This window comes from Streptomyces sp. NPDC097617 (assembly GCF_044761485.1).
Lineage (GTDB): Bacteria > Actinomycetota > Actinomycetes > Streptomycetales > Streptomycetaceae > Streptomyces.
Window position 1 is genome coordinate 57,672 of sequence record NZ_JBIWCL010000019.1, and the last position, 115,343, is coordinate 173,014.

General features: G+C 73.0%; 96 protein-coding genes (2 of these 96 cut by a window edge). 33 read left to right on the forward strand and 63 right to left on the reverse strand.

The features are described from left to right. The 9 genes from ACIQZO_RS26840 to ACIQZO_RS26880 all read right to left on the reverse strand — a co-directional run. Window positions 1-376, reverse strand: the start of a protein-coding gene (locus ACIQZO_RS26840) for a hypothetical protein (RefSeq protein WP_403630739.1). The gene continues 761 nt to the left of window position 1, outside the view; only the first 376 of its 1,137 coding nucleotides appear in the window; the start codon lies at window positions 374-376; its stop codon lies beyond the left edge, outside the window. Between the two features lie 360 nt (window positions 377-736). Then, window positions 737-2,791 (reverse strand): ATP-binding protein, encoded by a 2,055-nt coding sequence (locus tag ACIQZO_RS26845; protein ID WP_403630742.1) that lies wholly within the window; start codon window positions 2,789-2,791, stop codon window positions 737-739. A 165-nt stretch (window positions 2,792-2,956) separates the two neighbouring features. Next, window positions 2,957-3,790, reverse strand: coding sequence for an alpha/beta fold hydrolase (locus ACIQZO_RS26850; RefSeq protein ID WP_403630745.1), 834 nt, complete (start codon window positions 3,788-3,790; stop codon window positions 2,957-2,959). Between the two features lie 93 nt (window positions 3,791-3,883). Continuing rightward, complete coding sequence (locus ACIQZO_RS26855; protein ID WP_403630747.1) at window positions 3,884-4,744, reverse strand: alpha/beta fold hydrolase; 861 nt, start codon at window positions 4,742-4,744, stop codon at window positions 3,884-3,886. Window positions 4,745-4,875: 131 nt separating this feature from the next. Then, entirely contained in the window at window positions 4,876-6,420 is a 1,545-nt protein-coding gene (locus tag ACIQZO_RS26860) for an FtsX-like permease family protein (RefSeq protein WP_403630749.1), read from the reverse strand. After that, a complete protein-coding gene (locus ACIQZO_RS26865) occupies window positions 6,417-7,133 on the reverse strand; it encodes an ABC transporter ATP-binding protein (RefSeq protein ID WP_403630752.1) in 717 nt (238 codons plus the stop codon). Before ACIQZO_RS26865 ends, ACIQZO_RS26860 begins: the two co-directional genes overlap by 4 nt. After that, window positions 7,130-7,666, reverse strand: a complete 537-nt coding sequence (locus ACIQZO_RS26870) for a PadR family transcriptional regulator (RefSeq protein ID WP_403630755.1) — start codon at window positions 7,664-7,666, stop codon at window positions 7,130-7,132. The genes ACIQZO_RS26865 and ACIQZO_RS26870 overlap by 4 nt, the downstream gene beginning before the upstream one ends. Window positions 7,667-8,046: 380 nt before the next feature. Continuing rightward, complete coding sequence (locus tag ACIQZO_RS26875) at window positions 8,047-8,292, reverse strand: zf-HC2 domain-containing protein (protein WP_403630757.1); 246 nt, start codon at window positions 8,290-8,292, stop codon at window positions 8,047-8,049. A gap of 201 nt (window positions 8,293-8,493) precedes the next feature. Further along, window positions 8,494-8,967: a MarR family winged helix-turn-helix transcriptional regulator gene (locus tag ACIQZO_RS26880; protein WP_403630760.1), complete on the reverse strand. Its 474-nt coding sequence runs from the start codon at window positions 8,965-8,967 to the stop codon at window positions 8,494-8,496. Between the two features lie 357 nt (window positions 8,968-9,324). Between ACIQZO_RS26880 and ACIQZO_RS26885 the strand changes: the two genes are divergently transcribed. Beyond that, window positions 9,325-10,077 carry an alpha/beta fold hydrolase gene (locus tag ACIQZO_RS26885; RefSeq protein WP_403630762.1) on the forward strand — a complete coding sequence of 251 codons (753 nt, stop codon included), beginning with the start codon at window positions 9,325-9,327 and terminating at the stop codon, window positions 10,075-10,077. Between the two features lie 828 nt (window positions 10,078-10,905). Next, a complete protein-coding gene (locus ACIQZO_RS26890) occupies window positions 10,906-12,045 on the forward strand; it encodes an erythromycin esterase family protein (RefSeq protein ID WP_403630765.1) in 1,140 nt (379 codons plus the stop codon). Between the two features lie 119 nt (window positions 12,046-12,164). Here the strand turns inward: ACIQZO_RS26890 and ACIQZO_RS26895 are convergent, their stop codons facing one another. Beyond that, window positions 12,165-12,890 (reverse strand): hypothetical protein, encoded by a 726-nt coding sequence (locus ACIQZO_RS26895; RefSeq protein ID WP_403630767.1) that lies wholly within the window; start codon window positions 12,888-12,890, stop codon window positions 12,165-12,167. A gap of 211 nt (window positions 12,891-13,101) precedes the next feature. Here ACIQZO_RS26895 and ACIQZO_RS26900 point away from each other — a divergent pair, with 211 nt between their 5' ends. The 8 genes from ACIQZO_RS26900 to ACIQZO_RS26935 all read left to right on the forward strand — a co-directional run bounded on the left by ACIQZO_RS26900 (window position 13,102) and on the right by ACIQZO_RS26935 (window position 21,004). Beyond that, a complete protein-coding gene (locus ACIQZO_RS26900) occupies window positions 13,102-13,779 on the forward strand; it encodes a hypothetical protein (protein WP_403630769.1) in 678 nt (225 codons plus the stop codon). Between the two features lie 670 nt (window positions 13,780-14,449). Beyond that, on the forward strand, window positions 14,450-15,637 hold the full coding sequence (locus ACIQZO_RS26905) for an ATP-binding protein (RefSeq protein WP_403630772.1): 1,188 nt from the start codon (window positions 14,450-14,452) through the stop codon (window positions 15,635-15,637). Then, window positions 15,634-16,476, forward strand: coding sequence for a roadblock/LC7 domain-containing protein (locus ACIQZO_RS26910; RefSeq protein ID WP_403630774.1), 843 nt, complete (start codon window positions 15,634-15,636; stop codon window positions 16,474-16,476). The genes ACIQZO_RS26905 and ACIQZO_RS26910 overlap by 4 nt, the downstream gene beginning before the upstream one ends. After that, entirely contained in the window at window positions 16,469-16,861 is a 393-nt protein-coding gene (locus ACIQZO_RS26915) for a DUF742 domain-containing protein (RefSeq protein WP_403630777.1), read from the forward strand. Before ACIQZO_RS26910 ends, ACIQZO_RS26915 begins: the two co-directional genes overlap by 8 nt. 3 nt (window positions 16,862-16,864) lie before the next feature. Further along, window positions 16,865-17,425 (forward strand): GTP-binding protein, encoded by a 561-nt coding sequence (locus tag ACIQZO_RS26920; protein WP_403630779.1) that lies wholly within the window; start codon window positions 16,865-16,867, stop codon window positions 17,423-17,425. A 10-nt stretch (window positions 17,426-17,435) separates the two neighbouring features. Continuing rightward, complete coding sequence (locus ACIQZO_RS26925) at window positions 17,436-18,815, forward strand: cytochrome P450 (protein ID WP_403630782.1); 1,380 nt, start codon at window positions 17,436-17,438, stop codon at window positions 18,813-18,815. Between the two features lie 105 nt (window positions 18,816-18,920). Beyond that, on the forward strand, window positions 18,921-20,168 hold the full coding sequence (locus tag ACIQZO_RS26930; RefSeq protein ID WP_403630784.1) for a cytochrome P450: 1,248 nt from the start codon (window positions 18,921-18,923) through the stop codon (window positions 20,166-20,168). Then, window positions 20,165-21,004 (forward strand): enoyl-CoA hydratase/isomerase family protein, encoded by an 840-nt coding sequence (locus tag ACIQZO_RS26935; protein ID WP_403630787.1) that lies wholly within the window; start codon window positions 20,165-20,167, stop codon window positions 21,002-21,004. The genes ACIQZO_RS26930 and ACIQZO_RS26935 overlap by 4 nt, the downstream gene beginning before the upstream one ends. A gap of 60 nt (window positions 21,005-21,064) precedes the next feature. On the opposite strand, the gene ACIQZO_RS26940 is transcribed toward ACIQZO_RS26935, so the two are convergent. Continuing rightward, window positions 21,065-25,780, reverse strand: a complete 4,716-nt coding sequence (locus ACIQZO_RS26940) for a HEAT repeat domain-containing protein (RefSeq protein ID WP_403630790.1) — start codon at window positions 25,778-25,780, stop codon at window positions 21,065-21,067. Between the two features lie 137 nt (window positions 25,781-25,917). On the opposite strand from ACIQZO_RS26940, the gene ACIQZO_RS26945 reads away from it, so the two are divergent. Further along, window positions 25,918-26,103 (forward strand): hypothetical protein, encoded by a 186-nt coding sequence (locus ACIQZO_RS26945; protein WP_403630792.1) that lies wholly within the window; start codon window positions 25,918-25,920, stop codon window positions 26,101-26,103. A gap of 229 nt (window positions 26,104-26,332) precedes the next feature. Then, entirely contained in the window at window positions 26,333-26,653 is a 321-nt protein-coding gene (locus tag ACIQZO_RS26950; RefSeq protein ID WP_403630795.1) for a hypothetical protein, read from the forward strand. A 94-nt stretch (window positions 26,654-26,747) separates the two neighbouring features. Here the strand turns inward: ACIQZO_RS26950 and ACIQZO_RS26955 are convergent, their stop codons facing one another. The 5 genes from ACIQZO_RS26955 to ACIQZO_RS26975 all read right to left on the reverse strand — a co-directional run bounded on the left by ACIQZO_RS26955 (window position 26,748) and on the right by ACIQZO_RS26975 (window position 31,673). Then, window positions 26,748-28,142 carry a serine/threonine-protein kinase gene (locus tag ACIQZO_RS26955; RefSeq protein WP_403631004.1) on the reverse strand — a complete coding sequence of 465 codons (1,395 nt, stop codon included), beginning with the start codon at window positions 28,140-28,142 and terminating at the stop codon, window positions 26,748-26,750. After that, the gene (locus tag ACIQZO_RS26960; RefSeq protein ID WP_403630798.1) at window positions 28,139-28,912 is read right to left on the reverse strand and encodes an FHA domain-containing protein; all 774 of its coding nucleotides are present in this window, start codon (window positions 28,910-28,912) and stop codon (window positions 28,139-28,141) included. Before ACIQZO_RS26960 ends, ACIQZO_RS26955 begins: the two co-directional genes overlap by 4 nt. A 74-nt stretch (window positions 28,913-28,986) precedes the next feature. Then, window positions 28,987-29,874, reverse strand: coding sequence for a peptidoglycan DD-metalloendopeptidase family protein (locus tag ACIQZO_RS26965; protein WP_403630800.1), 888 nt, complete (start codon window positions 29,872-29,874; stop codon window positions 28,987-28,989). A 120-nt stretch (window positions 29,875-29,994) separates the two neighbouring features. After that, window positions 29,995-30,660: a response regulator gene (locus tag ACIQZO_RS26970; protein ID WP_403630802.1), complete on the reverse strand. Its 666-nt coding sequence runs from the start codon at window positions 30,658-30,660 to the stop codon at window positions 29,995-29,997. Next, the gene (locus ACIQZO_RS26975; protein WP_403630805.1) at window positions 30,657-31,673 is read right to left on the reverse strand and encodes a HAMP domain-containing sensor histidine kinase; all 1,017 of its coding nucleotides are present in this window, start codon (window positions 31,671-31,673) and stop codon (window positions 30,657-30,659) included. The genes ACIQZO_RS26970 and ACIQZO_RS26975 overlap by 4 nt, the downstream gene beginning before the upstream one ends. A gap of 301 nt (window positions 31,674-31,974) precedes the next feature. On the opposite strand from ACIQZO_RS26975, the gene ACIQZO_RS26980 reads away from it, so the two are divergent. Both ACIQZO_RS26980 and ACIQZO_RS26985 read left to right on the forward strand, forming a co-directional pair. After that, window positions 31,975-32,445: a cation:proton antiporter regulatory subunit gene (locus ACIQZO_RS26980; protein ID WP_403630808.1), complete on the forward strand. Its 471-nt coding sequence runs from the start codon at window positions 31,975-31,977 to the stop codon at window positions 32,443-32,445. 6 nt (window positions 32,446-32,451) lie between these two features. After that, on the forward strand, window positions 32,452-33,708 hold the full coding sequence (locus ACIQZO_RS26985) for a cation:proton antiporter (RefSeq protein ID WP_403630811.1): 1,257 nt from the start codon (window positions 32,452-32,454) through the stop codon (window positions 33,706-33,708). 17 nt (window positions 33,709-33,725) lie between these two features. Here ACIQZO_RS26985 and ACIQZO_RS26990 read toward each other — a convergent pair whose 3' ends face one another. The 20 genes from ACIQZO_RS26990 to ACIQZO_RS27085 form a co-directional block, all read right to left on the reverse strand. Then, window positions 33,726-34,034 carry a hypothetical protein gene (locus ACIQZO_RS26990; protein WP_403630814.1) on the reverse strand — a complete coding sequence of 103 codons (309 nt, stop codon included), beginning with the start codon at window positions 34,032-34,034 and terminating at the stop codon, window positions 33,726-33,728. Window positions 34,035-34,218: 184 nt separating this feature from the next. After that, the gene (gene hypE, locus ACIQZO_RS26995) at window positions 34,219-35,280 is read right to left on the reverse strand and encodes a hydrogenase expression/formation protein HypE (RefSeq protein WP_403630816.1); all 1,062 of its coding nucleotides are present in this window, start codon (window positions 35,278-35,280) and stop codon (window positions 34,219-34,221) included. After that, the gene (gene hypD / locus ACIQZO_RS27000; protein WP_403630819.1) at window positions 35,273-36,502 is read right to left on the reverse strand and encodes a hydrogenase formation protein HypD; all 1,230 of its coding nucleotides are present in this window, start codon (window positions 36,500-36,502) and stop codon (window positions 35,273-35,275) included. The genes hypE and hypD overlap by 8 nt, the downstream gene beginning before the upstream one ends. Beyond that, window positions 36,499-36,870: a HypC/HybG/HupF family hydrogenase formation chaperone gene (locus ACIQZO_RS27005; RefSeq protein WP_403630822.1), complete on the reverse strand. Its 372-nt coding sequence runs from the start codon at window positions 36,868-36,870 to the stop codon at window positions 36,499-36,501. The genes hypD and ACIQZO_RS27005 overlap by 4 nt, the downstream gene beginning before the upstream one ends. A 25-nt stretch (window positions 36,871-36,895) precedes the next feature. Next, window positions 36,896-39,214 carry a carbamoyltransferase HypF gene (gene hypF, locus ACIQZO_RS27010; RefSeq protein ID WP_403630825.1) on the reverse strand — a complete coding sequence of 773 codons (2,319 nt, stop codon included), beginning with the start codon at window positions 39,212-39,214 and terminating at the stop codon, window positions 36,896-36,898. Further along, entirely contained in the window at window positions 39,214-40,053 is an 840-nt protein-coding gene (hypB, locus tag ACIQZO_RS27015) for a hydrogenase nickel incorporation protein HypB (protein WP_403630828.1), read from the reverse strand. The genes hypF and hypB overlap by 1 nt, the downstream gene beginning before the upstream one ends. Before the next feature lie 3 nt (window positions 40,054-40,056). Next, window positions 40,057-40,452, reverse strand: coding sequence for a hydrogenase maturation nickel metallochaperone HypA (locus ACIQZO_RS27020; RefSeq protein WP_403630831.1), 396 nt, complete (start codon window positions 40,450-40,452; stop codon window positions 40,057-40,059). Window positions 40,453-40,578: 126 nt separating this feature from the next. Beyond that, complete coding sequence (locus tag ACIQZO_RS27025; protein WP_403630833.1) at window positions 40,579-40,683, reverse strand: DUF6893 family small protein; 105 nt, start codon at window positions 40,681-40,683, stop codon at window positions 40,579-40,581. After that, window positions 40,680-41,228: a hydrogenase maturation protease gene (locus ACIQZO_RS27030; RefSeq protein WP_403630836.1), complete on the reverse strand. Its 549-nt coding sequence runs from the start codon at window positions 41,226-41,228 to the stop codon at window positions 40,680-40,682. Before ACIQZO_RS27030 ends, ACIQZO_RS27025 begins: the two co-directional genes overlap by 4 nt. Continuing rightward, window positions 41,225-42,649 carry a hypothetical protein gene (locus tag ACIQZO_RS27035; protein WP_403630839.1) on the reverse strand — a complete coding sequence of 475 codons (1,425 nt, stop codon included), beginning with the start codon at window positions 42,647-42,649 and terminating at the stop codon, window positions 41,225-41,227. Before ACIQZO_RS27035 ends, ACIQZO_RS27030 begins: the two co-directional genes overlap by 4 nt. Next, complete coding sequence (locus ACIQZO_RS27040; RefSeq protein WP_403630842.1) at window positions 42,646-43,350, reverse strand: DUF6084 family protein; 705 nt, start codon at window positions 43,348-43,350, stop codon at window positions 42,646-42,648. The genes ACIQZO_RS27035 and ACIQZO_RS27040 overlap by 4 nt, the downstream gene beginning before the upstream one ends. After that, a complete protein-coding gene (locus ACIQZO_RS27045) occupies window positions 43,347-44,081 on the reverse strand; it encodes a DUF5947 family protein (protein ID WP_403630844.1) in 735 nt (244 codons plus the stop codon). The genes ACIQZO_RS27040 and ACIQZO_RS27045 overlap by 4 nt, the downstream gene beginning before the upstream one ends. Then, window positions 44,078-44,605, reverse strand: a complete 528-nt coding sequence (locus ACIQZO_RS27050) for a hypothetical protein (RefSeq protein ID WP_403630847.1) — start codon at window positions 44,603-44,605, stop codon at window positions 44,078-44,080. The genes ACIQZO_RS27045 and ACIQZO_RS27050 overlap by 4 nt, the downstream gene beginning before the upstream one ends. Further along, a complete protein-coding gene (locus tag ACIQZO_RS27055; protein ID WP_030765281.1) occupies window positions 44,602-46,386 on the reverse strand; it encodes a nickel-dependent hydrogenase large subunit in 1,785 nt (594 codons plus the stop codon). Before ACIQZO_RS27055 ends, ACIQZO_RS27050 begins: the two co-directional genes overlap by 4 nt. Before the next feature lie 76 nt (window positions 46,387-46,462). After that, on the reverse strand, window positions 46,463-47,518 hold the full coding sequence (locus tag ACIQZO_RS27060) for a hydrogenase expression protein HypE (RefSeq protein ID WP_403630850.1): 1,056 nt from the start codon (window positions 47,516-47,518) through the stop codon (window positions 46,463-46,465). Between the two features lie 159 nt (window positions 47,519-47,677). Further along, window positions 47,678-49,357 (reverse strand): hydrogenase maturation protein, encoded by a 1,680-nt coding sequence (locus tag ACIQZO_RS27065; protein ID WP_403630854.1) that lies wholly within the window; start codon window positions 49,355-49,357, stop codon window positions 47,678-47,680. A gap of 224 nt (window positions 49,358-49,581) precedes the next feature. Next, entirely contained in the window at window positions 49,582-49,989 is a 408-nt protein-coding gene (locus ACIQZO_RS27070) for a low affinity iron permease family protein (protein WP_403630857.1), read from the reverse strand. An 82-nt stretch (window positions 49,990-50,071) separates the two neighbouring features. Further along, window positions 50,072-51,085: a TolB family protein gene (locus ACIQZO_RS27075; protein WP_403631007.1), complete on the reverse strand. Its 1,014-nt coding sequence runs from the start codon at window positions 51,083-51,085 to the stop codon at window positions 50,072-50,074. A gap of 16 nt (window positions 51,086-51,101) precedes the next feature. Then, on the reverse strand, window positions 51,102-52,472 hold the full coding sequence (locus ACIQZO_RS27080) for an MFS transporter (RefSeq protein ID WP_403630860.1): 1,371 nt from the start codon (window positions 52,470-52,472) through the stop codon (window positions 51,102-51,104). 127 nt (window positions 52,473-52,599) lie between these two features. Continuing rightward, a complete protein-coding gene (locus ACIQZO_RS27085) occupies window positions 52,600-53,556 on the reverse strand; it encodes a glycosyltransferase family 2 protein (protein ID WP_403630863.1) in 957 nt (318 codons plus the stop codon). A 381-nt stretch (window positions 53,557-53,937) separates the two neighbouring features. Between ACIQZO_RS27085 and ACIQZO_RS27090 the strand changes: the two genes are divergently transcribed. Genes ACIQZO_RS27090 through ACIQZO_RS27120 form a run of 7 tightly spaced genes read left to right on the forward strand, consistent with a single transcriptional unit; the run spans window position 53,938 to window position 63,543 of the window. Beyond that, the gene (locus ACIQZO_RS27090; RefSeq protein WP_403630865.1) at window positions 53,938-55,035 is read left to right on the forward strand and encodes a Gfo/Idh/MocA family protein; all 1,098 of its coding nucleotides are present in this window, start codon (window positions 53,938-53,940) and stop codon (window positions 55,033-55,035) included. A gap of 56 nt (window positions 55,036-55,091) precedes the next feature. Continuing rightward, window positions 55,092-56,105, forward strand: a complete 1,014-nt coding sequence (locus tag ACIQZO_RS27095; RefSeq protein ID WP_403630867.1) for an NAD-dependent epimerase/dehydratase family protein — start codon at window positions 55,092-55,094, stop codon at window positions 56,103-56,105. Beyond that, entirely contained in the window at window positions 56,102-57,286 is a 1,185-nt protein-coding gene (locus tag ACIQZO_RS27100) for a DegT/DnrJ/EryC1/StrS family aminotransferase (RefSeq protein ID WP_403630870.1), read from the forward strand. The genes ACIQZO_RS27095 and ACIQZO_RS27100 overlap by 4 nt, the downstream gene beginning before the upstream one ends. Beyond that, window positions 57,283-58,053 carry a NeuD/PglB/VioB family sugar acetyltransferase gene (locus ACIQZO_RS27105; protein ID WP_403630873.1) on the forward strand — a complete coding sequence of 257 codons (771 nt, stop codon included), beginning with the start codon at window positions 57,283-57,285 and terminating at the stop codon, window positions 58,051-58,053. Before ACIQZO_RS27100 ends, ACIQZO_RS27105 begins: the two co-directional genes overlap by 4 nt. Continuing rightward, on the forward strand, window positions 58,050-59,165 hold the full coding sequence (locus ACIQZO_RS27110; protein WP_403630876.1) for a DegT/DnrJ/EryC1/StrS family aminotransferase: 1,116 nt from the start codon (window positions 58,050-58,052) through the stop codon (window positions 59,163-59,165). The genes ACIQZO_RS27105 and ACIQZO_RS27110 overlap by 4 nt, the downstream gene beginning before the upstream one ends. 32 nt (window positions 59,166-59,197) lie before the next feature. Beyond that, a complete protein-coding gene (locus ACIQZO_RS27115) occupies window positions 59,198-62,497 on the forward strand; it encodes a DUF4082 domain-containing protein (RefSeq protein WP_403630879.1) in 3,300 nt (1,099 codons plus the stop codon). After that, window positions 62,494-63,543, forward strand: a complete 1,050-nt coding sequence (locus ACIQZO_RS27120) for a glycosyltransferase (protein ID WP_403630882.1) — start codon at window positions 62,494-62,496, stop codon at window positions 63,541-63,543. Before ACIQZO_RS27115 ends, ACIQZO_RS27120 begins: the two co-directional genes overlap by 4 nt. A gap of 17 nt (window positions 63,544-63,560) precedes the next feature. Here ACIQZO_RS27120 and ACIQZO_RS27125 read toward each other — a convergent pair whose 3' ends face one another. After that, window positions 63,561-64,256 carry a hypothetical protein gene (locus ACIQZO_RS27125; protein WP_403630885.1) on the reverse strand — a complete coding sequence of 232 codons (696 nt, stop codon included), beginning with the start codon at window positions 64,254-64,256 and terminating at the stop codon, window positions 63,561-63,563. Window positions 64,257-64,336: 80 nt separating this feature from the next. On the opposite strand from ACIQZO_RS27125, the gene ACIQZO_RS27130 reads away from it, so the two are divergent. Both ACIQZO_RS27130 and ACIQZO_RS27135 read left to right on the forward strand, forming a co-directional pair. Next, window positions 64,337-66,352: an O-antigen ligase family protein gene (locus tag ACIQZO_RS27130; protein ID WP_403630887.1), complete on the forward strand. Its 2,016-nt coding sequence runs from the start codon at window positions 64,337-64,339 to the stop codon at window positions 66,350-66,352. Next, window positions 66,298-67,269 carry a glycosyltransferase gene (locus ACIQZO_RS27135; protein ID WP_403630890.1) on the forward strand — a complete coding sequence of 324 codons (972 nt, stop codon included), beginning with the start codon at window positions 66,298-66,300 and terminating at the stop codon, window positions 67,267-67,269. Before ACIQZO_RS27130 ends, ACIQZO_RS27135 begins: the two co-directional genes overlap by 55 nt. Here the strand turns inward: ACIQZO_RS27135 and ACIQZO_RS27140 are convergent, their stop codons facing one another. The 11 genes from ACIQZO_RS27140 to ACIQZO_RS27190 form a co-directional block, all read right to left on the reverse strand. After that, complete coding sequence (locus ACIQZO_RS27140; protein ID WP_403630893.1) at window positions 67,270-68,079, reverse strand: glycosyltransferase family A protein; 810 nt, start codon at window positions 68,077-68,079, stop codon at window positions 67,270-67,272. A 22-nt stretch (window positions 68,080-68,101) separates the two neighbouring features. Further along, a complete protein-coding gene (locus tag ACIQZO_RS27145) occupies window positions 68,102-69,172 on the reverse strand; it encodes a hypothetical protein (RefSeq protein WP_403630896.1) in 1,071 nt (356 codons plus the stop codon). A 4-nt stretch (window positions 69,173-69,176) separates the two neighbouring features. Next, a complete protein-coding gene (locus ACIQZO_RS27150) occupies window positions 69,177-70,628 on the reverse strand; it encodes an oligosaccharide flippase family protein (protein ID WP_403630899.1) in 1,452 nt (483 codons plus the stop codon). Then, a complete protein-coding gene (locus ACIQZO_RS27155; protein ID WP_403630901.1) occupies window positions 70,625-71,374 on the reverse strand; it encodes a chain length determinant protein in 750 nt (249 codons plus the stop codon). The genes ACIQZO_RS27150 and ACIQZO_RS27155 overlap by 4 nt, the downstream gene beginning before the upstream one ends. Before the next feature lie 22 nt (window positions 71,375-71,396). Beyond that, window positions 71,397-72,539, reverse strand: a complete 1,143-nt coding sequence (gene wecB / locus ACIQZO_RS27160) for a non-hydrolyzing UDP-N-acetylglucosamine 2-epimerase (protein WP_403630903.1) — start codon at window positions 72,537-72,539, stop codon at window positions 71,397-71,399. Between the two features lie 4 nt (window positions 72,540-72,543). Then, entirely contained in the window at window positions 72,544-73,800 is a 1,257-nt protein-coding gene (locus ACIQZO_RS27165; protein WP_403630905.1) for a nucleotide sugar dehydrogenase, read from the reverse strand. Continuing rightward, a complete protein-coding gene (locus tag ACIQZO_RS27170; protein WP_403630906.1) occupies window positions 73,800-74,570 on the reverse strand; it encodes a WecB/TagA/CpsF family glycosyltransferase in 771 nt (256 codons plus the stop codon). Before ACIQZO_RS27170 ends, ACIQZO_RS27165 begins: the two co-directional genes overlap by 1 nt. Continuing rightward, window positions 74,567-75,736 (reverse strand): hypothetical protein, encoded by a 1,170-nt coding sequence (locus ACIQZO_RS27175; protein ID WP_403630909.1) that lies wholly within the window; start codon window positions 75,734-75,736, stop codon window positions 74,567-74,569. Before ACIQZO_RS27175 ends, ACIQZO_RS27170 begins: the two co-directional genes overlap by 4 nt. 434 nt (window positions 75,737-76,170) lie before the next feature. After that, entirely contained in the window at window positions 76,171-76,770 is a 600-nt protein-coding gene (locus ACIQZO_RS27180) for an acyltransferase (protein WP_403630912.1), read from the reverse strand. Window positions 76,771-76,937: 167 nt separating this feature from the next. Next, window positions 76,938-77,885 (reverse strand): AIR synthase-related protein, encoded by a 948-nt coding sequence (locus ACIQZO_RS27185; protein WP_403630914.1) that lies wholly within the window; start codon window positions 77,883-77,885, stop codon window positions 76,938-76,940. 103 nt (window positions 77,886-77,988) lie between these two features. Next, window positions 77,989-79,428, reverse strand: a complete 1,440-nt coding sequence (locus tag ACIQZO_RS27190; protein WP_403630917.1) for an MFS transporter — start codon at window positions 79,426-79,428, stop codon at window positions 77,989-77,991. A gap of 457 nt (window positions 79,429-79,885) precedes the next feature. On the opposite strand from ACIQZO_RS27190, the gene ACIQZO_RS27195 reads away from it, so the two are divergent. From ACIQZO_RS27195 to ACIQZO_RS27210, 4 genes are read left to right on the forward strand one after another with little or no spacing between them, the layout of a single operon-like run. Continuing rightward, the gene (locus ACIQZO_RS27195) at window positions 79,886-80,890 is read left to right on the forward strand and encodes an AfsA-related hotdog domain-containing protein (RefSeq protein ID WP_403630920.1); all 1,005 of its coding nucleotides are present in this window, start codon (window positions 79,886-79,888) and stop codon (window positions 80,888-80,890) included. A 5-nt stretch (window positions 80,891-80,895) separates the two neighbouring features. Next, window positions 80,896-83,574, forward strand: a complete 2,679-nt coding sequence (locus tag ACIQZO_RS27200; RefSeq protein WP_403630922.1) for a BTAD domain-containing putative transcriptional regulator — start codon at window positions 80,896-80,898, stop codon at window positions 83,572-83,574. 41 nt (window positions 83,575-83,615) lie between these two features. Continuing rightward, window positions 83,616-85,859 (forward strand): ATP-binding protein, encoded by a 2,244-nt coding sequence (locus ACIQZO_RS27205; RefSeq protein WP_403630925.1) that lies wholly within the window; start codon window positions 83,616-83,618, stop codon window positions 85,857-85,859. Next, on the forward strand, window positions 85,850-87,574 hold the full coding sequence (locus tag ACIQZO_RS27210) for an AMP-binding protein (protein ID WP_403630928.1): 1,725 nt from the start codon (window positions 85,850-85,852) through the stop codon (window positions 87,572-87,574). Before ACIQZO_RS27205 ends, ACIQZO_RS27210 begins: the two co-directional genes overlap by 10 nt. Before the next feature lie 53 nt (window positions 87,575-87,627). Here the strand turns inward: ACIQZO_RS27210 and ACIQZO_RS27215 are convergent, their stop codons facing one another. The 3 genes from ACIQZO_RS27215 to ACIQZO_RS27225 all read right to left on the reverse strand — a co-directional run bounded on the left by ACIQZO_RS27215 (window position 87,628) and on the right by ACIQZO_RS27225 (window position 92,499). Continuing rightward, entirely contained in the window at window positions 87,628-88,578 is a 951-nt protein-coding gene (locus ACIQZO_RS27215; RefSeq protein ID WP_403630930.1) for a polyprenyl synthetase family protein, read from the reverse strand. 181 nt (window positions 88,579-88,759) lie between these two features. Continuing rightward, on the reverse strand, window positions 88,760-91,492 hold the full coding sequence (locus ACIQZO_RS27220; RefSeq protein WP_403630932.1) for an AAA family ATPase: 2,733 nt from the start codon (window positions 91,490-91,492) through the stop codon (window positions 88,760-88,762). A 179-nt stretch (window positions 91,493-91,671) separates the two neighbouring features. Further along, the gene (locus ACIQZO_RS27225; protein WP_403630934.1) at window positions 91,672-92,499 is read right to left on the reverse strand and encodes a metallophosphoesterase family protein; all 828 of its coding nucleotides are present in this window, start codon (window positions 92,497-92,499) and stop codon (window positions 91,672-91,674) included. Window positions 92,500-92,845: 346 nt separating this feature from the next. Here ACIQZO_RS27225 and ACIQZO_RS27230 point away from each other — a divergent pair, with 346 nt between their 5' ends. Continuing rightward, entirely contained in the window at window positions 92,846-93,574 is a 729-nt protein-coding gene (locus ACIQZO_RS27230; RefSeq protein ID WP_403630937.1) for a 4'-phosphopantetheinyl transferase, read from the forward strand. Between the two features lie 24 nt (window positions 93,575-93,598). Here the strand turns inward: ACIQZO_RS27230 and ACIQZO_RS27235 are convergent, their stop codons facing one another. Further along, window positions 93,599-93,724: a hypothetical protein gene (locus ACIQZO_RS27235; protein WP_403630940.1), complete on the reverse strand. Its 126-nt coding sequence runs from the start codon at window positions 93,722-93,724 to the stop codon at window positions 93,599-93,601. A gap of 236 nt (window positions 93,725-93,960) precedes the next feature. On the opposite strand from ACIQZO_RS27235, the gene ACIQZO_RS27240 reads away from it, so the two are divergent. After that, a complete protein-coding gene (locus ACIQZO_RS27240; RefSeq protein ID WP_403630943.1) occupies window positions 93,961-94,998 on the forward strand; it encodes a LuxR C-terminal-related transcriptional regulator in 1,038 nt (345 codons plus the stop codon). Between the two features lie 15 nt (window positions 94,999-95,013). Here the strand turns inward: ACIQZO_RS27240 and ACIQZO_RS27245 are convergent, their stop codons facing one another. The 8 genes from ACIQZO_RS27245 to ACIQZO_RS27280 are packed head-to-tail and all read right to left on the reverse strand — an operon-like array spanning window position 95,014 to window position 106,004. Continuing rightward, the gene (locus ACIQZO_RS27245; RefSeq protein WP_403630946.1) at window positions 95,014-95,868 is read right to left on the reverse strand and encodes a 4'-phosphopantetheinyl transferase family protein; all 855 of its coding nucleotides are present in this window, start codon (window positions 95,866-95,868) and stop codon (window positions 95,014-95,016) included. Continuing rightward, entirely contained in the window at window positions 95,865-96,128 is a 264-nt protein-coding gene (locus ACIQZO_RS27250; protein ID WP_403630947.1) for a phosphopantetheine-binding protein, read from the reverse strand. Before ACIQZO_RS27250 ends, ACIQZO_RS27245 begins: the two co-directional genes overlap by 4 nt. Continuing rightward, complete coding sequence (locus ACIQZO_RS27255) at window positions 96,115-98,079, reverse strand: HAD-IIIC family phosphatase (RefSeq protein WP_403630950.1); 1,965 nt, start codon at window positions 98,077-98,079, stop codon at window positions 96,115-96,117. Before ACIQZO_RS27255 ends, ACIQZO_RS27250 begins: the two co-directional genes overlap by 14 nt. A gap of 8 nt (window positions 98,080-98,087) precedes the next feature. Continuing rightward, entirely contained in the window at window positions 98,088-99,128 is a 1,041-nt protein-coding gene (locus tag ACIQZO_RS27260) for a 3-oxoacyl-ACP synthase III family protein (RefSeq protein WP_403630953.1), read from the reverse strand. Further along, window positions 99,125-102,076 (reverse strand): beta-ketoacyl synthase N-terminal-like domain-containing protein, encoded by a 2,952-nt coding sequence (locus ACIQZO_RS27265; RefSeq protein ID WP_403630955.1) that lies wholly within the window; start codon window positions 102,074-102,076, stop codon window positions 99,125-99,127. The genes ACIQZO_RS27260 and ACIQZO_RS27265 overlap by 4 nt, the downstream gene beginning before the upstream one ends. Further along, complete coding sequence (locus tag ACIQZO_RS27270; protein ID WP_403630958.1) at window positions 102,076-102,378, reverse strand: acyl carrier protein; 303 nt, start codon at window positions 102,376-102,378, stop codon at window positions 102,076-102,078. Before ACIQZO_RS27270 ends, ACIQZO_RS27265 begins: the two co-directional genes overlap by 1 nt. Window positions 102,379-102,432: 54 nt before the next feature. After that, a complete protein-coding gene (locus ACIQZO_RS27275; protein WP_403630961.1) occupies window positions 102,433-104,190 on the reverse strand; it encodes an acyl-CoA dehydrogenase in 1,758 nt (585 codons plus the stop codon). Continuing rightward, window positions 104,184-106,004 carry a fatty acyl-AMP ligase gene (locus tag ACIQZO_RS27280; RefSeq protein ID WP_403630963.1) on the reverse strand — a complete coding sequence of 607 codons (1,821 nt, stop codon included), beginning with the start codon at window positions 106,002-106,004 and terminating at the stop codon, window positions 104,184-104,186. Before ACIQZO_RS27280 ends, ACIQZO_RS27275 begins: the two co-directional genes overlap by 7 nt. Window positions 106,005-106,258: 254 nt before the next feature. Here ACIQZO_RS27280 and ACIQZO_RS27285 point away from each other — a divergent pair, with 254 nt between their 5' ends. The 4 genes from ACIQZO_RS27285 (at window position 106,259) to ACIQZO_RS27300 (ending at window position 109,923) form a co-directional block, all read left to right on the forward strand. Beyond that, window positions 106,259-107,818, forward strand: coding sequence for an acyl-CoA carboxylase subunit beta (locus tag ACIQZO_RS27285; RefSeq protein WP_403630966.1), 1,560 nt, complete (start codon window positions 106,259-106,261; stop codon window positions 107,816-107,818). Next, window positions 107,818-108,027, forward strand: coding sequence for an acyl-CoA carboxylase subunit epsilon (locus tag ACIQZO_RS27290; RefSeq protein ID WP_403630969.1), 210 nt, complete (start codon window positions 107,818-107,820; stop codon window positions 108,025-108,027). The genes ACIQZO_RS27285 and ACIQZO_RS27290 overlap by 1 nt, the downstream gene beginning before the upstream one ends. A 63-nt stretch (window positions 108,028-108,090) precedes the next feature. After that, window positions 108,091-108,861 (forward strand): thioesterase II family protein, encoded by a 771-nt coding sequence (locus ACIQZO_RS27295; RefSeq protein WP_403631009.1) that lies wholly within the window; start codon window positions 108,091-108,093, stop codon window positions 108,859-108,861. 168 nt (window positions 108,862-109,029) lie between these two features. After that, complete coding sequence (locus tag ACIQZO_RS27300; protein WP_403630972.1) at window positions 109,030-109,923, forward strand: ion transporter; 894 nt, start codon at window positions 109,030-109,032, stop codon at window positions 109,921-109,923. 19 nt (window positions 109,924-109,942) lie between these two features. Here ACIQZO_RS27300 and ACIQZO_RS27305 read toward each other — a convergent pair whose 3' ends face one another. The 3 genes in view from ACIQZO_RS27305 to ACIQZO_RS27315 are tightly spaced (at most 53 nt apart) and all read right to left on the reverse strand, a layout consistent with a single transcriptional unit that may run on beyond the window. Continuing rightward, window positions 109,943-113,521 (reverse strand): SAV_2336 N-terminal domain-related protein, encoded by a 3,579-nt coding sequence (locus ACIQZO_RS27305; RefSeq protein WP_403630974.1) that lies wholly within the window; start codon window positions 113,519-113,521, stop codon window positions 109,943-109,945. Continuing rightward, window positions 113,518-114,636, reverse strand: a complete 1,119-nt coding sequence (locus ACIQZO_RS27310) for an AAA family ATPase (RefSeq protein WP_403630977.1) — start codon at window positions 114,634-114,636, stop codon at window positions 113,518-113,520. Before ACIQZO_RS27310 ends, ACIQZO_RS27305 begins: the two co-directional genes overlap by 4 nt. A 53-nt stretch (window positions 114,637-114,689) precedes the next feature. Further along, window positions 114,690-115,343, reverse strand: partial view of a hypothetical protein gene (locus ACIQZO_RS27315; protein ID WP_403630980.1) — the end only. The gene runs 1,383 nt beyond the window's last position; 654 of the gene's 2,037 nt are visible here — the last part of the coding sequence; the start codon falls outside the window, past its right edge — the gene reads right to left on this strand; it ends in the stop codon at window positions 114,690-114,692.

Consider the following 115,343-nt stretch of genomic DNA (forward strand, 5'->3'; position numbering starts at 1 on the left):
CTTCCCGAGGCCGGGGAGCGCCGATCTCGCTCAGTTGTCTGACCATGTTCGAGCCTCGGCCTGCCGCGTCGACGATCAGATCGGCGAGCACGGCCTCACCTCCGTCCGTCAGGACGCCCTGGATGTGCGGCCTGCCGGGCAGACGCTCCTTACCTGTCAGGAGAGAGGCAACGCGGACTCCGCGGTCGACCCTGATGCCTTCGGTCCGGGACATCTCGTCCTCCAGAACGCCGGCGATGAGCATGCGGTGTACGACAGGATTCGGCTCGCCGTGACCAACAGCGTTCAGAGAGGCCAGAGTTCGCGCCACGGCGGGAAGCTCGCCCGACATCATGCGCATGGCCTCGGCGAGCAGTACGAGAGGCCCCTCCCCCACCGCCCACAGCTGATCGGAGACGCCCTCGCCATGCCCCCGGGCATCCGGCCCCTGCGCAGAGGAAAGGACGGGACGTGGATCGAGAACCGTCACTCGATGTCCCTCTGCCGCGAGCAGCAGGGCCACCACTGCGCCCACAGGACCCGCACCGCACACCACAACATGCATCCCACAACCCTTCTCCGTACTCAAGGGCATGAGCATGTCGACATCCACTGCTCACTTCACAGACCGGTTTCCTGCTCACCTTGCCTCTCGGCACGTCCGACAGGACCGGCGAGCGGGATCACCAGCGTCCCTCCACCGCGGTGCAGCGGGCACCGGGCACCGGGCACCGCAGTCATCTCCATGGCGGCCGGGTCAGGCGGGCCGGCCCGCTTCCCCTGTGCTCGCCAGGTCGGTGCCCTGGAGCTCGTGATGCCACAGCAGATCGCTGATTCTGTCGATGCCCGATGTGAGGTGTCGCCGATAGGTGCTGAACGGCAGTCCGAGACGCTCCGCGGCCGCCTCCTGCGTGGGGGCTCCTCTGAAATACGTAGCGGCCACCGCCCGATGACGCTTCTCGCCACTGCGCTCGTCCAACAGGGCTTCGGCGGAGGCGGCAAGAACCTCGGACAGACTGAGTCGGCCATCGACAACCAGTCTGCTGCGGTTGAGTGGATTGCCGGCGAGCACCGCCGGTTTGCGCAACGTGCGCAGCGCTTCCCTGACCGCCGCGTCGAACTCGGGCCGTGACAGCACCACCAGCCCGCCACGCGCGGACGACGGGGTAGGGGGCATGGGCGCGCCCGACAGCATCGCTGCACTCTTCTCCTGCAACCAGGCGTCGGCCGGTTGCGCGCGCCAGTCGTGGCCGAACAGTGCATAACGGTGGTGGCCGACCGCGGGCCGTTCGTCGGCGGGCAGCAGGTTGAGGTCCCGCAGATATTCGTTCCAGGACCCATTGTCCCGCATCACCGCGTACGACCAGGTGAGCCCGTCGGCGCGAATGTACTCCGATGTGGCGCGCCACTGCATGAAAGTCATCGGAGCGGACGGGAGTTGGTACTCGTCGGGGTACACCGAGAAGCGAGCCAGAGCCATGTGCTCGCCCGGCCTGAGCGGCCCGTTCGTCCGCGCGTGCCGCCAGGCCGCGGCGACCACCGGATCGACGTCCAGGCCTTCCGGCTCCGCTATGCGCAGCCAGGCGGAGAACGCGAGGACCTCACCGGTTTGGGTCGACCGGTACACGCGGAACGCCTCGGGCCGACGGGCCAGCCAGAAAGCGGCCATCGCTGCGGATTCCTCGCCCTCAGCCGTGTTGGCCAGCTCCAGCACGCGGTCGCGATGGTCCGGGCGGTACGGCTGGTCCTGGAACAGGCCCGCGTCGCGCCAGTCATTGAACTCCGACATGTGGCCGTCACCGCGGTAGAGGTAGGTCAGTGCTCCGGTGGCCTGGAGCACCCGGGACTCGGGTACGGCGCGGACCTGGGAGAGGAAGTAACGGCGCATCTGTCCGTGCATCGCGGCGAACCCGTCCGGGTCGCGCCACCGCAGGTCCGCCTCCAGTGACTCCCGGACGGCGTCGTGCGGGAAGAGCCCGGCGGCCGAGGTCTCGATGTACGGCTGGACACGCAGCCAGGAGAACAGCTCCGGCGCGTGGTCGCCCATGAGAGCGCGGAGCAGGGACTCGGACGTGACGTAGGCGTGGGCACAGATCTCGAGCGCCTGGCGGTGCAGAGAGCTCGGCGTGTCGCCGATCAGCAGGGGCAGGAGCAGAGCGACGGCGTCCTGGTCGGGGCGCCAACCGGACGTGGCCGCCTCGTCCTTGACCGCGAGGGCGGCCGCCAGCGCGAGTGCGAGCGGGTTGCCGCCGGTGAACGACAACAGTGTCGTGTGGACGCGGGACGACACGCCGCGCGTGGTGAGGAACGCGGTGGCGTCCGACGGCGCGAGGTTACGCAGGGAAGAGACCTGCAGCAGGCCGATCCACCCCGGATCGGCCGTCCAGCGAGGGTCGAGGGCATTGCGCCCGGCCACCACGACGAGTGCGCCGGCCGGCAGTCGCGGCAGGAAGCGTTCCCACAGCCAGCCCTCGAGCCCCTGGCACTTCTCGAAGGTGTCCACGAGCAGTACCACTCCCGGGGTTCTCACCTCCGGACCAGCTGCCGCGGCGAAGCCCTCCGGCGTCGGGTCGACGGTCCGGCCATCCACCTCGACGACCGTCCGGCCCGCCCGGTGAGCCTCCCTGGCGAAACGGCGCAGCAGCATCGACTTGCCGATACCGCCGGGCCCGTGCAGGTAGTGAATCGGGCAGGCGCGCGCGTCGCCCGCCAACGCTGCCTTGAACAGGGCGAGTTCTGCCTGGCGCCCGACGAAGGCACGATCCCGGCCGACGGTCAGGCTGTCGTCGATGACGCCTTCGTTCCCGCTCATCGATTGAATGGCCCTCTCTCCCGAGTGTGAATCCTGGCCGGGGCACGAAGTGCCCCTCGTCGCAACGGAACTGGCTCCTGGAAGACCCGGCCAACGGTACGGGGTGAACGCCTCGGCGCCGTCCCCCGCGGGGGACGGCGCCGAGGCGTTCACCGAACTGCGGCGCTACTTCGCGACGAAGGCGAGGAGGGCGTTGTTGACCTCTTCGGCGTGGGTCCAGAGGAGGCCGTGGGGGGCTCCTTCGATGACGACGTAGTCGGCGTCGGGGAGCGCGGCGTGGAAGGGCTCGGCGGTGGCCTCGATGGGGAGGATGCGGTCTTCGGTGCCGTGCAGGATGAGGGCGGGAACGTCGATCTTGGGGATGTCGGCACGGAAGTCGGTGGTCCAGGTGGGGACGGCAGCGCGCGAGGCGTACGAGGAGGCGCCCGCTGCGGTGGCCCAGTTGGCGCGCACGACGTCCTCGCTGATGCGCGTGCCGAGGTTGTCGTCGAGGTTGTAGAAGGCCTGGTAGAAGTCGGTGAAATAGGCGTAGCGGTCGTGGGTGACGGCGCTGAGGATGCCTTCGAAAACCGATGCGTCGACGCCAGTGGGGTTGTCGTCGGTCTTCAGGAGGTAGGGCTCGAGGCCGGCGAGGAACGCGGCCTTGGCGGCGCGGGCCGAGCCGTAGGTGCCGAGGTAGCGGCCGACTTCACCGGTACCCATGGAGAAGCCGACGAGGATGGCGTCGGTGAGGTCCAGGGTCTCCATCAGGGTGTGGAGGTCTGCGGCGAAGGTGTCGTAGTCGTAGCCGGTGGTGGGCTGACTGGACTGCCCGAAACCGCGTCGGTCGTAGGTGATGACGCGGTGGCCTGCGTCGAGGAGAACAGGAAGCTGCTTCTCCCAGGAGTGTCCGTCCAGGGGGTAGCCGTGGATGAGGACGATGGGCTGTCCGGTGCCGTGGTCCTCGTAGTAGAGGTCGATGTCGGTGGTGTTCTCCTGGCCGACGGTGATGAAGGGCATGGGGTTCTCCTGGGTCTGTGCGTGGATAGGCCGGATTGCTGAAGAACAGGCAGGGGGAACGGGTCCCCGCCTGCCACCTGCGGGTGCGCCGGGTCAGCGCGAGGTCGAGGCAGCTGCCTGCTGGATGATGCGGCTGACGGCATCGGGGCGCGATACGGGAACGGCGTGGGAGGCCTTGACCTCGACGGTGTGCGCGTTCGCGCGTTCGGACATGAACCGCTGTGCGACGCGGGGGACGTTGAGATCCTCGGTGGCGATCAGCGACCAGGAGGGAATGGTCTTCCAGGCCGCCTTGGTGGCCTTCTCATCGAGTGCCGCAGCGGCGATGGGGCGCTGTGCCGTGGCCATCAGGGCAGCCTGGCCGCGGGGGACATCGGCGGCGAACTGCCGCTGGAACGCCTCCGGCCTGATGGAGATGTCGTTGCCGGTCACACCGCCCGGGAGGCTGTAGGGCACGGCTTCGACGACATCACCGAGAGTGCTGCCGGGAAACTTGTTCGACAGGCCGAGAGAGCTTTCGCCGGTGTCGGGGAGGAAGGCGGCTATGTAGACGAGCGCCTTGACCTTGCCCTCATGGCCGACGGCGGCGTTGCTGATCACCGTGCCGCCATAGGAGTGGCCGACCAGGACGAGCGGGCCGTCGATGCTGTTCATCACGCTGCGCAGGTGGGCGGCGTCGTGCTCGGGTCCGCGCAGGGGATTGGCTGCGGCGACCACCGGGTAGCCGGACTTCTTCAGCCGTTCGGCGACGCTGTTCCAGCTGGAGGAGTCGGCGAACGCGCCGTGCTCGAGCACGATCGTGGGCTTCGGCCCCGATGTGGAGACGGCGGAGTTCGTACCCGACGCACCGGCCGTGCCGGCTATCGAGAAGACAAGGGAGCCGCCGGCGACGCCGACTGCGGCCAGGTAGCCGAAGCGCTTGAGAGGGGATCCTGAGCTGGGCTGGTGGGGCACGTCTGCGTTCCTTTGCCGGAGGGATGGGGCCCGGGGTGCACGTAGCACCGGTGACATCGCTTGCTACGCAGGAAGCCGCATCTTGGTTCAAACCCCCGGAACGAAGGGCGGACCGGCGTGTTTCACGGAGCTCAGGCCGTGCGCAGTTCGCCGGCGCGTGTGCTCATGCGCAGGAAGAGCAGGGATACGAGGGTGATGGCCACGGTTGCCGTGATCGCTGTTCCGGCGAGCATCAGCACCTGGTCCCAGGGCGTGTTCACGATGACGGGGACCTTCTCCGCGCTGACCAGGACACTGTGTGCCTGGGAGTAGGCCTGGTCCTCGCAGGCGCCGATGCCGTCTCCCGGCAGCGGTGAGCAGCGCCAGGTCTGCATGTCCGCGGTGTCGCTCGCGTCGGGGACGGCGAAGCGGGGCAGCAGAACGCCTGCCAGAACGGCGAGGCCCACGGCCGGGGCGACGGGAGCGAGCGTCTGCCAGCCGATCGCACGCGCCAGGACGCGCCGGGGCGTTCCGGTGGCGATCAGGGAGGCGAGTGCGCGCCGTTGGGCCAGGACCGTGTCGGCCAGTGCCACGAGGAGTCCGGCGGCAGCGATCACCAGGGCCACCAGGGCGGCGTATCCGACGAGTTCGTAAGCCCGTTCGTACAGGCCGGTGCCCGCCGGTTCGTACGGCTCGCCGACCAGTGCGGCGAAGCGACGGGTGTTCTCCTGCTGTGCGGAGACGGATGCCACCGTCAGGGCGGCGAGGCCGGCTGCGGCCGAGCCGATGACCAGCGCGACGAGCATGGCGGAGAACGTACGGCTGCCCGACCAGGGATCGGCCGTCATGCGGCGGCCTGCGAGAAGTCCGGCGGGCTTGCGTGCGTACCGTTGAAGGGTCCGGCCGATCGTGTACGTGATCCAGCCCGTGCCCGTGACGACGCCGATGCCGACGGCGAGCACCCCGATGACGACCAGCCCCCCGGTGATGAGCAACGGTGCGTCGTCGGCCCGCGGGTTGCGGGTGAAGTACGAGTGCACGGGCTCGACCAGTGCACAGGCGCCGAGCCCGGTCGCGATGAGCACGCCTGGCGTGACCCGGGGCTTGCTGCGCCGGGTCCTGCGGACGACACCCAGGGGGGTGAGAGCGGCCCTGCGCAGGGTGAGTACGGTCAGCGCGGCGACGACCAGGGGAACCCCCCATGCGATGCCGGCCATGGCGGCGGCATGGGGCAGCACGTCCGTGGGCAGGGGGCGTCGGCCCTGCGGGTCGGGGGCATCAAGCAGGGCGCGGCCGAAGAGGAACACCGCGAATCCCACCGCCGCCCCGGGGACGGACGCGAGTCCCGTCTCCACGGCCACGATGCGAATGATCTGGTGTGGTGTCGCGCCTGCCATCCGGATGGCCGCGAGCCGGTGCTCGCGCGCGGGCGCGCCGAGCCGGCTGCACTGCGCGACCAGGGCGAGGGCCGGTACGGTCAGCAGCACCATCGCGAGGGCGACCCCCGGACGCAGCCCGCTCTCGTTGAGCAGGTCGTTGGTGTAGCGCACCGCCAGGGCGGGAGGCACCGCGATCACCGCGGCGGCGCAGAGCAGCGTCACCGTACCGAGGGCCGAACTGAGGGCGGTCAAGGCGATACGTACGTGATCCGAGCGGCTCCCCGCCACCGACAGGCGCAGTGTGGTCAGCAGGTTCACCGGCCGCCCTCCGCCCCGGCTCCGGCGTGGCCCCAGGGCGCGCCGAGCAAGGCGTCGTCGTTTTCCAGCATGCCGTCGCGCAGGCGGATCTCGCGATCCGCGTAGGCGGCGACCGTGGCGTCGTGGGTGACCAGCACGACGCTGGTGCCCTGAGTGCGGGCCGCGCGGACCATGTGACCCATGACCATCTCCCCGGCGAGGGTGTCCAGCGCACCGGTAGGTTCGTCGGCGAAGAGCACCTTCGGCCCCGTCACCAGGGCGCGGGCGAGCGCCACTCGCTGCTGCTGGCCGCCGGACATCTCCCCGGGCAACTGCTTGGCCAGCTCGGCGACACCGAGACGGTCGAGCCAGTCCGCTGCCTGGACCGTTGCCGGCCGCCGGCCGGTTCCGCCCAGCATCAGGGGCAGTGCGACGTTCTCCACCGCGGGAAGTTCTGCCACGAGCTGGCCGAACTGGAACAGCACCCCGAAGTCGGTGCGCCGCAGCAGCGAGCGCCTGGCTTCGCTCATGTCGTCGATGCGGGCGCCGCGATAGAGGACCTCCCCGCCGTCCGGGCGCAGGATCCCGGCCATGAGGTGCAGCAGTGTCGACTTGCCGCAGCCACTGGGCCCGGTGACGGCGACGATCTCGCCTTGCCCCAGCGCGAGTGACACGCCGCGCAGGGCCGGGCTCCGGCCGTACGACTTCGTGACGGCACGTGTTTCGATCATCATCGGTGCACCTCCAGGCGCAGGTCGGCGACGCGGTCCGTTGCGGTCTGCATCCACCGCAGGTCCGCGTCGAGATGGGCGATCGCCAGGTCGGCGGCGAGTACGTCGACCACGGCCGAGCCCGGGGTGGTTTTCAGCGCCGTCAGTTCACGCATGCGCGCGAGGTGGGCGGCTCGTTGCCCCGACAGGTGTCTGCGGGCACCGGCCTCGTCGGCGACGAGCAGGGCGACCACCGTCTTGGCGAGGAGGATGCTCGACAGGTGTGGAGCGGGGGGTTCGGGCGTACCCAGCCAGTCGAGGAGCAACCGGCGGCCGTCGTCGGTGACTTCGTAGGCCGTGCGGTCCGGACCGCCGACCCGGTCGTGGCCCGCGGCACAGGCCAGACCGTCGCGGACGAGTCGATTGAGCGTCGCGTACACCTGCCCGAAGGCCAGCGGCCGTGCGCTGGGCAGTCGGGTGTCGTGCGCCCGCTTCAGCTCGTACCCGTGCAGGGGGTGCGGCGCGAGCAGGCCGAGAAGGATGTGTGAGTTGGACACCCTCCTCACTATTCATCAAGCGAATAGCCGAGTCAAGCACAGCCAACTCCACCTCGGGAAAAGGGATAAGACGCCCACTCTGGACTGGCTGAGGGTCAGGAAAAGTGCGTCAAAGGCACGTTCGGGAGGCGGAGCGCGATGGCAGAGCACGGGGGCCCGGGGCCTGGTGTCCCGGCGTACCACCTGTGCAACATGACGGGGGGCCGTGCAGGCTTCCCTACGAGCCGGTGCGCGTCAGGGTCGGTGAGGTCGCCGGGGCGCAAGAGGGCCGACGCTCTGACACAGCTCTTCGGGATGCGGTGCGTGACGGCGGCACCTGCGGGAGAAACCCGGACGGACCGGCTCGGCGGCCGCGCCCTGCCGGGCCGATCCCGTGGGGGTCAGTCCCGGTCAGTCGCCATTTCGCGAGCGGCCCGCACCGCCCGCTCAGGGTCGGGATCCGGCACTCCGTCAAGTTCGTAGAGCCGCACCCCGTCGAGCAGCGGCAGAAGGACCAACAGCTCGTCCCGCTCGGCACGGCACGACGGGCACCGGTCCAGATGCTCGGCCACAGACTCGTGCTGCGGTCGGTCGAGACCGCCGAGCATCTGAGCGGCAAAGGCGGTACGGGCGCGTTCGCATTCCAAAAGACTCTCCGAGATTTCGATCCAGCCGCCGTCCTGGCCGGTACGTCGGTTGTCCGCTGTGACGCGATGCCGGAGTCCGTCCCACCCTACGGGCTGCCGTGCGGCATCGGAATCGTTCCGCTACGCCGCCTCGACTCCATCGGCGGTGACCTTCGCGGGCGGGAGGCGTTCCCTGAGCCCGGCGAGGGCGGGGCGACGGGGCTACCCCGGCGGCGTTCCCGCACGCAGACGCCCGGTCAGCGCGTGCAGGACAGGGATGAGTGCGTCGTACTGCTCCGGTGGGTAACGCAGGGCCTGCTGGGCCGATTCCACGACGCGGCGTGCGCGATCGCGCACGGCATCGCCCGACTCCGTGCTGGACACGTGCACCTGGCGTCCGTCACTGACACCGCGTTGCCTGTCTACCAGTCCGGCGCCCTCCAGGCGCTTCAGAAGGGGGGACAGCGTGCCGGATTCCAGGCCGAGTTCCTCACCCAGGTCCTTCACGGTGACCTGCCCGCGCGACCAGAGCACCTGCATCACCAGGAACTGGGGATAGGTGAGTCCGAGCTCGGCCAGGAACGGGCGGTAGTGCCCGACCCACGCCCGTGTCGCCACGTACAGGGCGAAGGAGGGATCGTCCCGGAGCGATACACCGCACTCGTCGGTCAACGCCGGCGACCGGAGCTGCGTCATGTGTGTGCCCTCTCATGCCGACGGCCCGCACAGTCCCAGGCCTCAGCGTTCCTACGGCACGGAGCAGCCGCGGGTTCAGTACCCCGTTCCCCGCCAAGCCCGCACCAGGTACACGACCCAGGCCCTGGTCGGCCTCCGCACGCCGAGCCGGTCCGGTTCAGCGCTACCGCGGCATGGCACCGGGGTACCCGTGCCGGTATGACAGCGGCCCGGCGCCGGTGCGCCGCCGTGAACCGGCCTGTTCCGGGGTGAGGTCCACCGTCTGGGTCTGGTGAACCTGCTCTGCGATACCGCCGTAGTCACGGATGCGCCACTGCTACACGGCCATCCACTACCTCCCGAACGCGAAGGAATCTCATGACGGCAGTCCTCGTTCACGGCGTACCCGAGACCGGTGATCTGTGGGACCGGCTGCGGGCCCGCCTGGGCACCGCCTCGGTCGCCCTGCGGCTTCCCGGATTCGGTGCGCCTCTCCCCGACGGATTCGGCTCGTCCATGGACGAGTACGTGGAGTGGGTGGAGGGGGAACTGCGCGGGCTCGATGGACCGATCGACCTCGTGGGACACGACTGGGGAAGCCTCCTGGTCGCACGGATCGCCGCCAAATCCCATCAAAATGTGCGTAGTTGGTCCATTGATGTCGCCAGCATCCTTCACCCTGCCTACGTATGGCACGACATCGCACAGCTCTGGCAGACGCCGGTATCGGGGGAGGCGTGGGCGACCGCCACTCTGGAGGACTCCGACCCCGCGAGTCCTCTCAGCGCCTCCGGCCAGCTGCGAGCAGCAGGAGCTCCCGAGGACGACGCCCGGGCAATGGGTGAGAGCTTCGACGTGACCATGGCCTCGTCCGTCCTCGCACTGTACCGATCCGCGACCCCCAATCCGTTCACGCACTGGGGGCCTGAGCTGATGTCACCGACCAGTACTCCGGGCCTGGTTCTCCACCCGACGCTCGACCCGTTCGACGGTCCTGCCTCACAGGTAGTGGCCGCCACTCTCGGCGCGCGCTTCGAGTCCCTCGAAGGCCTGGGCCACTGGTGGATGCTCCAGGACCCCGCCGGCGCGGCCGGCGTCCTGGAGAAGTTCTGGGCAGATCTGAGCGCGTGACCGCCGGGGCGCCGGCGGGGTGGCGGCGGGGTGGCGGCGGGGTGGCGGCGGGGTGGCGATGACCTCGATTTCCCAGCCCCGCTCTCGTGCGGCGGTGATGAGTTTGCCGACACCGCCGGCGATCCCCGCAGCGCAGACGCCGACGTACAGGACAGGCTTGCGTTGCGGCTCGGTCACACGGGTACTCCCAGTCGACGGCTCGAGCGATCGAGCTATGGCAGGGTACGACAACGGCCTCGGGCAGCTATGTCGCGGGCCGGATCCCGGACCGCCGGCTCCCGACGCATCTGCGGCTCGCAGACGGGCGGCTAAACCGAGTGCACCGTCCAAGTGCACCTGCACCAGTCCGAAGAGCCCGTGCGGTACATACGCCGGAATCTCGCCGCACGTGACCCACGCGATCCCGGCGACTTCCCGCTCTGCCGCGACGTGCGACGTGCGCCGTGCGCCGTGCGCCGTGCCGCTGAATACGTCGCCAGCCGTGTAGGACATCGGCCACCACAGCCGCCCGGGCCGGCGCCGGCCTGCGCGTCCACCACAGCCGCCCGGGCCTCGGCGCCCGCGCCCTCGTCGACGCCGGCGTCTTCCTCTACGGCACGCCCGCGCACATCGCCGCACAGCTGGCCGAATACGGTCGGGCGGGGGTGGACGAAGTTGTCGTCAACGTCGCGGGAGTGTATTCCGAGCATGGCCGACCGGACGCCGTACGGGACCTCCAGGAGATCCTCGAGGCCGGTCGGGAGACGACGAACTGACCCATGAACGGGTGCGAAAGACGGGGCACGCCCATGTGCCGCCCTGCCGCACGCGGGGAAGAGAGACAACGCGGTGGCCGACGACATGGCCCGATGGCTGAACGAGCACGCCAAACCCTTGAGCACCCTGACTCCCGGCGCGCCCTTGGAGGACCTGAAACCCCTGGGCGAGGCCCTGCGGGGGACACGGATCGTCGGGTTGGGCGAATCCACCCACGGAACCGGCGAGTTCTTCCGGCTGAAGCACCGCATCGTGGAGTTCCTGGTCCGTGAGGAGGGGTTCACCACCCTCGCCATGGAAGCCAGCCAGTCCGCCGCCCGCGCCCTCGATGCGTACATCCGGTACGGCACGGGCAACCCCGAACGGCTCGTCTCCCGGCTGGGCTTCTGGACCTGGCGCACCCGCGAGATGGTCGACCTCGTCGAGTGGCTGCGCGCCCACAACCGCGACCTGCCCGTAGAGCGCCGGACCCGCTTCGTGGGAACGGACCCCCAGCGCTGCACCGATTCGGTCGAGGCCGTCACCGCCTTTCTGCGCCGGACGGCGCCCGATCAAGCCGAGCACGTCCGCGCCATGGATGTCCTGGCCCAAGCCCGCCCCGCCTCGCTTCCGGACCCGGACAAGGCCCTCATGCGGCGCGCTCAGGAGATCGCCCACCTCGTCGCGGACCGCGGACAGCAGTCGAATCCCGACGACGACGCCGACGAGGCCCTGGAACACGCGCGGATCCTGGTCCGCGCCGCCGACCTGGTGACCCGCCCCTTGGACGCCTCCGCCGGCGAGGACGGCGTGTACGCCGCGCGTGACCGCTATATGGCCGAGGCCGTAGCACAGCTCGTGGATGACAACCCCGAGGCACGCGTCATGGTCTGGGCGCACAACGGGCACATCGCGAAGAGCACGTACGCGGAACAGGTGCCGGCCCTCGGTAGCAGACTCCGCGACCGGTACGGCGACGCCTACTACGCACTGGCCCTCCTCTTCGGCAAGGGCTCCTTCCTGGCCCGCCGCGGCGACGATTTTCAGGGCCCGCCGGTGCGCCACCGCATCGGCACCGGCCTCCGCTCACTGGAGGCCAGGCTCGCGGACGCCGTTTCCGGCGACTACTACGCGGACCTTCGCGCCGCGGTTTCACCCGCCGGGGCCGCGCCCTGGCTGCACGCCCCGCACGCACAGCGCGGCGCGCGATGTTGGCCGCCAGGCACGATGTGAAGGAGAGCACTCCCGGGCGCCGCCCGGTCAGGAACGTCCGAACCAGCGGCGTTCGGCTCGAAGCCCGGGCGCTGTGCCATGCGCCGGGGCCATCGACGGGTCGTCGTACTCGCGGGAGATCACCTGGACCTGGTCCGACTCGACGTCGTGGCGCACCGTGTCCAGGCCGAGGCGGTCCAGTTGGCGATGGCATCGAAGTGGGTGGTGGTGTTCAGGGCGAGCATCCCGACCTTCGGGTGCTTCCGGCCGAGCTTCGCCTCCTCGCCGAGCAGGATCTGCATCAGCCGGGCGGCGGAGGCCGAGGGCAGGTCCTCGTCCACGGCGACGTGCAGCATCAGGTGTTCCTCGCCGCTGGCCCGCCACCGGACCTGCGCCCCCCAGACCGAGCGGACAGCGGGGAACTCTCGGACCCGCCGAACCAGTGCGTCGCGCAGGGCGAGCGCCACTGGGTCTGTGGACCGGTCGAGCTTCATTTCCGCCCCGGGCCCGTAGGTCGCCCAGTCCCGTAGCACCTGCTCAGGAAAGATCGCCTGCCCGGTTCCGGAGCGGACCCCGAGCACCGCGACGCCGGTCTTCTCCAGGATGTCCCTCAGCCGCGCCGCGTCGCAGTGCACCATCCCGGCAGCCGCCGGCAGCAGTTGCGCGCCGAGCGCCGCGTCGGTGAACCCGAGCAGCGTGGGCGGCTGCTCGTCGTCGGGGAGGAACATCACCGATCCGGTGACGGTGACGGGAACGAACACCCCTTGCTCGAACAGCGCGGCGAGCACCGCCTCCGGCACGGGCTCATGCCCGTCCGCACGACGGTCGAGAAGGTCGGCGAGACGTACGTTCGAATGCTCCATCACGCGTGCAGCGTAGTGCCCGGACGGCCGCCGCAGCCCCCGCCTCATCTGCATCCCACCACCGGTCCGCGCGGGCTTCCCCGGCCACGAGGGGCGAGGCCACCCAGGGTGTTCCTCTCCGATCACCGGATCGTTGGTCCGGTCGTGCCGTTGAGCGACGCGCAGTGAGCCCGGACAGAGGGGACCCGACGGGCCCGTGTGAGCATCGCCCGTCATGATCGCAGTGGTTGTCACCATCGGGCTGGCGTTCGTCGGCTATGTCGTCACCTACGTCAACGGATTGCGCCTGTCGCAGCGCCAGGAACGCCTCGCTCGCGTGAATCGCCAGCTCAGCGACTTCTACGGGCCCCTGTTCGCGCTCACCGAGGCCAACAGCCGCATCTTCGCCGCGTTCCTGGAGCGCAACGCCCGCCCTGACGGACGATCACCCTTCGTTCATGGGACGCCTCCGACCGAAGAGGAACTCGCCGAGTGGCGGCTGTGGGTGACGACCGTCTTCCTCCCTCACATCCGGGCCATGCGCGATCTCGTCATCAAGCACGCCGACCTCTTGAGCGAGCCGGTGATGCCGCCGCTCCTGCTTCAGCTGTGCGCGCACGTCTCGGGCTACGAGATCACGGCCGCACGCTGGGCACAGGGCAGCCATGACCAGCACCTCTCCGTCGTATCGTTCCCCAGCGAGGAGATAGCCACGTACGCACCTCTTGTCTGCGGATCGGCTCGGCCGAGGTCCCGGATCGCCGGCGTTCTGGACCGGCCGGCGTTCTGGCCCCGGGCCGCGGCTGGGGAGATTCCGGAAAGATTCCGGGAAGAATGGAATCGCCCCGGTGAACGGCGCGGTTGCGTCGACCGCATGAAACGGCGTCACCGCGAATGCCCCGGGAGGCTGTAAATCCGCAGGCCAGGCGAACTGGAGGGCGATCACGCCAGGGCAGCGACGCGAGTGTGACGACTTCAAGAAGTTTTCCGCCCGGATCGCCACCCTCTTCACCCCGCCCTTGGCCGGATCCGGCTGGGGCATGAACTCGGCCGCCGCACGCCGTACTCCGCAGGGCGATCGGACATGAGCCGCCGGCCATCGGTCAACGCCCCGTCCCCTGCGCGGAATACCGGACAGCCCTGCGAAGGAGGGAACGCAGGCCCGACCACCGCCCACCTGCGCGCACGGGCTCCGCCGGCTACCGATGAGGTTCTTCAGGGGGGCGGCCGACGACGCCCCGAACCGATCTGAGAGATTGTCACTTCTCCAACGAAGAACGACGGACGCATCGGTGGCGACAAGGGTGGCGGATGGCAGATACGAGGGACGACAGTGATGTCAACCCCCCTTTGTGGCCGCCGGGTTGGCTGCATACGGCGCCCCAGCGGGCGTCCGGAGGGCCGAAGATCCGGTGATAGCATCCCGACATCTGTGATCTTGATCCATTTGATACAGGTACTGAGTCGTGATCGGCACCAGGCTCTCCGCGTAACCGCAGGTGAGCCGTGCCGATCAGTTGTGTTGCGGGTCCTCGCGAGGTGTATCTGCAGCCGTCCGCATGCCATGCGCCGGGAAGGTTTCCATGAATCGAGACGCACTTGTGTGGTGCTTGGTTGCGGTGGCGGCGACAGCCGCTGTCGCAGTCGCGGCACTTGTCGCCCGCAACAAAGCGCTGGGGGCGAAGAAGCGGCAGACCGAGGCAGAACTGAAGCACCAGCTCCTCGCGGCGGACAGCCACGTGCACTCCCTGCGCGCCGAGCTGCAGAAGTTCCGCAGCGAGCAGGACGCCACGCTCCGTGAAGCCAAGGAGGCGGCGGAGGAGAACACCAAGGCCGTCCTCAAGGGTGCCGCCAGGTTCCTGCAGAGCCTCGCGGCCGAGCAGACGACACTTCTGGACGGCATCCAGCGCAAGTACGGCGGCCACGCCGTCCTCAGCGACCTGTTGGACGTCAACCACGCCAACGCCCAGATGGCGCGCAAGGCACAGGGCATCGCCGTCATGTGCGGTGCGCCGCTCGGCCGCCGCAACCGGCCCGCCAGCGTCTACGACGTCGTGCGCAGCGCCCAGGGCCAGATCCGCAACTTCCACCGGGTCGCCATCATGCAGCAGACCGGTCTCGCCCTGAAGGCGTCCGCGGTCGCGCCCGTCGCCCTCGCCGTGGCGGAGCTGCTCGACAACGCTGCCAGCTTCTCGCAGCACGACGCACCGATCGAGGTGACGTTCCAGCGGGTCCAGAACAACCTGTGCATCGTCATCGACGACGCCGGTGTGAGCATGAACGACGAGGACCGGCAGCGGGCGACCACCCTGCTCTCCGGAGACGTCGCCCCCCGCCTGTCGCAGCTCGGGACACAGCCGAAGTTCGGCTTCCCCGTCGTCGGTCTGATCGCGCGTCAGCACGGTTTCAAGGTGGACGTCACCGGAGTCTCCCGATACGGCGGCGTCAGGGCTGTCGTCCTCCTGCCCGAGGAGCTGTGGACCATGGAGGAGATACCGCCCGCCCAGGAGGCTCCGGTCAGCAATATCCGGCGCGCCCCCGAGAGCCAGCCCCAGAGCGCGGCGTCGCGCACCATGCACGGGCTGCCCAAGCGCGGCGCACGCCAGGCACCCATCGCGAGCGTCCCCGATCCCGACACCGCCCCGCCGGCGCCGCGGACCCCGGGGGAGAGCGCACGCGCCTCCGGGCGCGGTCTGGGGGCCTTCCAGCGCGGCACGCTCTCCGGCCGCAACCTTGACGCCACCTCGTTCGAAGGGCCCGAAGAGGCATGACCGCAGACCTGTCGTGGATGCTCGAGGACATCGTGCACAACGTGCCCCACGCACGGCACGCCGTCCTGCTGTCCGCGGACGGCCTTCCCCGCGGCGCGACGGAAGGCCTGGCCGAGAAGGACGTACGTACCATCTCCGCCGCCATGGCCGGAATGCAGTCGCTCAGCCGGGCGACGGCCCACTTCGCCGGACCCGACGAAGGCCGGCAGTGGAACCAGACGATCATCGAGTTCTCGCACGGCTGGAGCTTCCTGATCGGGGCGGGGCAGGGCTCCTACCTCGCCGCCGCGGCCGCGCCCGACGTGGACATGCAGCAGATCTCCTTCCGCATGCACCGCCTCGTCGCCAGGCTGGGCAACAACCTCACCTCGCCACCGAGGGTGAGCGCCGAGAACGCCGCGGGTACGCGGCGCAGCGCCCCCCGGCAGCAGGGCTCCGCCGACGCGGGATTCGTCATCGGCGAGCTCGACCAGGTGATGTCCGAGGTCAAGGGCGCCCTCCACGCGGTGCTGCTGGGATCGGACGGTCTGCCCCGCGGCGCGACCGACGGGATGAGCCGCGACCTCGCGGACACGATCTCCGCGGCCATGACGGGCATCCACGCCTACAGCCGGGTCACCTCCCAGTTCGCGGGGGTCGCCGAGGACGCGGAATGGCGTCAGACGGTCATCGAGTTCCAGCACGGCTGGATCTTCCTGATGGCGGCCGGCCCCGATGCCCTCCTGGCCGCCGCCGCTGAACACGACTGCGACATTGAGGAGTTCACCATGCGCCTGCACGAGGTGGTTCCCAGACTGACCGCGGCGGCGATACCGGGGAAGGGGACAGGCCGTGTCTGAGGGGCCCGAACAGGATGAAGAGCTGGAACTGACGTCTCCCTTAGTCCCCCTCTTCGTGATCACGAACGGACGGGCGCTGCCCCCGGACCACGAGTACGAGCACACGACGCTCGTGACCGCGGCGGCGGAGCGAGGACAGGCCGCGGCGCGCACCCTGTCTCCGGAAGCGGGGCAGGTCATGGACCTGGTCGCGAACGGCTTCCTGTCCGTGGCCGAGGTGGCAGGGCACACGCACCTGCCCCTGGGCATCGTCCGCATCCTGCTGGCGCAGTTGGAGGAGGACGGTCTCATCCTCGCGAGGAGGCCGATACCGCGCTCCGAACGCGTCGACAGAGAACTGGTCAGCGCTGTGCTCGAGGGCCTGAAGAATCGATTCGGAGCGTAACGCGTGTACCTGGATCCAGATGTCTCCCACGCGGTGAAGATCCTCATAGTGGGGCACTTCGGGGTCGGCAAAACCACCTGCATCGGCAGCCTCTCCGAGATCGAGCCGCTGCGGACCGAGGAGGAGATCACCGAGGCCAGCGTGGGCTTCGATGACCTGTCGGGGACACCCGACAAGAAGACCACCACCGTCGCCATGGACTTCGGCCGGCTCACCCTGAGCGACACCCTGGTGCTCTACCTCTTCGGAACGCCGGGCCAGGAGCGCTTCAAGGAGATGTGGGAGGAGCTCTCCCGGGGCGCTCTGGGCGCGCTGGTCCTGGTCGACCCGGAGCGGCTGCACGAGTCCTTCCCCGTCCTGGACCTCGTCGAGCGCTTCGGCCTGGCGTACGCCATCGCCGTGAACCACTTCGAGGGCGCCACGAACTACCCGCTCGACGAGGTGCGCGAGGCCTTGAACCTCACCGCCGAGACCCCGGTCGTGGAGTGCGACGTACGCGACGAGAGATCCTCGGCGCGCGCCCTCATCACCCTCGCGACACACCTCATGTCCCAACTCGGCTAGGAGCGCAGGAATGCAACATCCTCGTGAACCGCAGGAGATACCCCCCGGCTGCCCCGCGCACGGGAACATCCAGATGTACGGCCCCTCGTTCGGAGCCGACCCCGAGAGCCACTACGAACAGCTGCGTCGCTTCGGCCCCAGTGCCCCCGCGGACATCGCCCCCGGCGTCCAGGCCGAGCTCGTCACCAGCTACGACGCCGCTCTGTACGTCCTGCAGAACCCCGCCTCCTTCGTGCGCGACTCCCGCCGCTGGAACGCCCTCAACGAGGGGCGCGTCCCGGCCGACAGCCCGGCGCTGCCGATGATGGGCTACCGGCCCAACGCACTCTTCAGTGACGGTGCGGCACACGCCCGCCTGCGCCAGGCCGTCACTGACAGCCTGGCCACGGTCAACGAGCACCAGCTCATCCGGCAGACGCAGCAGTCCGCCAACTACCTGATCAGCCAGTTCAGCACCGACATCCGCGGGCAGGCGGAGCTGATGGCCGAGTACGCCCAGCCGCTGCCCCTGCTGGTGTTCAGCGAGCTGTTCGGCTGCCCGCCCGGGATCGGCGACCGGGTGATCGCCGGAATCAGCGGAATCTTCGAGGGGACTCCCGGGGCCGACGAGGTGCTCGGCGGGGCGCTCACCGAGCTGATCGCCCTCAAGCGGCGGCGTCCGACGGCCGACCTGACGACGCGTCTGATGGAGCACCCGGCCCAGCTGAGCGACGAGGAGGTGCTGCACCAGCTGGTCACCCTGCTCTCCGGCGGCACCGCGCCGCTGGCCGCGGCCATCGGCACCAGTAGCGCCCTCTACCTCGGGGAGGACTGGCAGATGGGCCTCCCGGTCGAGGACGCGATATCCCAGACGCTCTGGAACTACGCGCCGATCTCCAACTACGCGGCCCACTACCCGACTCACGACATCGAGCTCGGCGGCAGGGTCATCCGGGCCAACGACCCGGTCCTGATCTCGTTCGCCGCGGCCAACACCGACCCGAAGCTGACCGCACACCGCGAACAGCTCAGTGCCAAGGCTCACTTGGCGTTCGGTGCGGGCCCGCACGCCTGCCCCGCCAAGGACCCGGCGTTCATGATCGCCGTGACGGCTGTCGAGACACTGCTCAACCAGCTGCCCGATGTCGAGATGCGCGTGCCGTTCAAGGCGCTCACCTGGGCGCCGAGCCCGTGGAGCCGTTCGCTCGTGACCCTCCCGATCCGCTTCACCCCGAGGGCCTCGCCCCAGACGGCCGAGCCGACCGGATCGAACGCGGGCCACACGTCCCAGCAGCAGGCGGCCGCCGCCTCGCCCTCCCCTGGCGGACCCGCGCATGCGTATGCCGGTGAGGCGCCGCAGCCCAAGGGGGGCCTGTTCAGCCGCTTCCTGGCATGGACCAGGGGCGCATAGGAGTCAGTGTGATTCTAGTAACGTCCTGAAAATCCAGTGGCGGTGGATGCTTTAACGATCATGTGGGTATGCATGGCGGCCGGTTTTCAGAAAGGAGCCGCCATCGTGGGTACCACCACAATCCCGTCGTGCGACCGCCGGGCGTCCGCCTCCCTCTTCTCCCGTCTGCGGACGGTCGGAGGGCAGGCCGACCCCTTCCCGATCTACGCCGAACTCCGCTCGCGGGGCGAGGTGGTGCCCGCCCCCTGGGGCGGTTCCGTCGTGACGGGCTTCGCCGCCTGCGACGAGGTTCTGCGCAGCCGTCTCTGGCTGGAGCCCGACAGAGAGTGGCGGGAGCGGCAGGGGCCCGGGACACGCTGGAACGCGCCCTCCTCGCGCGAGATGAGCCACACGCTCGCCGCGCTCAACGCGCCGGACCACACCAAAGTGCGGCGGGCGGCGGGCACGTTCGACCGGGCCACTGTCGAGCGCATCGGCCGCACCGTGCACCGCACCACCGACCGGCTCCTCGACACCTTCACGGAGCGAATACGCACCGGCGAGGCGGACATCTCGGAGCTCGTCTGCGAGGAGCTGCCGGTGGCCACCATCGGCGACTGGCTCGGGCTGCCGCACGCCGACTGGCCCAGGCTGCGGCAGTTGACGCACGATCAGGTCTTCACCCAGGAGCTGTTGCCGTCGGCCAGCCAACTGGCACTGTCCGACGCGGCCACGGCCGAACTGCGCACCTACTTCATGGACCTGGTCCGCGATCGGCGCTCCGATCCCGGTGACGACCCCATCACCCGGTGGATCCAGACGTGGGACGCGATCGAGCCCGATCAGGACAAGGCCGACGAAGCCGTCTACTTCCTGGTGCTGTTCGTCCTGCTGGCCGCCCTGGAGACCACCGCGACCCTGCTCTCGACGATGACGCTCCGGCTCGTCGAGAGCCCGGAACGCTGGACCATGGTCGCCGACAACCCGGACCTCATACCCGGGTTCGTGGAGGAGACCCTCCGTTACGACCCGCCCACCCACGTGATCAGCAGGGTCGCCTCGCAGGACACCGTGCTGGGAGGCCTCGAGATCCGCCGCGACGAGATGGTCCACCTGATGGTCGCGGCGGCGCACCGGGACCCGGCCAGGCACAGCGACGCGGACCGGTTCGACCCCGAACGCACGCCCGGCCACCTCGCCTTCAGCGGCGGCATCCACTACTGCCTCGGGGCGCCGCTGGCCCGCCTCGAAGCCCAGAGCCTGCTCCGCCAGCTGATCCGGCACCTTCCCCGTCTCACCCTCGTACGCCCCCCGTCGATGGCGCCCCGTGTGGCGTTCCGGCGCCTGCTGAACCTGGACGTGGCCCTCGCATGACCGATCCGACCCCCTCCCCCACCCACGCCCCCACCCCCACCCACGCCCCCTCCCCCGCGCACGCCGCCGCCCCCGCACACGTCCGGACCGCTCCCAAGGCGGTACGTGCCGAGCAGAACGGCCCCGTACTGCATGTCCGCCTCAACCCCTGGGGGCAGGACGACACCTTGGACACCGCGGTCCTCGACGACCTCATCACCCTCCTCGACGACCTCCACGAGAGACCCGACATACGGATCCTGACGCTGTCGTCACTGGGTAGGGACTTCTGCCTGGGCGCCGACCGCAACGAGTACCAGGAAGCACTGGCCGCCGATCCGTCCGGCGTGGGCCTGCGGCGCATCGCCGACAAGGCGCACCGCCTGTGCCAGGCCCTGGAGAACACGCACGCCGTCACCATCGCCCGGCTGCACGGGCGGGTCATCGGGGCGGGTCTCGCCCTCGCCTCCTTCTGCGATCTGCGCGCCGGCGCCGACACCAGCCGCTTCCGCATGCCGGAGGTCGGCATAGGGCTGCCTCCGGCGTGGGGCGGGGCGATGGGGCGCCTGGTCTCCGAGGCCGGCGCCTCGAGGATCCGCGAGCTCATGCTCACCTGTGACGTCTTCGACGCCGACACGGCCCACCGGATCGGTCTGCTCCACCGGACGGCCCCGCTCGACCAGTTGGACAAGGTGATCGACTCCTGGATCCGGCCCCTGGTCCGACGCTCGCCCGAAGCACTCGTCCTGACCAAACGGATGCTGGCCGGCTACGCACGGGCGGACAGGACCGCAGACGTCTCCGTGCTCGACTCCCATCTCCTGGCGGCCACGCTCCACCAGCACGCGAGGGGCTGATCCTCCCGGGCCGATACGGCCGCCCCGGGGTGCGTGCGGCGACCGGGAGGGCGCAGGGCGCTACTCGGCCTCGGCGGCCGTGATCCGGTCGAGTACCTCCGTGTACAGGGGCCGCCGGTCGGGACGGACATGGGCTGCGGCATGTCTGAGAGCCGGGATCGAGGGCGCTCCCAGGACGGCGAGCCCCTCGGCCGCGGCCTCGCGGACGGTGGGGTGGGGGTGTTCCAGCAGCCCGGCCAGGGCGGGGATCGCGGGTGCCCACCGCGCGTGGGAGAGGGTCCGGATCGCCGTACGGACCACGTCCGGCCGCGGGTCGTCCAGCAGGATCGACGTGTGGTGCAGGTAGGTCGGCCGGTCCAGCACGGCCCGCGAGGTCCGGTGGGCGTGCAGGCGGACCCCGGGCCTGGGATGGCGCAGCAACTCATCGATCAGGCCCCGCAGCCGGGGATCCGGGTCCGGGTCCGGTCCCCGGTGTCCCTCGGCCAGCCGCGCCAGGGCGTGGCGTACCCGCACCGGGTCGCCGGTACGGGCCTGCTCCAGCAGCTGCTGCCGGGACGGGGGGTGTGACGCTCCGCCCGACGCGGCCGGGGCACGGTCGCGGAGTGCGGCCAGCGCGGCGGCGTCCTGCCGCTGCGCGTCCGGGCGGCGCAGCGGACCTTCGACGAGGAGCAGCGCGTCCGCGAGGTCCTCGCGTCCTTCGGCGCGCAGCCTCCGGCAGGTCCGCGTCAGCGCGGGAGTGCGCAGCAGGGGACGCCCAATCAGCAGGTCCAGGAACCCCCAGGCGCCGGCGTCGAGCCGGCCGCCGAGGTACTGCGCCAGCGTGTCGGAGGGGAGCAGGCGCAACGCCCGCCCGGCTGCGGCACTGCTGGACGGCGGGTCGTGCTCCCACCAGTCCAGCAGGATCGGAACCAGTGGCTCCAGGTCCCACGGGTCGAGCCGGCCCGCCGCGAGGGCGACCCTGTCGTGCAGGATGCCGTCCGCGCGGAGTTCCGTACCGCCGAGGGCGTGGAGCGTGCGGGCCAGGTCGGCGCCGACGGGTACGTCGACGCGGCCGTGCAGAAACGCGCGGAGCACGGGAAGCCGGGCCTCGGGCTCGGGCCACTCCAGGAGCGCCAGGGCGGCAGTGTGCCGGTGAGCCGGCGCGGATGCCTGCAGCATGGCCAGGAGGCGCTCCCGCAGTGCGGTCGAACGGGGCTGGTCGAGGTCGTCGACGTGTACCGTCCGCGGGCGCGGCGCCCGCGCGTGCGTGGCCTCGGTGATGGTCCAGGGCGGTGCGTCGAGCGGCTGGATGTCCGTCATCCAGTCGATGAGGGCCGGACGGACCGCGGGGGCGGCAGCGGCGTGGACTTCGATCAGGGTGCTCAGGCGGTCCCGGGAGCCGGGGATGCCCTCGTACGGCGGGCCGAGGCGCCGGAGCCGCTCCAGCGCGCCCGGCGTGCGCACGGCCGCATCCAGCGCGGCCCGCCACGCGTCGGCCTCGGCCTTGGCCTCGGGAGCGGCCTCGGCGGCGGCCTTGCCGGCGGCCTTGGCTTCGGCAGTCGGGGTGGCTGCGGAGGCCTGCGGGACGGCGAACGCGTCGCGCAGCACAGCGGTCTCGGCCCGCTCGGGGTCGGCGTCCAGCCGGGCCGAGGCGAGCGCCCGCTCGAGGTCGGCGCGGACCAGCACCGCGCCGAGGCCGCGCAGCAGCGCCAGTACGGATCGGCTCCCGGGGGCCGGGGGCAGCGCGCGTACGGCGTCGACGACGGCCGGCTTCACGGCCGCGGGCAGAGTGGGCGCGACCGCTTCGAGTACTGTCATGAGCCCGTGCCGGTCTCCGGCCGAAGCCTCGTCGAGCCCGTCGGGTCCGTCGAGCGCCGCACACCCGTTGAGCCCGTTGAGCCCCGCGAGCAGGACGCCTGTGAAGCGGGCGAAGTCCGCCAGTTCCTCGGTCGTCCACGGTGCGGGGCAGAGCCGCAGGACGAAGCGCAGTACGCGGCCCCGGACGGCGGGGACGGAGTCGGCCAGCCGGAGCCAGTCCGCCAGCATGGGCCGCAGCACGCGCAGCCGGTAGGGGCGCGGCGCCTGCTCATGGCGTTCGGCCACGCGCAGCGCGACCGACGGATCCCAGCCCCGCTCCGTCAGCGACCTGACGTCCGGGTCCGCTCCGAGGTCCACCGCCGGCCCCGCTGCGGGCGGGGTGATCCCGTGCCCGGCCATGGCCGTCGACAGCTCCTCGACCGTCCCGGAGGCGAGGCCGACCCGGCCGCCCGCCACCAGGGCGAGCAGCGTCGGTGCCACCCGTGACGCCTGGTCGTCCAGTGCGAGGACCGAGCGCGCCGACAGCGTACGGTCGAGCCCCGCCAGCAGCAGTTCGCGGGCGCGGCCGTCCTCACTGTGTTCGGCGGCGGCGAGGACGGTCGCCGGGTACGCGTCGCCGAGGACGGCGCGCAGCGCCTCGACGAGCGAGTCGCGCAGGCCCGGATTGTCGTGACGTCCGAGCCAGGAGAGCAGCGCCGGTACCGCCCTGGGCGTACCCGCGCGGACCAGCACCTCGGCGGCCGTCTTCTTGATGTTCATGTTCGGATGGTCGAGACACGCGGCGATCGCGGTGGAGGCCCAGCGGGCCCGCGCGTGGCCGAGCGCGAGCAGCGCCTGCCGGACGGTCTGGACGTCCTGGGCGGCGGTCAGCGCGATCAGGGTCGCCGACAGGGCCTGCGCGTCGTCCCCGGTGGCGTCGCGGGCGAGCAGGGCGACCACGTGCTTGCGTACGTGCCGGTCGCGGTGCCGCAGCAGGCGGTGCGCCCGCGCCCGGGTACCCGTGCAGGGGGCGCGGAGCAGGAGTTCGAGCAGGATCGCCTGCTCGCCGCTCGACAGCCCGGGCCGGTCCAGCAGGTCCAGGCCGACGGTCGCGGCCAGCGCGTGTCCGGCCTCTTCACCGCTCGACGCGTCGAGCAGGCAGGTCGGCCTGACGCGTCCCCGTTCGTGGAGACGACGACCCAGGCCGTGCAGGGCGTCCAGGATCTCCTGGGGTACCACGGGCTCCCCGGCCGGCCGGCCGTCCTCGCGTCGCGGGGAGGCTCCGCCCGGTTCCCCGGACGCCGCCAGCTCGGCCACGATGCGCAGGAGCAGGTCCGCGATGACCGGCAGGGTGCCGGCGCCGCCGTGGGCGGCCAGTCTGCACAGTGCCGCCACCGGCTCGTCCGGGTCCAGGTGGGAACTCAGGAGCGCCAGTTCGCGCTCGTCCGGTCCACCGAGATCCGCCGCGATACGGGCCGGCAGGTCCGCGGGATCGAGTCGGACGAGGACGGCATGCCGCTGGGACGGATCGTGGGTCAGATGCCACAGCACCTCGAGGGCGCGGTCGCGCACCGCGCGGAGGTGCGGGGCGATCACACCCGTGCTCTGAGGCGTGGCGAGACCGAGCCCTTCCCCCAACGCTGTGGTGGTCCGGTGGCCGCCGATGGCCTCCAGGGCCTCCAGGGCCGATGCGGGAGCGGACGGCAGGAGAGCGATCACGGCCTCTTCGGCATCCGCATGCCGCAGCGCGCGGATCGCGTCGAGAAACGGCCCCGGCGCGGGAGCGGAGGGGAGAACCCGTGTGATCGCGTCCCCGATCGGCAGCTCCCCCGTCCCCTGCCCGGCCAGGGCGACCAGCAGTGCGAGCCGCCGCGGCCAGCTCGGATCGTCGGGGTCCGCGTCCACCAGCACACGGAACACCGCCTGCCGGCAGGTGAACAGGATCGTGGCGACCTCGTGGGGCGGGATCGAGTGATCGGCGAGCGCCAGGCCGATGAGGGAGGCGACGTGCTGATCGTCCGGGAAGTGCCCGCGCCGGTGGAGCCCGCGCAGGCAGGCCACCGCCGGCCCGCCGAACAGCAGGGGGTCCCCTGCGGCGATGGCGGTCACCGCGCCGATGTCACCGCGGTCCGCCAGGTCGCCGAGCAGCTCCATTGCGCGCCGCCGAAGACCCGGAGGCAGTTCCGGATCGTCGACGACCTGCCGCAGCAGGTCACGGTGTCCGTGCCGGGCGGCGGCGACCAGTGCGGCATCGGCCGCCCCGGGCCGTGCGGTCACCGAATCGGCAGCCAGAAAGGGAGCCAGACGCCCCGGCGGCAGGGGTTCCAACACCGCCCACGGCTCGGCGAGTTCACCGAGTACGTCGGTGACGACGGCTGCGCTGTCGACCCCGAGCAGGCTGATCGCATGCGCGCGAACCAGTACAGGAGCCAGCAGACCGGCGTGCAGCCCCTGCCGGGCCAGTCGCAGCGCCGCTGCCTGAAGCACCGGGTCACCGCTGGCCACCAGCTCGTTCACGAGGTGCTCGGGCCGGTGCGCGCAGGCAACGGTCATCTCCCGTACGGCCTGGTACAGCAGTTCACCCGCAGGCTCCTGCCGCATCACCGCCGGATCGTTCAGCAGCTCGGCGCGCAGCCAGGCGATCTGCACCCGTACCGGCAGCCCGGCCGTACGCCATGCCGGCCGGCGGAGCCCGCGGCGATACGGCCCCAGTCGTTCGTGGAGCCGCGCCAGGGCGAGCGCCGCCTCCGGCGGCCCCTCGACCGCCACCGGCAGCAGCCCCGCGAGCTCGACAGCCTCATGCGCGCCGCCCGCCGGGCCGGACGCGACCCGCTCGGTCAGCAGGACCAACCCCAGGTGACGCAGGCGGGGATCGTCGTGACGGAGGAGGAGCCCGAAGACGGCGGGTGGGCAGAGCCGCGCGTCGAGACGGCCGGCCAACCACCCGACGTCGGCCCGCCGCACCGCATCCTGCAAGGACTCGTCCACCGTCGTGATCACCGTCGGATGCTAACGGGACCGCTCCGGGCCCCACCAACGAGATTCGACCGGTACGGGCAACTCGGCCGGGGCCATCCCGTACCAGGTGTTCTCGACCGGCTGCCGCCGATGTCCGAGCCTCTGTCCAGCCTGTGCACGTGACGCCCACTGATGATCGACAGTTCCCTCCCGCGCTCGCCGCCGCGATGGCCGTTCCCCCCGGACTGGCAGCCATCGCCGAACGATTCGCCCCGCACCGGCGCCGGTCGGCCACCGCCGTGATCGATCTCGCCGCCCAGGCGTTCCCGGACTTCGACGACACCCTCATGAAACTCTGCCGCTGATTCCTTGATCGGCCGCTTGCCCGGCCGGCTCACCCGGGCCCGGCCGTGTGTCCGGGGGCGGTTGGATCAGAGGCGGAACGCTGCGGCGGGGGGCTCCGACGGCCTAGGATGGTGCATCCGAGACGCTTGATGCGGCCGTACGTTCCGCGGCGTCACATCAGCTGCCCGGGCGGTCGGTGGCATTAGGGCGTGGAGCGGTCGAGCAGCGGTGCATCTCAACAACTTTGCGGTGAGCGGCTTCCGGTCGCTCCAGAGCGTCTGCGACATTCCGGTGAGCAAGCCGACCATCCTGGCCGGCCACAACGACGGCGGTAAGAGTGCGCTCCTGCATGCCCTCGGCCTCCTCGTAGGCACCCAGAGCATGATCGATGACGACCGCAGCTACCCCGGTGGCACGGGCCCCGACCAGAAGAACGGCCTCGCGCGGTGCGACGAGACCTTCGTGGTGGGCGAGTTCACGCTGGACGCGTGGGAACAGCGAGAGTTCCACCTGCCCCCGCAGATCCGCCTTCGGCGCCACGTGGCCCCACCCACTGACATCAGCACGTAGCCGGCTGCCATCCAGGCGAGGCGCCTCCCTTCTCGGCGGGCGCGGTCGGTTCAGGGTGTGGCGGAAGGCAGCGACCGCTGCCGCAAGCGTGGTGTCAGCAGTGCGGGACCCAGGCGTGGGAGCGCGGTACGTGGACGCCGCTCAGGTTGGTCATGGTGCCCACCTTCACGCAGCCCAGCAGCTCCTGCCGCGCGGGCTGCGCGTAGTAGAGGACGTCGACCTGGCTCGCTCCCTCGGTGAGGTCGAACCCGTTGTTGTAGACCGAGCGGGGCGCCTTGCGGGCCGTCCAGGGGCAGGGGGTGGGGCCGTCGATCCAGTCGGCGCCGCCGTCGACCCAGGAGCACATCTCGCCCCGGCCCTCCTCCTGCGCGAAGAAGCAGACGGCCCCGCGCCGGCAGCGCTCGTACCCCGCCTTCTCGGCGGAGTCCCCGAGGGGGAGCAGGCCCGCGCCCCATACCGCGCCCAGGCCCGCGAGCGCCGCACCGGCCGCGATCAGCACCCGGCGCCGCCGCCTCGGTACGGCATCGGGCGGGGCGCCGGGCCGGGCGCCGGCCGGGGCCGGGTTCCCCGGTGCGGGCGCCGTCCGGTCGGCGGCCGCGGCCTCCACCCGGCCCAGCAGCGAGGCCGCGGTGTGCGCGGCCCGCTCCTCGTGCCTGCGCGCCAGGCAGTCGCGGACGATGTTCCGCCAGTGCTCCGGCAGTTCGGGTGACAGGCGCAGCTCCTCCTCGCCCCTGGCGTAGCGCAGCGCCGCGTCCCGGCGGGCGGCGGTGCTGCCGCCGGGCAGCGGAAGTGAGCCGGTCAGGACCACGTGCGCGAGCACGCCGAAGGCCCAGATGTCGGCGGTCGGGCGGATCTTCGTCCCGCGTTCGCCGACCTCCGCCCAGAGCTGGTCGGGCGGGGTGTAGTCGGGCGTGGCGAAGGCCGGTGAGTAGGCGTGGGTGCCCTCCAGCTCCGCCGCCATGTTGAAGTCGCCCAGCCGGGCCGTGCCGTCGGCCATCAGCAGGACGTTCCCGGGCTTGAGGTCGCCGTGCACCCAGCCGGCCCGGTGCAGTTGGTCGAGGCCCTCGCAGACCTGGGCGAGGAGGGCGGGACCGGCCTGCGGTACTCCGTCGGCGAGCAGGCTGTCCAGGGAGCCCGCCGCCTCCTCCAGGACGAGGACGGTGGCGCCGTCGAGTTCGGGCCGGCCGGGATCGTCGACGGTGAGCACCTCGTGCAGCCGGATCAGCCGGGGTGTTCGCACCCGGCGCAGTACCTCGGTCTCGCGCTCGGCGAGTTCGCGCAGGTGCCGCAGCTGGCGCGGGGTGCGGGTGCCGGTCGGCAGGACCTTGAGCGCGGCCCGGGCGGGCAGGTCCGGTCCGGGTTCGGCGCGCAGCGCCGCGTACACGCTGCCGAAGGCTCCGGCGCCCAGCAGGTGCTCGACGACCCAGGGGCCGACCCGGTAGCCGGAGGGGACGGTGACGGCGCCGGAGTGTCCGGCTCTCCCGGTCAGCGGGCGGTACCGGTCGGGGCGGCCGGCAGGGCCGCCAGGTCCTGCTCGCGGACGAGGTCGAAGCGCAGGGCGAGGGAGACCAGGGTCTCCTTCTTCCCGACCAGTCGCGGCCCCGGTTCGGCCGTGTCGGGGCCGGGCTTGAGGCGCAGCTTGACCGCGAGGTAGTCGATGTTCCACTGCACGGTGGCCCGGTTGGCCGCGGGCCACGAGGGCCTCAGCCGTTCGACGACCTGCTCGACGGTGGGCAGGGGCGCGTGCGGTGCGCCGCGCAGCCGCGGCTCGCAGAGGGCGGTGAGGACCAGGAAGTACCGGCTGGAGCGGTCGAGCGGGAAGGGGAGTACGGTCGGCTCCCCGTCGTGCTCGCCCGGCTCGTCGCGGTCGGCGTAGTCGTGGCGCGGCGCCCAGATGTCCAGGGTGAGCAGTTCGGTGCCGGCGGGCAGGACGATCCGGGCGAACTCGAAGGGGACCGGCGCGTCCAGTCGGCCGGGCGCGATCTTGATGTGTTCGCCGGCGCCCTCGGGGTTCTCGACCACGTAGGTCGCGGAGCGGGAGAAGTTGCTCAGCGACCAGTACGTGCCGGTGGCCGTGATCTGTCCCGCCGAGCGCGAGATGCCCGCGTGCGGGAGGTATAGGGCGGGTGGGGCGCCCCCGGGGGCGCCGTGCGCGCCGCTGGCCGGCTCACGGCCGAAGCGGAGGCTCTGCCCCGGCGCCAGACGGATCTGATCGGCCGGGGACGTGGTGTGCCCCGGAACCACGATGATGCTGTTCACGCTGCTTCCTTCCCCCGAGGTACAGGGGAAGGCTAGTCAGTGGAATGACTCGTTCAGGCAACAGTTGAGAGGACTCAGCACTCGCCGCGCCAGTGGAAGCGGTCGATGGTCCGGCCGCCCGCGGGAAGGTTCCCGCGGCCCTCGTCCCGGCCGCGGTGCAGACAGGCGCTGCCGCCCTCCTTGAAGTACACCTGCACGTAGTCGTAACCCGGCTGGGTCGTGCCGTTGTTGAAGAAGGACCGGCGCAGCCCGCAGGTACTGGCGGGCTCGTCGCCGGCGGAGCGGCACACGGTGCCGGTGCCGTCGGGGCCCGAGTAGAAGCAGACGCTGCCGGCCGGGCAGTCCTGCCAGGCGGGGGGCTGCGTGCCGGTGCAGTTGCGGCTGGTGACACCCCGCCACTCCTTCGCGGCGCCCGCGTACTCGACGCCGTCGAACCGGGCCGGAACGCGGTGGCTCTCGTCAGTGAAGTCGCCCGAGGCGAGGTAGCGCTGCTCGTAGTGCAGGTGGGACCAGGTGGAGGCGCCCGTGGTGCCGATGCGGCCGATCCGGGTGGACGGCTGGACAGGGTCGCCCTTCTTCACGTACGTCGCCGGGTCGTCCTTCAGGTGGTAGTAGGCCGTGAACCAGCCGTTGCCGTGGTTGATCTGGATGGTGTTGCCCGAGCCGTTGGTCCAGTACGTGGCGGACACCGTGCCGGCGGCGGACGGCAGGACGGGCAGCGCGTCGGAGCCGGTGTTGTCCTCGACCACCATGTCCAGCGCCGGGTTGTGGCCCCAGGTGTTCAGGTCCCACTTCGTTCCGCACGGGAAGGGCAGCTGGAAGAGCGGCCTCGTCGCGGCCGCGCCCCCGGCCGTCGCCGCCCCCTGCTCCGTGGCGGACGCGGAGGCGGGAGCACCCGCCAGCACCAGTCCCGCCACGCACATCAGCACCACCGTCCGCACCCTGCTCATATACCGCAGCACGTCTTCCCCTCCCGGCCCCTGTGGACGACGCCCGGACGGGCGGTCCCGGCGTCATGCTCGAGGGCGGGGGCCGGGCGCACCACCTCGCACGTACGAGGGTGGGCGCGCGGACGCGGCGTCCTACGGCTCGATCAGCCCGACCCTGATCGCGTACCGGGTCAGCTCCAGCCGGTCGCGCATCCCCAGCTTCTGGAGCAGGTTGGCCCGGTGGCGCTCGACGGTCTTGGCGCTGATGACGAGGAGGTCGCCGATCTCCTTCGAGGAGTGGCCCTCCGCGACGAGCTTGAGGATCTCCTCCTCGCGTTCGGTGATCGCCCGGGCGGGCAGCGGATCGCCCTGGCGGGCCCGGTCGAGGTAGTTGCGGATGAGGGTGGTCTCGGCGCCGGGGTAGATGAAGGGCTCGTCCCGGATCGCCGCCCGGCAGGCCTCGACCAGATCGCGGTCGGCGACCGACTTGGGGACGTAGCCGGCCGCCCCGGCCTTCAGCGCCTCGAAGAAGTACTGCTCGTTGTCGTACATGGTCAGGATGAGGATGCGCAGGTCCGGCCGCAGCCGGGAGAGTTCCCGCGCGGCCTGCAGCCCGGTCATCCGCGGCATCGCCACGTCGAGGACGGCGAGGTCCACCTCGCCGGTACGGGCCAGGGCGACGGCCTCCGCCCCGTCCCCGGCCTCGGCGACCACCGTCAGGTCCGGTTCGGCGTCGAGGATGAGCCGCACTCCGCGTCGTACGAGGGCGTGGTCGTCGGCGAGCAGGACGCGGGTCGGTGCCCGTTCCGGGGTGGTCAACGGTTTCCCTCTCCGGGGCCTGGGTCGGTTGCGGTGGTGGTGTCGGCGGCGGTGGTGTCGGCGGCTGCAGCCGTGGCGACGGCGGGCACGTCCAGCCGTACCTCGGTGCCGCCCGTCGGGCCGTCCCCGACGGCGAGGTCCGCGCCGATCAGCAGGGCCCGTTCGCGCATGCCCTGGATCCCGGCGCCCTCACCGGTACGGCCGATGCCCCTGCCGTCGTCCCGTACGAGCAGCCGGACCGCCCCGCCGGGCCGGCCCGACAGGTGCACCTCGACGGCGCTCGCGCCCGCGTGCCGGGCGGCGTTGGTCAGCGCCTCCTGGGCGACCCGGTAGACCACGAGCTCGGCGGCCTCGTCCAGGCGGGGCACTCCGGGGCCGATGACGTGCCGCACGGTCAGCGACCCGCTGGTGAACTCGGCGGTCAGCGCGCGCAGGGCGCTGTGCAGCCCCAGCTCCTCCAGGATCCCCGGGCGCAGCCTGCGGGCGATGCGCCGGATCTCGTCCAGGCTGGTGCGGGTCGTCTCCTGCACCTGGTGCAGCTCCTCCCGCAGGGGTCCGGGAGCACGGTCGGCGACATGCTTGAGCTGGAGCAGCACCGCGGTGAGCGTCTGGCCCACCTCGTCGTGGAGCTCCTGCGCGATGCGCCGCCGTTCGGCCTCCTGGGCGCAGAGGGCGTGGGCGGTGCTGCCGGCCCGCTCGGCCTCCAGGCGGCCGAGCATGGCGTTGAAGGAGGTGGTCAGCTCGGCGACTTCGCCGGGGCCCTCCACCTCGGCCCGGCTGCCGGGGCGCAGCAGGTCCACGGCGCTCATCGCGCGGGTGAGCCGGCCCAGCGGTGCCAGGCCGACGCGGAGCAGGACGGCGTTGGCGATCAGCATGGCCGCCAGCCCGGCGAGCAGCACCACGGCCTCCCCGAAGAGGACCGGGGTGGAGACGGTGACCGGGCCGAGCAGCAGCAGGACGGCCGTGACGAGGACGGCCGCGTTGAGCAGGAAGATCCGCCAGTACAGCGACACGGTCGGCTCTCCCCTCGTTCCCGCGTCCGCCACTCGGCGGACCGCTTGCTTCCACTATCCTCGCCGGCAGCTCCCCGCACCTACGGTGACCTGCGAGGACCCGTGGTGGGATCCATGTCCCCGCCCCAGCCTGTCGGCCGCCGGAGGCCTTGTCCATCCGTGCCGACACCCATATCCGGGCGCCTGCGCGAGATGGCACGATGAGCCCCGCGCGGCAACCGGAACCTGCCTTCCGGCAGAGCCGCGCCGCACCACGGCCGAACACGAAGCAAGGGGGGACAGAGCTGTGCCTGCTCCACGGATGAGCACCACGCCACTGCCCGGCATCGGGGTCCAGTACGACCTCACCACCCGCGAGCACCGCCACCTGTCGGTGATCGCCCACCGCGACGGGACCCGTACGGTGAACGTCTACCGCGCGGACGATCCGGACGCGTGCGCCCAGTCCCTGCACCTGTCCGGGGCGGAGACCACCTCGCTGATCGACGCCCTGATGCCGGCGCACCACAGCCCCAACCTGCTGCACACCACCGACCTCGGGCTGGTCGCCGAGCGCATCGAGCTGTCCGCGCACTCGTACTGGAACGGCCGGCTGCTGGGCGAGACCCGGATGCGGACGGAGACGGGCGTCTCCATCGTGGCGGTACTGCGCCGGGCCGAGGCCCGCCCCTCCCCCGCACCCGACTTCCGCCTCGCCGGCGGCGACACGCTCATCGTGATCGGTACCCGCGAGGGCGTCGACGCGGCCGCCTCCATACTCGGACGGGAGTGATCGCCTGTGCACTCCGCTGTCTTCCTGATCGAGTTCGGTGCGATCATCCTCGGCCTGGGTCTGCTGGGCAGGCTCGCCGGCCGCTTCCGCTTCTCCCCGATACCCCTGTACCTGCTGGCCGGCCTCGCCTTCGGTACGGGCGGACTGCTGCCCATGGGCGCGAGCGAGGAGTTCGTGGCCATCGGCGCCGAGATCGGCGTCATCCTGCTGCTGCTGATGCTGGGGCTGGAGTACACGGCCACCGATCTCGTCTCCAACCTCAAGACCCAGTACCCGGCCGGACTGGTCGACTTCGCCCTCAACGCCGTACCCGGCGCGCTCGCCGCGCTGCTGATGGGCTGGGGGCCGGTGGCCGCCGTGGTCCTGGCGGGCGTCACCTGGATCTCCTCCTCCGGCGTCATCGCCAAGGTGATGGGTGATCTCGGGCGGCTCGGCAACCGCGAGACCCCGGTCATCCTCAGCGTCCTGGTCCTCGAGGACCTGGCCATGGCCGTCTACCTGCCCATCGTCACTGCGCTGCTGGCCGGGGTCGGTCTCGCGGCGGGCAGCCTGACCCTCGCGATCGCCCTCGGCGTGGCGGGTGCGGTCCTGTTCGTCGCCGTCCGCTACGGCCGGGTCATCTCCCGCTTCGTCTCCAGTGACGACCCGGAGAAGCTGCTCCTCGTCGTCCTCGGCCTGACCCTGCTCGTGGCGGGCCTCGCGCAGCAGTTGCAGGTGTCCGCCGCGGTCGGCGCCTTCCTGGTCGGTATCGCCCTGTCCGGTGAGGTGGCCGAGGGCACGCACACCCTGCTCAGCCCGCTCCGGGACCTGTTCGCCGCGGTGTTCTTCGTCTTCTTCGGCCTGCACACCGACCCGGCGAGCATTCCGCCCGTGCTGCTGCCCGCCCTCGCGCTCGCCCTGGTCACCGCGGGCACGAAGATCGCCACCGGGTACTGGGCCGCGAAGCGCGCCGGGGTCGGGGTCAAGGGCCGCTGGCGGGCGGGCGGCACGCTCGTCGCGCGCGGCGAGTTCTCGATCGTCATCGCCGGTCTCGCCGTCAGCGCCGGTATCGAACCGGCCCTCGGGCCGCTGGCCACCGCCTACGTGCTCATCCTCGTGGTGATCGGGCCGCTCACCGCCCGGTACACCGAGCCCCTGGCCGCGTGGTGCAGGGAGCACCGCGCCGGGAGCCCTCCGCGGCTCGCGGCCGTGCCCTCCCCCGCGAAGTCCCCGGAGGCCGCTGCGGAGGCGGCCCCCGACCAGGACCCCGCCGGGCGTCCGTAGGAGCGGAGGCCGGGCGGTCAGGGCGGTGCCGCGGGCTTGGACCGGTGGGCCGTACGGGGCTCCGCGCCCAGCCGGTTCACCGCCAGCGCGGCCACGACCAGTCCGGCCGCCAGCACGAGCCCGTTGGGCAGGGTGACCCCGGCCACCGCGCCCCAGACCCCCAGGAACACGGCCAGCCAGGTACCGGCCCGCCGGTACGCACGGGGCCGTCGGGGCCGTCGGGGCCTGCGCGGGCGCCCTGCGCCGGGACTCCGGGGCGCCGGCGGATCCCCGTTGCGGGCCGGGACTCCGGGGCCGGTGGCCCTCGTATCGTCGGATCGCGGCATGCCCCCGCTCCTTTCCGTCGACCGGGCGACGGCGAGCGAGCGGGCTCGCCGCCGGGGGGGGCACGCCGCTCCACGTCAACGCCGTCGGGACGAGGGGTGTTCAGGGGTCTTCGCGGACACCCCCAGCATCGCCCGGCCCGCCGGCCCCGCACATCGGGGCCGGCACCCATCTTGCGTACCGCGGTCAGCAGATGCGCGGCAGCTGCTCCCCGATCGGCAGGTCGACCACGCGGGTGCCGCCGAGGGCGGTGCGGGCCACGACCAGGCCCGGGTGGGCGTCGACGGCCTCACCGATCACCGCCGCGTGCCGGCCCAGCGGATGGGCGCGCATGGCGTCGAGGACGGCGTCGGCGTGCTCGCGGGGCACGAAGGCGACCAGCTTGCCCTCGTTGGCCACGTAGAGCGGGTCGAGTCCGAGGATCGCGCAGGCGTTGGCGACGGCCGCGGGAACCGGGACGCGACCCTCGTGGATCACGACACCGGCGCCCGAGGCGGCCGCGATCTCGTTCAGGGAGGCCGCCAGCCCGCCCCGGGTGGGGTCGCGCAGGACGTGGAGGTCCGGGGTGACCGCGAGCATGCTCCGTACGAGTCCGCCGAGGGCCGCACAGTCGCTCTGGATGTCCACGCCGAATTCGAGCCCCTCGCGGACGCTCATGATCGCCACCCCGTGGAGCCCGATCTCGCCGCTGACGATGACGACGTCACCCGGTACGACGCGCTGCGGGCGCAGGTCCACCCCGTCGGGGATGACGCCGATGCCCGCGGTGTTGATGTAGATGCCGTCCCCGTGGCCCGCCTCCACGACCTTGGTGTCGCCGGTCGCGACCTCCACGCCCGCCGCGCGGGCGGCCGCGCCCATGGCTTCGGCCACGCGCGCCACGACCGCCATCTCGACGCCCTCCTCCAGGATGAACCCGCAGGAGAGGTAGGCCGCTTCGGCTCCGCTCATGGCCAGGTCGTTGACCGTGCCGTTGACGGCGAGGTCGCCGATGGAGCCGCCGGGGAAGAACAGCGGCCGCACCACGTAGGAGTCGGTGGAGAAGGCCAGGCGGACCCCGCCCAGGGAGACGGCCGCGGAGTCCCCGAGCTGCGCGAGCACCTCACCGCCGAAGGCCGGGGCGAAGAGGTGCTCGACCAGTTCGGCGGAGAGCGCGCCCCCGCCGCCGTGGCCCATCACCACGCGGGGGCGGTCGCGCAGCGGGGCCGGGCAGGTCCAGCCCGTGATGTCGAGTGCGGTGTCAGACAACGGGGCTCGCCTCCAGCGGGGCGCTCACGGGGGTCGTGTCGTTGGGGCCGGGCACGGTGGTCGGGGCGGGCGCGGCCGTCGCGGCGTTCCCGGGGGCCGGAGCCTTCGCGGCATGAGCGGCGGGTACGGTCCCCAGCTCCAGCCGCCGGTAGAGGTAGTACGCGGCGCAGGCGCCCTCGCTGGAGACCATGGTGGCGCCGAGCGGGCTGCGCGGGGTGCACAGCGTGCCGAAGGCCTCGCACTCGTGCGGCTTCAGCAGCCCCTGGAGCACCTCGCCGCTGCGGCACTCGGCCGGCTCCAGGGTGTTGATGCCGGTGACCGAGAAGCGGTGCTCGGCGTCGAACTCCCGGTAGCGGGGCGACAGCCGCCAGCCGCTGTCGGGGATGACGCCGATGCCCCGCCAGGCCCGGTCGGTGACCTCGAAGACGTCCTCCAGCATGGCCAGGGCCGCCGGGTTGCCCTCGGGGCGGACCGCCCGCGCGTAGGCGTTGTCGACGGTGTGCTCGCCGCGCTCCAGCTGCCGTACGGCCCGGCGCACGCCCTCCAGGATGTCCAGTGGTTCGAAGCCCGTCACCACGATCGGGACCCGGTGGCGCGCCGCCAGTTCGGGGTACTCGCGCACGCCCATCACGCTGCACACGTGCCCGGCGGCGAGGAAGCCCTGGACCCGGCAGCTCGGCGACTGCATGATCGCCTCGATCGCCGGGGGCACCCGGACGTGCGAGACGAGCAGGCTGAAGTTGGGGATGCCCAGCTTCTTCGCCTGGTGGACCGTCATGGCGTTGGGCGGCGCGGTGGTCTCGAAGCCGATGCCGAAGAAGACCACCTGGCGCTTCGGGTTCTCCTGGGCGATCCGCAGGGCGTCGAGCGGGGAGTAGACGACGCGTACGTCGCCGCCCTCGCTGCGCACCTGGAACAGGTCGCGGCCGGTCCCGGGCACCCGGAGCATGTCCCCGAAGGAGCAGAAGATCACATCGGGGCGGGAGGCGATCTCCAGCGCCTTGTCGATGACCTCCAGCGGGGTGACGCACACCGGGCATCCCGGACCGTGAATCAGTTCCACCAGGTCCGGCAGCAGTTGGTCGATCCCGTGCCGGATGATGGTGTGGGTCTGGCCGCCGCAGACCTCCATCAGGGCCCAGGGGCGGGTCACCGTGGCGTGGATGTCGTCGAGCAGCCGGCGGGCGAGGTCGGGGTCCTGGAACTCCTCGATGTACTTCACGGCTGGACTTCCTCCTGCGGTGCGGCGAGCACGCGTTCGGGTTCGGATGCGGACACGGGATCGGCGTCGGGATCGTCGGCGAAGGGCCAGGGCTCACCGCCGGCCGCGGCGGCCTGCTCCCACGGATCGCCGAACTCCTCCTGAAGCATGCCGAGTTGCGCGAAGAGCTCGAGGGTCTGCTTGGCCGACTCCTCGTCGAGGCGCTGGAGGGCGAATCCCACGTGGACGATGGCGTACTCACCCACCTGCAGGTCGGGCAGGTACTCCAGGCACACCTCCTTCTGCACACCGCCGAAGTCGACGGTGGCCATGCGGGTGCCGTCCTTCTCCCCGATGTCGAGCACTCTGCCGGGCACCGCCAGGCACATGGGCTTCTCCTTGCTGTGGGTGGGATCAGGGGGTGTGGTGCGCGGCGGCCACCATGAGCTGGCCCAGCGCCAGCCCGCCGTCGTTCGGGGGGATCCGGCCGTGCCGCAGGACGGTGAACCCGGATGCGCGCAGCAGCCGGGCGCACGCCGAGGAGAGCAGGGTGTTGGCGAAGACCCCGCCGGTCAGGGCGACGGTGTCCAGGCCGTGCCGCTCGCGCGCGAGGTCGCAGAGCGTGGCGACGAGGGAGGCGACGGAGGCGTGGAAGCGGGCGGCGATCAGCGCCGGGTCCGCGCCCGCGCGGACGTCGGCGACGACGGCGGCCAGCACGGGCGCCGGATCGGCGGTGACCGGCCCGGCGGCGGGGTCCGGCGGTACGCGCAGGCCGAAGGCGTGGCCGGGGCCCGCGCCGTGCGCGCCGTACGCCGCCCCCTCCAGCTCGATCGCGGCCTGCGCCTCGTAGCCGGCCCGGTGGCGGATTCCGGCGAGGGAGGAGACGGCGTCGAAGAGGCGGCCCATGCTGGATGTGGGGACGCAGTTCAGGCCGCGCTCCAACTGGCGTTCCAGCACCCGCAGTTCATCCGGCGGGCAGGCGGCCGTGCAGGGCAGGTCCGGTGCCCATCCGATGCCGGCGGCCCGCAGGTGGGACAGCGCCATGCGGTACGGGCGGTGCACGGCCGCGTCACCGCCCGGGAGCGGGACGTACGCGAGGTGGGCGAAGCGGGTGTACCCCGCGTAGTCGGCGAGGAGGACCTCGCCGCCCCACACCGCTCCGTCGTCCCCGTAGCCGGTGCCGTCGAAGGCGACCCCGATCACCGGGCGGCCGCCGTCCAGGCCGTGCTCCGCCATGGCGGAGGCGATGTGCGCGTGGTGGTGCTGGACCCGGACCAGCGGCCGGGCGCCCGCGGCCCGCCGGGCCCACTGCGCGGAGCGGTAGCCGGGGTGCCGGTCGGCGGCGAGGAGCGCGGGGACGACGCCGGTGATGGACTCCAGCTGCCGCTCGGCGCGTTCCAGGGCGTACCGGGTGGCGAGGTCGTCCATGTCGCCGATGTGGGCGGACAGCCAGGCCTTGCGCCCCTCGCCGAGGCAGAAGGTGTTCTTCAGGTCCCCGCCCGCCGCGAGGGTCGCGGTGACCGCGACCGGCAGGGCCAGCGGCAGCGGGGCGTACCCGCGCGAGCGCCGCAGGGTCAGCATCTCGCCGTCGCACACCCGCACCACGGAGTCGTCGCACGGCACATGGATGGGCCGGTCGTGCACGAGCCAGCCGTCGGCGAGGCCCGCGAGCCGGTCCAGGGCCTCGTCGTCGTCGGTGACGATGGGCTCCCCCGCGAGGTTCCCGCTGGTCATGACGAGCAGCCGGGGTCCCGGGGGATCCCCGGGCAGGCCGAGCAGCAGGTGGTGGACCGGGGTGTACGGGAGCATCACGCCGAGGTCGGGACAGCCCGGGGCGACCCCGTCCGGGCCGTGCGCACCCGCGCGGCGGCGCAGCAGCACGATGGGCCGTACGCCGCCCGTGAGCAGCTCCCGCTCCTCGGGTCCGATGGACACGAACCGCTCGGCGTCGGCGAGGTCCCGGGCCATCAGCGCGAACGGCTTGTCCCCGCGGGCCTTGCGCCGGCGCAGCTCGGCCACGGCGCCCGGGTGTGCGGCGTCGCAGGCCAGGTGGTAGCCGCCCAGGCCCTTGACGGCGAGGATCGCCCCGGCGGCCAGCAGCCGGCGGGCCTCGGCGATCGGGTCGGCGCCGGCGCTCTCGCGGGGCGGGCTGCCGGTGAGCAGCCTCAGGCGGGGGCCGCAGGCCGGGCAGGCGACGGGCTGGGCGTGGAAGCGGCGGTCGGCCGGGTCCTCGTACTCCCGGGCGCAGTCGGGGCACAGGGGGAAGGCGGCCATGGTGGTGTGGGCGCGGTCGTACGGCAGCCCGGTGACGATGGTGAAGCGCGGCCCGCAGTGGGTGCAGGTGATGAAGGGGTGCCGGTGGCGCCGGTCGGCCGGGTCGGCGAGTTCGGTGAGGCAGTCGGCGCAGGTGGCCACGTCCGGGGAGACGAGGGTCCGGGCGGGGCCGCCGGTCCGGGAGGCGATGATGGTGAACCCGGCGCCGCCCGCGACCGGGACCTCCCAGTGGTCGACGGTGTCGACGACGGCCAGCGGGGGCGCGTCCGCCGCCAGCCGTTCGCAGAACCGCGAGACCGCGTCCGGGGCGCCCTCGACCTCGGCGACGACGCCCTCGGGGGTGTTGGTGACGTGCCCGGCAAGGCCCAGCCCGGTCGCGCGGGTGTAGACGTAGGGGCGGAAGCCGACGCCCTGGACCACGCCCCGGACGGTGACCCGGCGGCGCTGGACCGCCTCCATCAGCGGGTCTGCGCGGCGGTCTGCACGTGCGGGTGTTCGTGGTCCCCGTCGCGACCGGGGTCCCCGTCGTGGCCGTGGCCGTGCTCGTGGTCGTGATCGTCGCCGTGCTCGTGCTCGTGATCGTGGCCATGGTCGTGGCCGTGCGCGTGCTGCTGACGTGCCATCACCGGTGCGTGCGCTCCGCCGCCCGCCCCGATCGCCAGTGCCCGGTCGAGCAGGACGCCCAGGCCCTCACCCGCCCGCGCCGAGGTGAGGACGATCTCCACACCGGGGTTGACCTGCTCCACGTTGGCTCGGAAGGCCGCCTCGTCGAACTCGACGGCTCGCGCGATGTCGGTCTTGGTGACCACCACCAGCTGGGCCAGTCCGAAGGCGGTCGGGTACTTCAGCGGCTTGTCCTCGCCCTCGGTCACCGAAGCGAGCACCACCCGCAGCGATTCCCCGAGGTCGTAGCCGGCGGGGCAGACCAGATTGCCCACGTTCTCCACGAAGAGCAGCCGGGTGTCCCGGGGCAGCCAGCCGTCCAGGTGCCGGCCGAGCATCGCGGCCTCCAGGTGGCACAGTCCGTCGGTGAGGACCTGCTTGACCGGTACGCCCGAACGGGCCAGCCGTACCGCGTCGTTCTCGGTGGCCAGGTCCGCCGTCAGCGCGGCCACGGCCACGCCCCGCTCCCGCGCGAGGAGCAGTTCCCGCTCCAGCAGCGCCGTCTTGCCGCTGCCGGGGCTGGAGAGCAGATTGACCACCGTCGTACCGCGCGCGGTGAGTTCGGTGCGCAGGGCCTGGGCGGCTTCATCGTTCTTGGCGAGCACCGCCTGCCGCAGATCGACCACTCGGCACATGGTTCAGGCCTCCTCGGGCATCGGTTCGCGGGTACGGGCACCGGCGGGGCCGTCTTCCCAGCGCACGCTGAGGATCTCCAGCTCACGGCCCGACAGCAGTTCCACCTCGGTGGCCCTGCTGCATCCGGGGCAGCACAGTTCGGGGGGCATGCCCACCGCCCAGGTGCCGGGACAGGAACCGCAGCGGGCGCGGGCCGTCACGGACTCCGTGACGAGTTCGGCTCCTTCGAGGAGCGTTCCGGCGCAGGCCAGTTCGAAGCAGAAGGCCAGCGCGTCGGGGACCACCCCCGCCAGCTCACCGACCCGCAGCCGTACGGAGGTGACGGCGTGCGCGCCGCCCGCCCGGGCCGCCTCTTCCACCTGGCCGACGACGGCCATGGCGATCGACATCTCGTGCATATGACTCCGTCCTGCCGGGGCTCATTGAACCGGCGGGACGGGGTCCGTGCCGTCGGGCACGCCGGTACGCGGCGCGGCCCGTACGCCATTCGGGCGCCCACGTCGACATGCGCGCCCGCTGCGGTGTCACATCCGGCGCATGCGCAGGTAGCGCCGGATGTCGGGCAGGATCTGCAGTACTGCGACGGCGAGGGCGGCGGCCGCGGCCCCGCCGATGAAGGCCTTCTTCATGGGGTTCTCCTCAGTTCGCGGCCAGGCCGGTCGGATGCGTCGTGGTCCCGGCCGTGGATCAGGTCCAGGGCCGCGCGGACGGCCTCGGGTACGGCGGCGGCCACCGGTGCGCTCAGTCCGATGCCCTCCTCGACCCCGGCCGGTTCGCAGCCGAGGACGAGGGTCCGCCGCGGCGGGGTGGCTCCGGTTCCGGCGCACAGGGTGTCCAGCAGGGCGAGGACGGCGTCGGGGGACATGTGGTGGCCGTCGAGGACGGGCGGCGCCGGCGCCTGGGCGCCCGGTGCCCGCGCTACCGCGTGCCCGTCGGCCTCGATCAGGTAGAGCGTGCCCGGCTCGCCGCCGCGTGCGGTGGCGTCGATCAGCAGGAGCGTGTCGTAGCCGTCGAGGAGCTGGTAGGCGAGGTGGACGCCGCGGACGCCGAAGTCCACCACCTCGACGCCTTCGGGCAGGGGGTGTGCGGCCAGCGCCCTTACCGTCTCGACGCCGAAGCCGTCGTCGCCGAGGAAGACGTTGCCGATGCCGGCGACCAGGACCCGGGCGTTCACGCGTCCTCCAGCGGGGTGACCTCGTCGGGCTGGAAGTAGAGGAACCGGCCCTGCTCGCGGCGGATGTCCGCGCCCGGGTCGTCCTCCACGGTGACGGCGAGGTGCACTCCCCCGTCGACGTCGTGCAGGACGGCCTCGACCAGCGCGGTGCGGCCCTGGAGGAAGAGGTCCTGCGCGTCGGTGCGGCGCAGTCCGGGGCGGAGCAGGACCCGGCTGCCGGGGCCCACCGACGCTCCGCCGATCGCGATCCGGTCGCGCGCCGGGTCGGCGGTGTCCGCACGGGCCGGGTCCCACCACGGGGTGTCAGGTCTGAACACCACGTCCTCGGAGGGGATGTCCGCGAGCAGTGGCAGCTGCTCGGGGCCGGTGACCTCCCGCAGGGCCCGTACGGCGCCGTGCAGTCGCTCCAGGACCTCGGGGGGCATGGAGTCGGCGAGGTCGATCACGGCGGCGGCCCGGGCGTCGGTGCCGCGGGCCTCGCGCTTCTCCTGCTCGGTCAGGGCAGCCGTGCGCAGGGCGAGGATCTCGTCGATCTCGAGGGCGTCGTACATGGCGCCCGCGCTCTCGGGGGCGATGGCCGGGTGGTCCTCCAGGATGATCGGGGAGGACAGGACCACGTCGGCGCGGCCGGGTTCGCCCGCGAGCACCGGCCAGGTGTGGCGGTTCTCGCAGGCGGCCACCGCCTGCCTGGCCCATTCGGGCGGGTCGGTCATGGACAGGAAGGAACCGTGGTCCAGCCCGAGCAGGAGGTGGGCGGCGACCAGTGAGTGCGGCAGCGCGGCCTCGCGGTCGCCGGGGCCGGCCCCGGCGGGCGGGGTCCAGGGGCTGGTGTTCTCCACCACGGCCCGGAGCCGCAGCACGCGGTAGGCGCCGGGGAGTTCGGTGGCGTGCAGCCGCAGCCGGCCCTCGATCTCACCGGTACGCCGCACCAGGCGGCCCAGCGTGCGCCCGTCGGCGTCGAGAACGGGCTCGGTGTCGACGCGGGCGGGACGGCGGAAGGGGAAGGTGACACCGTCGTCGCCGAGCAGTTCGGCGACGGGCACGGTCACCTCGACCCGTTCCTCGGCGCCCTCGTCCCAGGGCACGAGGACCCGGTCGGCCAGGTGCAGCTCGGGGACCTCCGTGAAACCGCCGTCGTCCCCCGCCTGTTCGACCGTACGCCGCTGCGCGTGCAGGAAGCGCAGTTCCAGGGCGAGGGTCGCCGCGCCCCGGGGTTCCATCAGGATCTCGGTCTGCTGGAAGACGTGCTCCTCGTGCGCGCGGCCCCACGCCGGGGGGACGAGGACGCCGAACTGCCAGCGCAGCCGGTTCTTCGCGGCCGAGGCCCGGTACGGGTAGAGCACGTACCCCTCGAGGAGGACCGCGTCGGCCACCTGCCGGGCGACGGCGAAGCGGGCGTGGGGGGTGGTCGTCGTGGTCACGGAGCCGTCCTCCCGGTGAGGCGCGGCAGGATCGCGCCCAGCCGGACGGGACCCGGTGGGGCCGGCGGCTCGGGCGGGGCGGCCGCGTCCAGCAGGGCCCGTACGGTCGCCTCCCACGAGGCGAGCGCGTGGCGGGAGCGGAAGGCGAGCAGCTCGTCCATGGTGGCGCGGGGCAGCCGGAGCCATCCGCAGCCGGGGAAGTGCTGTTCGACCATCTCGCGCCACACGGCCACGGGCATCCGGTAGACGGCCTCGCGGTCCCAGGGCACCGGCTCGACGTGGAAGCCGGCGTCCCCGGTGAAGGCGGTGCCGGAGAACAGCATCAGCAGCGGTACCTCTCCCTCCGCCAGGGCTTCGAAGTAGCGGGTCGCGGCGATGTCCATGTCGTAGGTGCAGGGCACGACGAGGTCGGTCTCGGTCTCCCCGGTGAAGCTCGGGACCATGACGCAGACGTGGGCGAACTGCACGGGCTGGAGGGTGCTGCCCCACCGGGAGCGCTCACCGAACAGGTCCGCGAGGCCTTCCGCCTCGGCGGGGCCGTAGCCGCGCCGGGCCGGTTCGATGCGAATCTGGCAGCGCAGGGCGATGGCGTGCACCCGGGCGCCCCCGGCTGCGGTGATCCGCAGCCGGAAGACGAGGGTGGGGCCGGCCGCGTACGGGTCGGCGCGCACCCCGGTGCAGGTGAAGGCGAATTCGGTCATCGGGCCCCGTCCTCCGCCGTCACTGACGCCTTCGCCGTGACCGTGGCCGTGGCCGTGGCCGTGGCCTCGGACGACGTCCGCGCCGTCCCGGGCGCGGGCCTGGAACGGCGTTCCACCTGCTCGAAGAAGGTGTTCAGCGCGGCCCGGGCCTCCGCGCCGCCGTCGAAGCCCTGCCACAGCAGCCGCATCCGCCCCACCAGCTCGTAGCAGATGTCGATCGGCACCAGGTAGCACTCGGTGCGGCCCTCCGAGCGGCGCAGCAGCAGCGCCTCGACGTCGGGTTCGAGGAGCTCGGAGAGCCGGCCGGCGCCCAGTACGGTCTGCCAGGTCTCGGGGTCGAGTTCGCTCTCGGTGGCTCCGGCCGGGCTCGGGTAGAGGGCGACCAGCCGGTCGAGGGCGGCGTTGCGGAAGAAGAACGCGACGCCGACCGGGATCTGGAGGCGTTCCCACGCGCCGTCGTCGAGCCGGTGGCCGGGGTCGGTGAGGTAGCGGTCGGGTACGGTCCGCAGGCGTCCGGTGCCCGAGCCCGGCCGGTCGAACAGCAGGGCGCAGGCGGTGCAGGCGCAGACCAGGGAGCGCTGCTCGGTCTGCACCAGGTGGCGATGGCCGTCCGGGGACACGACGACCCCGCACAGTTCGCAGGTCTCGGGCCGGGGCGGGCGCGGGCCCGCGAACCGGCGCAGCCCGCGCGGGGCGCGCGGGCCGTCGTGGCGCGGACCGGGCCCGCTCACGGCACCCGTGCCGGGCTCGGGGGCCGGGTGCCGATCTGCAGGAGCGCGGGGGCCGGGGCCGGGGCGGGCTCCCGCTCCACGCTGCTCACCTCGGGGGCGAAGCAGGCGAGGCTGTCCTCCAGGGTGCGCCCGGCGCCGTCCTGGCCGCCGGATCCGCAGCCGCAGCCGGTGGGGGCGGCGGACGGGCGCAGCCGCAGTACGCCGGTCTTCTCGTCGAAGCCGAGCAGTTCCAGCGGTTCACCGTGGGCGGCCAGGGCGCGGCCGATGCGGGTGTGCACGTCCTCGGGGTGCAGGCCGTGCAGGGAGAGCAGGCTCGCGACGAGTTCGTCGTCGGCGACCGCCGCGAGGGGGCCGTCCCCGACCTTCTCGACGATCCGGGCGAGCCCGGCGCCGTAGAAGTCCATGAGGACGCGCACCAGTTCCTCGGCGGCCTCGCAGGCCGCCCGGTCCCCGGTGGCGGCGATCCGGTCGAGGACCTCCTCGACCCGGCGCCCGGCCTGCGGTCCGTCGGTCGCGGCCCTCATCCGCCCAGTCCGCTCAGACCGGTGGGCACGTGCATCGTCTTGACCGTCTTGCCGCCGCCGACGTACATGTGGACGCCGCAGGGCAGACAGGGGTCGAAGCTGCGAACGGCACGCATGATGTCGATGCCCTTGAAGTTCTCCGGGGTGTTCTCCTCGAAGATCGGGGTGTTCTGCACGGCGTCCTCGTAGGGGCCGGGCGTGCCGAAGGTGTCGCGGGTGCTGGCGTTCCACGGGGTCGGCGGATACGGGTGGTAGTTGGCGATCTTCCCGTCGCGGATGACCATGTGGTGCGACAGGACGCCGCGCACGGCCTCGGTGAAGCCGACCCCGAGACCCTCGTCCGGGACCTCGAACTTCTCCCAGGTCTGGGTGCGTCCGGCGCGGACCTCGGCGAGGCCCTTCTCGGCGCAGTGCAGGGCGATGGCCGCCGCGTAGGCCTGGAAGTAGGTGCGCGCGCGGTTGCGTTCCAGCGCGTTGCTCCACTTCGGGATCTTCCACTCGAAGCGGGTCTCGGGCTTGGTCATCGTGCGCGGCAGGGTGATCACGACGCTGTGGCCGGTGGCCTGCACGTAGTCGGTGTGCACCAGGCCCGACAGGGCGGTGGACCACAGGCGGGCGATGGGGCCGCCGCCGGTGTCCAGGGCCAGGTGGTCCTTGCCGTCGAACCAGCGGGGCGACATGACCCAGCTGTACTTGTCGTCGAAGTTGCGCTTCTGCGGGGCCGGGATGGTGTGCTGGTTCCACGGGTGGCGCGGGTCGACCGGGTTGCCGAGCGGGTCGTGCGTGACGAACTGCTCCTGCCCCTGCCAGTCGTCGTAGTACGAGCTGCCGAGCAGGATGCGGATGCCGAGGTTGATCTCGGTGAGGTCGTTCGTGACCAGTTTGCCGTCCACCACCACGCCCGGGGTGACGAACATCTTCCGTCCCCAGTCGGTCATGTTGGCGTACGTGAAGTCGCAGTACTCGGGGTCGTTGAGGGCGCCCCAGCAGCCGAGGAGGACGCGTCGGCGGCCGACCTCCTCGTAGCCGGGCAGGGCCTCGTAGAAGAAGTCGAACAGGTCGTCGTGGAGCGGGACGACCTTCTTCATGAACTCGCAGTACCGCATGAGGCGGCTCATGTAGTCGGTGAAGAGCTGGACGGAGGCGATGGTGCCGACGCCGCCCGGGTAGAGGGTGGAGGGGTGCACGTGGCGGCCCTCCATCAGGCAGAACATCTCGCGCGTGTAGCGGGAGACCTGGAGTGCCTCGCGGTAGAACTCGCCCTCGATGGGGTTGAGGGAGCGCATGATGTCGGCGATGGTCTTGTAGCCGTGCTCGCCGGCGTGCGGGGCGGGGGTGCGCTCGGCGAGTTCCAGGACGCCCGGGTTGGTCTCGCGGACCATCTTCTCGCAGTAGTCGACCCCGACCAGGTTCTCCTGGAAGATGTTGTGGTCGAACATGTACTCCGCGGACTCGCCGAGGTTGATGATCCACTCGGCGAGGTGGGGCGGCTTCACCCCGTAGGCCATGTTCTGCGCGTACACCGAGCAGGTGGCGTGGTTGTCACCGCAGATGCCGCAGATGCGGCTGGTGATGAAGTGCGCGTCGCGGGGGTCCTTGCCGCGCATGAAGACGCTGTAGCCGCGGAAGACCGACGAGGTGCTGTAGCACTCCGCGACCCGCTTCTGCTTGAAGTCGATCTTCGTGTGGATGCCGAGGCTGCCCACGATCCGGGTGATCGGATCCCAGGCCATCTCCACCAGGCCGCTGCCGTCTGCGGCCGCCTTCGTCTTCGGTGTCATCGTTTGTGCCGTGACCCTTCTTCGGTGCGGGGAGCAGGAGTTGGGGGGTCTTCCGGGGCGTTCTTCCGGGGCGTCGTCACCAGGGCGGGCGGTAGCCCGTGGTGAGGCTGCGGCCGCTCTGCCTCCACTTCGGTTCCTCGTCCACGGTGTGGGCGGTGACCGACCGGAGCCTGCGGATCAGTGCGCCGTACGCGCTGCTCGCCCGCGTCGAGACCTTGGCCCCAAGAGGTTCGTCCATGAACGGCATGAACTTGTCGGGGAAGCCGGGCATCGTGCAGGCGATGCAGATGCCGCCGACGTTGGGGCAGCCGCCGATGCCGTTCATCCAGCCGCGCTTGGGCACGTTGCACTTGACGACGGGACCCCAGCAGCCGAGCTTGACCAGGCAGAGCGGGGAGTCGTAGGTCTCGGCGAACTCGCCCTGCTCGTAGTAGCCGGCGCGGTCGCAGCCCTCGTGGACGGTGGCCCCGAAGAGCCAGGTCGGACGCAGCTTGTCGTCGAGGGGGATCATCGGGGCGGAGCCGGCCGCCTGGTAGAGCAGGTAGGTCAGGGTCTCCGAGAAGTTGTCGGGCTGGATCGGGCAGCCCGGCACACAGACGATCGGGATGCCGGCCTTGGAGGTCCAGTCCCAGCCCAGGTAGTCCGGCACGCCCATGGCGCCCGTCGGATTGCCCTCCATGGCGTGGATACCGCCGTAGGTGGCGCAGGTGCCGATGGCCACGACGGCGAGGGCCTTGGGGGCGAGGCGGTCGAGCCACTCGCTGGTGGTGATCGGCTGACCGGTCTCCGGGTCGTCACCGAAGCCGCACCAGTAGCCCTCGGGCTTGATCTTCTCGTTGGGGATGGACCCCTCGACGACCAGGACGAACGGATCGATCTCGCCCCGCTCGCCCTTGAAGAACCACTCGATGAAGGTGTCGGCGCCGCCGACCGGGCCGCATTCGAAGTCGATCAGCGGCCAGTGCACGGCGATCTTGGGCAGACCGGGCAGTACACCGGTCACGATCTCCTCGATGCTCGGCTGCATCGCCGCCGTCAGGGACACCGAGTCGCCGTCGCAGCTCAGGCCCGCGTTGATCCAGAGGATATGGATCACCGGGTCCTCGACCGTGTCCTGCGTCGCTGTGGCCATGGGACGGCTCCTCGGGGAGGGGATCGGGAGGGGCGGGCGGAGGCGGGCTGCCTCACCCACACCTTTCTTGCTAACAGCAGTCCGGACCGGGTGCCGCGTCAGGTACGGCCAGTCCAGTGACATCGGGCGGGCCCGGGGCGGCCGCGGCGGCGTGCGGGCCTATCCCGGTCCGCCGAGGTGCGGCGGGGTGCCGGCCGGACGCTCCTTGCGGACGAAGGCGCGGCGCAGGGCGTGGTAGGGGGCGTGCGGGTCGCGGAAGGTCCGCCCCATCAGGTCCAGCTCGGCCTCGCGGTGGGCGGCGAGCGGCCGGAGCGCCTCGTCCCGCTCGCGCGCCGCCTTCTTTCCGGCGATCCGGGAGGCGGTGGCGGGCAGGGCGGCCAGGCGGGCCGCGAGGCGCTCCGTCTCGCGGGTGAAGTCGCCGGGCGGGCAGGGGAGCGTACGGTCGACCAGTCCGAGCCCCTGCGCCGCGGCGGCGCTCAGCGGGAGGGCCTCGGTGGTGAGGCGGTCCGCGAGTGCGGGACCGACGCGGCGCGGCAGGGTGTACGTCCAGTACTCGGAGCCGTGCAGCCCCATCAGGCGGTAGTGCGGGTTCAGGACGACGCCCGAGCGGCACCAGACCTCGTCGGCGGCGAGGGCGAGCATGGCCCCGCCGGCGGCGGCGTTGCCGCCCAGCGCGCTGACCACGAGCCGGTCGGTGGTGGTCAGCACCGCCTCGACCAGGTCGTTCATGGCGTTGATGTTGGCCCAGGACTCCTCGGCCGGGTCGGCCGCGGCCTCGATGACACCCAGGTGGATGCCGTTGGAGAAGAAGTCGCGGCCGCCGCCGAGGACCAGGACGGTGGTGGGGCGGGTGCGGGCGGTCCGGTAGGCGTCCAGCAGCCGGCGGCAGTGCGCGGTGCTCATCGCGCCACCGGGGAAGGAGAACGTCAGAAAACCGGCCTGGCCCTCCTCGTGGTAGCCGATGTCCGACCAGGTGCGGCGGTGGGGGCCGCTCTCCGGTGGCGCGGGGACCTCGGGAAGCGGCGGCAGCCGGTCCGCGAGTGCCTGCGCGGCGGGAAGCTTGAAGGTCGCCGGGCCGCCCGGGAGGCGGCGGGCGCGCAGTTCCGGGATCCAGACGGCGCCGTCGGCCGTGGCCCGGCACACGGCCCCGTCCCGGGTGGCCAGCAGCTCGCCGGGGCGTCCGCGCAGCCGCTCCTCCCGGTGCCCGCCGTGCAGGAACCACTGGCCGCCGAGCAGCTCGTCCCGTACGCCGGGCTGCGAGTCGGCGGCGCGCAGCGTGCGCAGGACGTCCTCGGTGCGATCGCGCTCCCAGTCGATCCGGCGCTCCTCCTGGCGCAGGAGCGGCCGGGCCCGGCCGTCGGCCTGCGGCTGCGGGGTGTACGTGCCGGAGGCGAAGCGTTCCACCGCGAGCAGGACGGCCTCCAGGGCGGCGTCGGCGATCTCACCGCGGTAGAGGTCGCTCTTGCCGACCGGGGGCAGCGGGCACGCGACGCTCGCCCAGACGTCGCCGGCGTCCATCTCCGCGTTGGCCTGGAGGACCGTGACCCCCCAACGGGTCTCGCCGTCCCGGACGGCCCGGTCGAGGGAGGAGGGGCCGCGGTCGCCGACCGGTCCCGGGTGGACGACCAGGCAGGTGTGGGCGGCCCAGACCTCCTCGGGGATGGCCGTGCGGAGCATCGGGGCGACGACGAGGTCGGGGCGGTGGCCGCGGACGGCATCGGCCAGGGAGGCACCGGGCAGGGCGAGTTCGACGGCGACGCGGTGGCCGTGGTCGCGCAGCTCGGCGTGGACTCGCTGCGTGAGGCTGTTGAACGCGCTCGCCACGAGCAGGACGTACAAGTGATCTCCCAGCGGCGGCGGCCCGGATCCGCGGGTGCGCGGTGCCCGGCCTGGTCGGCGGACCGTGGCCGGAATATGACCGGCCGCCTGAGATGGTCGGGGAGTTCGGGCCGCCCGGGGCCGCGGCCCGCGCGGGGGGTCACTCGAAAGCGCCCCTTCCGGCGTCCGCTCGGCCCAAGGGGCGGGACGCCCTCCGGGTGGCTGAGCTGGGCCGTCCAGCTCGTCTAGGTGCGCTCCTCGATCCCGATGGCCTGGGCGAGGTCCTGGTGCGCGCGGCCCGGCTCGCCCTCGTACTGCTCCAGGAGGGCGGCGGCGATCGCGTCGAGCTTCTGCTGGATCGCGTGCTCGGCCCGGCGTTCGGAGTTCTTCAGCAGGGCCAGGAGCAGCAGGGCGACCGCGCCCATCGCGTCGCCCAGCAGGTGCTGCCAGCTGGTGCTCAGGTGGGCCAGGTGGGCTCCGAGAAAGGCGGCCACCAGCAGGACGCAGAAGACGGAGAAGGCAGGGGAGCTGGTCAAGTTCGAGGCCAGCTCCGCCAGCTTCTCGAACCGGCCGAGCCGCCCCGGGCCGTTCTTCTCGGCGGGATGTTCGAGGGCCATGGTCAGCAGGTGCCCGATCTCGCCGCGCCCAATCACATCGGGCCGGTCAAGCACCCGACCGGCCCAGATGGGCTCGGACCGAGTGCTTCCCCGACCCGTTCCGGGCGGTCGCGGCACTTCAGCCCAGGCGGGCCGGGGAGGAGGCCCCGGGGGCCAGTAGCTCGGGTGTGCCGCTGCCGTCGGCGGGTACGGTCCACAGGTCCGTGCTGTCGGCGGCGCCGTCGGTGGGCAGGCCGTAGGCGAGGGTGCGGTCGTCGAGCCAGGCGGCCTGGTCGTCCACGCTGCGCTTCTCCGCGAGGGCGTGCTCGCGCAGCGTTCCCAGGTCCATCACGTGCTCGCGCCAGAGCGAGGCCCCGGCCCGGACCCGCTTCTTGTACGCGATGCGTGTCTCGTCCGGGGACAGCGACGGGCATTCGACGTTCTTCGCGAGGGTGGTGACGGAGCGTCCCGAGATCGAGCCCTTGACCAGGTGGGTCTCGCCGCCGGTGGAGAGGGTGGCGTAGAAGGTGTCGTCGTCCTTGGAGAAGGTGACCCCCCAGAAGTTCACGTCCTGGGCGCGGTGCTCCCGGCCGTCCATCCTGATCGTGAACTCCTCCAGGTTGGCCTCCAGCTTCCAGGTACGGGTGTCCACGATCGCGGTGCGGGTGGAGAAGAACGCGGCGCCGTAGGACTCGCCGGAGACGAAGACGGTCCAGGCGGCGAACCGGCCGCTGGGCGAGACCCGGGCCCGGCTGGGGGTGCCCGCGAGGGGGAAGCTGCGCAACGGGCGCAGCTCGGAGTCGACGATCAGTGCCTTGTTGTCCTGGGCGAGCGCGCCCGGTGTGGAGCGCAGGCACACGCCGGTGCCCGCGGCGGCGTAGAAGCGCTGGCAGTTCAGGTCGGAGGCGGTGCGCTCGGAGTCGGGGGCGTCGGCAGGGACCGAGGCGAGGACGCCGCGGTGCGGGCCCTGGCCGCCGTTGAGGAAGGTCACGGTGCCGGGCCGGGTGAGGCTGACGGTCCCCGGGGCGACCGTCGGGCCGCCCGCCGAGGGCTTGTCGTCGCGGGAGGCGGCACGCAGCACGAGCGCGGCGGCGAGGCCCCCGAGCAGCAGTACCGCCACGGCGAGGACGAGCAGGCGGCGTGGCAACGACAGAGTCATCTGGTGGGCCTCACGGGCTTCCGGTGCGGTTCGGGTCGGGGAGGGCGGCATCCGGCACGGCCGCCGGGCGCAGCACGAAGCCGGCGACGGCCGCACAGCAGAGCAGGCCGGCCGCGGCGGCGGCCAGGGCCGGGCCGGTGCCCCACAGGGTCCACGCCGCGCCGAAGGCGAGCGAGCAGCCGAAGCGGGCCAGCGCCTGGCCGGTACCGACCAGGGCCAGGCCGGTGGCGCGCAGTTCCGCGGGGACGGTGGCGGCGACGGCGGCGGGCAGCACGCCGTCGGTGGCGGCGTAGAACATGCCGTGCAGCGCGAGGACGAGGTAGGGCAGCGCCGGCTGGTCGGGGGCCCACAGCAGCAGCGCGTAGCCGGCCAGCAGGAGGGCGTGCCCGGTGAGGAACACGGTGCGCCGGCCGATCCGGTCGGCGAGGGCTCCCGCGGGTACGGCGAGCAGCAGGAACACGGCGGCGGTACCGATCGGCAGCAGCGGGAACCACTGGTCGCCGATGCCGGTGCGCCGTTGCAGGAGGAGGTAGACGAAGGCGTCGCTGACGGTGGTCAGGCCCAGCAGGACGGCGCAGATCGCGAGGTTGCGCAGGCGGGGCCGGCGCAGCAGGCCGAGCGCGTCGCGCAGTCGGACGGGGGCCGGGCGCTCCGCGGCGGGGGCGGCGCCCTCTTCGCCGTCGTCGCCGGGGGCTCGGGGGCGCGGCGGCCGGGGCGGCAGGGGCCGCGGCCGGGGCCGGGTGCCGCCGGCACCGGACGGGACGAAGAGCATGAGCACCACGACGCCGAGGGCGGCGACGCAGGCGCTGACGCCGAAGACGGCGTCGTATCCGTCGGCCGCGACGCTCAGGATGAGGAACGCGGCGAGCGGGCCGAGCAGCGCCCCGGTGGTGTCCATGGCGCGGTGCACACCGAAGGCGCGCCCTTGTAACTCGGGCGGTGTGGACAGGGAGATCAGCGCGTCGCGCGGGGCGGTGCGCAGTCCCTTGCCGGTGCGTTCCAGGGTGAGGATCACACTGATCGGGCCCAGGCTGTGGGCGAACAGCAGCAGCGGTTTGCACAGGGCGGACAGGCCGTAGCCGATTCCCGCGATCAGCTTGTGGTTGCGGACCCGGTCGGCGAGGTGCCCGCCGGTCAACTGCACGAGGGCGCTGACCCCGTTGTAGACGCCGTCGAGCGCCCCGAAGCCCAGGGGGCTCAGGCCCAGCCCGGCGATCAGGTACAGGGGCAGGACGGCGGTGACCATCTCGGAGGAGATGTCGGTGATCAGGCTGACCGTGCCCAGGGCCAGGACGGTCGGGGCGACCGCGGAGGCCCTCACGGCTCCCCGGGCCGGAGCGGGCTTCTCGCCCGCGGGCGCGGAGCGGTCCGCGAGGTACATGCTCTGGAGCTCCCGATGCCGACGGACTGAGTTCACTCGAACGTGCGAGGCACACCCTAATGGTTGTACGGGCCAACAGTGGGGCGTACGAGGGGATTCGGCGTCCGACCCCAGGTGGGCCCGGGGATCAGCCCTGCCGGCTGCTCTCGTCCCGCAGCCAGGTGGAGAAGTCCTGGTCGCGGATGGCCTTCCGGGAGCCCCGGCGGGCGGCGAGGGCGGCCAGCACGAACACCACCACCCCCGGCAGCAGGGCCGGTCGGGCCCGCAGCACGGCACGCAGATCGGCCGTACCGGTGCGCGCGGTCTGCTCCGACACCGGCTCCGGCGCCGACTCCGCCACCGACTCCGACACTGACTCCCGCGCGGACTCCGGCGCCTGCTCCGGAGCGGACCCCCGCGCCGGCTCCCGCGCCTCGGCCCGCCGCGCGGCCTGGAAGCGCTCGTACTCGGCTGAGGAGGTCGCCGCGCGGACCCGTCGCCGGATCAGGTCGGACCAGGTGCGCGGCGGGCGGACGACCACCCGGGCCTCCTCCACCACGCGCCGCTCCCCCGGCCCGAAGGCCAGCGACGCGGCCAGGTCGTCCGCCATCAGCGGGGGCAGTGCGGCGAGCCGCGCGTGCCCCGGCTCGTTCACCGCGATGACCCCCCGGCCGAACAGGCCCTCGCGTACGGCGGGCAGCCGCTGCCACACCCCGTAGTACGCCCGGACCGGCCACGCGCAGCCGGCGAGCGGAATGTCCCGGCCGGGGGCGACGGCGAGCAGGTCCGGGTTCCGGTCGAGGGCACCCACGAGCGCCCGTACGTCCGCGGCGCCGACGACGACGTCGGCGTCCACGTACAGCCGGGGGAAGCCCCGCGCGTGCTCGTCGCCGACCCGAAGTGCGAGGTGTTTGGAGGGAGTCGGCACCTCCACCACGCGTACGCGGTCCCCGCGCCCGCCCGCCGCCCGGGCGGTGTCGTCCGTACAGCCGTTGCACACCACGACGATGTCGGGCCCGGTCTCCGAGGTGTCGGCCAGGAGCGCGTCGAGGAGCCGGCCGATGACCCGGCCCTCATTGTGGGCCGGTATCACGATGCTGGTCACCCGGGCAGTATGCATGCTCGAAGACCCGCTCCACGTGATTCCGCCAACTCTGCCCGGGGGTACGCCCGGTGGACTAGATTGAGCGGCGCCGACCGGATTCGGCACGCTTCGGCGACGCCGTTCTCCGGAACGGGCCGAGTCGGCCCGGAGCGGCAAGGGGTAGGGGTTCGGCTGCTTGTGGGGAACAGGCGGTCGGGCCGGGGGGCGAAGTACGCGAATCACGCAAAGCATCGGTTGTGGGGGGCCATCACCGTTGAGCAGGTCACGCACGGGACGCGCAGGCGTCCGGGCTGCCGTCGACGGCATTTCCCTCCATCACACGCGTCCCGGCCATGAGTTGGCGACACGCCGTCCGGCGTGCGCGGAAGGAAGGGGAACGCCGTGAAGGACACCGCGAAGGACGCGGGGCAGGGCGCGGGCGCCACCGGCAAGGGGTCCGCCCCCTTAGGTGTCGCCGTCGTCGGCGCGGGCTACTGGGGCCCCAATCTCGTCCGCAACTTCCAGTCCAGTGACCGGTTCCGGCTGCGGTGGCTCTGCGACCTGAACGTGGACCGGGCCCGGCAGGTGCTCGGCGGATACTCCACGGTCCAGGCGACCGGCGACTACGAGGCGGTCCTCGCCGACCCGGAGGTCGACGCGGTCGCGGTGGCCACCCCGGCGGGCACCCACCTGGACGTCGCCCTGGCCGCCCTGCGCGCCGGCAAGCACGTCCTCGTGGAGAAGCCCCTCGCCGCCACGTACGAGGACGGGCTGCGGCTGGTCAACGAGGCCGAGGAGCGCGGTCTCACGCTGATGTGCGACCACACCTACTGCTACACCCCGGCCGTGGGCCGGATCCGGGAGATGGTCCGCTCCGGCGAACTCGGCGAGATCCACTACGTGGACTCCGTACGGATCAACCTGGGGCTCGTCCAGAAGGACATCGACGTCCTGTGGGACCTGGCCCCCCACGACCTGTCCGTCCTGGACTTCATCCTGCCGGACCATGTGCAGCCGGTCGCCGTCGCCGCGCACGGGGCCGACCCGATCGGTGCCGGCCAGTCCTGCGTGGCCTACCTGACGCTCCAGCTGAGCACCGGCGCCATCGCGCACGTGCACGTCAACTGGCTCTCCCCGACGAAGGTCCGCACCACCATGGTGGGCGGCTCCAAGCGCACCCTGGTGTGGGACGACCTCAACCCCACGCAGCGCGTCGCGGTGTTCGACCGCGGGGTGGACCTGAGCGCCCCGCAGGAGATCGGCGCGGACGAGCGCCGGGACATGCTCGTCTCCTACCGGACCGGCGACATGGTGGCGCCCGCGATCGGTGAGAAGGAAGCCCTGCGCAGCATGGTCGAGGAGTTCGCCGCGTCCATCAGGACGGGACGGGCGCCGCTGACCGACGGCCGGGCGGGACTGAAGGTGCTGGACATCCTGGAAGCCGCCTCCCGGAGCCTGGAGTTCCGCGGAGCCGTCGTCGGACTGCGCACCGGACGTTGAGCGTTCGCGGTCCGATCACACGCAAGACCACGACCGAATTCAGTGGGGGCAGGGCGTTGAGCAGCGTACGAGGCAAGAGGATTCTGATCACCGGAGGGGCGGGCACGATCGGCTCGCACCTGGTGGACCTGCTGGTGGACAACGGGGCACGCGAGGTCGTGGTGCTCGACAACTTCGTGCGGGGGCGGACCGCCAACCTGGCCCGCGCCCTGCCGAGCGGCGTGGTGGAGGTCGTCGAGGGCGACATCCGCGACGTGGCCGCGGTGCGCAAGGCGACCGAGGGCGCCGAGCTGGTCTTCCACCTCGCCGCCATCCGGATCACGCAGTGCGCCGAGGAGCCGAGGCTCGCCAACGAGGTCATGGTGGACGGCACCTTCAACGTGCTGGAGGCGGCCGCGGCCGCCGGGGTGGGCAAGGTGATCGCCTCGTCCTCGGCCTCGGTCTACGGCCTGGCCGAGACCTTCCCGACCACCGAGCGCCACCACGCGTACAACAACGACACCTTCTACGGTGCGGCGAAGGCCTTCAACGAGGGGGTGCTGCGCAGCTTCCACTCCATGTACGGGCTGGACTACGTGGCACTGCGCTACTTCAACGTGTACGGCCCCCGGATGGACATCCACGGGCTCTACACCGAGGTGCTGATCCGCTGGATGGAGCGGATCGCCGCGGGCGAGCCGCCGCTGATCCTCGGCGACGGCACCCAGACCATGGACTTCGTCCACGTCCGGGACATCGCGCGGGCCAACCTGCTGGCCGCGGAGTCGGACCTGACCGACGAGGTCTTCAACGTCGCGAGCGGCACCGAGACCAGCCTGCTGGACCTGGCGCTCGGCCTGCTGGAGGCGATGGGCGCGCAGGGCCTGGCGCCCGAGCACGGGCCGGCCCGCGCCGTGAACGGGGTGACCCGCCGGCTCGCGGACACCTCGCAGGCCTCCGGCCGCCTCGGCTTCACCGCCGAGATCGACCTGCGCAGCGGGCTGCGGGACCTGGTGGACTGGTGGCGCGCCGAGCGGGCCGCCGGCACCGACGCCGCCACCACGGACGCGGCCGCGGGGACGGGCCGATGAGCGCCCCGGACACCGCTGCGGACACCGACGCCGCGCCGGTCGCCGCGCCGGCCCGGATTCCGGTGATGGTGCCCTGGCTGGGCGAGGAGGAGGCGAAGGCCGCGGCCGACGCGGTGCTCTCCGGCTGGGTGGCCCAGGGTCCCCGGGTCGCCGAGTTCGAGCGGGCCTTCGCGGAGCGGGTGGGCGCCGAGCACGCCATCGCGGTGAGCTCGTGCACCACCGCCCTGCACCTGGCCCTGATCGCGCTGGACCTCGGTCCCGGCGACGAGGTGATCGTCCCGTCCCTGTCCTTCATCGCCACGGCCAACGCCGTGCGCTACGTGGGCGCGCTGCCCGTGTTCGCGGACGTCGAGGAGGCCACCGGCAACCTCACGCCGGCCACGGTGGACGCGGTCCGCACGCCCAGGACCAAGGCGGTGCTCGCCGTCCACCAGGGCGGGGTGCCCGCGGACGTGCACGCGCTGCGCGCGGCGTGCGCCGACTGGGACGTGGCCCTGGTGGAGGACGCCGCCTGCGGCATCGGCGCGACGGTGGGCGGCAAGTCGGTGGGCCACGGCGCCCTGCTCGCCGCCTGGTCCTTCCACCCCCGCAAGGTGATCACCACCGGCGAGGGCGGCATGCTGACCACCGACGACGCCCAGTGGGCCGAGCGGCTGCGGCGGCTGCGCGAGCACGGCATGAACGTGTCCGCCGCGCAGCGCCACGCGAGCAGCAAGCCGATCGTCGAGAGCTACCTGGAGGTCGGCTACAACTACCGGATGACCGACATCCAGGCCGCGGTCGGCCTGGTGCAGCTCGGCAGGCTGGACGAGATCGTGGCCCGGCGGCGCTCGCTCGCCGCCCGGTACACGGAGCTGCTGAGCACGGTTCCGGGGCTGCGCCCGGTCGGGGACCCCGGCCACGGCCAGGGCAACTTCCAGTCGTACTGGGTGCTGCTGGCCGAGGAGTTCCCGCTCGGCCGGGACGAGCTGCTCGCGGTCCTGTCCGAGGCGGGGATCTCGGCCCGGCGCGGGATCATGGCCTCGCACCTGGAGCCGGCGTACGCGGACCACGGCGCGGCTCCGCTGCCGGTCACCGAGCGGATCAGCCGCGACTCGCTGATCCTGCCGCTGTTCCACACGATGACGCGGGAGCAGCAGGACCGGGTGGTGGCGGTGCTGCGCGAGCGGGCGGGCGGATGAGCGGCCCGCAGCAGCGGACCGAGGACCTGCTGATCGTCGGCGCGGGCGGGTTCGCCCGCGAGAGCGCCCAGGCGGTACGGGACGCGGCCGCCGCGGCCGCGGCATCCGGGCGGGCTCCGCGCTGGCGGCTGCTCGGGCACCTCGATGACGATCCGGCCCTGCACGGCCGGGAGGTCGACGGGGTGCCGGTGCTGGGCGGCAGCCACCTCGTGCACGAGCTGCCGGCCGCCCGGGTGGTGGTCTGCGTGGGCAGTCCCCGCGACTACGCCGTACGGGCCCGGCTGGTACGCCGCCTGGGCCTGTCCGGGAACCGCTACGCGACGGTGGTCCACCCCACGGCGGTGGTGTCGGGATCCTCGCTGCTCGGCGCGGGTTCGGTCCTGCTCGCGCACAGCGTGCTGACGGCCGCCGTCCGGGTCGGGTCCCACGTGGCGGTGATGCCGCACGTGGTGCTCACCCACGACGACCGGGTCGGGGACTTCGCCACGCTGGCCTCGGGCGTCCGCCTGGGCGGCGGGGTGCGGCTGGGGCGCGGGGCGTACGTGGGCGCGGGAGCGCTGGTGCGCGAGGGCACGTCGGTCGGCGCCTGGTCGCTGACCGGTATGGGAAGCACGGTCCTGGCCGATGTGCCGCCCGGTGAGGTGTGGGCCGGGAGCCCCGCCCGCCGGCTGCGCACGGCGGGTGGTCCGGCGCTCGACGAGCTGCGGGCCGATGGCGAGGAGACCGGCCGGTGGCCGGAGACACGGATGGGGAGCACAGTCGCATGAACCAGATACCGCTGGTCGATCTGAAGGCGGCGCACGCCGAGGTCGCCGAGGAATTACGGGCAGGATTCGACCGCGTGCTCGCCGACACCGCCTTCATCGGCGGTGCGGAGGTCCGCGCCTTCGAGCGCGAGTACGCCGAGTTCGCCGGGGTCGGGCACTGCGTGGGGGTCGCCAACGGCACGGACGCCCTCGAACTGGCCCTGCGGGCGAGCGGGGTGGGCGTCGGCGACGAGGTGGTGCTGCCCGCGAACACCTTCATCGCCACCGCGGGCGCCGTCGCCCGGATCGGCGCCCGGCCGGTGCTGGTGGACTGCCTCCCCGACACCCTGCTGATGGACCCGCGGGCCGCCCTGGAAGCGGTGGGCGAAGCCACCCGCGCGGTCGTCCCCGTCCACCTCTACGGGCAGTGCGCCGACACCGCGGCGCTCGCGGCGGGTCTGCCGTCGCACGTGAGGATCGTCGAGGACGCCGCGCAGAGCCAGGGCGCGACCCGGAGCGGTCGCTCCCCCGGCAACGGGGGCATCGCCGCGACCAGCTTCTACCCGGGCAAGAACCTCGGCGCGTACGGCGACGCGGGCGCGGTGGTGACCGACGACGAGGAGAGCGCGGACCTGGTCCGGGCCCTCGCCAACCACGGCGGCATCGCCAAGTACCGCCACGACGTGGCCGGGTTCAACAGCCGCCTGGACGGTCTGCAGGCCGTGGTCCTGCGGGCGAAGCTGGCCCGGCTGGCCGACGGGAACGCCTCCCGCAGGGCCGCCGCCGCCCGCTACGACGAGCTGCTGGGCGACCTCGCCGCCGCCGGGCAGGTCACCCTGCCGGTCACGGCCGCGGGCAATGTCCACGTGTGGCACCTGTACGTCGTCCGGGTCGCCGACGCGGACCGCGACGCCGTCGTCGGCAAGCTCAACGCGGAGGGCATCGGCGCGGGTGTGCACTACCCGGCCCCGGTGCACCTCACCCCGGCCTTCGGCCATCTCGGCCACGGCCGAGGCGACTTCCCGCACGCCGAACAGGCGGCGGACCGGATGCTCTCGCTCCCCCTCTTCCCGCAGATCACCGCTGCCCAGCAGCAGCGGGTCGTGGACACGCTCCGCGACGCCCTGCGCTGACCCCGCGCGCTCACGCAAACAATGAGGTCCAGATGAACAGACGGACAAGGTTGCTCCGTTACGGTCTCTTCACCGTGGTCGCGGCCTTGATGGCCACGGTCATGCCGCCGGCGGCGGTGGCCGGTGCGGCCGATCCCTGCGGTCCCACCACGAACGCCATCGTGTGCGAGAACTCCAAGCCCGGCACTCCGATGGAGGACTGGTTCGCACCCAGCGCGTACGGCGACATCAAGGGCTTCCCGGCCCAGACGAGCGTCCAGGCCGGCGAAACCGTGCAGTTCAAGATCCAGTCGCCGACGTCGTACAAGGTCTCGGTCTACCGCCTCGGCCACTACGGCGGCACCGGGGCCCGCCTGATGTCGACCGCGGCCCAGGCGGCCCAGACGTACCCGGCGAACTTCGCGCCGGGCGGCAACCCGGCGACCTGCGCCAAGAAGGCCGCCACCGGCCTGGTCGACTGCGGCAACTGGCCCACCACCGCGACGTGGACCGTGCCGGCCGACGCCGTGTCCGGGCTCTACGTCGTCAACTTCGACCAGGCGGACGGCAACGGGGTGATGCCCTACCCGTTCGTCGTCCGCAACGACTCCAGCCACTCCGACATCGCCGTGCAGACCAGTGACCAGACCTGGCAGGCGTACAACAACTACGGCGGCCAGGACCTGTACGACGGCGGCGGCCCCGCCCCGGACGGCCGGGCGTACGAGGTCAGCTACAACCGGCCCATGGACATCGGCGGGGACAACGGGATCTACGGTTCCGAGTTCCAGATGGTCGCGTGGCTGGAGCGCAACGGCTATGACGTGAGCTACATGTCCGGGATCGACATGTCGGTGCGCGGCGGGACCCTGCTGCGCAACCACAAGGTCTTCCTGTCCTCCGGGCACGACGAGTACTGGACGCAGGACCAGTTCACGAACGCGCTGAACGCGCGCAGGGCCGGGGTCCACCAGACGTACTTCAGCGGCAACGAGGTCTTCTGGAAGACCCGTCTGGCGCCGAGCATCGACGGCGCCAACACCGCCAACCGGACCCTGGTCTCGTACAAGGAGACCAAGCTGTCCTTCCCCCAGCCCAACGGCGTCCCCGACCCGAGCGGGATCTGGACGGGCACCTTCATGGACCCCGCCAGCGCCACGAACGGCCGGCCCTTCCAGCCGCAGAACCAGCTGACGGGCTCGATGTTCAGCGTCAACGGCTACCGCAGTGACGCGATCACGGTGCCCGGCACCTTCGCCAAGCAGCGGCTGTGGCGGGGCACCACGGTCGCGAACCTCACCCCCTCCCAGACCGCCACGTTCCCCACCGGCACACTCGGCTACGAGTGGGACAGCGACGTGGAGAACGCCAGCCGGCCGGCCGGGCAGATCACGATGTCCTCCACCACGGTGGACATCGAGGACGGCAAGCTCCTCAAGGACTACGGCAACACCTACGGCAACGGCACCGCCACGCACAGCCTCGTCGCCTTCCGCGACCAGACCTCGCACGCGCTGGTGTTCGGCGCGGGAACGGTCCAGTGGTCCTGGGGCCTGACCAACATGCCGACCGGCAACCCGGACGACGCGGTGATCACCGCGGACAAGCGGATGCAGCAGGCCACGGTCAACGTCTTCGCCGACATGGGTGTCCAGCCCAAGTCGCTGCAGAGCGACCTGGTCGCGTCGACCGCCTCCACCGACGCCGTGGGCCCGGCCGTGACGGTGACCAGCCCGGCGGCGAACGCCACCGTCCCGGCGCTGCGGCCCGTGACCATCACGGGTACGGCCGGCGACACCGGCGGCGGCGTGGTCGCCCGTGTGGAGGTGTCCACCGACGGCGGCACGACCTGGAAGGCGACCACGGGCATCGGGTCCTGGACCTACAAATGGACCCCGACCGTCCCGGGCGCCGCGCAGATCAAGGTGCGCGCGGTGGACGACAGCGTCAACATCGGCGCCACCACCACGGTGCCGCTGACCGTGGGACCCCAGCAGTGCCCCTGCACCGTGTGGCCCGCCGCGGCCGTACCGGGCACCGTCAACGCCGGTGACGGCAGCGCCGTCGAGCTCGGCGTGAAGATCCGCTCCTCGGTGGCCGGTTCGATCACCGGTGTCCGCTTCTACAAGTCGCCCGCCAACACCGGGACCCACACCGGAAGCCTGTGGAGCAGCACCGGCCAGCGCCTGGCCACGGGCACCTTCACCAACGAGACGGCCTCCGGCTGGCAGCAGCTGAACTTCGCCACCCCGGTCCCGGTCAAGGCGAACACCACGTACGTCGCCTCCTACTTCGCCCCGCACGGCGGCTACTCCTTCGACACCACCTTCGCCGCGAGCGACGCGGGCCTGGCTCCGCTCACCGCGCTGAAGAACGGCACCGACGGCGGCAACGGCGTGTACCGCTACAGCGGCACGGGCGGCTTCCCGTCCACCGCCTCGTCCGGCAGCAACTACTGGGTGGACGCGGTCCTGGACACTTCGACCGCGAGCACGGCCCCGCCCACCGTCACCGCCACCTCACCCCAGTCCGCGGCGACCGGCACGCAGATCACGGCGGCCGTGTCGGCCACCTTCAGCAACGCGATCGACGCGGACACCCTGGTGTTCTCCGTCAAGGACTCGGGCGGCGCGGCCGTACCGGGCACCAAGGTGCTCGGCGCGTCGAACAGCGCGACCTTCACCCCGTCCTCCGAACTGGCCCTGAACTCCACCTACACGGCGTCCGTCCAGGCCTCCGACCTGTGGGGCAACGCGATGGCCGCGCCGGTAACGTGGAACTTCACCACCAGCGCGAGCCCTCCGACGGTCAACTGCCCGTGCACCCTGTGGAACGGCGCCGCGACGCCGAGCACCGCGAATGTGGGTGACGACGCCAACTCGGTGGAGCTGGGGACCCGTTTCCAGTCCGCGGTGAACGGCTACATCACCGGCGTCACCTTCTACAAGGGCCCCGGCAACACCGGTACGCACACCGGCAGCCTGTGGTCCGCCTCCGGCACCCTGCTCGCCACCGGCACCTTCGGCAGCGAGACCGTGTCGGGCTGGCAGCAGCTCCAGTTCGCCACTGCGGTGCCGATCACGGCGGGCACCACGTACGTGGCCTCCTACCACGCACCGAACGGCAACTACTCCGTGGACGGCGGCTACTTCGCCGGCGCGCACCGCTCCTATCCGCTGGTGGCCCCGGCCGACACGGTCGGCAGCGCCAACGGGCTCTACAAGTACGGGGCGGCCACCGCCTTCCCGACGAACACCTTCGGCTCGGTGAACTACTGGGTCGGCCCGATCTTCACCAGCACCGCGCCGCCCGCCCTGCAGGAGGGGCTGTCCACGGAGGTGAGCGGGCAGTGAGCACGGTCAGCGTGGTGATCCCCTGCTACAAGTACGGCCACTTCCTGGCGGACTGCGTCAAGAGCGTGCTGGACGAGCAGGAGGGCGTCGACGTACGGGTACTGATCATCGACGACGCCTCGCCCGACGACTCCGCGGAGGTCGCCCGCGCGCTGGCGGCCGCCGACCCGCGGATCGAGGTACGGGTCCACGAGAGCAACAAGGGCCACATCGCCACCTACAACGAGGGGCTGCTGGAGTGGGCCGACGGGGATTACGTCGCCCTGCTGTCGGCGGACGACCGGCTGGTCCCCGGCGCCCTGGTGCGCGCGGCGGCCCTGCTCGACGCCCATCCGGAGGCGGGCTTCTGCTACGGCCGGCCGCTGCGCTTCCAGCACGGCGGGCCGCTTCCGGCGGCCCGTACCCGCAGCACCGGATCGGTCGTCTACCCCGGACGGTGGTGGCTGGACCGGCGGTTCCGGGAGGGCACCGGGTGCATCACCTCGCCCGAGGTGGTGGTCCGTACGAGCCTCCAGCGCAAGGTCGGGGGCTACGACCCGGAGCTGCCGCACGCCGGTGACATCGAGATGTGGATGCGGCTCGCGGCGCACGCCGACGTGGGCTATGTCCGCGGGGCCGACCAGGCCTTCTACCGGGTCCACGGCAACAACATGTCCACCACGGACTTCGGCGGCCAGCTCGACGACCTGCGCCAGCGCCTCGTCGCCTTCGACTCGGTGCTCGACAAGTGCGGCGGGCTGCTGCCGGGGTCCGACCGGCTGGCGCTGTCGGCGCGCACCCGGCTGGCCCGGTACGCGCTGCGGCGCGCCTACCGGGCGTACGACCGGGGGCGCACCGCGGTGGTACCGGTGGACGAACTCGTGGAGTTCGCGGCCGAATGCCTGCCCGGGCACTACACGTCTCTGGCCGAGTACCGGGCGCTGCTGCGGCGCCGGCGCATCGGGGCGCGTGCCATGCCGTACCTCCAGCCGCTCGTGCTGTCGGCCGTGGCCGACCGGGGGCGCGAGTGGCTGTGGTGGCGGTCCTGGAAGCGCCGAGGGATTTGATGATCCATCGGTTGGGTTCAGCGGGTCGCCCCGGCCAGGGGCGCCCGCTCGGGCTCCTCGGCCCGCACCACCGGACCGGCGTCGGCGGCGGTACGCCGGCGCCGGCTCCGGCGTGTCAGGAGCCGGTCGGTCCACAGGGCCGCCACCACACCGCCGACCCCGCCCAGCAGGGCCGCACCGGCGAGTCCCCGGCTCTTGGTGCCGGTCTGCACCACCGCGGTGGGCGGCACCAGCAGGGTGACGCTCATCCGCGCGGCGTCCGGAACCCCCTGCTGCGTCTGCAGGTCGGTGAGGTGCTTCGTGTAGACCTCGATGATCTTCCGGACGGCGGTGTCGGCGGCGGCCGGCCGGGCCTGCTCCGCCTGGACCTGGAGCGAGGGGATCAGATAGCGGGGGGTGACGCTCGTACCGCTGTTGCGCGGTATCAGCCGGTAGGTTCCGCTCACTCCGGCGGCGCGCAGCTCCTGGGCTCCGGCGGGCGAGTCCAGCTGCTGCACGGCCGCGTAGGAGACGGCGGCGAGCGGCGGCTGCAGATTGGCCAGTTGGTTGGGCTGGGTGTCCGTCACCGGAGGCTTGAGTACGACGATCGCCGTGCTCAGGTAGGTCTGGGTGGGGTGCAGCACCTGGAGCGCTCCGGCGGCCGCGAGCACCGCCGCCACGATCAGGACGTACCAGCGCCGACGCAGCGCACGGACCAACTCACCAGGCGACACAGAGATTCCTTCCGTTGTGACCGATCTTTCCAGGACATGGGTAGGCCCGCCATCAATTGCGGCTTCCTCGGGGGGTGTTCATGAGCATCGGTGAGATCCTCGCGGTGCTCCGGCGCCGCTGGTACGTGATGGTGCCGCTGACGCTGATCAGCCTGCTCGGGGGGGCTCACCTGTACCGTTCGGTGCCGGTGGCCTACCAGTCGGAGAGCTCGGTGGCGCTGCTGGACTCCACGGCGGTGGCCGAACTGGCCCCCGCCTTCGGCAATCCCATCGCGAACGCCGGCGGCTCGCTGGTGGTCACGGCGGACGTCCTGATCCGGACGCTGTCGGGGACGGACGCGGCGCGGGATTTGCAGGGCATCGGCGTGACCGACCCCTACACGGTCGGCTTCGCCGCGAACACCTCCGGGCCGATGCTGACGCTGTCCGTCACAGGGACGGACCGGGCGAAGGTGCTGGAGGAGACCAACAAACTGACCGCCTTCGCCGGGGAGACCCTCAACGCGCTCCAGACGGCGGCCCAGGTCAAGCCCGCGTACATGGTCCAGGCGGCCCCCGTGGTGCTGCCGCAGATCCCGGTGCCGCAGATGAAGAGCCGCTACCAGCAGGTGCTGGGCGTGGTCATCCTGGGCACCACGAGCGCCTTCACGTTCTCCTTCCTGACGGACAGCACGCTGGCTGCGCTCCGCCGGCGGCGCAGGGCCTCGGCCGCCCCGGCGCGCGGGCGAGGGCGCCGCAAGCCGTGGGGGCGGCAGCTGGACGCGACCGCCCTGCTGAGCTGCTATCTCGCGCTGGCCTTCTTCATCCCCTCGAACCTGACCCTGCCCGGGATGGGCGGGGTGGGCACCCCGGCCAACGTGTTCGCGCTGCTGTGCCTGTTCTGGTATCTGGCGGCCTGGATCACCGGCCGGATGCGACCCGCCCCCGGCACCCGGCTGCCGCGGGTGGTGATGTGCCTGCTGGCGTTCTCCGTCCTGGCCTCCTACCTCGCGAACGCGATGCGCGGCAGCTCCCACAAGGAGGTCCTCGCGGCGGACCGCGGGCTGATCGGGCTGCTCGTGTGGGTGTCCCTGGTGGTGCTGGTCTCCGCGGGGATCCAGGATCGCGAGCGCCTGGACGTGCTGATGCGCCGGGCCGTGGTGATGGGAACGGTGGTGGCGGCCATCGGCTTCTACGACTTCTTCACCGCGACGAACATCGCCGACAGCATCTCCATCCCGGGCCTGCAGTCCAGCGTCGCCCAGATCACCACCCTGGACCGGGGTTCCTTCACCCGGCCGCGGTCCACGACGGCGCAGCCGCTCGAGTTCGGCGGGATGCTCGCGATCCTGCTGCCCTTCGCCGTGCAGCAGGCCTTCGATCCGCTGCGGCGCCACCTGCGCGGCTGGCGGCGCTGGGGGCCCGTGGTGCTGATGGGGGGCGCCCTGCCGCTGACCGTGTCGCGGACCTCCATCATCGGCGCGCTCATCGTGGTGCTGGTGATGGTGCTGCGCTGGAAGCCTGAGCGGCGGTGGGCCGCGATCGGTCTGCTGATGGGCTCGGTGGCCTGCTTCAAGGTGATCATCCCCGGGCTGATCGGCACCATCACCGCTCTCTTCGCCTCGTTCGTGACGAACTCCGACAGCAGCACGCAGGCCCGGACCGTCAAGTACAGCGCGATCGTCCCCTATCTCACCGAACGGCCGCTGTTCGGCCGGGGCTTCGGGACCTTCCTGCCCGAACTGTTCTTCTTCACCGACAACCAGTACATGCTCACCCTGGCGGAGATGGGCCTCGTGGGGCTGCTCGCGCTCCTGGTCCTGCTGGTCACCGGGATCCACCAGGGCGGCGCCATCCGCCGACTGGCCCGCACCGAGTCCGACCGGGAGCTGGGTCAGGCCTTCTTCGCCTCCGCCCTGGTCTCCCTCGTCATCGCCGCCACCTTCGACGCCCTCAGCTTCCCGATGTTCGCCGGGGTGTTCTTCCTGACGATCGCCGCCGGAGGCAGCTACCTCGGGTTCATCCGGCGTTCGGCGCCGGAGCCCGCAACCGTGGAGTCCGTATGCAGTCCATCCAGCCAGCCGCCCGCCGACCGGATCCGGGTGCCGGCCCCGTAGCGGTCATCGTCGTCACCTGGAACAGCGCCCGGGTGCTCCCGGAGTTCCTCACCTCGCTGCCGGAGGGCATGGCCGGGCTCGACTGGCGCCTGGTCGTCGCCGACAACGACTCGGCCGACGGCACCGTGGACCTGATCCGCTCCCTGGCCCCGGACACGACCGTCGTCCAGACCGGCCGCAATGCCGGATACGCGGCCGGCGTGAACGCCGCCCTGGCGGCCGCCGCGGCGTGGGAGGGCGGCTTCGGGACGGCCCTGGTCTGCAACCCGGACATCCGGATGAGGCAGGGCTGCGCCAAGGTGCTCGTGGACGCGCTGGGCGAGGCCGCGCCGGGCGGTGGCCGGGTCGGCATCAGCGTCCCGCTGCTGTACGAGGAGGACGGCCGTACGCTGCTGCTCTCGCTGCGCCGGGAGTCGCTCGTGACGCGGGCGCTCGGCGAGGCGGTGCTCGGCAATCGCCGGGCCGGGCGGTTCCCGCGCTGGAGCGAGATGGTCACCGATCCGGCCGCGTACGAGCGGGCGACGGTCGCGGACTGGGCGACGGGCGCGCTGATGGCCCTGTCCGGGGAGTGCCTGGAGGCGTGCGGGGCCTGGGACGAGTCATTCTTCCTGTACTCGGAGGAGACCGAGTACTGCCTGCGGGCCCGCGACCTGGGCTTCGTCACCCGGCTGGAGCCCGCGGCCGCGGCCACCCACCTGGGCGGGGACTCCCAGGTGTCGCCCCGGCTGTGGACCCTGCTGACGCTCAACCGGGTCAGGCTCTACGGGCGCCGGCACGGGCCCGTGGCGACCGCCGCGTTCCGCGCGGCCGTACTGCTGCGGGAGTCCTCCCGGGCGCTGCTGGGCCGGCCCGCGAGCCGGGCGGCCGCGAAGGCCCTGGCCGGCCCGTCGGCTCTGCGGGCCACGCCCGGCCCCTGATCAGTCGCGGGGCGGCGGACCGTCCCAGGCGGTGTAGAAGCTGTCCGGGTTGACCAGGTAGCGGACGGTCGCCCGGGGCAGGTGGCGCACCTCGTGGCGGCGGCCGTAGCGGCGGACGAGCTCCCAGTCCTCGCGGGGCAGCACCTCGGGGGTGCGGCGCAGCCGGCTGAAGTACAAGGACCGGTTGCGCCGCGCCACGAAGGCGTTGGTGTCGAGGAAGGCCTCGTGGGCGGCGCGGCGGCGGTCGAAGGGCACGGACAGGACGTCCCGGTCCGTGCCGTCGGGCAGCACCCTGCGCAGCGCGGTGTAGACGGCGTCGGGCCCGTCGGGCGCCTCCAGGGCGGCCAGGGCCTCCTCGAGGTGGTCGGGCTCCCACAGGTTGTCGTCGTCCAGGAAGGCGACGTAGCGCGACCTGGACAGCCGGATGCCCACATTGCGCACGACTCCGGCGGTCGCCGTGTTGCGCGCCAGGGACACCGCGAACAGCCTCGGGTCGTCCGGGAGTTCGGGCAGGCCCGCGCCGTCGTCGACGACGATGACCACCTGGTCGGTGACCGACTGCTCCAGGGCGGAGCGGACCGCCGCCCGCAGGGCCTCGGGGCGCCGGTGGGTGGGGATGACGGTGGCGACCAGGGCGGCAGGGGGCTCGCCCAGTTCGGCGGCGAGCCGGCGGGTCTCGGCGTCCTCCAGGCGGCGCAGCCGCAGGGCGGAGGGGGCCAGCAGGACCTTGTTCCTGGCCTCGAAGAGCACCAGCCAGCCGAAGGTCCGCTTGAGCAGTTCCCAGGGGGCCCGGGCGATCCGGCGCATCATGTCCGGTCGGTCCTTTCGGTTCTCAGGAGGCGGGCGGCGGCTCGACGGGTCTGCCGTCGGACATGCGGTTGCCCTTCCACACGTTCCCGGCGCCGCCCGCGTTCCAGGCGGTGGCCGCACCGTAGGCACCTCCGGCGGGGTGGTACTGCGTGGAGAAGACGTTGTCGGTGACCTGGATGCCGGTGGCGCCGGGGCCGCCGCCGTAGAGGGCGTACGCTCCCCCGGCCAGCCAGTTGCCCTCGACCACGACGGAGGAGACCACGCCGGTGTCGGCGAAGAGACCGACGGCCGCGGTGGCCCCCTTGTCCACCGGGGTGGAGTTCAGCAGGGTGTTGCGGCGGACGGTCAGCCGGCCCTTGTTGCCGCCCCCGCTGATGACGGCGTCGGTGTGCTGCCATTCGCCGCCCTGGTTGCGGAAGGCGACGAGGTCGTGGACGTAGTTGTCGTGCAGATCGCCCTGGCCCATGGACAGGGCGTTGCCGAACACCGAGATGTCGCACCAGCCGACCTCGATCGAGCTGCCGCCCATGTTGGAGACCGCGTAGTTGACCCCTCCGTTGTCGGGGCCCTTGCCCGGTACGGCGGTGATCGCGGTGTGCAGGACCTTCAGTCCGCTGAAGCCGGGACGCAGGTTGATGCCCCACCAGTTGGTCGAGGTGATCCTGCTGTCGATGACGGTGACGTCGTTGGCGTAGATGTCGAGGGAGCCGCGGATGTCCCAGCCCTTGATGACCGTGCCGTCCTTCTTGACGGACATGTTCCCGATGTCGTGCCGTTCCAGCTCGATCCGGGGACCGGTGGTGCCCGCGTCGGGGAACCCGCAGGTGCCGGGCGAGGTGCAGGGCGGGGCGGAGGTGGCGGGCGGCGGTTCGCCCGTCCCCTGCGAGGCGGTCGGGGACGGCGGGCCGGAGGTGGCCGGCGAGGCCGAGGGAGCGGGCGGCGCCGTGGCGGAGGGTGCGGCGCTCCCGGTGGCGCCCGGCGCCGCCGCGTGCTCGTTCAGGGCGGTGCGGTCCGCCCGGTACAGGGTGAGGACGACGGCCAGGACCACTCCGGCGAGCAGCCACGCCGTCAGGCGCCTTCGGTGCTGTGTCACGGTCCTATCCCTTGAGTAACGCGCGGCCGGGCAGGACGCACAGGACGTAGCAGAGGGTGCCGCCGGCTCCGGTCGCCAGGAGCGCGAGCACGCTGTCGCCCAGGTACCGATCCAGGAGGAGGACCACGGCGGCCATCACGGCGCCCCCGAGGAGCGGCCAGGCGCAGGCCCGGGCGACCGTGCCCAGGCGGATGCCGCCCTTGGCCAGGGCGAGGAGGAACACCGGGACCACGACGGCCCCGGCGACCAGGACGTGTCCCTGGGCCACCCCGACGATCCCGCCGGTGCGGGCGCCGATGACGAGGACCGGGATCAGGATGATCAGCCAGAGTCCCTGGACGCCGATCAGCGAGCGGCGCCGGCCGATGGCCACCAGGCAGTCGTAGGCCAGTTCGCAGCCGATGCGGACCAGGCCGAGCGCCATCAGCCAGGGCAGGGCCCGGGCGGCGGGCAGCCAGCGTTCGCCGTAGACGAGCTCCACGACGGGGGCGGCGAGGGCGGCGAGCAGGACGCAGATCGGGACGGTGCCGGCCATGACGACGCCGAGCGCGCGGCTGAATCCGGCGGCCAGCGCCTGTGGTGAGTCGGCCAGCCGGGAGAAGCCCGCGAAGGAGACGCGGCGGGCGGCCTCGGAGATGATGCGGACGGGCCAGCCGGAGATGTTGAAGGCGAGCACGTAGAAGCCGAGGGCGAGCGGGTCCAGGGCGGAGCCCACCACCATGGTGTCCACGTTGACCACGCCGAGGGCGAGCATGCTGGCTCCGGCGAGGGGCAGTCCGAACCGGAGCAGGGCCCGGGCCTGTTCCCGGTCCCAGCCGAACTTCAGGGTTCCGGGGGCGGCGAGGCAGCAGCCGATGAGCGCGGCCACGTTGCCCACCACGGAGCCCCAGGCGAAGCTCATCGCGCCCCAGCCCTGGACGGCGAGCAGCAGGGTCACCGCGGTGCTCAGAACGAAGTTGAGGCCGTCGACGGCCATCCGCCGACCCTGCGCGAACTCCCGGGTGAGGAAGCCGGCGGGCACCTGGGAGAGGCCGTCGAGGACCACGCACAGGCACATCACGCGCAGGACCCCGGAGGCCTCGGGCGAGCCGAGCACCCCGGCCACCGCGGGGGCGACCGCGAACAGTACGGCGTACAGCAGGCAGCTGGAGGCGGCGCTGAGGGTGAGGACGGTCGGGGCGAAGCGGCGCGGGTCGCCCTCCCAGCGCACGATCGCCAGCGAGACACCGAGTTCGTTGGCGGAGAGGAGGACCAGCAGGACGGTCTGGGCGATGCCGTACACGCCCCAGGCCTCGGGCCCGAGGAAGAAGCGGGCCAGGATGATGCCGGTCGCGAAGTTGCCGAGGCGCATGACCACGGTGTTGATCAGGCTCCACTTGGCGGCGGAGCCGACCTTGCGTCCCAGCGAGGGCGCCGCCGCGGTGGTGGCCTCGGTGTCCGCCGCGGGGCCGGTCACGGCGATCCCGCCGTACGGGAGCCGGCCGCGCCGGAACCGGCCGGATGGGCGACGGTCATGCGCAGGGTGGCGGTCGGGTCACCGGCGTCGGCGGCGACCGGTTCGCCGCCCTCCCCCGGGGCCGGCCGGTGCCGGCCGGACGACGCCGCCCGGCGCCCCCGGGCCTCCACGAAGAAGGTGGCCACCAGGCTGAGTACGAAGCCCAGCGCGCCCGCCATGAACAGGAACTGGAGCCTGGCCTTGGTCTGTGCCTCGGGCTTCTGGGGAGGCACGATCGTGGCCATCCGGATCATGGCGTCGGGGGTCACCGACTGCTGGTTCTGGAAGTCCAGCAGCCGCTTCTCCGCGTACTTGGTGAGGATCTCGTCCGACTTCAGCACCGCGTCCGGGTCGGTCCCGACCACGCTGAGCCACATGTAGGGGCCCAGCGCGTTGTCGGCGATCTTCGCCTCGTGCACTCCGGTGACGCCCAGGGACGTGAGGTCGGCCTTGGCGTCATCGGAGTTGAGGTTGCGGGCCAGGCCGTCGGCCATTCCGGTGAGCGAGGCCTGGGTGCTCAGGAAGGGGTTGCCGTCGAAGGCCACCGTGGCCTTCTTCGAGTTCAGCAGGGTCACCGTGCTCTGCGACCGGTACTCCACCGGGACCAGCAGGTACACGGCGGCGGTGAGCGCCGCCGTGATCAGCAGTCCCGGCAGCAGCACGTACCAGCGCCTGCGCATGACCCGCCAGATCTCCGCGAGATCCATGGTCTTCCCCTTCGAATTGCGTTTACAGCACGTGCTGTCGATCGGTGGCCGGCCCGCGCGACACGAGGTCGGTCGGGCGCGGCCGGGTGTGCGCGGGCGGCCCGTCGAGCAGGACCGCGGCGATGCGCTCGCTCGCCCGGCCGTCCCAGAGTTCGGGGCAGCGCGGCGCGGGCGGATCGTCGAGGACCCGGTGCACGGTGGTCGTGATGCGCTCCGGGTCCGTGCCCGCCAGCACGTTCGTGCCCTCCTCGACGGTGATGGGGCGCTCGGTGTTCTCCCGCAGGGTCACGCAGGGCACCCCCAGGGCGGTGGTCTCCTCCTGGATGCCCCCGGAGTCGGTGAGCACCACGCGGGCGGAGTCCTGCAGGGCGATGAAGTCGAGGTACCCGGCGGCCGGTACGAGCCGGATGCCGCCGGGCACGCCCAGCTCGGCCAGCCGCTCTGCGGCCCGCGGGTGCACGGGCAGCAGCAGCGGGCAGCGGTCGGCGATCTCGCCCAGGGCCTTCAGCAGGCCGCGCAGCGCCCCGGGGTCGTCCACATTGGCCGGCCGGTGCAGGGTGACCAGGCCGTATCCGCCGCGGGTCAGCCCGTACCGGTCCAGGATGTCCGACTGCCTGGCCCGGTCCAGGTTGGCGAGGAGGGTGTCGATCATGACGTTGCCGACGACGTGGATCTGGTCCTCCCGGTAGCCCTCCGCCCGCAGGTTCACGGCGGCGTCGGGCGAGGGCGCCAGGAGGTAGTCGCTCAGCCGGTCGGTGGCGACCCGGTTGACCTCCTCGGGCATGCTCCAGTCACGGCTGCGCAGACCGGCCTCCACGTGTGCCAGCAGCGGACCGGCCTTCGCGGTGACCAGGGCGCAGGCGAGCGTGGAGTTGATGTCGCCGACCACCACGACGGCGTCCGGGGCCAGTTCGTCGAGCAGCGGCTCGAAGGCGGCCATCACCCGCCCGGTCTGCTGGGCGTGGCTGCCGGATCCGGCGCCCAGGTAGCGGTCGGGCGGCCGGATGCCGAGGTCGCGGAAGAAGACGTCGTTCATGGAATCGTCGTAGTGCTGTCCGGTGTGGACGAGGACCACTTCGACGCCGCGGCGCTCCAGTGCGTCCATCACCGGTTTGATCTTCATGTAGTTGGGCCGGGCTCCGGCCACGCAGACGATTCTGGTCACGGGGTCAGAGCACCTCCACGGTGGGTCCGGAGACCCGGTTGCGGCAGTCGAGGACGAAGGAGGCGTGCTCGGTGACCATCTGGTAGTCGAAGGAGTCGTGGTCGGTGAGCAGGACCACCACGTCGGCGGCCGCCAGTTCCTTGCGGGTCGGCTCCACCCGCACGAGGCGGGCGTCGACCTTGACGCTCTCCACCACGTGGGGGTCGGCCGCGCGGACCTTGGCCCCCATGTCGAGGAGGAGCTGGGCGATGCGGACGGCGGGCGACTCGCGGGCGTCGCCGGTGTTCTTCTTGTAGGCGAGGCCCAGCAGCAGGATCTTGGAGCCGTTGACCGAGCGGCGCTTGGCATTGAGCGCGTCGATCACGCGGCGCGTCACGTACTCGGGCATGTGGTTGTTGATGTCGTTGGCGAGTTCGACGAAGCGGAAGTTCTGGCCGAGCTCGCGCTGCACCCGCCAGTTGAGGTACGAGGGGTCGATCGGCAGGCAGTGGCCGCCGACTCCCGGTCCGGGGGTGAACTTCATGAAGCCGAAGGGCTTGCTGGAGGCCGCCTCGATGGCCTGCCAGACGTCGATGTCCAGGTGCCGGGCGAACATGGCGATCTCGTTGACGAGGGCGATGTTCACGTGCCGGAAGGTGTTCTCCAGCAGCTTGGCCAGCTCGGCCTCCTTGGGGGAGCGGACCGGCACGGTGGTGTCGACGAGGTCCCCGTAGAAGGTCTCGACGGCCTTCAGGGACCGGGCGTCGACTCCGGACACCACCTTGGGGGTCTGCTGGAAGCCCCAGACGGTGTTGCCCGGGTCGATGCGCTCGGGGCTGTAGCCGAGGTGGAAGTCGGCGCCCGCGGTGAGGCCGGAGCCGTCCTCCAGGATCGGCGCGAACAGCTCCTCGGTGGTGCCCGGGTAGGTGGTGGACTCCAGGATGACGGTGGCACCCGGGCGCAGGAAGCGGGCCAGGGTGTGCGCCGACTCCTCGATGTAGCGCAGGTCGGGGGCTCCGTCCTGTAAGGGTGTCGGGACGGTGACGACGGCGACGTCGAAACCGCCGCAGTCCCGGGCCAGTTCGGTGGGGCGGTAGGTGCCGCGCGCCAGCGCGCGGGCCAGCCGTTCGCAGGAGACGTCCTCCACGTACGACTCACCGGCGGCGAGGCTCTTGACCCGCCGGGTGTCCACGTCGTAACCGATCACCTGGTGCCCGACCTCGGCGGCCCGGATGGCCAGCGGCAGTCCGACGTATCCCTGTCCCACGACGACGACGCGCATCAGTAACTCCTGTTCGCGGAAGGGGTGGACGGTGTGCGGTGGATGAGTTCCCGGACCGTCATGACGAGGAAGGCGGCATTGGTGGTGAGGTAGCGCTTGCCGAGACGGCGCGGCTCCTGGAGGGTGCGGTAGAACCACTCGAGTCCCATCCGCTGCCAGGCCAGGGGGGCCCGCTTGGTGATGCCGGCGAGGATGTCGAAGGAGCCGCCGACGCCGTGGACCACGTGGGCACCGGTGCGCTTGCCGTAGCCGGCGGTGAAGATCTCCTTCTTGGGCGAGGTCATGCCGAGGAACAGCAGCCGCGCCTCGCTGTCGGCGATCTCGTCGGCGACCGATTCCTGGTCGCCGTCGCCGAAGTAGCCGTTGCGGCTGCCGGCGACCCGCAGTTTCGGGAAGCGCTCGGAGATCTGCCCGAGCATCATCTCCAGGACCTCCTCCTGGGCGCCGAGCAGGTAGACGGGGATGTCCGCCACCTCCGCGGCGGCCAGCAGCCGCATGAACAGGTCGATGCCGGCGACCCGTTCGGGCAGTTTGACGCCCAGTACGCGGCCGGCCCAGACCACGGCCTGGCCGTCGGCCAGGACCAGGTCGCAGCCGGCGACCGCCTCGGCGAGGAGGGGGTCGCGCCGCATGTTGACCAGCTTGGCCGCATTCACCATGCCGATCTCGATCTGCTCGCCGCGCCGTACCGCGTCGAGGCAGCGCTGCACGGTCTCGTCCATGGTCAGCGGGTCGAGCGGGATCCCGAACAGGGACTGTCGTCGAGTCATCTGCGGGGGCCTCCGAGCCAGGCGAAGAGCATCCAGCCGAACTCGTACGGACGGCACTCGCGGTCCACCGCGTCCGGCCGGAAGATCCGGTCGAGCGGTGCGAGCCGGGCGTGCGGTGCCACCCGGGTGGTGAGCCCGCGGGCGGCCCGGACGGCCTTCTTCGGGTCGCCGCGGTAGACCTTGCGCCAGGTGACGCCGAAGTCCTCGCGGATCATCGGCTCGCGCCGGTTCCCGGTGGGATCGGCGAGCTCGGGCACGTCGGTCATCCAGCGCAGTCCGCGCCGGATCGCCGCGCCGAAGTCCGTCCCCCCGGCCTCGGCCAGGTCGAAGAGGGCGGTGGGCGCCATCGCGTGCTGGTGCACGCTGTAGACCGGGTAACCCTCCACCACGCCGCCCTCACGGGCGTCGTAGTGCCACCACCACTGTCCTCCGTCGCCCTGCAGCGCGCAGATGCGGGCGGCGCAGGCGTCGGCGGCCGCGAGGGCCTCCGGGTCGTCGCCGCTCGCGTGCGCCCGGGCCAGCGCCTGCAGCGGGTAGGTCTGGTCGGCGAAACAGGCCACGTGGGACCGGTAGCCGGGGACCAGTCCGGGTGCAGTGGCGTGCGGGAAGATCGGGCTGTCGCCGATCCGCGCCGCGAGCAGCCGCCCGCGGGCCGCCGCGAGGCGGTCCTCCACGTCCACCGCGGCGCGCGCGGCGGCGAGGGCGGAGAGCACCCAGGCCGCCTCGACCGTGTACTGCGGCCGGCCGGGCACGTCCAGCGCGGCCACCCGGTCCAGTGCGTCGGCCAGTTTGGGATGGCCGCTCTCCGCGGCGGCCCAGGCGATGAGCGCCGCGTCGCCGAGGTTGACCACCCCCGGCAGCCGCTCCACGAGCACGCCCGTGAACTCCGCGGCGGAGCGCCCGCCGAAGAGCGCGCGCTGGCGGTCCTCGGGCAGGAAGCGGGCGCCCAGTGCGGTGATGGCCGCGTACCGGGTGCTCGTTCCGCGCTGCTCCATGCCGCGTGCGCCGTCGGGCGAGATGACTCCCGCCCTGGTGAACACGAAGTTCTCGGCCTCCGGCAGGTACATCGCGGGAAGCCCCGCCTCGGCCAGCGCGAGCAGCCGCTCGGCGAGGGCGTGCAGCGACGGATCCTCGTGAGCAAGTGCTGCTAATCGTGTGGTGTTCATCGGGTCCCCACCCCGAATCCCCTGGTGCTCCCCGCACCCCGTATGTCCGAGCTGTACGGCTCCAACACACCTACCCCCTCTGATCGTTCTCCTCGGACGGACCTGGCGGTCGTCGCTCCGTGGAGGGGGACTGCGCATGACGGCGTCCGTGCCCGCGGCGATGTCACGCCGAAGGCACGAACCGTCCGAAGGCCGGCGTCTGGATCCCCCCAGCGATGCCTCGGACCGGGACACGCGTGATCGGCAGTGTCAGCGGACGTGGTGGACCCACGCCGGACACGGCACTGCCCTCGGTGCCCTCGTCGTACACAACCCCCCACTGAACATGGCCTGTTGCCTGCTCAGATCCCGTGTGCAGGGACACGTTATGCCCGCGGATGTTCGTTGATTGTGGTTTTGAGGAAATGCCGGTGCCCTAAATTGCCGACATTCCGTCAGGTTCGCTCGGTGAGCGTCCCGTCCTTCTCTTCGTGCAGCGCACCGGTGCGCGGACACTCCCAGGTGCCCGGCTCGCCCTCGCGCTCCACCAGCCGTACCCCGGCCCGGCCCACCCAGCCGATCCGCCGGGCCGGTACGCCCGCGACGAGCGCGAAGTCCGGCACGTCCCTGGACACCACGGCGCCGGCCGCGACCAGCGCCCAGCGCCCGATGCGCACCCCGGCCACGCAGACCGAACGGGCCCCCAGCGAAGCCCCCTCGGCGACCACGACCCCGGCGGCCTCCCAGTCGCCGTCGCGCTTGATCGTGCCGTCGGGATCGACGGCACGCGGGTAGAAGTCGTTGGTGAGGACCGCCGCGGGGCCGATGAACACCCCGTCGCCCAGTTCCGCGGGCTCGTAGACGAGCGCGTAGTTCTGCAGCTTCACGTGGTCGCCGATCCGCACCCCCGGCCCGACGTACGCCCCGCGCCCCACGATGCAGCCGCGGCCGAGCCGGGCCTCCTCGCGGATCTGCGCCAGATCCCAGATCGTGGTCCCCTCGCCGAGTTCGGCGCTCTCGTCGACCTGGGAGGAGGGTTGGATACGGACACTCACGGCGCGGTCCCCTATCGGCTGCGAGGCATACGGAAGCACAGGTGCGCGACGTACGGATGTACGCAGTGCGGCTGTACGAAGCGAGCATATGCGCCGATGGCCCACCTCATACGCAGATCAACCGACTGTTCACGCAACGCACTTGACCCCGCTGCGGGGCCGACCGCTCACAGCAGGCGTTCGGGAACGGAACCGAACGGGATGGTGTGCGTGCGGAGATGCCCGTCGGGGGCCAGGTATTCCACGTCGCCCATGGGGTCGGCGGTGACCTCGCCGACGACGGCGGCCCGACGGCCGTGCGGGTGGGCGCGCAGCGCCGCCAGCACCCGGTTGGTGTGCTCCGGCGGGACGAACAGGCACAGGCAGCCGGCGCAGGCCGCGTCCAGAGGGGACAGCCCCCGGGCGCCGAGGGCCACTCGGGCCTCGTACCGCACGGGCAGGGCCGCCTCGTCCACGCGCAGGGTCAGGCCGCGGTCCGCGGCGCACTGGCGCAGTACCTCGGCCAGGCCGCCCGCGACCACGGTCCGGGCATGGCGGATATCGGCGCTCACCGTCCGCATCAGACCCGCCAGGGGGGCGCAGTCGCTGGGCACGTGGTGCTCGTACCCGAGGCCGTCGCGCAGCGAGACGAGGTGGGCGGCGTGGCTGCCCAGCGGCCCGGTCACCACGATGCGGTCACCGGGCCGGACGGTGTGCGGTTCCAGGAGCGCGCCGCCGCCGAGCACCCCGAAGGCGGTCGCGGTGACGAAGACCCGGTCGGCCTCGCCCGTCCGGACCACCTGTGTGTCGACCGCGGCGATCGCGACCCCCGCCTCGGCGGCGGCGGTGCGCACGGAGGCGGTGAGCCTGCGGACCAGGTCCAGCGCGAGCCCGGCCTCCAGCACGATGCCGAGGGCGACGTGCCGGGGTTCGGCGCCGGTGACGGCCAGTTCGTTGACGGCGCCGCAGACGGCGACCCGCCCGATGTCGCCGTTGCCGAAGAAGGGCGGGTCGACCACGTAGGTCCCGGTCCGCACGACGACACCGCGGTCCGCTACGAGCTCCTGCTCGATCAGGGTCCGCACCCCCGGACCGAAGCCGACCTGGGCCGCGTCCCACCCCTGTGTGTACGTCACGCCATCCCCCGATGCCCGCGATTCATGATCGTCCCGTCCTCATCATCGCGGGGGGCGCGGCGCCGCGCATACCCGTGTCGCCCGGGCGGCGGCGGATGAGGGGTCAGTAGGGGCGGCGGCCGGGGCCCTTCCTACGGTCCGGGCGGTCGTAGCCGCGCAGCAGGACGACGGCGACCGCGGTGGCGAGGGCAGGGAGGAGGGCGAAGCCGGCGAGCATGCCGAGCCGGGCGGTCTCCGTCTGCTCCGCGGCGCGGCCCGTTCCGGAGGAGACGTAGCCGCAGAGCTGGAGCACGACCCCGTAGAGGAAGGGTCCGAGGGCGACGCCCAGGCCCTCCCCGGTGGTGAACAGGCCGGACAGGAGGCCCGCCCGGCGGTGGTCGCTGCGGGCGGTGTCGCGTGCGATGCAGTCCGGCAGCATCGCGTAAAGGAAGAGCAGTTGGCCCGCATGGCCGGTGCCCGCGAGCGCCATGACCAGCAGTACCGCCGCCTGGGGCAGCAGGGGCGCCGCGAGCAGGAGCAGGCAGCCGGTGGCGAACAGCGCGGACGCCGGAGCGTAGCCGCGGCGGCCGCGCAGCCGGGACCAGAGCGGGACCGTGAGGAGGTTGGGGGCGACGAAGGCGACCACCAGGGCGCCGACCCCGGCGGAGTCCCCGAGGACGTGGTCGGCGAAGTAGGGGGCGCCCGCGAGGAGCACACCGGTGGCGACGGACTGGACGACCACGCAGCGCAGCAGTGCCATGAAGGAGGCGTTGCCGCGGGCGGCCGCGAACTGGCGGCGCAGGCCGGGCTCGCTCTCCAGGACGCGGCCGGGGCGGGTGCCTCCGGCGGTTCCGGGGGGTTCGGCGGTGCCGGCGCTCCGGGGGGGCGGGGCGCCCCGGCGGGTCGGGGCGGTGCCGGCGAAGACCCAGAGCGCGCCGAGGGCGATCACCACCGCGCCGAACACCCCCACCCAGCGGTGCCCGGCGAGGCCGCCGCCCCCGGCGTCGACGAGGGCGGGCGCGGCGGCGCCGGTGACCAGGGCGGCTACGCCGATGACCGCGACCCGCCCGCCGACCAGGCGCATGCGGTCCTCGTCGCGGTCGGCGAGTTCCGCGGGCATGGCGACGTAGGGCACCTGGAAGAAGGCGAACGCGGTGGCGGTGAGCAGGTATCCGGCCGCCGTGAACCAGGCGCCGGCGGTGCCCGGCAGCGGGCCCGCGAAGGTCAGCGCGAAGGCCAGGGCCATCGCGAGGCCACCGAGCAGGACGTACGGGCGGCGGGCGCCCCAGCGGGTACGGGTGCGGTCGCTGGCGCGGCCGACCAGGGGGTTGAGCAGGGCGTCCCAGGCCTTGGGCACGAACACGATCGCGCCCGCCAGCGCGGCGCCCGTACCGAGCGTGTCGGTGAGGTACGGGAGCAGCAGCAGGCCGGGAAGGGTGGTGAAGGTACCGGTGACGAGCGACCCCGAGGCATAGCCGAACCGGAGCCGGGCCGACAGCCGGGGCGCGGCCGCCGCCGGCGCGGGGGCGGAGTCCCGCGTGCGCGCGGGCCCTGTGGTGGCCATCGGGGGCTGCCTTCCGGGATCGGGGAGAGCGGGCGCTTCGAACATCGGGGCGGGGATCGGGAGGTTCGAAGCCCCGCCCGCAGGGTGGGGGCGTCCCGTGGGGCGGGGCCTCGGCACCCACGCTCCGCCCCACCGCATGGACGCCACTAAAGCCCCCGAACCCTGCCGGACGTTCCCGAGGCATCCGGCACGGCCCCGCAGGGCGGAGCGACGCCCGGGCGCACGCCCTGCCGGTCGGGCAGGGCGGGGTGGGACGAGTTGTTGCCATGCACCTTGATGACAGCGGTACCGGATGGCTGGTCGGGGTCGGGCGGGCCACCATGGATCTCCGGTGCAGGAGGAGGAGTCGGCATCTCCTCCTGCCGAGCACGGCCGTCGTGCGTCGGCGGGCCACGCCCCGAGGCGAACCGCCAGTCCCTGCCCCGCGCCGCAGGGGGGTACCCCGCGAAGGAGTCCGATGACAGTCGACAACGGCACGACCTCGACCCCCACCATCCACGGACACGCGACCGCGGGCACCCAGCACCTGATCCACCGTCCGCCCACGCGGGCGTACTACGCCCTCGACGCCCCCAGCCTGGGGGAGGAGAACTTCACGCTCGTCGGCGCGACTCCCATCACCCACCCGCTCTTCAACGACGGCCCGGGCCACTTCCACGACCTGCAGATCGCCACCGAGACGGTCCGCGAGATCGGCGAGTTCGTCGGGCACCGCTACTTCGGCGTGCCCGACGACCGGCCCGGCCTCTTCTACCGGTTCGCCCTCGACTTCACCGACCTCAACGCCTGGCGCACCGACGCCGGCGGCTCCCGTCCCGTACCGCTGGCGACCCACATCAGGGCCCGCCCCGCGAACGTGGTCGCGGAGGTGCCGCGCGGGCTCGACTTCCACCTCCAGGTGACCATCGACGGCCGCCCGTGCGCGACGGGCGCGGCCGGTCTGGTCTTCCTGATGCCGAAGCTGTACCGCAAGCACGTCGAGCACTCCCGCAAGGCCCTGCAGGCCGCGCCCGAGATCGACGACGCGCCCGACGGTCCGCTGCGTCCGGCCGACTCCGCCGAGGCCGGCCGCTACGCCCCCGAGAACATCGTCATCAGCGAACCGACCGATGTCTCGCGCGGCCGGCTGAGCACCTGGCTGCTCCCCACCGGGGTCTCCCCCGTGTTCACGGGCGGGGACGGGCAGTTCTCCGGGCTGCACCTGCTGGAGGCGCTCCGCCAGACCTCGCTGCTCGCCTCAAGCCGCACGCACGGGCTCAACCCGGCGCGGAGCACGCTCGGGGCCTGCCAGGTGCACTTCCGCGGGCCGGCCGAGCGCGATCTTCCGCTGCGCTGCGTGGCGGTCGCCGGACCGCTGGGGCGGGACGACGAGGGGCGGCCGACCGTGCCGGTCACGCTCACCCTGACGCAGCGCCGCCGCGCGGTCGCCGAGGCCCGCACCTCCGTGGTCCAGGACTACTGACCGCCATGCGCTTCGGGATTCTGGGCCCGCTGGAGGTCACGGCCGCTACCGGCCCCACCGGCCACGCCGCGTCGTACGCCCCGCAGGCCGCGAAACTGCGGGTCGTGCTCGGAACGCTGCTGGTCCGCGCGAACGAGGTCGTGTCGGTGGAGAGCCTCATCGACGAGCTCTGGCCGGACGCTCCGCCGCGCACCGCGACGACAACGCTCCAGGTGTACGTCTCCCATCTGCGCAAGACCCTCCAGAGCGCCGATCCGCGCCGCGGCCGGGAGGCGCTGGTCACCCGGCGCCCGGGCTACCTGCTGCGGGTGGACGCGGACGGGCTCGACAGCGGCGTCTTCGCGGAGCTGTCCCGACGCGGCCACCAGGCCCTGCAGGAAGCGGACTTCGCCGCCGCGGCCGACCTCCAGCGGCGGGCGCTCGCGCTGTGGCGTGGGCCCGTGCTGTCGGACACCCCGCACGGTCCGGTGCTGGAGGGCGCCGCCGTTCGGCTGGCCGAAGCGCGTACCGGCGCGCTCGACGAGCGCATCCGGGCCGAGCTGCACCTCGGGTTGCACCGCGAGCTGGTCGCCGAACTCCAGGAGCTGGTCGCCGAGCACCGGATGCACGAGGAGTTCCACACCCATCTCATGGTGGCGCTGTACCGGTGCGGTCGGCAGGCCGAGGCCCTCCGGGTGTTCGCGCTGCTGCGGGAGACGCTCGTCGAGGAGCTCGGGATCGAGCCGGGGCCCGCGTCGAGCCGCCTCCAGCGGCGCATCCTGGAGGGCGATCCGGCCCTGTCGCGCACGGCTGCTCCGGCCGCGAGGTCCAGGAGCACCGCCGACGCGAGCCCGGACCCGGACCCGCGTCCGGTCCAGGCCGGTGGGACGGCCGCGCTCGTCGCCGCCGAGTCCTGGTCCCCCGCGGCCGGCGCGCTACCCGCCCCCGACCCGTGCTTCACGGGCCGCTCGGAGGAACTCACCGAACTGGAGCGGATGTTGCGCAGCGCCCGGGCGGGCGGCTGCGTGGCCGTGACCGGCCTGCCGGGCAGCGGCCGGACGGCGCTCGCGGTCGAGGCAGCGCACCGGGTCGCGGACGCCTTCCCCGACGGGAGGCTCTACGTCGACCTGCGGGGCGACGGCGCCGGCCCGCCGGCCACCGCGGCGCGGACCCTCGAGCTGCTGGCGCGCGCCTGCGGTGGTCCCCCCGGCTCCGCGGACGGCCCTGCGGCGGCCCCCCGGGTGCTGCTGGTCCTGGACGGGGTGAGCTCCGAGACCCAGGTGCGGCCGCTGCTGCCGGCCGTACGGGGCGCCGTGCTGCTGCTCGTCGCGCGCCGCGTACCCGCCGGGCTCCCCGGGCTGCGGTCGATGCTGCTCGGGCCGTGGCGCCTTGAGGAGTCGCGGCGGCTCGTCGGGCTGTTCGGCGGGCGCGCCGCAGCCCTCGGCGGGCCCCGGGGCGGGACTGCCGTCCTCGACCCCGGCGCCGGGACCGACCCCGACACGGTCGCCGACATCGTCGAACTGTGCGGCCGGCTGCCGCTCGCCGTGCGGGCCGCCGCGGCCCAGCTCGCGGCCCGGCCGCACTGGACGGCCGCCACGCTGGCGGAACGGCTGCGGGACGAGCCGACGCGCCTCGACGCACTGCGCACCGGCGACGTGGACGTCCGCGCGCGCCTCGTCGAGGCGTACGCGGCCTGCGCCGAGGACCGGCGGCGGGAGTTCCGGCTGCTGTCCGTGCTGCCGCCCGGCCGGTTCGGTGTCCGGCAGGCCGCGGCCTCGCTGGGCGTGTCCGAGCCGCGGGCGTCGGTGGCACTGGAGGCCCTGGCCGACGAGCGGCTGGTGACGGTGGCCCGGGACGGCTGGCACCTTCCGGAGCTGCTGCGGCTGCTGGCGGTGGAGCGGCTGGCCGCGGAGGAGCCGCCCGAGGCGGCGCGCGCGGCGACGGAACGCGTGTGCCGGGCGTACGCGGAGGCCGCGGCGGAGCCGGGTCATCTGTCGGACTCCGGGGCGCGGGGGCTCGTACGGCTGGCCGGGGCCGCGCACCGGGCCGGGCTGTGGGCGCTGACCGTACGGCTGACGGACGCCCTGGCCGGGTGGGTGCCGGACGACGGCGAGAGCGTGTACGCGCTGGCCCTGGACGCGGCCGAACGCTGCGGCGACCGGTCGGCCCGGGCGCGGATGCTGCGCTCGCTCGGCGAACTCGCTTGGCAGTACCGGCGGGTGGCCCGGGCGCACGAGCTGTTCTCGGACGCCCAGGCACTGGCCCGGGAGAGCGGCGACGAGGAGGAGGCGGCCCGCGCCCTGGTGGGGCTGGCCGAACTGCGGCTCGACGCCGGGGAGTCGGTGGAGGCCGCCGCCCTGCTGGAGCACGCCCTCGGCGTACTGTCGGCGCCCGGCCGCGCGCGCGGCCGGTTCGAGGCGAGCCGGGCGCGGGCGCTGCTGGCGCTGGCCCAGGAGGAGCCGGAGACCGCCCGGGTCTGGTTCGGCGCGTGCCTGGAGCTGGCGGGCGCCCTGCGCGACCAGCGGCTGGAGGTGTACGCGCTGCGCTCGCTGCGCGCGCTGGGCCCGCGGCCGGACGCCGGATCCGGCTCGGCCGCTGAATCCGGCTCGGCCGTCGGCTCGGGCCCCGGCTCCGGCTCCGTGTCGCGTGCCGTGGAGATCCGCCCGGGTCTCTGGCGGATCCAACCGGCCGGTGTGCCCACATGACCGAGAGACAGTCCCCGCGATCCCCCTACGGAGGGAACACCATGCCGCAGTCCCTCTCCCCGGCCGCCGAGCTCGTCGGCCGGGAGCTCGAAACCGCCCTGCTGCGTGAGCGGCTGCGGGACCCGCTGGTGCGCCTGGTGACGGTGACAGGGCGGGCCGGAGTGGGCAAGAGCCGGCTGGCCGCGGAGGCCGTACGGGAGATCGGCGGGGAGTTCGCCCGGGTGGCGGCGCTCGACGCGGCGGCGCCCGGCGACTGGCCCGTCCCCGGCGAGCCGGCCCCGGCGGCCGAGATGCCGGAGGCCTCCGGCCGGGTCCTGCTGCTGCTCGACGACTGTGACCACGAGGCGCGCCCGGCCGCGGCCGAGGCCCTTCAGTCGCTCACCACCGACCCGCGGATGGTCGTCCTGGCGACTTCCGTGGAGCCGCTCGGGGTGTACGGGGAGCTGCTGCTGCCCCTGGCCCCGCTGCCGGTGCCCGGGCCGCGGCGGGGCCCGGCCTCGGCCGCCGCCGATCCGCACGCGCTGCGGGAGGTGGCCTCGGTCGCGCTGTTCGTGCGCCGGGCCCGGGAGGCCGACCCCGCCTTCGCCCTCACCCTGGAGAACGCAGCCGCCGTCGCCGAGATCTGCCGACTCCTGGGCGGTCTGCCGCTGGCCCTCGAACTCGCCGCACGCCGGCTGCGGCTCTTCCCGCCGCACCTGCTGGCCGGCCGGCTGCGCGGCCGTACGACCATGTTGTCGGGCGGACCGGCGAACGCGCCCGCGCGCCACCGCTCGCTGGCCGCGCTCGCCGAGTGGAGCTGCCGCGGCCTGGACGACGCGGACCGCGCCCTGTTGGGGCGGCTCTCGGTGTACGAGCCCGGCTTCGGCCTGTGGGCGGCGGGCCTGTCGGCCGAGGCCGCCCTCGAAACGCTGCTGGACCGCGGGCTGCTGGCCGTGGTGGGTGAGGAGCAGGGTGAGCTGCGCCTCGCCGTGCCCGAGCCCGTACGGTCCTACGCGCGCGCGGAGCTGGCCGGCTCGGGCGCCGAGGCCGCGGCGCTGGACGCGCACGCGGAGCGCTACCGGTCGCTGGTGAGCGGCGCGCAGCCGGGCCTGCGGGGCACCGAACAGGCCCGTGTGCTGCGGGAGCTGGCGGCCGAGGGCGCGAACGTGATCGCCGCCCTGCGGCGGCTGCGCGAGCGGGGCGACGGTGAGGCGGCCGCTTCCGTGGTGCTGGGCTGCCGGCTGCCGTGGCTGACGCAGGGGCGGCTCCGGGAGGGCCTGGAGTGGTGCGACCACACCGCCGAGTCGGACGGTCCGGCGCTGCCGGAGGCCGTACGGGCCCGGCTCGCCGATCTGTCCGGTGTCTTCGCGCTGGCCCTGGGCGATCCGCTGGAGGCGGTACGCCGCCACCGCCGCGCGCTGGCCCTGGGCAAGAACGTCGGTGACCGGCGGCAGAACGCGCTGGCCTCCGCCCGGCTCGGGGCGGCCCTGCTGGAGTCCGGTGATCCGGCGGGTGCGCGGGCCGTCCTGGTGACCGCGCTCAGCGCGCTGGAGTCGATGGGCGTCACCGGGGGCGCGGCCTCGGCGGCGGCCTCCCTCGCCGCCGTGCTGCGCGCCGACGGCGACCGGCGCAAGGCGCAGGAGACGCTGGAGCGGGCCGTGGAGGCGTTCCGGCGGATCGGCGACGGCCGGGGCCTCGCGGGCGCCCTGCGGACGGTGGCGGCGCTCGCCCTGGAGGGGGACGAACCGGACCGGGCGGACCGGGCGCTGCGGGAGAGCCTGCGGCTGTACGGGGGCATCGGTGAGCGGGCCGAACTGCCCGGCCTGCTGGAGGAGTTCTCGCTGCTGCTGATGCGTACCGCGCCCGCGCAGCGGCCGCGCACCGTGCGGCTGCTGGCGGCGGCCGACACCCTGCGCGCCGAGACGGGCGCCCTGGTGCCGGACGAGTGGCGCTCGGCGGCCGAGCGGGCCCGTACGGAGCTCGGCGCCCGCTTGGACTGGACCGACTTCGCGGTGGCCTGGGCGGAGGGCGTACGGATGGCGGTGCCCGAGGCGGTGGCGGAGGCCCTCTCGGCGCCGGCTCCCTCACGCCGCCCGTCCAGCGCGCCGTCTCCCGAGGACCGGTCGCTCACTCCGCGGCAGGTCCAGGTGGCCCTGCTGGTTTCGGAAGGAATGACGAACCGTCAGATTGCGGCCAAGCTGGATATATCCGAGTGGACCGTGGTCAACCACGTGCGCCAGGTGATGCGCCGCCTCGGGTGCAGCTCGCGCGTGCAGGTCGCCGGGGCGGTCGGCCGATGGGCCTGACGGACGCCGCCCCGCGCGCAGCGGCGGGCCGCTCCGGCCGCACCCCGTACCGCCCTCTGGACCTGACGCCGCCGCCCGAGGTCGCGGACCGGTTCCGGGCCGCCGGCTGGTGGCGGCCGGAGACCTTCCTCGACGACCTGTACCGTACGGCCGCCCGCGCGCCCGAGCGCCCCGCCATCGTCGCGGAGCGGGCCCACCGGCCCGCCGGCCACCGCCGGATCACGGTCAGCTACGCCCAGCTCGCCACGTACGTCGACCGGTTCGCGGGCGCCCTGCAGTCGCTCGGGGTCGCGCCGGGCGATCCGGTCGCCTACCAGCTGCCGAACTGGTGGGAGACCGCGGCGCTCACCCTCGCGTGCCTGCGGGTCGGCGCGGTCGCGGTACCGGTGCTGCCGACCGTACGGTCCCACGGGCTGCACCGGATTCTGGAGGGCACCCGGGCCCGGATCTGCGTGGTGCCCGACGTCTGGGAGGGCTTCGCCCACGCCGAGGCCCTCGCGGAACTCGCCGGGCGGCTGCCGTGGCTGCGCCACCGGATCGTCCTCGGGGACGCCGGGGCGACCGGAGCGGTGGACTTCGCCGCCCACTTCCAGCACACCGCACACGAGCGCACGGAGGCGGGCCTGATCAGCAGGCCGCGCGGCGGGCGGGCCGACCGGCCCGCCCTGCTGATCAGCGTCATGGGGCTGCGGGACGCCTACACCTCGGTGCTGCACTCTCCCAACACGCTGTACGCCAATGTCTCCACCCAGCACGCGCCGGACGGCCCGGGGCGGCGGGAGGGCGAGGTCTTCCTCAGCACCCTGCCGCTCACCTCGCTGGCCTCGCTGATCTACACCGTGTGCTGGCCGCTGGCCGTCGGCGGCACCGGGGTGCACCAGGACGTGTGGGATCCGGGCCGGTGCCTGGACCTGATCGCCGAGACCGGGGTCGACCAGGTGTACGCGGAGCCCGCCTACCTCGCCGAGCTCGTCGCGGCGCAGCGCCGGCGCCCCCGGAACGCGGAGCGGCTGCGGCTGGTGCTGTCGGGGGGGCGTACCAGCACTCCCGCGCCGCTGGCCGCCGAGCTCCGGGAGGTGTTCGGCGTCCCCGTGCTCTGCGTCTGGGGGGCGCCCGAGGTGGGCATGGGCGCGCTCTCCGGGGACACCCCGCGGGGCGGTGACGGCGTCCGCCCGCTGCACGGGCTGGAGGTGTCGGCCGCGAACGCCACCTCGGCGCTCACGGTGCGCGGCCCGTCCGTCTGCCTGGCCACCTGGCAGCACGGCGCTCCGGCTCCGGTGGCCACCTGGGAGCACGGGGAGGGCTGGCTCGACACGGGTGATGTGGCGGCGGCCGACCTGCACGGCGGGATCCGGGTCCTGGCCAGGGCCGGGACCCGCACCGGCGCCATCTTCATGGTGCCCGTGGCCGAGGTGGAGGAGCAGCTGCTGAGCCACCCCCGGGTGCGGGAGGCCGCGGTCGTCGCCTACACGGACCCCGAGCACGGGGAACTGCCCTGCGCCGTCGTGGTCCCGACCGCCCAGGACCGACCGCCGGGGCCGGCCGAGCTGCGCGAACACCTGAGCTCGCTCGGGATCGCGGAGGCCTTCCTGCCGACGCGGCTGGAGATCGTGGGAGCGCTGCCGCGCGACGACGGGGGCCGGGTCCGCCGCGACGCCCTGCGCGGCTGGCTGGCCCGCCTGCGCCCCGGGGCTCCGAGGCCCGCCCCGGAGTGAGCGGCGGCGCCGTTTGTCCGGGCTGACAGGACTTCGGAGCCCCCCGCGCGGGCCTAACCGGCGATCTCGCGGGCGAGCGCGCCGAGTTCGGTGCGCCAGCCGGGGGTGAGGGGAGCCGCCGCGACGGCCTCGTCGGCGCGGACCACGAGCTTCGCGATCGTCTCCTCGGCGCGCTCGCGCGCCTGCCCGTCGAAGAACACGTCGCGCAGGAACTGGGCGTCGCCGTCGAAGCCCGGGCCGCCGCTGAGGAAGCCGCGGACCCGCCAGGCGGCGTGCACGGCCCGGGCGTACTCCTCGTAGGCCTCGCCCAGGTCCTCGCGCCCCGCGAGCGCGGCGCCGATCAGCAGCGAGTGGCGCAGCCCGTACCAGCCCGCGCCGCAGCCGCTGCCGCACCCCTCCAGGCACTGCCCCGGCCAGGCGTCGTCGAGGTACTCGGTGGCGGCGGCGGCCTCCATGTGCGAGCCGATCGCCCGCTCCACGCGCAGGTCGTCCCACAACTGCCGGGCGATGTGCGGCAGTCGGACGGCCAGCCGGTCCCCGTACGCGAGGGCGAGATCTCCCGCGAGTACGGCGGTGCCCTCCCCGAACCGGCGCGGTTCGCCCCGCCAGCCGCCCCGCTCGTGCTCGGCGGCGTGGCTGATGTGGAGGGTCGGGATGCCCCGGCGCAGCGGCGCGTTGTCCCGTACGTCCGCGCGGATCACCAGGCAGGTGTCCAGGAGTTCGAGCGCGGCGGCCGCGGCCACGGCGTCCTCGTCGGCCGGGTCGCCGCCGGCGGCCAGGTACCCGGTGACGCAGATCGCCGGGCGGGCCCGTTCGCCGCCGGCCTGGACGAGCTCGGCCAGACCCATCACCAGGACGGCGCTGCGCGGGTCGGACGTACGCCGGTTGCGGTGCTCCTGCGCGAACAGCCCGGCGAGTCGTTCCTCGACCCGGTCGAGCATGGCGTCGCGAGCCTGTCCGGGCGTCGCGGTCCGCCACGGCTGGTCGTGTGTCGGTGTGGTCATGGTGCCCTCCCTGCGGGCTACATCCTCATGACCGACTTTCCCGGACGCGGCCCGCGGAAGCCACCCGGATGGCGTTCGGAGGCCGAATCCGGCGGAAAGCCGTGCCCCGGAGCACCAGATGTCTGCCAGCCGGACGCACGGCGGGCCCGGCTTGCCATGACCTTGCCATAGCCGCCGCGCCTCAGGCGGGCTCGGGCACCCCCGGGTGCAGGTCGACCGGGAGCGCCGAGCGGCCGGGGATGTTCAGCTTGCGGTAGACACGTGTCAGGTGCTGCTCCACCGTACTCACGGTGATGTAGAGCTTCTTGGCGATCTCACGGTTGGTGCGGCCGTGCACCGCGAGGAGCGCCACCCGCCGCTCCGACTCGCTCAGGCTCGCCACCAGCCCGGCGTCCGGCGCTTCGGCCGCGTCGACCGCCGTGCCCTCGCCGGTGCGGCCGGGCAGGATCCGCTCGCACAGCGCATGCGCCCCGCACTCCCGGCCCAGGTGCCAGGCCCGGCGCTCGACCATGGCCGCCCGTACGGGCTCGCCCACCTCGCGCAGCACCTGCCCGAAGTCGCCCATGGCGCGGGCCAGTTCATACCGGTCCCCCGAGCGCTGCAGTTCGTCCACGGCCCTGGCCAGCATCGCCTGCCGCTCCTTCGGCTCGCGCAGCGAGGCCCGCAGCCGCAGCGACATGCCCCGCACCCAGGGGTCGGCCGCGTCGTGCGTGGTGAGTTGATCCGCCAGGAAGCGCTCCGCCTGGTGCGTCTCGCCGAGCCGCACCAGCGCCTCGGCCGCGTCCGTGCGCCAGGGCAGGACCCGCGGTCGGTCCAGGCCCCAGCGCTTCATGTGGCGCCCGATGTCAAGGAAGTCGCCCAGGGCCGCGTGGAACCGGCTCGTCGCCAGCGCGTAGTGGCCCCGGGCCCGCAGGTGCCCCAGCCCGTGGACGCTGCCCGCCAGCCCCGCGGGGACGGGCCGGACCAGTTCGGCCGCCGCCTCCTCCAGCCGGCCCGCGGCCACCAGGGCACGGACCCGGATACCCGCGACCGCGCTCAGCAGGACGCTGCCGCCGCGCGCCGGCGCCGCCCGCAGCACCTCCTCGGCGGCCTCGGCCGCGCCGGTCAGGTCGCCGAGCCGCAGCCGCGCCTCGGCGAGCAGAGCGCCGAACACGGCCTGCCGTCCGGTGGTTGCGCCCTCCGCCGCCCGGTGGGCGAACTCCTGGCACCAGGGCAGCGCCCGGCCCGCGCCGTCCAGGTACATCAGGGTGCGCAGCGCCTGGGCCACCGGTTCCACCGTGCCCTCGGCGAGGGTGGCGCCCCGGAGGAACAGCTCGGCCGACCGGGCGGCCGTGCTCTCCTCCGGCTCCACCGGGAGGGTCCACAGCGCCGCCGGGTGGACGGCGGTCCTGGGCAGCCGGGCGGCCGGCGCCACGACGGCGTCCGCCGGGGCGCCGGAGCGGGCGGAGGCCGCCCACCGGGGGAACGCCGATAGACCGTCCAGCGGGTCCTGCCCGCGACCGCCGCCTCGAGCCCCGTCACCGGCCGCGAGCCGCTCCAGTACCTCGACCGACTCGTCGATACGGCCCTGCGCGGCCAGCATCCGGGCCAGCGGGCGCAGGGCCGCCGGGCCGAGCCGGCCGGCGCCCGCGGCGGCCAGCGGGGCCGCGAGGTACTGCTCGGCGGCGGCCGGGTCGGTGCGCGCCGCGACGGCGGCGAGCCGGATACCCACCTCGGCCCGCGGCGCGTCGTCCGGGCACGCCTCGTGGGCGAGCCGCAGGAGGGCCTCGGCCTGTTCCGGGGCGCCCTGGGCGAGGTGTTGCTCGGCGGCGGAGCGCAGGACGGGCAGGGCCCATTCCTCACCGGTGTGCCGTGCGGCGAGGAGCTGTCCGGCGACCGCGGTGTCGGGCGCCCCGGACGCGCGGGCCAGTAGGGCGGCCTCCTGGTGCAGGGCCGATCTCGCGGCCGGGTCGATCCGCTCGAGTACGGCGGCCCGCGCGGCCGGGTGGCGGTACCCGGGCCGGTCGGCGGGGTCGAGCAGCCCGGCGGCGGCCAGCGCGGCGAGGGCCCGGTCCGCGGCGGCTTCGGCGGCGCCGGTCAGCCGTACGAGGAGCTCGGGCGTCGCCAGGTCGTCCAGTACGGCGATCGCCGCGGCCAGTTCGGCCGTCGCGGGGCCGCAGCGGTGCAGGCAGGCGAGGACCGCCTGGGCGTAGGCCTCGCCGGGCCGGGCCCGCGGGTCCTGGAGCAGGGCCCGCAGCAGCAGCGGGTTCCCCCCGCTGACCTCGTACAGCCGCAGGGCCTCGGCCTCGCCCTCGGCCTCCGTCAAAGTGCCGGTCCCGATGCCGGAACCGGTACCGGTGCGGTCGGCAAGCATCGCGCGGATCGCCTCGGGGGCCAGCCGTGCCAGGCGCACCGGCACGAAGTGGGGCAGGCGCAGCAGTTCGGTGCGCAACAGCGGGTCCGCACCGCTTTCGTGCGGGGATCCGGCGAGGACCAGCAGGACCTTGGAGCGGCGGGTCGCGCGTGCGAGGTGCAGCAGGTAGCGGGCCGAGAGCTCGTCGGCGTGGTGCAGGTCGTCGACGCAGATCACCACCGGCGCGCAGGAACTCAGTTCCCCGACGGCCGCGGCGAAGGCCCCCATGGCCGCGACCCGTTCGGCTGCCTCCGGGGCGGGCGCGGCGGGCAGCGCGCCCGCCGGGGCATCGGCGGCGAGTTGGCCCAGGACGCCGAGCGGGTGACTGCGTTCGTCCGGGGTTCCGACCGCGCGCAGGACGAGGGCCCCCCGCGTCTCGGCCTCCCCGGCGACCGTTTCCAGGAATTCGCTCTTCCCGCATCCGACCGCGCCCTCGACGAGCACCAGCGCGGAATTCCCGTCCGCGCAGCAGCTGTCAAGCAGTGCGGTCGGCAGAGAATGTTCCTCGGCACGGCGGAACAACACCATAAGAGTCCCCCAGTGTCCCCGTTCCGAATTCCATGCATTCAGGAAGGGAATGCGGATAAGGAAAAGGGGTGTTCGAGCGGCGATCCAGCGAGAATTCCGGATCAGTCTAGGCGGGAAATTCTCGTGCAGGAGCGCCCCACGGTGGCCGGAAGCTGCCAGGCATGAATCACCGTTCAATCGCCACGACGGCCGGCGGGAAAGATCCGGCGCGGGATATCGCGCGGGTGGCCGGGGGTCTGCCACTCGCGGGGATAGCCCACGGAGACCTCCTCGAAGCGGACGCCGTCGTACCAGGTGGTGCGCGGGATGTGCAGGTGGCCGTAGACGACGGCGGCGGCCCGGAAGCGCAGGTGCCAGTCGGCGGTGAGTTCGGTGCCGCACCACTGGGCGAACTCGGGGTGGCGCAGGATGCCGGTGGGGTTGCGGACCAGCGGGAAGTGATTGACGAGCACCGTGCGCAGGTCGGGGTCGCAGGCGGCGAGCCGCTCCTCGGTGGCGGCGACCCGGGCCCGGCACCAGGCCTCGCGCGAGGCGTAGGGGTCGGGGTGCAGCATGAACTCGTCGCTGCACACGACCCCGGCCTCGTAGGCCTGCTCCAGCGCCTGCTCCTTGGTGGCGGCCGTCGGCGTGCGGAAGGTGTAGTCGTACAGCAGGAAGAGGGGAGCCACCACGAGGGGTCCCCCCGGCCCCGACCAGACGGGGTAGGGGTCTTCCGGGGTGTGCACGCCGAAGGAGCGGCAGATCTCGACGAGCCTTCGGTAGCGGGCCTCTCCGCGCAGTGGGTGCGGATCGTCACGCACGGTCCACAGTTCGTGGTTTCCCGGCGCCCACACCACCGTGGCGTAGCGCCGGGTGAGTAGGTCGAGCACCCACCGGAGATCGTCGAGCGACTCGCTCACGTCACCGGCCACGACGAGCCAGTCGGCGGGGCTGTCGGGATAGAGCTCCTGGACGATCCGGCGGTTCTCGGGGAATCCGACATGGAGGTCGCTGATACCCATGAGGTTTCCGTGCGGCATTCCGTGAGTGTGAACGGCCCGGCCACCGTTGAACACCCCTTCCCCACCCCTCAATTGCCGATTGCGACCCGAGTTCGGGTCGATGACAGGGCGATGACAGGGCGATGGGACGGCGATGGGATGGCAGGGGGATGGCAATGCCTGCGGGGCGGCCGCCGGGGCCCTGGCAGGGGCGGCGCCGGCGGGGCGGCGGATGGCAGCACCCTGGGAGGAATCGGGGTCCTTCGGGTGCCGGTCCGGCTGACCTGGGCCTTCGTTCCTGGTCCCGGCGGGGCGGTGGGGCGAGCGTGGGAGCTGTCGGACCGAACCAGCGACCCGAGGGAATGCCGTGCTCACAAAGCTCCTGCCCACGAACGTCGCGACCGCCGAGGCCACCACCGATCCCGCCGACGTCTTCCTCTACCCCGAGGAGGAGCTCCTGATCCGGAACGCCGTACCCAAGCGGCGCCTGGAGTTCGGCACGGTCCGGTGGTGCGCCCGTCGCGCCATGGGAACGCTGGGGCTGCCCCCGGCTCCCGTGGTGCCGGGCCGGCGGGGCGCCCCGCAGTGGGCGCCTTCGGTCGTGGGCTCGATGACCCACTGCGCGGGCTTCCGGGGCGTGGCTCTGGCGCACAGCGCCGAGTTCGCCTCGGTCGGCGTCGACGCGGAGCCCAACGCCCCGATGCCGGAGGGGGTGCTCGACTCGATAGCGCTGCCCCAGGAGCTCCGCCACGTGCGGGAGCTGGAGGAGGAGGCGCCCGATGTGGCGTGGGACCGGCTGCTGTTCAGCATCAAGGAGGCCGTCTACAAGACGTGGTTCCCGCTCACGGGCCAGGAGCTCGACTTCACCGACGCCCTGGTGAGCGTCGATCCGAACGAACGGACCTTCCGTGCCCGGCTGCTGCCGGATCCCGAAATGCTCTCCCCGGCCGGGCCGACCGTGTTCAGTGGCCGCTGGTCGGCGGAGAACGGCGTACTGCTGAGCGCGATCGCGGTGCCTGCCGCCCGGCCGGCCGCCGCGGGCGCTCCGGTACGACGAAGCGCTCCCCGCATCTGCCGTGCGGGGAGCGCTCTTTGAACCGGGCTCGTCAGCGGCGCCGGGTCACGTCCACTGGTCGTCCTCGGGGGTGGCGGCCGGAATCGGCTCCTCCCCCTCGTGGGCGGCGGCGGTCACGGACTGAACGGACACGTTGGCAGCCACCGGGCCCGACACAGTCTGAACCCCCATCGCCAATACCACACTCACCACGGCAGTCAAGTAAATCGAAGATACCTTAACGGAAATTATCCGCACGACTTCCCCCAGTCGAAGATCGAGAACCACTCACCGGTACCGTCCGATACTTCCCACTCGGCGGCTCCAGGTGATGCGAACAGAGTGCTTGATCTCGATCAATCACGCCAAGGGCGGTACGTTGGCGTAAAGTTACGTGGCAGCTAATACACCAACCAGCGGGGGCTGAGATGGTTACTGGGGAAAGCTCGGATTCCGGGTTCGCCGAGCTGGACGACGTCAGTGCAGCGGCGTACGGTCTCGCGGTCGAGTGCGGCCGTTTCTTACGCGAGCAGATCGCCGAGCAGCTGTCGCTGACCCCCCAGGAGATCGCCCGGGTCGAGCAGGTGCTGACCGGGGTCCGTCTGCTGCAGTCCATGCCGGGGGACCCGTGCGCGCTCACCCCCGTCACCCCCGACGTGGCCGCCGCGTCCCTGGTGGCGCCCGCCGAGCGGCACATACGTGACCTCCAGCAGGCGGTCACCGACGTCCGGGCGAAGCTGCTGTCCCTGACGCCGCTGTACTTCGAGGGCCGCCGGGTGCGCAATCGCCTGGAGGCCTTCGACGTCATCACCGACGTCTCGCGGATCCAGTCGATGCTGAACCACCTGACACAGAACTGCAAGACGGAGCTGCTGACCGTCCAGCCCGGTGGCGCGCGCCCGGCGTACGCGCTCGCGTCGGCCCGCGAGTCGGCGCTGACCACCCTCTCGCGGGGCGTCGCGATCCGGACCATCTACCAGCACACCGCGCGCAACGACCTGCCGACGCGCAGCTACGTCCGCGAGGTCACCGAACAGGGCGCGGAGATCCGTACCGCCGACGAGGTCATCGACCGTCTGATCATCTACGACCGGGAGGTGGCCTTCCTGCCTGAACGCTCCGCCGGTGAGCGCATCCCCGGGGCGGCGATCGTCCGCGAGCCCACGCTCGTGGCGTTCCTGTGCTCCGTCTTCGAGTACCTGTGGGACGGTGCCTCGCCGTACGTCGTCGAGTCCCAACGCTCCCCCGCCTCCTCCGACGAGCTCAAGTGGTCGATCATCCGGTTGATGACCAAGGGCTACAAGGACGAGATGGTCGCCCGCCGGCTCGGCATGTCCGTGCGCACCTGCCGGCGCCACATCGCCGAGATCACCGAGGAACTGGAGGCGACGAGCCGTTTCCAGGCGGGCTACAACGCCGCCCGGCAGGAAATGCTCTCCGGGGGTCCGACGGCCTCCATGTCGTGATCCCGGCGACGCGGCTCAGGATCCGGACGCCTCGTCGAGCGCCTCGGTGATGGCATCCACGCAGTCCTGGTCGAGCATCGTCGTGACATGGGCGTCCTGGAGCCGGCCGAAGCCCGCGTCGTACACCGCGGCACTGACGACGTAGCCGTCGGCGACCTGGAACGTGCGGAAGATCCACTCGTCCCCGGTCCCGGCGGTCCCGTCCGGCCGCTGGACCCGCACGGCCCGGCCGTCCGGGCCGAAGCCGAACTCCGTGAAGCGGAACTGCATGCCCTGGCCGATCGCCTTGCTGTAGGCCTCCTTGAGGGTCCACAGCCGCACGAGGGCGTCGTTGCGCTCGGCCTGCGGCATCCCGGACAGCAGCACGGACTCGTACGGGGTGCAGATGTGCCGGCCCAGTCCCTTGCCGTGCATCTCGCGGTCGGCGCGCTCGGCGTCCACCCCGATGAGGCCGCAGGTCGTCAGCCCCACGAGCAGCAGGTCCTCGGTGTGGCTGAGGCTGATGTCGATCTGATCGCAGCCGCGCAGGTACGGGCGGCCGGTCGGCCCGTAGGCGAGCTCCAGGTCCGCGGGATCGCTGTCGAGGACCGCGCTCGCCGCGTGCTTCAGGAGCATCCGGGAGGCGATGTAGCGGCCGCGTACGTCGGCGTGCGTCAGGTCGAGGTAGCGCGTCCAGTCACGGCCGAGCAGCTCGCGCAGCCCTTCGCCGGAGGGCACCCTCGGCTCCAGGTCCTTCAGCCAGGCGTAGACCAGCGCCGTCCCGTGGGTGGCGAGGTCCTCTCTGACCCGGTCCCACGAGTCGCCTCCCGGTACCACGGCGACGGGCTCACCCAGCGGCGGGCCGAGCGAGGGGCTGCCCGGGGCAGTCATGCGTACTCCTTCACGAGGGTGTGGATCTCCCGGAGGGTGCGTGCCTCCAGCAGACGGTGCACGGGGACCCGGTGGCCGGACTCCTCCAGGAGCGCCACCAGGCGGAGCAGGTTCAGCGAGTCCCAGCCGGGCAGGTCCACCAGTCGGGTGTCCGCGCCCCGGGGCGCGGGGGATGCGGTCGGCGCGGGGTCGAGCCCGAGGTCGAGGCCGAGGTCCTCGCGGACCGCCCGCAGGAACACATCGAGGCTATCGAGGTTCATCGGCCCTCCCTCCACCCGGGGTTTCGGTGATGCGCACGTGCGCGGGGACGTCCGGCAGCCGCGCCAGGTCGTGGTGGAACTCCACCGTCCCGTCAACGGATCCGGCGGACGGGTTGGTTCCGCCCGATCCGCCCGATCCGTCGGCTCCGTCGGCTCCGTCGGCTCCATGAGTCCCGTCGGCGGGGACTGCCCGCGTGAACCCGCAGGACGGGTAGACCTCGCGGGACCGGCGGTTGCGGGCGTTGGGGACGTAGGCGGCGGTCACCGCGGACAGCCCGAGTGCGCGCGCCCGGGCCAGCAGCACGGCGAGTGCGGCCTGTTCGACCCCGCGGGCGAGCACCCGGCAGCTGAGCCACATGTTGTCCAGGTGCAGCACCCCCTCGGCGACGGTCCCGAGCACCGCTCCGACCAGCCCGTTGTCACCGAACCGGTCCGCGCTGCGGGCGACGAGCAGCAGCCGCTGGGGGTCGGCCGCCAAGGCGGCCAGCTCCGACTCTGTATGGCCCCCTCCGGTCAGGTTGAACTGATGAGTACGCAGGGTCAATTGGGACACGCGGGCGAATTCGTGGCGCCGGGGCGGCCCCAGGCCGACCGTCACCTCCAGGGCCCGCAGGAACTGCTCTTGCGAGCCCGAACCCGCGTGCAGCGCCCGGCGCTCGCGCTGCCTGCGGTACTCGCCGCCTCTGGCCCGGTCCTCGCCGGTCAGGGCCAGGGTGTCGAACCAGCCGTCGGCCAGCAGCCGGGTGAGGTGCAGCGCGGGCTCCTCGTCGAGCGCCACGACCGCCACCTGCGGTGCCCCGAGGCGCACTTGGGCACGCTCGGCCGGCGAGTCGTCGGCGAACACCAGGGCGTCGGCGCCGAGGTCCAGCGTCCGCGCGATGGCGGTGAGATTGCCGTCCTTGGGCTCCCAGTTGGCGTGGACGGCCGCGAAGTCGGCTTCACGGAGGAGGAGATCGGGATGCGTGCTCAGTGCCTCCAGGACCGGACCCTCCTCGTTCTTGCTGCTCACCGCGAGGAGCACGCCCTGGGAGGCGAGCTGTTTGACGCACTTCTGGAAGGCGCCGAACGCCTCGCCGCGGAGCGTGCCGGCCGCGGCGATGCCGTCGGGTCCGTCGTCGCCGAGCACCCCGTCCCACAGGGTGTTGTCGAGGTCGAGCACCAGGCACTTGCGGACCCGGCCGCGCACCGCGCGGGCCAGGTGGCCGATCTCGCAGGCGTAGGCGGCGAGGAGTTCCGCGCCGAGCCGGACCTTCGCATGGCGGTCCAGGCGCGGGTCGGTGACCGGCCCGCCCTCGCCGGCCAGGGGTTCGAGGTCGATCACCACCAGCCGGGCGGCGGTCTCGGTGAGCCGCAGCAGCCGCGCGTTGAACTCCCGCCACACGGCCCCGAGAAGGGCCCTGGAGCGGTGGTCGACGAGCTGGTGGCTGTAGGTGCGCGGCAGCGGGACCGTGTTGAGCACCAGCGTGCCGGGGGCCCCGGCCACCAGCGCGGCGCACCTCTCGAGCGCCTCCTGCCCCGCGCGCTCCACGTCCTCGACCCGCCACACCGCCGGGACCTGGGAGAACACCGTCTCGGCGTCCAGCAGGCACAGGGTGAGCTCCGGTGCGGCCCGCCGCAGCTCGCTGCCCGGATCGCTCAGATCGCGCAGGTAGGTGCCGTGTTCCCCGAGCACGGCACGCAGCAGCATCCCGTGGCGGGCCAGTTCGCCCCGGAGCGGGTCGAGGACGTGGCCCACCGTGGACTGGCCGGTGACGGCCACCTTCACGACGGGGGTCCCCGGGTGGTGGTCCAGGACGGCGTCGGCATCGACCCCGGCGAGCAGCCGGCCCGCCCCGGCCACGGCCGCCCGGTCCACGTCCTCCTGCGCGAGCAGCGCCGGTACCCGGTCGTACGCCTTCTCCAGCAGTCCCTGGGCGCGCAGTTCGCGCAGCTGCTCCAGTCCCGTCGCCATGGCCGCCCTCACACCTTCTCCAGGGCGAATCCGGCCCTGATCCACCGGCTGGACTCCACGCACAGGGCCAGCGCGCGGTCGCCCGTGGCCAACTCGGGGAGTAGTCGTTCGAGTTGGAGGAAGGGCAGGGCGTTTCCGGTGTTGCCTGTCTCGGCCACGCAGGAGATCTCCCGGGCGGGCCCGGCCGGCAGCCGTTCGACGATCCGGGCGGTCATCCGCCCGGACAGCTGGGGCGGCAGCAGGAAGCCGATGTCGTCGAGGCTCCAGCCGAGCCCGTCGAGCAGTTCCCAGAAGATCTCCACGGAGATCGCGGGCACGTGCTCCTCGATCGCCTTGTAGTCCTCGGCCAGCATCGGCCGCTCCGAGTCCCGGTCGGTGGTCCCGTACCAGTCCAGGAGCTGGCCGGGCGGACGGCCCCGCCCGGTCCAGGAGTTCAGGACGGCCCGTACGGCGACCCGCTCGCCCTCGGGTTCGTCCGTGAGGACGGCGGCGCCGGCCCCGTCGCCGAACAGGACGTAGTTGACCAGTTCCTCGGTGGGCATCCGGGCGGTGTCCCGCCGGGGCGACAGGAAGCGGTGCGTGACGTCCCCGCCGAGGACCAGGCCGGCCCGGCGTCCGCCGAGGATCAGCGTGCGGCCGAGGTCCAGAGCCTGGACGGCGCCGGAACAGCCCGCTTGGAGCTGGTAGACGGGCAGGTGGTCCAGGCCCAGCCGGTCGGCGACCTCGCTCGCTGTGCTCGGCAGGAGCAGGTCGGGGGTCGCGGTCGCGAGCACCACGAACTCGATGTCGGCGGGGCCGAGTCCGGCGGCGCCCATGGCCCGCGCGCCCGCCTCGGCGCACAGGCCGGCGAGCGAGCCGCGGACCTCTCCGGTGACCGGGTCCCAGCCGAAGTGCCGGGTCCTGGTGCCGACGAAGAGGTCGATCCACTCCTCGCCGACGCCCAGCATCCGGCCGAGCGCGGCGTTGTCCACCGGCTCGCCGGGCAGGGCCGTACCGGTGGCGGCGACGTACACCGTGCCGCGGTCGGCGGGGTCCGCTCCGCGCGTCATGCCGACCTCGCCAGGAGCATGTCGTCGAGGAAGGCGGCCAGCGAGCCGACCGACCGCAGGGCGGGCAGCATCTGCTGCACGGACACCTCGCCGACGCGGGGCAGCCTGGCCTCCACCTGGTTCTTGAGCTGCATGATCATCACCGAGTCGAAGCCCAGGTCCTCGTAGAAGCGGGCCTCGCGCACCACGCGCTCCGGCGGATAACCGCCGACCTCGGTGACGGCCTGCACGACGGCCTCCAGCACCGGGTCGTCGGCGCGCGCGACGGGCGCCACCGGGTCCGGGCCCGGCTCGGGGGGAACGGGCGGGACGACGGGCGGCCGGGCGACCGGCCCGGCCGTGCTCACGAAGGCCTGCCGGTCCCAGTGACGCTGCTCCGCCGAGAAGACGTACGGGGCCAGCGGCTCGACGATCCGCTGCTCGGGGGCGTACAACTCCTCCCAGCGCGGTTCGAGCCCGCCGCGGTACAGGGCGGCGACGGTCTCCGCCAGCTCCTGACCGGTGGCCCCGGCGCCCGGGGCGGGGTGCAGGTGCTCCGCCCCCGGTACGCGGCCGCCCCGGGCGGCGATCCGGAGCAGCTGACCGCGCGGGCCTATCTCGATGAGATGGGTGGGGGCGACGTCCAGGGCGAGCGCCCCGAGCGCGGTGTCCATGAGCACGGGCTCCTCGATCTGGTCGGCCCAGTAGCCGGCGTCCATGGGTTCGTGGCGCAGGATCCGGCCGTGCCGGGTCGAGGCCACCGGGATGGCGGGCGGCGCGCACGGCACCGTCTCGGTGCGCAGGGCCGCCGCGGCCGGGGCCATCAAGGGCGAGTGGAAGGCGTACGGGGCCGGCAGCGGCCCGACCCGCACGCCGCGCCCGGTGAGCTCCCGCCCGATCCGCTCCAGCGCTTCGCGGGGTCCGGAGAGCAGGGTGTCCGCGGGGCCGTTGAGCGCGGCCACGACCGTGCCCGGTTCGCCGGCCAGCAGGTCGGCGAACTCCTCGGGGCCCGCAGCCACGGCGATCATCGCGCCGCCCGCGGGAAGTTCGGCCGTGAGCGCGCCGCGCCGGACGACCAGGCGGGCGGCCTCGGCCAGGTCGAGCGCGCCCGCGGTGACGGCCGCGGCGTACTCGCCGAGGCTGTGGCCGAGGACCGCGGCCGGGGTGATGCCGAGCGAGGTGAGGGTGCGGGCCAGGGCGTATCCGACGGCGAACAGGGCGGGCTGCGCGAACTCGGGCCGGTGCACCCGCTCGTCGCCGGAGAGGATCAGCTCGCTCACCGACTCGCCGAGGTGCGCCGCGATCGCCGCGTCGGCCTCCGCCAGATGGCGGCGGTAGGCCGGGGACTCCCGGTGCAGCCCCGCCGTCATACCGGGGAACTCGCTTCCCTGGCCCGTGAACAGGAAGGCCACCACGGGCCTGCCCCACGGGCGCCCGGCGCTCCCGGGCTCCTCCTGCGGGGTCGCCGCCCGGCGAAGTGCCGCCACGAGCTCGTCGGTGTCGCGCACCGGGGCCGCGAACCGGTACGGCAGGCCGGTCTTGACGCGGTTGCTGCTCCAGCACAGGGCGGCCGCGCCGCCGCGCGGCCGCCCCGCCACCGCCTCGGCCTGCGCGGCCAGGTTGCGGAGCAGCGCCTCGGGGGTGTCGCCGCTGACCGTGAACACGCCGACGGCGTCGCGCGCCGCGCCGCCGCGTGCTCCGGTGCTTGCCGCGGGTCGGGGGGTCGGTGGGGCGGAGCCGAGTACGGCGTGGGCGTTCGTACCGCCCATGCCGAAGCTGCTCACCCCGGCGAGGCTCTCTCCGCGCGGCAGCCGCATCGGCGACTTCAGCAGCCGCATGCCCCGTTCGCCGAGGCGCAGTTGCGGGTTCTCGCGCGCGGCGAACAGGCTGGCGGGGACGATCCGGTGGTGCAGGGCCAGGACGGTCTTGATGAAGCCGGCGATGCCCGCCGCGCCCTCGGTGTGGCCCAGGTTGCCCTTGACGGAGCCGATGGCGCACGGGGTGTCGCGCGGGACGCCGTGCACCGCGCCGAGCGCCGCGCACTCGATGGCGTCGCCCAGTACGGTCCCGGTGCCGTGCGCCTCCACGAAGGCGACCCGGTCCGGGGTGACCCCGGCGCGCCGGTACGCGGAGTTCAGCACCCGCTGCTGCGACCAGCGGTTGGGGGCGATCACCCCGTTGCTGCGGCCGTCCTGGTTGACGGCGCTGCCGCGCAGCACGGCGTAGATCCGCCGGCCGTCGGCGAGGGCGTCCTCCAGCCGGCGCAGCACCACCAGGCCCACGCCGTCGCTGCGGCCGATCCCGTCGGCGTCCGCGCTGAAGGGCTTGCAGCGGCCGTCGGCCGCGGCCAGGCCGAGCTGTCCGTAGACCATGCCCAGCGAGGGCGAGAGCACGATGTTGACCCCGCCGGCCAGCGCGGTGTCGCACTCCCCGGCCAGCAGGGAGTTGGCGGCGAGGTGGACCGCGACGAGCGAGGAGGAGCAGGCCGTGTCGACGGCCAGGCTCGGTCCGGTGAGGTTGAAGTGGTAGGAGATCCGGTTGGCGGCCATGCCGGCGCTGCTGCCGGCGCCGAGCAACGGGGTGACGCGCGCGAGGTCGCTCATGGTCAGGCGGCCCCACTCGCCGCCCATCACCCCGACGAACACCCCGGTCTCGGTGCCGGCGAGGTCGCCGGGCGCCCGGCCCGAGTCCTCCAGGGCCCGCCAGGCGCAGGGCAGCAGCAGCCGGTGGTGCGGGTCCATCGCGGCGGCCTCGCGCGGGGTGACGGAGAAGAAGTCGCTGTCGAAGACATCGGCGTCGTCGATGAACCCGCCGCTGCCGCTGACGGCGGGGAAGTCCCGGGCCTCCCAGCGCTGCCCGGGGACGGGGCCGGTCCCGGCCCCGCCGCGCATCAGCAGGTCCCAGTACGCCCGCACGCCCGCCGCCCCGGGGAACGTGCAGTCGATCCCGACGACGGCAATGTCCCCCATCAGGGCCGGCCCTGCGCGTCCGGCGATCCGACCGACAGCACCGACGACAGGTGTCCGACGAGGCTCGCCACGGTCGGGTGGTCCCAGAGCAGGGTCGGTTCCACCTCCAGGCCGAACTCGTCCTCCAGGTCGCCGCACAGGCTCAGCGCCGCGACCGAGTCCATGCCGTACTCGGCGAACGGCACGGTGGGGTCGATGGTCTCGGGCGCACGCCGCAGGTAGAGCGAGAGCCGGGCGTACAGCCACGCGTGCGGCAGTGCGCCGTCGGCGGCCGCGGTCGGCCGATCCGTGGGAACGGTCATCGTGGGACTCCTTCGATGCGTACGGCGCATCCGACGGCGGACCGGGGACACCGGTCAGCCGGGGATGGGACTGGAGTAGAGGTCGTAGCTGATCTGGGTGCTGAAGCGGAGCTGGACCTCGTGCCGGATCCGGGTCTCGCACTCCGCCGGCAGGTCGGCGACGCGCGTGCCCAGCCGCCGGGCGATGCGGTGCAGTGCGGCGGCCGCCCAGGACGGGTCGGCGAGGAAGGGGTCGGGGCCGTAGCGGGCCTGGTCCCACAGGCCCAGGACGGCGGCCGCGGCCAGCAGCAGCGCGTACCGGTCCATGAGGGCGAACCGGGCGGGCCGGGCGCTGGCCGCCGCGCCGGCCGCGTCCAGGGCGAGCACCCGGGCGCGTACGTCGCGGAACTCCTCGACGAGCTGTCCGGCGAGCCTGCGCAGGGCGTTCTCGACGGGGCCGGTGCCCTCGATGCTCGCGCCGACGGCGAGCATGGTCGCGCTGAGGGAGTCCCGTCCGCAGGCGAGGCTGAGCCGGTCGGTCCGCAGCGGCGGCAGGTCTGCGTGCAGCCGGAACAGCCCGGCGGGCGCCTCGTCCTCGACGAACCAGGAGCCGCGGGCCAGGTGCGGCATCTGCGGGATGACCGTGGCCTGGCAGGCGACGGTTCCGGCGTGGCCGAGGCTGAGCACCGGCACGTCCCGGACGTGCTTCTGGAAGATGCCGAGGGTGCCCTCGCGGGTGTAGAAGCCGGAACCCAGCACGATGGACAGGTCGTACATGGTCTCGGTGAGCACCCGGGGCAGCAGGTACTTGAGCGCCGCCGAGTAGACGCTGGTCTCGGCGGGCAGCAGGTGCAGCGCCCTGGTGGCGACCACGGCCAGGGCGTCGTACAGGAGCAGGTTGACGAAGGCGTTGGTGAGGGCCGCCCCGGTACGGCCGCCGTCCCGGCCGCCGCCCGCCTGCCAGCTGCCGGAACGCTCCCGGTCGAAGCGGACGGCGGTGCGCAGGCTGGTGTCGAGCGCGGCGACGGCCGTCGCCGCGATCACGGTCCGGCTGATCTGGAACGACCTCAGGGCCGTCTCGATACCGCTGCCCTCCGGGCCCAGCAGGGCGGAGGCGGGCACCGGGCAGTCGTCGAACTCCACTCCGGCGAACCGGCAGCCGCGCAGCCCGACCGGGGTCCGGCGCGCCGTCACCGCCGCGCGTGCGTCGGTCAGCTGCCCGGGCTCCAGCAGGAGCACCGAGTGGCTGCGGCTGCCGGGGTCGGGGTCGGTACGGCAGAACAGGACCAGTGCCCCGGCCCGTTCCAGGTTGTTGACCATCGGCTTGCCGCCGCTGATGAGATAGCCCTCGCCGCCGCGGCGGGCGGTGACCTGGCTGCGTACGTAGTCGTTGCTGTGGGCCGTCTCGTGCTGCGCGATGGCCGCCTTGCCGCCGCCCTGCAGCAGCCCGGCGAGCCAGTGCCGCTGCCGGGAGGTGCCGGCCGTCCACACGTCGGAGGCCGCCATGAAGGTGGTCATGCCGTGGCCCATGGCCAGGCCCACGTCCCGGCGGAAGACCGGGCGCATGATCCTGACCAGGGTGTCCATCCCGTCGAGCCGCCCGCCCAGGGCGCGCGGTATGTACTCGTCGGTGATTGCGAACTCGTCGAGCAGCGCCTCGCCGGCGGCGAAGGGCACGGCGGCCCGGTCGGCCTCCAGCAGGGCGGTGTAGCCGACCGGGTTGGCCGGGTCGCAGGGGTCGCCGAAGCGCGCCTCCAGCTCGGCCACGCGGGCCCGGACGGCGTGTTCGCGCTGCTGCGCCACCTGCTGCTCGCCGAGGAGCGAGGTCACCACCGTCTTCCTCCGTCGGCTCCTTCCGGCCTCAGCAGGTCGTCGCCGAACAGGGCGTCCTCGATCCGGACCAGCGCCCGTACGTCCGGGGTCAGCACCTCGTACTCGCCGCGCAGCACCCCGTCGAGGAAGAGCCCCCGCATCAGGGTGCGCTGGACCTTGCCGCTGCTGGTGCGGCGTACGGTGCCGGGGCGGACGAGCAGGACGTTGCCGGCCGGGATCTCGAACTCCTTGCCGATCAGCGCCTGTATCCGCTGCGCGACGGTCCTCAGCTCGGCGCCGCCCGCTCCGCGCACCTCCTGCACGAGGACGAGCTGCTCGCCGCCGGCGTCCACGGAGAAGGCCGCGCCCGCGCCGAAGGTCAGTGCGGGGCTGATCGTCCGGGCGGCCCATTCGATGTCCTGCGGGTACACGTTGCGGCCGTTGATGATGACGACTTCCTTGAGCCGTCCGGTGACGAACAGCTCGCCGTCCTCCAGCATGCCGAGGTCGCCCGTGCGCAGGAAGTTGCTCTCCTCGCCATTGAGGGCCGCGAGGAAGGTGTGGACGCTCTCGGCGGGCCGCCGCCAGTAGCCGCGGGCCACGCTGTGGCCGCGCAGCCAGATCTCGCCGACGGCGCCGGCCGGGAGTTCGTAGTGGGTCAGCGGGTCGACGATGCGCACGTCCACGTCGACCGGGGTGCCGCAGCCGACCAGGGTCCGGGCGCGCTCCCCGGATCCGGCCCGCAGCACCTGGTCGCGCTCCAGGGCGGCCTGGTCGAAGTCCTTGCGGCTGTGCGGGGCGCCGGGGACCCCGCCGGAGACGACCAGGGTCGCCTCGGCCAGTCCGTAGCAGGGGTAGAGGGCCTCGGCTCGGAAGCCGGCCGGGGCGAACCGCTCCGCGAACGCGTCGAGGCTCTCGGGGCGTACGGGTTCGGCGCCGTTGAGGGCGAGGCGCCAGCGGGACAGGTCGAGGGCGGCGATCTGCTCGTCCTTGACCCGGCGTACGCACAGGTCGTAGCTGAAGTTCGGGCCGCCGCCCACGGTGACGCCGTACTCGTCGATGGCCTGGAGCCAGCGCAGTGGGCGTTTGACGAAGGACAGCGGGGTGACCTGGACGCTGTGGCTGCCGAGCCAGACCGGGTGCAGCAGGTGGGCCACGAGTCCCATGTCGTGGAAGTGGGGCAGCCAGCTGCCGAAGCGGTCCTCGCGGGTGGTGCGCAGCACCTTCTGCAGGGCGGCCTGGTTCGCCAGGAGGTTGTGGTGCGAGACGGTGACGCCGCGCGGTTCGGATACGGAGCCCGAGGTGTACTGGAGGAAGACGAGGTCGTCCGCGCGGGCGGTGACGGGCCTCCAGGCGTCGGCGTCGCCGATGCCGGGCGTGTCGGTGACCAGGCAGGCCGTGTCCGGACGGGAGTTGCGGGCGAGCCAGAGGGCGACCTCGGGCGCGGCGGCCGTCTCGGTGAGGACCAGCTTCGCGCCGGTGTCCTTCAGTACGGCGGCGGTCCGGCCCAGCCGCTGGTCGCGGCCTGCCTCCCCCGGCATCGGTACGGGGACCGCGACGGCTCCCGCGTAGAGGCAGCCGGCGAAGGCCTTGAGGAATTCGGCGGTGGAGGAGAACAGGAGCAGCACCGGCTCGCCGGTCACCGCGTACTCCTGGAGGCAGGAGGCGATGCGTCTGGCCTCGCGGTCCAGCTCCCCGTAGGTCAGGTGCTCGGCCTCCACGCCGCCGGCCGCCTCGCGCAGGAAGATGTGCACGTCCTCGTCGGCGAGTTCGGCCGCCCGAACCCGGAGGAGTTCGGTGAAGGTGGCGAAGCGTGACTCTGACATCCGCGGCATCCCCTCGGGTCTGCGGGCCCGTGGAGTGGCGGACCTCGATTCCCGGATCATGCGCGCGCCTCCTTAAGGGGCGCTTGGGTGCGCGTGCGCCCGCCCGTCCCCGGGGCGGGCGGGGCCGCGGCGGGGCCCGCACCCCTATCCCGGTCAGGGGGTGGTCGCTGTTCTCCGCGCGCTCCCCGGACGTTTTCAATGGCAGGTACTGCCCAGGGCGGTCGCCATCGGCGCGCCCCGACGGCCGAAGAGACGGGTGGAGCATGACAGTTGCCGATGTCGGTGTCCGAGTGGCCGAACTAGGAGCGATCAAGGAGTCCGCCGGGCTGGGCCCGTCGCCGAGCGCCTCCGAGGCGCAGCACGCCCGCGGCAAGCTGACGGTGCGCGAACGCCTCGACCTGCTCTTCGATCCGGGCACCTTCCGTGAGATCGAGCAGTTGCGCCGGCACCGGGCCACCGGCTTCGGCCTGGAGGACCGCAGACCGTACACCGACGGTGTGGTGACCGGCTGGGGCAAGGTCGGCGGCCGCCGGGTGTTCGTGTACGCCCACGACTTCCGGATCTTCGGCGGCTCGCTCGGCGAGGCGCACGCGCAGAAGATCCACAAGGTGATGGACCTGGCGCTGGCCGCGGGCGCCCCGCTGGTGTCGCTGAGCGACGGCGCGGGGGCCCGGATCCAGGAGGGGGTCACCGCGCTCGCCGGATACGGCGGCATCTTCCGCCGCAACGTGGCCGCCTCCGGGGTGATCCCGCAGATCAGCGTGATGCTGGGGCCGTGCGCGGGCGGCGCCGCCTACTCCCCCGCGCTGACCGACTACGTGTTCATGGTGCGCGACATCGCGCAGATGTACGTCACCGGCCCCGACGTGGTGCAGGCCGTGACCGGCGAGCGGATCAGCCACAACGACCTCGGGGGCGCGCAGGTCCACTCCACGGTCTCCGGCGCCAGCGCCTTCCTGTACGACACCGAGGAGGAGTGCCTGGAGGAGGTACGGCACCTGCTGTCGCTGCTGCCCTCCAACAACCGGGAGATGCCGCCCGCCACGGTCACCGCGGACCCGGCCCACCGGCGCAACGGCGCGCTGTCCCACCTGGTGCCGGCCGATCCGGCCCACTCGTACGACATGCGCGCCGTGATCGAGGAGATCGTCGACGACGGCGACCTGTTCGAGGTCCACGCCCACTGGGCGACCAACATCATCTGCGCTCTGGCCCGGCTGGACGGCCATGTGGTGGGGGTCGTCGCCAACCAGCCGGCGTCCCTCGCCGGGGTGCTGGACATCAACGCCGCCGAGAAGGCCGCCCGGTTCGTACAGACCTGCGACGCCTTCAGCATTCCGCTGGTGACGCTCGTGGACGTCCCGGGCTTCCTGCCCGGCAGCGATCAGGAGCACGGCGGGGTCATCCGGCACGGCGCGAAACTGCTGTACGCGTACTGCGCGGCCACCGTGCCCCGGGTGCAGGTGATCCTGCGCAAGGCCTACGGCGGGGCCTACATCGTCATGGACTCCCGCTCGATCGGCGCGGACCTGTCGTTCGCCTGGCCCACCAACGAGATCGCCGTCATGGGCGCCGAGGGCGCGGCCAATGTCGTCTTCCGCCGGGAGATCGCCGCATCCGACGACCCGGAGGCGGCCCGCGCCCAGCGCGTCAAGCAGTACCGGCAGGAGCTCATGCACCCCTACTACGCGGCCGAGCGCGGCCTCGTCGACGATGTCATCGACCCCGCCGCGACCCGGCAGGTACTGGCGGACGCCCTGGAGGTACTGCGCGCGAAGCACGTACCGCTGCCCGAGCGCAAGCACGGCAACCCGCCGTTCTGATGGGCGAGTCGGCCGAACCACCCGTGAAGATCGTGCGCGGCGCACCCGACGGCACGGAGCTGGCCGCGGCCCTCCTCGCGCTGCTCTCCGCCGCCCGGCGCCCGCACGAGGCCGAGGAGAAGAACGCACCGCCGCCCCCGCCACCGCCCCGGGCCCACTGGGGTCCCGCGCGCGGCTGGCGTCCGCCGGGCGCCTGGACCTCCCCGTGAGCCCGTGGACCGGGCCGGGCCCCCACCGAAAGGACACCACCGACGATGACCCCTACGACGACCATGACCTCCGCACCGACGGCCTCTGCCGCCGCGCCGACGACCGGCGACTGGCTGCGCCGCTTCCACCCCGCCGAGGACGCCCCCCTGCGGCTGTTCTGCTTCCCGCACGCGGGCGGCGCGGCCAGCTACTACTTCCCGATGTCCCGGGCCCTGTCCCCCTGCGCCGACGTCCTGGCCGTGCAGTACCCGGGCCGCCAGGACCGGCGCCACGAACGCTGCGTCGAGGATCTGCGGGAGCTCGCCGATCTGGTCGTCGCGCAGCTGCGGCCCTGGTGCGACCGGCCGGTGGCGCTGTTCGGGCACAGCCTGGGCGCCTCCCTGGCCTTCGAGGTGGCGCTGCGGCTCCAGGAGGCCGGCGACCCCGCCCCGGTGGCGCTGTTCGCCTCGGGCCGGCGGGCCCCCTCGCACCACCGCGAGAACCAGCTGGTCCACCTCGCACCCGACGATCAGCTGCTGGCCGAGATCAGGGCGTTGAGCGGAACGGACCCGGCGGTCCTGGCCGACGACGAGCTGCTGCGGTCGGTCCTCCCGGCGATCCGCGGCGACTACAAGGCCGCGGAGACCTACCGCTACCGCCCCGGCCCCGCCCTGACCTGCCCGATCACCGTACTCACCGGGGACATAGACCCCGCGGTGACGGCCGAGGAGGCCGCCGGCTGGGCCGACCACACCGATGGCCCGTTCGCCCTGCACCGCTTCGCCGGGGGCCACTTCTACCTCAACCGGCACAGCGCCGAGGTGATCGACCTGATCCGTCAGCAGCTCGCCTGAACCGCACCACCGGGTCCGGCCACCGCCGCGCGGTGGCCGGACCCGGCCGGTTCTCTGCGCAGTACGGCGCATTCACGGCGGAAAGTGGTGAAACCTGATCGGCAGTGCGGCGTTAGAAGGGTGGGCCGCCGTTTCGCCCGCGGCTCAGACGCGAGCACGAGGAGCACGATGACACACCCGAAGCCGGCCGGACGTGGTCGGATGAAGCTGGCAGCCCGATGCCGGGTGGCCACGGAGGCCCCCGCCTTCGGGATGGTCGTCTTCTGCGCGATCCTCTTCAACGCCGCACTGATGGGGGTGGAGACGTACAGCGGGCTCGCCGCGGAGCACCGGCTCGTCCTGCAGGGCGCGGAGAACTGCTGCCTGGTCCTGTTCACCGTGGAGATGCTGCTGCGCGTGGGCGCCTGCGCCGACCGGCCGAAAGCATTCTTCCGCGACCCGTGGAACCTCTTCGACCTCGCGGTGGTGGCCTCCGCCTTCGTCCCGCTCGTCCGCGAGAACACCACCCTGCTGCGGCTGCTGCGGCTCGCCCGCGTGCTGCGCACCGCCCGCTTCCTGCCGCACCTGCGCATCCTGCTGATCGCCGTCGGCCGCAGCCTGCCGGGCACCGCCAGCTTCCTGTTCGTGGGCGCGCTGGTGCTGTACGTGTACGCCATGGTCGGCTGGGTCTGCTTCGCGCAGTCCGATCCCGGGCACTACGGCTCGGTGGGCCGCGCCATGCTGACGCTCTTCCTGCTGACCACGCTCGACGGGCTGACCGACGCGGTCCGCGCGGGACTGCAGATCTCCCGGCTGAGCATCGTCTACTACGCCTCGTACGCGCTGCTCGCCTCCTTCGTCCTGGTGAACGTGCTGATCGGGGTCGTCCTCAACTCCCTCGACGAGGCACGCGAGATGGAGGACGAGGCGAACCGCGCCCCGGCGGACGCCGACCCCGACGTCCGGGCCCGGATCGCGACGGCCCGCCGGGCCCTGGACGAGATCGAGGCGAGCCTGCCTCCCGCGGGCGAGCGGCCGGAACAGTCGGAGCGCAGACTGGAGGCCTCGCACACCGGGGCCTGAGCTCGGCCCGGGCGGCAGGTCATCCCGGCTCGGCGGTCATCGTCCGGATGTTCCAGGTGCCGTCCGCGCATTCCTCGACGTTCCAGCGGCCCGGCCTGCCGAGCGCGAAGGCGGGGACCGTTTCGAAGCGCACGCCGTCGAAACGGACCCTGCCGCGGAAGGCGGCCCCTGCGAAGTCCAGCGCCCCCTCGAACGCGGCGCTGTTGCAGATCAGTCCGCGCTCCCACGTCGTGGACGCGAAGGAGACGGGCCCGGCGAAGCCGGCCGCGCTGATCCCGGCCAGGCCGCCGAAGGCGGTGCGGGTGAAGTCCGCGGCCCCGGCCACCTGCACCCCGTACAGGTCCGCGGAGGCCTCCAGTACCGCCCGGCCGAAGGAGACGTCCTCCATGAAGAGCGCCTCCTTGAAACCGGCCGATCCGCGAAAGCGCGTCCGGCGGAACGTGGCCGCGCGGTGGAAGCGGCTCAGTTCGAAGTCGCCGGCGTGCTGGAACACCGCGCCGTCGAAGCGGACCGGCCCGCCGAAGACGGCTCCGGCGAAGCCGGCCCGGCCTGCGAAGACGGCCCGGACGAAGGAGGCGCGGCCGGCGAACTCGATGTCCGCCCGGTTCCAGTCGTCCACGAAGTAGGCCCGGTCGAAGGCCGCCGGTCCCACCCTGACCCGTCCCTGACCGTGCGGCTCCAGCGCCGTGAGCAGCCGCCGGAGCAGGCCGTGGTCGAAGGTCGTGCCCCGGAAGTCCACCGGAGCGCCCGGCTCCAGAGCGGCCAGGCAGTCCCGCTGCTCCTCCTCCCCCAGGTGCGCCAGGCACCGCTCGTACCCGGGCAGCCGGATCCCGACGCAGACCCACGGCTCGGCCTCCGAGGCCTCGAGTCCGCAGGTCTCCCAGTCGACGGCCGTGTTCAGGAGCGCGTCGGCGTCCACCAGTGCCTCTCCGAGGACGTCGGCGGGAGCATGATCGGCGGTGCACACCCAGCCCTCCTCCTCGGCGCCCACCCTCTGGAGGGAGATGCGGGCCGGGAAGCCGAACAGGTCCCCCAGGTCCTCGTGCAGCCGGTGGGAGACGGCGAGGACGAGAGACCCCGAGGAGGCCGTCCCCCGCAGCAGGTCCGCGATCGCCGGATGCCGCACCAGCCCGCCCGCCTCCGCCGTCCCGGCACCGACGGCCACGGCGAGGGAGGGGTGCATCCCTTCCATCCGCCGGTGGCCGTACGCGTTCATGGCCCCGGGCAGCCCGGACAACAGCCTGCCCGCCCTGGCGTGGGCGCCGGGCGCGTCCAGCGCGAGCAGGAGCGGCGCGCGCCCCTCGCCCCCGGTCAGCCGCCCGCCGACGCCGGTGCGCGTCATGAGCTCGACCAGCATGTCCCTGGTCTCCGTGAGCGGGGAACTCCCGATCGGGACCATGCCGTCGTCGCCGGGCCGTACCGCCAGGCACACTCCGGTGCCCGTGTCCCGGGCCCGCCCGGAACCCTCCAGCGCCGCGCGGAATCCGGGTTGTTCCAGCAGGGCGTCGGCCAGCAGGAACACCATGCGGTTGCGCCAGACCGTGTGGACGACGCCGACCAGCGCGCCGTCCACGGAGACCGGGCCGCCGCGGAAGTGCGTCCAGCCCTCCGGCTCCCCGGAGAGCCGGACGAGTTCGCCGTTGCGGCCGCCGTCGTGCGGGGCCGCCTCGCCCGTCAGCGCGAGCGGGTCCCCCTGGTCGGTGCGGCCGTCGATCAGCAGGTGGTCCACGTGGTGGTGGTCCGCCGTCGTCAGCCAGGGCAGCGGCTGCGCGCAGACCGCCGGATCCACCAGGTCCTCGTCGGCCTCGAGCAGCATCATCCGGGGTGCCACGTCGTCCGACCACACCCTGCGGCAGGGGATCTCCCGGTCGCCGGGCCGCACCCAGGCCACCGCCCCGGGGGGCAGCTGCGCGTCCCCGACCGTGAGCACCAGCCGCGGCGTCAGCAGGGTGCCGACCTCCTGCGGCTCGGGCAGCCCGTCGTAGCGGACCCGGACGACCCGGTCGGCCAGGCCCGGATCGCGCGCGGCCCGCGCGGCGAACGGCAGGGCGTCCTCGGCGACCCGGCGGCCGCCGTCGCGGCCCGTGGTGACGCGGGTCGCGGAGAACTCGGGGCCGGTGCGCCGGCCGCGGGACATGAACTCCCAGACGCGGCCCCGGACCAGCTCCCGTACGGCGGCCACGTCCCCGCGCAGCTGCGAGCCGAGCAGGGCCTCCCGTACGCCGGGCAGGAACTGGAACTCCAGCTCCTCGGCGTGCTGTTCGGCCGCCCGGTGCGACCAGTCCTCGAAGAGCCCGCCGAGGGCGACCTCGGCGAGGTGGCCGTGCTCCGAGTCGCGCAGCAGGGAGCGCCGGACCAGGGTCATCACCGGCAGGGTGAGCGGTACGGCGGCCAGGTGGGCGGCGAGCTGCTGGGCGGTCGGGGAGGCGCTCGCCCGGAAGTTCTCCACCACCTCCAGAGCGCTGCGGCCGCCGGGGGCGGGGTCCCGCGGGGTGCTCACCCGGCCTGCCACCGCGTCCAGGCGCAGGCAGGCCAGGCGCCGCCGGCGGCCGTCCCCGGAGACGACCCGGACCAGCCGGTCCAGGCTCCCGGAGGCGACGCCGACCACCGGGACGACGGCCGCGGCGGCGCGGCCCCGGCCGGCGCGGCCGCTGCGGGCGACCGGGGTCCGCTCCCAGGAGCGGGTGGCGGCGGCCGGCCGCTCCGCGCGGACGGCGAAGGGGACGGGCCGGACGGCGCCGCGGGTCCAGAGGCGTTCGGGCAGGACGTTGAGGACGGCCACGGCGTTGTGTGCGCACCAGTGCCGGAGCATGCCCTGCACGGAGGCCTCCCGCCAGCCGCCCGCCACGGTGTCGGACAGGACGAGGATCAGTCGGCGGCCCGCGGGGTCGGCCAGTTCCAGGGGGTTGCGGGGCGGGCCGCCGCGGCCCCGGGTGACCATCGGGACGGCGCCGGGGCCGGTACCGGTCAGTTGCCAGGTGCGGACGTCGCGGAAGACCCCGCTGCGGGTCAGGGCCCGGCGGACCTCGTCGACGTGGTCCGACCAGAGCAGCATGGAGTGGTGGGTGTCGACGACCAGGGCCAGGTCCAGCCAGCGGCTCTCGGCGGGCCGCAGGACCGGGGTGGTCACCATCCGCTCGATGGTGCGTTCCACGGTGAGCTGCTCGTCCAGTTCCTCGCCCGGCCCGCCGATGGAGCGTCGGCCCACGGGCCGCAGGGCGCGCATCAGGGCGAGCGGGTCGTCGAGGGAGGCGGCCCGGGGCAGTCGCAGGGGTGAGCCCCGGCGCCCGGCGGCGTCCTCGGCCGGTTTCACGTCGGGGGCGCGCCGGGCGGCCGGGAAGAGCTGGACGGGCTCACGTCCGGCCGGAGTGCCCGGCCCGGGTGCGGGAGCGGCGGCCTCGTCAAAAGGGGGCTCGGGACGTGGTGGCGGCTCGTCCGGCGGGTCCGCGCCGGGGGCCGCGGGCGGGCGGGCCCCGCGGCCCGCGTCGATCCGGGCCGCCAGCCACAGGATGTCGGCGATCTCCTCCGCCCCGAGGCCGGTGTACGGGAGGCTGCTGTCGGCGCCGTCGGCGAGGGCCGTGAGCAGCTTCTCGATCACGCCGTGGGCCCGGTCAGGTGCTGCATGACGGTGTCGAGGAAGCGTTCGCGGTCGGCGGGCGCGGACCAGGCACCGGCGAGGCGGAGCTGGATGGCGTTGAGGAGCTGGTCGGTGGCCAGGTCCCCGTCCTCGCCGCGTTCGAGGAAGGCCTGGACGAGGTCCCCGTACTCCTCGCCGGAGGCGATGTCGACGCCGAGCCGGCGGCGCACGATCCGCGCGAGCTTGTCCCGTCCGGGCGGCTCCAGGTGGAGGCGGACGCAGCGGCGCAGGAAGGCGGGCGGGAAGTCGCGTTCGCCGTTGCTGGTGAGGACCACGACGGGGAAGTAGCGGCACTGCACGCGGCCCTGGGTGATCCGTACGGCCGCTTCGGGGTCGTCGTCGGTGCCGATGGCGACGGTGGGGTCCTCCTGGGCGAGGCGGGCGAGTTCGGGGATCAGGAATCCGCCGTCCTCGAAGACGGTGAGGAGGTCGCCGGGGAGGTCGATGTCGCTCTTGTCGATCTCGTCGACGAGCAGCACGCGGGGACGGTCCTGCGGCAGCAGGGCGGTGCCGAGCGGTCCGAGGCGCAGGTAGCGGGAGATCGAGGGCGCGGAGGGGGTACCTACGACGGGCGCCCCGGCGGCGCTCGCGGTCCCGGCGGCCCCAGTGGCGCCGGCGGCGCTCGCGGTCGCCGCCGAGGGCGGCGGCGCGCCCGGCGTGCGCAGTTGCTCCAGCCCGGCCTCCTGGAGGCGCCCGATGGCGTCGTACAGGTACAGCCCGTCGCGCAGCACGGTCCGGCTGGTGATCGGCCAGTGCAGTACGGGCCCCAGGTTCAGGTCGGAGGCGATGCTGTGGGCGAGCGTGGACTTGCCGACGCCCGGTTTCCCGGTGACCAGGAGCGGCCTGCGCAGGTGCAGGGCCGTGTTGACGACGTCCTTCTCCGCCTCGTCGGGGACATATCCCTCGCCGCGCCGCACGGTGCGCTCCCAGGCCGCTCCCGCGCATCCGGGGGGCGCGTACCCGGGGTCGGGTGCGCCGCTGAAGTCCCGCCAGGGTGGCGGGGATCCGGCCTCCAGGCGGGCGCGTCGATCCGCGCCCTCACCGTTCCCTTGGTACAGCCACCAGTCCTTCGCCACTGCCTCTGCCTCCCTCTTCGATTTCGCCGTCCGTCGGTGGTCGGTGGTCGGGTTCAGGCCAGGGACCGGAGGCCCGGTATGTCGTCGGGATCGTCCCACAGGAGGACCAACTGGTCGCCCCCCGAAGATGGTTGGTGGGCGCGCACGGCTCCCGGGGCGGCGCCGGCGGCCGCCCGGCGCACCTCCCGCACGCGGGCGGGCAGGGCGAGTACGTCCAGTGCGCCGGGGTCGGGCCGGCCGTCCGGCCCGGCGGGAGCGAGCAGGTCGAGGAGTGCGGTGGCCGGTGCGCCGCCCCCGCGCCACCACACGGCCACCGGGAGCCCGCCTTCGAGCACGGCCTCCAGCAGCCCGGCGTGCGGGGCGGCCGTGGTGTGCGCGAGTACGCAGGCGGGCTCGGGTCCCGCGGCCAGTTCCATCCCGAGCAGGTCCGTGACCTCCTCGTCCGCCACGACCCGTACGGCCTCGGGATGCCGGCCGCCCTGGGCGTGCAGCCAGCCCCAGGTCTCGTACCACTGGGCGCCGGTGCCGGCCCGCTCGTCCGGGCAGCGCACCACCACCTGGTGGAGCAGGCCGAGCGCGCGGGTCCGGCCGGCCGGGCCGCGGGGCACCGGCCACTGGTCGAAGTCGGCGTCCAGCAGCTCGTACGGCACGTGGAACTCGACGCGGTCCACGGCCGCGTCGGCCGGCGCGCCGCCGATCACGAGGAG

Bases quoted from the DNA above. Each gene is read 5' to 3' on its own strand.
- ACIQZO_RS26845 (WP_403630742.1), bottom strand. From the start codon at position 2,791: ATGAGCGGGAACGAAGGCGTCATCGACGACAGCCTGACCGTCGGCCGG.
- ACIQZO_RS26850 (WP_403630745.1), bottom strand. From the start codon at position 3,790: ATGCCCTTCATCACCGTCGGCCAGGAGAACACCACCGACATCGACCTC.
- ACIQZO_RS26865 (WP_403630752.1), bottom strand. From the start codon at position 7,133: ATGATGATCGAAACACGTGCCGTCACGAAGTCGTACGGCCGGAGCCCG.
- ACIQZO_RS26880 (WP_403630760.1), bottom strand. From the start codon at position 8,967: ATGACGCAGCTCCGGTCGCCGGCGTTGACCGACGAGTGCGGTGTATCG.
- ACIQZO_RS26885 (WP_403630762.1), top strand. From the start codon at position 9,325: ATGACGGCAGTCCTCGTTCACGGCGTACCCGAGACCGGTGATCTGTGG.
- ACIQZO_RS26900 (WP_403630769.1), top strand. From the start codon at position 13,102: ATGATCGCAGTGGTTGTCACCATCGGGCTGGCGTTCGTCGGCTATGTC.
- ACIQZO_RS26905 (WP_403630772.1), top strand. From the start codon at position 14,450: ATGAATCGAGACGCACTTGTGTGGTGCTTGGTTGCGGTGGCGGCGACA.
- ACIQZO_RS26910 (WP_403630774.1), top strand. From the start codon at position 15,634: ATGACCGCAGACCTGTCGTGGATGCTCGAGGACATCGTGCACAACGTG.
- ACIQZO_RS26925 (WP_403630782.1), top strand. From the start codon at position 17,436: ATGCAACATCCTCGTGAACCGCAGGAGATACCCCCCGGCTGCCCCGCG.
- ACIQZO_RS26935 (WP_403630787.1), top strand. From the start codon at position 20,165: ATGACCGATCCGACCCCCTCCCCCACCCACGCCCCCACCCCCACCCAC.
- ACIQZO_RS26980 (WP_403630808.1), top strand. From the start codon at position 31,975: ATGAGCACCACGCCACTGCCCGGCATCGGGGTCCAGTACGACCTCACC.
- ACIQZO_RS26990 (WP_403630814.1), bottom strand. From the start codon at position 34,034: ATGCCGCGATCCGACGATACGAGGGCCACCGGCCCCGGAGTCCCGGCC.
- ACIQZO_RS27005 (WP_403630822.1), bottom strand. From the start codon at position 36,870: ATGTGCCTGGCGGTGCCCGGCAGAGTGCTCGACATCGGGGAGAAGGAC.
- hypF (WP_403630825.1), bottom strand. From the start codon at position 39,214: ATGGAGGCGGTCCAGCGCCGCCGGGTCACCGTCCGGGGCGTGGTCCAG.
- hypB (WP_403630828.1), bottom strand. From the start codon at position 40,053: ATGTGCCGAGTGGTCGATCTGCGGCAGGCGGTGCTCGCCAAGAACGAT.
- ACIQZO_RS27020 (WP_403630831.1), bottom strand. From the start codon at position 40,452: ATGCACGAGATGTCGATCGCCATGGCCGTCGTCGGCCAGGTGGAAGAG.
- ACIQZO_RS27025 (WP_403630833.1), bottom strand. From the start codon at position 40,683: ATGAAGAAGGCCTTCATCGGCGGGGCCGCGGCCGCCGCCCTCGCCGTC.
- ACIQZO_RS27040 (WP_403630842.1), bottom strand. From the start codon at position 43,350: ATGACCGAATTCGCCTTCACCTGCACCGGGGTGCGCGCCGACCCGTAC.
- ACIQZO_RS27050 (WP_403630847.1), bottom strand. From the start codon at position 44,605: ATGAGGGCCGCGACCGACGGACCGCAGGCCGGGCGCCGGGTCGAGGAG.
- ACIQZO_RS27055 (WP_030765281.1), bottom strand. From the start codon at position 46,386: ATGACACCGAAGACGAAGGCGGCCGCAGACGGCAGCGGCCTGGTGGAG.
- ACIQZO_RS27060 (WP_403630850.1), bottom strand. From the start codon at position 47,518: ATGGCCACAGCGACGCAGGACACGGTCGAGGACCCGGTGATCCATATC.
- ACIQZO_RS27080 (WP_403630860.1), bottom strand. From the start codon at position 52,472: ATGTACCTCGCGGACCGCTCCGCGCCCGCGGGCGAGAAGCCCGCTCCG.
- ACIQZO_RS27100 (WP_403630870.1), top strand. From the start codon at position 56,102: ATGAGCGCCCCGGACACCGCTGCGGACACCGACGCCGCGCCGGTCGCC.
- ACIQZO_RS27105 (WP_403630873.1), top strand. From the start codon at position 57,283: ATGAGCGGCCCGCAGCAGCGGACCGAGGACCTGCTGATCGTCGGCGCG.
- ACIQZO_RS27110 (WP_403630876.1), top strand. From the start codon at position 58,050: ATGAACCAGATACCGCTGGTCGATCTGAAGGCGGCGCACGCCGAGGTC.
- ACIQZO_RS27115 (WP_403630879.1), top strand. From the start codon at position 59,198: ATGAACAGACGGACAAGGTTGCTCCGTTACGGTCTCTTCACCGTGGTC.
- ACIQZO_RS27130 (WP_403630887.1), top strand. From the start codon at position 64,337: ATGAGCATCGGTGAGATCCTCGCGGTGCTCCGGCGCCGCTGGTACGTG.
- ACIQZO_RS27135 (WP_403630890.1), top strand. From the start codon at position 66,298: ATGCAGTCCATCCAGCCAGCCGCCCGCCGACCGGATCCGGGTGCCGGC.
- ACIQZO_RS27140 (WP_403630893.1), bottom strand. From the start codon at position 68,079: ATGATGCGCCGGATCGCCCGGGCCCCCTGGGAACTGCTCAAGCGGACC.
- ACIQZO_RS27155 (WP_403630901.1), bottom strand. From the start codon at position 71,374: ATGGATCTCGCGGAGATCTGGCGGGTCATGCGCAGGCGCTGGTACGTG.
- ACIQZO_RS27165 (WP_403630905.1), bottom strand. From the start codon at position 73,800: ATGCGCGTCGTCGTCGTGGGACAGGGATACGTCGGACTGCCGCTGGCC.
- ACIQZO_RS27170 (WP_403630906.1), bottom strand. From the start codon at position 74,570: ATGACTCGACGACAGTCCCTGTTCGGGATCCCGCTCGACCCGCTGACC.
- ACIQZO_RS27175 (WP_403630909.1), bottom strand. From the start codon at position 75,736: ATGAACACCACACGATTAGCAGCACTTGCTCACGAGGATCCGTCGCTG.
- ACIQZO_RS27190 (WP_403630917.1), bottom strand. From the start codon at position 79,428: ATGGCCACCACAGGGCCCGCGCGCACGCGGGACTCCGCCCCCGCGCCG.
- ACIQZO_RS27195 (WP_403630920.1), top strand. From the start codon at position 79,886: ATGACAGTCGACAACGGCACGACCTCGACCCCCACCATCCACGGACAC.
- ACIQZO_RS27200 (WP_403630922.1), top strand. From the start codon at position 80,896: ATGCGCTTCGGGATTCTGGGCCCGCTGGAGGTCACGGCCGCTACCGGC.
- ACIQZO_RS27205 (WP_403630925.1), top strand. From the start codon at position 83,616: ATGCCGCAGTCCCTCTCCCCGGCCGCCGAGCTCGTCGGCCGGGAGCTC.
- ACIQZO_RS27210 (WP_403630928.1), top strand. From the start codon at position 85,850: ATGGGCCTGACGGACGCCGCCCCGCGCGCAGCGGCGGGCCGCTCCGGC.
- ACIQZO_RS27215 (WP_403630930.1), bottom strand. From the start codon at position 88,578: ATGACCACACCGACACACGACCAGCCGTGGCGGACCGCGACGCCCGGA.
- ACIQZO_RS27225 (WP_403630934.1), bottom strand. From the start codon at position 92,499: ATGGGTATCAGCGACCTCCATGTCGGATTCCCCGAGAACCGCCGGATC.
- ACIQZO_RS27235 (WP_403630940.1), bottom strand. From the start codon at position 93,724: ATGGGGGTTCAGACTGTGTCGGGCCCGGTGGCTGCCAACGTGTCCGTT.
- ACIQZO_RS27240 (WP_403630943.1), top strand. From the start codon at position 93,961: ATGGTTACTGGGGAAAGCTCGGATTCCGGGTTCGCCGAGCTGGACGAC.
- ACIQZO_RS27245 (WP_403630946.1), bottom strand. From the start codon at position 95,868: ATGACTGCCCCGGGCAGCCCCTCGCTCGGCCCGCCGCTGGGTGAGCCC.
- ACIQZO_RS27250 (WP_403630947.1), bottom strand. From the start codon at position 96,128: ATGAACCTCGATAGCCTCGATGTGTTCCTGCGGGCGGTCCGCGAGGAC.
- ACIQZO_RS27255 (WP_403630950.1), bottom strand. From the start codon at position 98,079: ATGGCGACGGGACTGGAGCAGCTGCGCGAACTGCGCGCCCAGGGACTG.
- ACIQZO_RS27260 (WP_403630953.1), bottom strand. From the start codon at position 99,128: ATGACGCGCGGAGCGGACCCCGCCGACCGCGGCACGGTGTACGTCGCC.
- ACIQZO_RS27265 (WP_403630955.1), bottom strand. From the start codon at position 102,076: ATGGGGGACATTGCCGTCGTCGGGATCGACTGCACGTTCCCCGGGGCG.
- ACIQZO_RS27270 (WP_403630958.1), bottom strand. From the start codon at position 102,378: ATGACCGTTCCCACGGATCGGCCGACCGCGGCCGCCGACGGCGCACTG.
- ACIQZO_RS27280 (WP_403630963.1), bottom strand. From the start codon at position 106,004: ATGCCGCGGATGTCAGAGTCACGCTTCGCCACCTTCACCGAACTCCTC.
- ACIQZO_RS27285 (WP_403630966.1), top strand. From the start codon at position 106,259: ATGACAGTTGCCGATGTCGGTGTCCGAGTGGCCGAACTAGGAGCGATC.
- ACIQZO_RS27290 (WP_403630969.1), top strand. From the start codon at position 107,818: ATGGGCGAGTCGGCCGAACCACCCGTGAAGATCGTGCGCGGCGCACCC.
- ACIQZO_RS27295 (WP_403631009.1), top strand. From the start codon at position 108,091: ATGACCTCCGCACCGACGGCCTCTGCCGCCGCGCCGACGACCGGCGAC.
- ACIQZO_RS27300 (WP_403630972.1), top strand. From the start codon at position 109,030: ATGACACACCCGAAGCCGGCCGGACGTGGTCGGATGAAGCTGGCAGCC.